Annotated in this window: 105 protein-coding genes, 1 tRNA gene and 2 pseudogenes (2 of these 108 cut by a window edge); 78 read left to right on the top strand and 30 right to left on the bottom strand. The window is 47.9% G+C overall.

The window, feature by feature from the left end; genetic code table 11:
• Positions 1 to 267, bottom strand: the beginning of a protein-coding gene (locus EYA81_RS09005; RefSeq protein ID WP_117599925.1) for a DMT family transporter. The gene continues 612 nt to the left of window position 1, outside the view; 267 of the gene's 879 nt are visible here — the first part of the coding sequence; the start codon lies at positions 265 to 267; the stop codon falls past the left edge of the window.
• A gap of 351 nt (positions 268 to 618) precedes the next feature.
• On the opposite strand from EYA81_RS09005, the gene leuS reads away from it, so the two are divergent.
• The 3 genes from leuS to EYA81_RS08990 are packed head-to-tail and all read left to right on the top strand — an operon-like array spanning position 619 to position 4,980.
• Positions 619 to 3,456, top strand: coding sequence for a leucine--tRNA ligase (leuS, locus tag EYA81_RS09000; RefSeq protein ID WP_117599926.1), 2,838 nt, complete (start codon positions 619 to 621; stop codon positions 3,454 to 3,456).
• 5 nt (positions 3,457 to 3,461) lie between these two features.
• Complete coding sequence (locus tag EYA81_RS08995; RefSeq protein ID WP_117599927.1) at positions 3,462 to 4,364, top strand: YitT family protein; 903 nt, start codon at positions 3,462 to 3,464, stop codon at positions 4,362 to 4,364.
• 37 nt (positions 4,365 to 4,401) lie between these two features.
• Positions 4,402 to 4,980 (top strand): non-canonical purine NTP diphosphatase, encoded by a 579-nt coding sequence (locus tag EYA81_RS08990; RefSeq protein WP_016272207.1) that lies wholly within the window; start codon positions 4,402 to 4,404, stop codon positions 4,978 to 4,980.
• A 93-nt stretch (positions 4,981 to 5,073) separates the two neighbouring features.
• Here EYA81_RS08990 and nadA read toward each other — a convergent pair whose 3' ends face one another.
• Entirely contained in the window at positions 5,074 to 6,012 is a 939-nt protein-coding gene (gene nadA, locus EYA81_RS08985) for a quinolinate synthase NadA (RefSeq protein WP_117599928.1), read from the bottom strand.
• Positions 6,013 to 6,476: 464 nt separating this feature from the next.
• Between nadA and EYA81_RS08980 the strand changes: the two genes are divergently transcribed.
• The 3 genes from EYA81_RS08980 (at position 6,477) to EYA81_RS08970 (ending at position 9,094) form a co-directional block, all read left to right on the top strand.
• Entirely contained in the window at positions 6,477 to 7,004 is a 528-nt protein-coding gene (locus EYA81_RS08980) for an RNA methyltransferase (RefSeq protein ID WP_005833966.1), read from the top strand.
• A gap of 257 nt (positions 7,005 to 7,261) precedes the next feature.
• Positions 7,262 to 8,224, top strand: coding sequence for a YitT family protein (locus EYA81_RS08975; RefSeq protein WP_005825206.1), 963 nt, complete (start codon positions 7,262 to 7,264; stop codon positions 8,222 to 8,224).
• 129 nt (positions 8,225 to 8,353) lie between these two features.
• Complete coding sequence (locus tag EYA81_RS08970; RefSeq protein ID WP_131225651.1) at positions 8,354 to 9,094, top strand: DUF5131 family protein; 741 nt, start codon at positions 8,354 to 8,356, stop codon at positions 9,092 to 9,094.
• Here the strand turns inward: EYA81_RS08970 and EYA81_RS08965 are convergent.
• Positions 9,089 to 9,721 (bottom strand): DUF4294 domain-containing protein, encoded by a 633-nt coding sequence (locus EYA81_RS08965; RefSeq protein ID WP_005833968.1) that lies wholly within the window; start codon positions 9,719 to 9,721, stop codon positions 9,089 to 9,091. The two genes, EYA81_RS08970 and EYA81_RS08965, sit on opposite strands and share 6 nt — an antisense overlap.
• A 97-nt stretch (positions 9,722 to 9,818) precedes the next feature.
• On the opposite strand from EYA81_RS08965, the gene EYA81_RS08960 reads away from it, so the two are divergent.
• Positions 9,819 to 11,864: a helix-hairpin-helix domain-containing protein gene (locus EYA81_RS08960; protein WP_117599930.1), complete on the top strand. Its 2,046-nt coding sequence runs from the start codon at positions 9,819 to 9,821 to the stop codon at positions 11,862 to 11,864.
• Between the two features lie 80 nt (positions 11,865 to 11,944).
• Here EYA81_RS08960 and EYA81_RS08955 read toward each other — a convergent pair whose 3' ends face one another.
• Both EYA81_RS08955 and EYA81_RS08950 read right to left on the bottom strand, forming a co-directional pair.
• On the bottom strand, positions 11,945 to 12,148 hold the full coding sequence (locus tag EYA81_RS08955; RefSeq protein WP_008662275.1) for a helix-turn-helix transcriptional regulator: 204 nt from the start codon (positions 12,146 to 12,148) through the stop codon (positions 11,945 to 11,947).
• Complete coding sequence (locus EYA81_RS08950; RefSeq protein ID WP_117588639.1) at positions 12,141 to 12,584, bottom strand: hypothetical protein; 444 nt, start codon at positions 12,582 to 12,584, stop codon at positions 12,141 to 12,143. Before EYA81_RS08950 ends, EYA81_RS08955 begins: the two co-directional genes overlap by 8 nt.
• A 250-nt stretch (positions 12,585 to 12,834) precedes the next feature.
• Between EYA81_RS08950 and EYA81_RS08945 the strand changes: the two genes are divergently transcribed.
• Complete coding sequence (locus EYA81_RS08945; protein ID WP_117599931.1) at positions 12,835 to 13,608, top strand: radical SAM protein; 774 nt, start codon at positions 12,835 to 12,837, stop codon at positions 13,606 to 13,608.
• A 10-nt stretch (positions 13,609 to 13,618) separates the two neighbouring features.
• Entirely contained in the window at positions 13,619 to 14,128 is a 510-nt protein-coding gene (locus tag EYA81_RS08940) for a flavin reductase family protein (RefSeq protein WP_009037517.1), read from the top strand.
• Positions 14,129 to 14,133: 5 nt separating this feature from the next.
• Here EYA81_RS08940 and EYA81_RS08935 read toward each other — a convergent pair whose 3' ends face one another.
• Both EYA81_RS08935 and EYA81_RS08930 read right to left on the bottom strand, forming a co-directional pair.
• Positions 14,134 to 14,973: a DNA/RNA non-specific endonuclease gene (locus EYA81_RS08935; protein ID WP_008662282.1), complete on the bottom strand. Its 840-nt coding sequence runs from the start codon at positions 14,971 to 14,973 to the stop codon at positions 14,134 to 14,136.
• A gap of 7 nt (positions 14,974 to 14,980) precedes the next feature.
• On the bottom strand, positions 14,981 to 16,663 hold the full coding sequence (locus EYA81_RS08930; protein ID WP_117599932.1) for a SulP family inorganic anion transporter: 1,683 nt from the start codon (positions 16,661 to 16,663) through the stop codon (positions 14,981 to 14,983).
• Between the two features lie 320 nt (positions 16,664 to 16,983).
• Here EYA81_RS08930 and rbr point away from each other — a divergent pair, with 320 nt between their 5' ends.
• On the top strand, positions 16,984 to 17,562 hold the full coding sequence (gene rbr, locus EYA81_RS08925; RefSeq protein ID WP_005825226.1) for a rubrerythrin: 579 nt from the start codon (positions 16,984 to 16,986) through the stop codon (positions 17,560 to 17,562).
• A gap of 131 nt (positions 17,563 to 17,693) precedes the next feature.
• Here rbr and nadB read toward each other — a convergent pair whose 3' ends face one another.
• Entirely contained in the window at positions 17,694 to 19,265 is a 1,572-nt protein-coding gene (gene nadB / locus EYA81_RS08920; protein WP_131225650.1) for an L-aspartate oxidase, read from the bottom strand.
• A gap of 108 nt (positions 19,266 to 19,373) precedes the next feature.
• On the opposite strand from nadB, the gene EYA81_RS08915 reads away from it, so the two are divergent.
• Positions 19,374 to 19,766 carry a PH domain-containing protein gene (locus EYA81_RS08915; protein WP_117599934.1) on the top strand — a complete coding sequence of 131 codons (393 nt, stop codon included), beginning with the start codon at positions 19,374 to 19,376 and terminating at the stop codon, positions 19,764 to 19,766.
• A gap of 33 nt (positions 19,767 to 19,799) precedes the next feature.
• Here the strand turns inward: EYA81_RS08915 and EYA81_RS08910 are convergent, their stop codons facing one another.
• Positions 19,800 to 20,408 (bottom strand): hypothetical protein, encoded by a 609-nt coding sequence (locus tag EYA81_RS08910; protein WP_131225649.1) that lies wholly within the window; start codon positions 20,406 to 20,408, stop codon positions 19,800 to 19,802.
• Positions 20,409 to 20,612: 204 nt separating this feature from the next.
• Between EYA81_RS08910 and EYA81_RS08905 the strand changes: the two genes are divergently transcribed.
• A complete protein-coding gene (locus EYA81_RS08905; RefSeq protein WP_131225648.1) occupies positions 20,613 to 21,359 on the top strand; it encodes a LytTR family DNA-binding domain-containing protein in 747 nt (248 codons plus the stop codon).
• A gap of 153 nt (positions 21,360 to 21,512) precedes the next feature.
• Here EYA81_RS08905 and EYA81_RS08900 read toward each other — a convergent pair whose 3' ends face one another.
• Both EYA81_RS08900 and EYA81_RS08895 read right to left on the bottom strand, forming a co-directional pair.
• On the bottom strand, positions 21,513 to 22,724 hold the full coding sequence (locus tag EYA81_RS08900) for a hypothetical protein (protein ID WP_120137255.1): 1,212 nt from the start codon (positions 22,722 to 22,724) through the stop codon (positions 21,513 to 21,515).
• Positions 22,721 to 24,037 carry a DUF4270 family protein gene (locus tag EYA81_RS08895; protein ID WP_120137254.1) on the bottom strand — a complete coding sequence of 439 codons (1,317 nt, stop codon included), beginning with the start codon at positions 24,035 to 24,037 and terminating at the stop codon, positions 22,721 to 22,723. The genes EYA81_RS08900 and EYA81_RS08895 overlap by 4 nt, the downstream gene beginning before the upstream one ends.
• Positions 24,038 to 24,279: 242 nt before the next feature.
• On the opposite strand from EYA81_RS08895, the gene EYA81_RS08890 reads away from it, so the two are divergent.
• The gene (locus tag EYA81_RS08890; protein ID WP_057281503.1) at positions 24,280 to 25,359 is read left to right on the top strand and encodes a kelch repeat-containing protein; all 1,080 of its coding nucleotides are present in this window, start codon (positions 24,280 to 24,282) and stop codon (positions 25,357 to 25,359) included.
• A 25-nt stretch (positions 25,360 to 25,384) separates the two neighbouring features.
• Entirely contained in the window at positions 25,385 to 25,717 is a 333-nt protein-coding gene (locus tag EYA81_RS08885) for a DUF4907 domain-containing protein (RefSeq protein ID WP_016272216.1), read from the top strand.
• Here the strand turns inward: EYA81_RS08885 and EYA81_RS08880 are convergent.
• Positions 25,714 to 26,661 (bottom strand): hypothetical protein, encoded by a 948-nt coding sequence (locus tag EYA81_RS08880; protein WP_131225647.1) that lies wholly within the window; start codon positions 26,659 to 26,661, stop codon positions 25,714 to 25,716. The two genes, EYA81_RS08885 and EYA81_RS08880, sit on opposite strands and share 4 nt — an antisense overlap.
• Positions 26,662 to 26,851: 190 nt before the next feature.
• Here EYA81_RS08880 and lpdA point away from each other — a divergent pair, with 190 nt between their 5' ends.
• Together lpdA and EYA81_RS08870 are read left to right on the top strand one after the other, a co-directional pair.
• Positions 26,852 to 28,210, top strand: coding sequence for a dihydrolipoyl dehydrogenase (gene lpdA, locus EYA81_RS08875; protein WP_119962188.1), 1,359 nt, complete (start codon positions 26,852 to 26,854; stop codon positions 28,208 to 28,210).
• A 34-nt stretch (positions 28,211 to 28,244) separates the two neighbouring features.
• Positions 28,245 to 28,667 (top strand): DUF2007 domain-containing protein, encoded by a 423-nt coding sequence (locus EYA81_RS08870; protein WP_119962189.1) that lies wholly within the window; start codon positions 28,245 to 28,247, stop codon positions 28,665 to 28,667.
• A gap of 8 nt (positions 28,668 to 28,675) precedes the next feature.
• On the opposite strand, the gene EYA81_RS08865 is transcribed toward EYA81_RS08870, so the two are convergent.
• The gene (locus EYA81_RS08865; RefSeq protein WP_119962190.1) at positions 28,676 to 29,947 is read right to left on the bottom strand and encodes a M1 family aminopeptidase; all 1,272 of its coding nucleotides are present in this window, start codon (positions 29,945 to 29,947) and stop codon (positions 28,676 to 28,678) included.
• Positions 29,948 to 30,114: 167 nt separating this feature from the next.
• Here EYA81_RS08865 and dacB point away from each other — a divergent pair, with 167 nt between their 5' ends.
• Positions 30,115 to 31,554 carry a D-alanyl-D-alanine carboxypeptidase/D-alanyl-D-alanine-endopeptidase gene (gene dacB / locus EYA81_RS08860; RefSeq protein WP_131225646.1) on the top strand — a complete coding sequence of 480 codons (1,440 nt, stop codon included), beginning with the start codon at positions 30,115 to 30,117 and terminating at the stop codon, positions 31,552 to 31,554.
• Between the two features lie 97 nt (positions 31,555 to 31,651).
• On the opposite strand, the gene EYA81_RS08855 is transcribed toward dacB, so the two are convergent.
• Positions 31,652 to 32,563 carry an AraC family transcriptional regulator gene (locus EYA81_RS08855; RefSeq protein ID WP_119962191.1) on the bottom strand — a complete coding sequence of 304 codons (912 nt, stop codon included), beginning with the start codon at positions 32,561 to 32,563 and terminating at the stop codon, positions 31,652 to 31,654.
• A gap of 222 nt (positions 32,564 to 32,785) precedes the next feature.
• Here EYA81_RS08855 and EYA81_RS08845 point away from each other — a divergent pair, with 222 nt between their 5' ends.
• The 3 genes from EYA81_RS08845 to EYA81_RS08835 are packed head-to-tail and all read left to right on the top strand — an operon-like array spanning position 32,786 to position 38,545.
• Positions 32,786 to 33,892 carry an efflux RND transporter periplasmic adaptor subunit gene (locus tag EYA81_RS08845; protein ID WP_119962192.1) on the top strand — a complete coding sequence of 369 codons (1,107 nt, stop codon included), beginning with the start codon at positions 32,786 to 32,788 and terminating at the stop codon, positions 33,890 to 33,892.
• A 37-nt stretch (positions 33,893 to 33,929) separates the two neighbouring features.
• Positions 33,930 to 37,109: an efflux RND transporter permease subunit gene (locus EYA81_RS08840; RefSeq protein WP_118696555.1), complete on the top strand. Its 3,180-nt coding sequence runs from the start codon at positions 33,930 to 33,932 to the stop codon at positions 37,107 to 37,109.
• A gap of 29 nt (positions 37,110 to 37,138) precedes the next feature.
• Positions 37,139 to 38,545 (top strand): TolC family protein, encoded by a 1,407-nt coding sequence (locus tag EYA81_RS08835; RefSeq protein WP_119962193.1) that lies wholly within the window; start codon positions 37,139 to 37,141, stop codon positions 38,543 to 38,545.
• 430 nt (positions 38,546 to 38,975) lie between these two features.
• Here the strand turns inward: EYA81_RS08835 and EYA81_RS08830 are convergent, their stop codons facing one another.
• Both EYA81_RS08830 and EYA81_RS08825 read right to left on the bottom strand, forming a co-directional pair.
• Positions 38,976 to 40,472 (bottom strand): acetyl-CoA hydrolase/transferase family protein, encoded by a 1,497-nt coding sequence (locus tag EYA81_RS08830; protein WP_117599946.1) that lies wholly within the window; start codon positions 40,470 to 40,472, stop codon positions 38,976 to 38,978.
• Between the two features lie 85 nt (positions 40,473 to 40,557).
• On the bottom strand, positions 40,558 to 40,938 hold the full coding sequence (locus EYA81_RS08825; protein ID WP_044468396.1) for a hypothetical protein: 381 nt from the start codon (positions 40,936 to 40,938) through the stop codon (positions 40,558 to 40,560).
• Between the two features lie 394 nt (positions 40,939 to 41,332).
• Here EYA81_RS08825 and miaB point away from each other — a divergent pair, with 394 nt between their 5' ends.
• Positions 41,333 to 42,706, top strand: coding sequence for a tRNA (N6-isopentenyl adenosine(37)-C2)-methylthiotransferase MiaB (miaB, locus tag EYA81_RS08820; protein ID WP_005833992.1), 1,374 nt, complete (start codon positions 41,333 to 41,335; stop codon positions 42,704 to 42,706).
• A 102-nt stretch (positions 42,707 to 42,808) separates the two neighbouring features.
• On the opposite strand, the gene EYA81_RS08815 is transcribed toward miaB, so the two are convergent.
• The gene (locus EYA81_RS08815) at positions 42,809 to 43,312 is read right to left on the bottom strand and encodes a DUF3836 domain-containing protein (RefSeq protein ID WP_119958251.1); all 504 of its coding nucleotides are present in this window, start codon (positions 43,310 to 43,312) and stop codon (positions 42,809 to 42,811) included.
• A 372-nt stretch (positions 43,313 to 43,684) separates the two neighbouring features.
• Between EYA81_RS08815 and EYA81_RS08810 the strand changes: the two genes are divergently transcribed.
• From EYA81_RS08810 to EYA81_RS08745, 15 genes are all read left to right on the top strand, one after another.
• The gene (locus EYA81_RS08810) at positions 43,685 to 44,584 is read left to right on the top strand and encodes a bifunctional 2-polyprenyl-6-hydroxyphenol methylase/3-demethylubiquinol 3-O-methyltransferase UbiG (protein ID WP_131225645.1); all 900 of its coding nucleotides are present in this window, start codon (positions 43,685 to 43,687) and stop codon (positions 44,582 to 44,584) included.
• An 89-nt stretch (positions 44,585 to 44,673) separates the two neighbouring features.
• Entirely contained in the window at positions 44,674 to 45,549 is an 876-nt protein-coding gene (locus tag EYA81_RS08805) for an ABC transporter permease (protein WP_005825286.1), read from the top strand.
• Between the two features lie 83 nt (positions 45,550 to 45,632).
• Positions 45,633 to 45,872: a DUF3098 domain-containing protein gene (locus EYA81_RS08800; protein ID WP_005833999.1), complete on the top strand. Its 240-nt coding sequence runs from the start codon at positions 45,633 to 45,635 to the stop codon at positions 45,870 to 45,872.
• A 156-nt stretch (positions 45,873 to 46,028) separates the two neighbouring features.
• Positions 46,029 to 46,820: an undecaprenyl-diphosphate phosphatase gene (locus EYA81_RS08795; RefSeq protein ID WP_131225644.1), complete on the top strand. Its 792-nt coding sequence runs from the start codon at positions 46,029 to 46,031 to the stop codon at positions 46,818 to 46,820.
• Positions 46,821 to 46,936: 116 nt separating this feature from the next.
• Positions 46,937 to 47,644: a tRNA pseudouridine(55) synthase TruB gene (gene truB / locus EYA81_RS08790; protein ID WP_131225643.1), complete on the top strand. Its 708-nt coding sequence runs from the start codon at positions 46,937 to 46,939 to the stop codon at positions 47,642 to 47,644.
• Positions 47,645 to 47,760: 116 nt separating this feature from the next.
• Positions 47,761 to 48,819: a tRNA preQ1(34) S-adenosylmethionine ribosyltransferase-isomerase QueA gene (queA, locus tag EYA81_RS08785; RefSeq protein WP_131225642.1), complete on the top strand. Its 1,059-nt coding sequence runs from the start codon at positions 47,761 to 47,763 to the stop codon at positions 48,817 to 48,819.
• Between the two features lie 2 nt (positions 48,820 to 48,821).
• Positions 48,822 to 49,298, top strand: coding sequence for a 2-amino-4-hydroxy-6-hydroxymethyldihydropteridine diphosphokinase (folK, locus tag EYA81_RS08780; protein WP_005825297.1), 477 nt, complete (start codon positions 48,822 to 48,824; stop codon positions 49,296 to 49,298).
• Positions 49,299 to 49,599: 301 nt separating this feature from the next.
• Entirely contained in the window at positions 49,600 to 50,892 is a 1,293-nt protein-coding gene (metK, locus tag EYA81_RS08775; RefSeq protein WP_131225641.1) for a methionine adenosyltransferase, read from the top strand.
• A gap of 270 nt (positions 50,893 to 51,162) precedes the next feature.
• Positions 51,163 to 52,797, top strand: coding sequence for a tetratricopeptide repeat protein (locus tag EYA81_RS08770; protein ID WP_117599954.1), 1,635 nt, complete (start codon positions 51,163 to 51,165; stop codon positions 52,795 to 52,797).
• Positions 52,798 to 52,929: 132 nt separating this feature from the next.
• Entirely contained in the window at positions 52,930 to 53,316 is a 387-nt protein-coding gene (locus tag EYA81_RS08765; RefSeq protein WP_117599955.1) for a DUF3244 domain-containing protein, read from the top strand.
• A gap of 18 nt (positions 53,317 to 53,334) precedes the next feature.
• Complete coding sequence (locus tag EYA81_RS19575; RefSeq protein ID WP_227187015.1) at positions 53,335 to 53,526, top strand: hypothetical protein; 192 nt, start codon at positions 53,335 to 53,337, stop codon at positions 53,524 to 53,526.
• A 6-nt stretch (positions 53,527 to 53,532) separates the two neighbouring features.
• A complete protein-coding gene (locus EYA81_RS08760; RefSeq protein ID WP_227187013.1) occupies positions 53,533 to 54,318 on the top strand; it encodes a hypothetical protein in 786 nt (261 codons plus the stop codon).
• Positions 54,319 to 54,322: 4 nt separating this feature from the next.
• The gene (locus tag EYA81_RS08755) at positions 54,323 to 55,315 is read left to right on the top strand and encodes a thioredoxin domain-containing protein (RefSeq protein ID WP_117599973.1); all 993 of its coding nucleotides are present in this window, start codon (positions 54,323 to 54,325) and stop codon (positions 55,313 to 55,315) included.
• Positions 55,316 to 55,327: 12 nt separating this feature from the next.
• Entirely contained in the window at positions 55,328 to 56,317 is a 990-nt protein-coding gene (locus EYA81_RS08750; RefSeq protein ID WP_117599956.1) for a DUF4249 family protein, read from the top strand.
• 36 nt (positions 56,318 to 56,353) lie between these two features.
• Positions 56,354 to 58,585 carry a TonB-dependent receptor domain-containing protein gene (locus tag EYA81_RS08745; protein ID WP_117965036.1) on the top strand — a complete coding sequence of 744 codons (2,232 nt, stop codon included), beginning with the start codon at positions 56,354 to 56,356 and terminating at the stop codon, positions 58,583 to 58,585.
• Here EYA81_RS08745 and EYA81_RS08740 read toward each other — a convergent pair.
• Positions 58,575 to 60,539, bottom strand: coding sequence for an ATP-binding protein (locus EYA81_RS08740; protein WP_119962195.1), 1,965 nt, complete (start codon positions 60,537 to 60,539; stop codon positions 58,575 to 58,577). The two genes, EYA81_RS08745 and EYA81_RS08740, sit on opposite strands and share 11 nt — an antisense overlap.
• Positions 60,540 to 60,694: 155 nt before the next feature.
• Positions 60,695 to 61,417 carry a helix-turn-helix domain-containing protein gene (locus tag EYA81_RS08735; protein WP_044467328.1) on the bottom strand — a complete coding sequence of 241 codons (723 nt, stop codon included), beginning with the start codon at positions 61,415 to 61,417 and terminating at the stop codon, positions 60,695 to 60,697.
• A gap of 180 nt (positions 61,418 to 61,597) precedes the next feature.
• On the opposite strand from EYA81_RS08735, the gene EYA81_RS08730 reads away from it, so the two are divergent.
• From EYA81_RS08730 to EYA81_RS08660, 16 genes and pseudogenes are all read left to right on the top strand, one after another.
• The gene (locus EYA81_RS08730) at positions 61,598 to 61,741 is read left to right on the top strand and encodes a hypothetical protein (protein ID WP_022400608.1); all 144 of its coding nucleotides are present in this window, start codon (positions 61,598 to 61,600) and stop codon (positions 61,739 to 61,741) included.
• Positions 61,742 to 61,844: 103 nt separating this feature from the next.
• Positions 61,845 to 62,159, top strand: coding sequence for a hypothetical protein (locus tag EYA81_RS08725; RefSeq protein ID WP_117704081.1), 315 nt, complete (start codon positions 61,845 to 61,847; stop codon positions 62,157 to 62,159).
• A gap of 47 nt (positions 62,160 to 62,206) precedes the next feature.
• Positions 62,207 to 63,217: a DUF4373 domain-containing protein gene (locus EYA81_RS08720; protein ID WP_370293418.1), complete on the top strand. Its 1,011-nt coding sequence runs from the start codon at positions 62,207 to 62,209 to the stop codon at positions 63,215 to 63,217.
• A 39-nt stretch (positions 63,218 to 63,256) separates the two neighbouring features.
• Positions 63,257 to 63,745 (top strand): HU family DNA-binding protein, encoded by a 489-nt coding sequence (locus EYA81_RS08715; RefSeq protein WP_131225640.1) that lies wholly within the window; start codon positions 63,257 to 63,259, stop codon positions 63,743 to 63,745.
• A gap of 158 nt (positions 63,746 to 63,903) precedes the next feature.
• On the top strand, positions 63,904 to 64,344 hold the full coding sequence (locus EYA81_RS08710; protein ID WP_131225639.1) for an N-acetylmuramoyl-L-alanine amidase: 441 nt from the start codon (positions 63,904 to 63,906) through the stop codon (positions 64,342 to 64,344).
• Positions 64,345 to 64,466: 122 nt separating this feature from the next.
• Positions 64,467 to 64,568 (top strand): smalltalk protein, encoded by a 102-nt coding sequence (locus EYA81_RS19190; RefSeq protein WP_005825315.1) that lies wholly within the window; start codon positions 64,467 to 64,469, stop codon positions 64,566 to 64,568.
• Between the two features lie 174 nt (positions 64,569 to 64,742).
• A complete protein-coding gene (locus tag EYA81_RS08705; protein ID WP_131225638.1) occupies positions 64,743 to 68,180 on the top strand; it encodes a hypothetical protein in 3,438 nt (1,145 codons plus the stop codon).
• A 12-nt stretch (positions 68,181 to 68,192) separates the two neighbouring features.
• Complete coding sequence (locus EYA81_RS08700; protein WP_242672420.1) at positions 68,193 to 71,492, top strand: RHS repeat-associated core domain-containing protein; 3,300 nt, start codon at positions 68,193 to 68,195, stop codon at positions 71,490 to 71,492.
• Between the two features lie 11 nt (positions 71,493 to 71,503).
• Entirely contained in the window at positions 71,504 to 71,896 is a 393-nt protein-coding gene (locus EYA81_RS08695) for a DUF3997 domain-containing protein (protein ID WP_117965026.1), read from the top strand.
• 173 nt (positions 71,897 to 72,069) lie between these two features.
• On the top strand, positions 72,070 to 72,432 hold the full coding sequence (locus tag EYA81_RS08690; RefSeq protein ID WP_131225637.1) for a hypothetical protein: 363 nt from the start codon (positions 72,070 to 72,072) through the stop codon (positions 72,430 to 72,432).
• Complete coding sequence (locus EYA81_RS08685) at positions 72,369 to 74,681, top strand: RHS repeat-associated core domain-containing protein (protein ID WP_227201799.1); 2,313 nt, start codon at positions 72,369 to 72,371, stop codon at positions 74,679 to 74,681. Before EYA81_RS08690 ends, EYA81_RS08685 begins: the two co-directional genes overlap by 64 nt.
• Positions 74,647 to 75,177 (top strand): hypothetical protein, encoded by a 531-nt coding sequence (locus EYA81_RS08680; protein ID WP_118931273.1) that lies wholly within the window; start codon positions 74,647 to 74,649, stop codon positions 75,175 to 75,177. The genes EYA81_RS08685 and EYA81_RS08680 overlap by 35 nt, the downstream gene beginning before the upstream one ends.
• A 62-nt stretch (positions 75,178 to 75,239) precedes the next feature.
• Positions 75,240 to 77,045 (top strand): RHS repeat-associated core domain-containing protein, encoded by a 1,806-nt coding sequence (locus EYA81_RS19915; protein WP_117976560.1) that lies wholly within the window; start codon positions 75,240 to 75,242, stop codon positions 77,043 to 77,045.
• Positions 77,046 to 77,057: 12 nt separating this feature from the next.
• On the top strand, positions 77,058 to 77,465 hold the full coding sequence (locus EYA81_RS08670) for an NTF2 fold immunity protein (RefSeq protein ID WP_051642902.1): 408 nt from the start codon (positions 77,058 to 77,060) through the stop codon (positions 77,463 to 77,465).
• Positions 77,466 to 77,735: 270 nt separating this feature from the next.
• Positions 77,736 to 79,061: pseudogene (locus EYA81_RS19565) on the top strand (RHS repeat-associated core domain-containing protein); the annotation flags it as partial.
• Between the two features lie 568 nt (positions 79,062 to 79,629).
• Positions 79,630 to 79,902, top strand: a complete 273-nt coding sequence (locus EYA81_RS08660; RefSeq protein ID WP_009037544.1) for a hypothetical protein — start codon at positions 79,630 to 79,632, stop codon at positions 79,900 to 79,902.
• 327 nt (positions 79,903 to 80,229) lie between these two features.
• On the opposite strand, the gene EYA81_RS08655 is transcribed toward EYA81_RS08660, so the two are convergent.
• Positions 80,230 to 80,628 (bottom strand): DUF2809 domain-containing protein, encoded by a 399-nt coding sequence (locus EYA81_RS08655; RefSeq protein WP_117601091.1) that lies wholly within the window; start codon positions 80,626 to 80,628, stop codon positions 80,230 to 80,232.
• A 148-nt stretch (positions 80,629 to 80,776) separates the two neighbouring features.
• On the opposite strand from EYA81_RS08655, the gene EYA81_RS08650 reads away from it, so the two are divergent.
• From EYA81_RS08650 to EYA81_RS08570, 18 genes are all read left to right on the top strand, one after another.
• On the top strand, positions 80,777 to 80,965 hold the full coding sequence (locus EYA81_RS08650; protein WP_009037546.1) for a hypothetical protein: 189 nt from the start codon (positions 80,777 to 80,779) through the stop codon (positions 80,963 to 80,965).
• 73 nt (positions 80,966 to 81,038) lie between these two features.
• Positions 81,039 to 81,626, top strand: coding sequence for a TIGR00730 family Rossman fold protein (locus EYA81_RS08645; RefSeq protein WP_117601092.1), 588 nt, complete (start codon positions 81,039 to 81,041; stop codon positions 81,624 to 81,626).
• Positions 81,623 to 82,354 carry a DUF4271 domain-containing protein gene (locus tag EYA81_RS08640; RefSeq protein WP_117601042.1) on the top strand — a complete coding sequence of 244 codons (732 nt, stop codon included), beginning with the start codon at positions 81,623 to 81,625 and terminating at the stop codon, positions 82,352 to 82,354. Before EYA81_RS08645 ends, EYA81_RS08640 begins: the two co-directional genes overlap by 4 nt.
• 4 nt (positions 82,355 to 82,358) lie before the next feature.
• Positions 82,359 to 83,111 carry a uroporphyrinogen-III synthase gene (locus EYA81_RS08635; protein ID WP_005834069.1) on the top strand — a complete coding sequence of 251 codons (753 nt, stop codon included), beginning with the start codon at positions 82,359 to 82,361 and terminating at the stop codon, positions 83,109 to 83,111.
• A 135-nt stretch (positions 83,112 to 83,246) separates the two neighbouring features.
• Positions 83,247 to 83,663 carry a ribonuclease P protein component gene (rnpA, locus tag EYA81_RS08630; protein ID WP_022400586.1) on the top strand — a complete coding sequence of 139 codons (417 nt, stop codon included), beginning with the start codon at positions 83,247 to 83,249 and terminating at the stop codon, positions 83,661 to 83,663.
• Positions 83,660 to 83,881, top strand: coding sequence for a membrane protein insertion efficiency factor YidD (gene yidD, locus EYA81_RS08625; RefSeq protein WP_005831056.1), 222 nt, complete (start codon positions 83,660 to 83,662; stop codon positions 83,879 to 83,881). Before rnpA ends, yidD begins: the two co-directional genes overlap by 4 nt.
• Entirely contained in the window at positions 83,878 to 84,543 is a 666-nt protein-coding gene (locus tag EYA81_RS08620) for a TatD family hydrolase (protein WP_117881053.1), read from the top strand. The genes yidD and EYA81_RS08620 overlap by 4 nt, the downstream gene beginning before the upstream one ends.
• A 107-nt stretch (positions 84,544 to 84,650) precedes the next feature.
• A complete protein-coding gene (tyrS, locus tag EYA81_RS08615) occupies positions 84,651 to 85,943 on the top strand; it encodes a tyrosine--tRNA ligase (RefSeq protein ID WP_005834072.1) in 1,293 nt (430 codons plus the stop codon).
• Between the two features lie 124 nt (positions 85,944 to 86,067).
• Positions 86,068 to 86,138, top strand: a tRNA-Gln gene (locus EYA81_RS08610).
• 174 nt (positions 86,139 to 86,312) lie between these two features.
• Complete coding sequence (locus tag EYA81_RS08605) at positions 86,313 to 87,572, top strand: site-specific integrase (RefSeq protein WP_117962904.1); 1,260 nt, start codon at positions 86,313 to 86,315, stop codon at positions 87,570 to 87,572.
• Positions 87,573 to 87,587: 15 nt separating this feature from the next.
• Positions 87,588 to 87,827: a helix-turn-helix domain-containing protein gene (locus EYA81_RS08600; RefSeq protein WP_057097992.1), complete on the top strand. Its 240-nt coding sequence runs from the start codon at positions 87,588 to 87,590 to the stop codon at positions 87,825 to 87,827.
• A gap of 2 nt (positions 87,828 to 87,829) precedes the next feature.
• A complete protein-coding gene (locus EYA81_RS19345) occupies positions 87,830 to 89,023 on the top strand; it encodes a DUF4373 domain-containing protein (protein ID WP_207389425.1) in 1,194 nt (397 codons plus the stop codon).
• A gap of 105 nt (positions 89,024 to 89,128) precedes the next feature.
• The gene (locus tag EYA81_RS08590; protein ID WP_120173014.1) at positions 89,129 to 89,368 is read left to right on the top strand and encodes a hypothetical protein; all 240 of its coding nucleotides are present in this window, start codon (positions 89,129 to 89,131) and stop codon (positions 89,366 to 89,368) included.
• Positions 89,365 to 89,634 (top strand): hypothetical protein, encoded by a 270-nt coding sequence (locus EYA81_RS08585; protein ID WP_057097994.1) that lies wholly within the window; start codon positions 89,365 to 89,367, stop codon positions 89,632 to 89,634. Before EYA81_RS08590 ends, EYA81_RS08585 begins: the two co-directional genes overlap by 4 nt.
• Positions 89,635 to 90,075: 441 nt before the next feature.
• Entirely contained in the window at positions 90,076 to 90,756 is a 681-nt protein-coding gene (locus tag EYA81_RS19560; protein ID WP_242672419.1) for a DUF4248 domain-containing protein, read from the top strand.
• Between the two features lie 113 nt (positions 90,757 to 90,869).
• Positions 90,870 to 91,385, top strand: a complete 516-nt coding sequence (locus EYA81_RS08575) for an N-acetylmuramoyl-L-alanine amidase (protein ID WP_117962981.1) — start codon at positions 90,870 to 90,872, stop codon at positions 91,383 to 91,385.
• A 108-nt stretch (positions 91,386 to 91,493) separates the two neighbouring features.
• Positions 91,494 to 91,616 (top strand): hypothetical protein, encoded by a 123-nt coding sequence (locus EYA81_RS19805; protein WP_255425204.1) that lies wholly within the window; start codon positions 91,494 to 91,496, stop codon positions 91,614 to 91,616.
• 263 nt (positions 91,617 to 91,879) lie between these two features.
• Positions 91,880 to 92,362, top strand: a complete 483-nt coding sequence (locus EYA81_RS08570) for an HU family DNA-binding protein (protein ID WP_057097996.1) — start codon at positions 91,880 to 91,882, stop codon at positions 92,360 to 92,362.
• A 474-nt stretch (positions 92,363 to 92,836) separates the two neighbouring features.
• Here the strand turns inward: EYA81_RS08570 and EYA81_RS08565 are convergent, their stop codons facing one another.
• From EYA81_RS08565 to EYA81_RS08555, 3 genes are all read right to left on the bottom strand, one after another.
• The gene (locus EYA81_RS08565) at positions 92,837 to 93,037 is read right to left on the bottom strand and encodes a hypothetical protein (protein WP_057097997.1); all 201 of its coding nucleotides are present in this window, start codon (positions 93,035 to 93,037) and stop codon (positions 92,837 to 92,839) included.
• Positions 93,038 to 93,189: 152 nt separating this feature from the next.
• Positions 93,190 to 93,375, bottom strand: a complete 186-nt coding sequence (locus tag EYA81_RS08560) for a DUF6722 family protein (protein WP_057097998.1) — start codon at positions 93,373 to 93,375, stop codon at positions 93,190 to 93,192.
• A 1,197-nt stretch (positions 93,376 to 94,572) separates the two neighbouring features.
• On the bottom strand, positions 94,573 to 94,836 hold the full coding sequence (locus EYA81_RS08555) for a hypothetical protein (RefSeq protein WP_057098000.1): 264 nt from the start codon (positions 94,834 to 94,836) through the stop codon (positions 94,573 to 94,575).
• A gap of 799 nt (positions 94,837 to 95,635) precedes the next feature.
• On the opposite strand from EYA81_RS08555, the pseudogene EYA81_RS08550 reads away from it, so the two are divergent.
• From EYA81_RS08550 to EYA81_RS08540, 3 genes and pseudogenes are all read left to right on the top strand, one after another.
• Positions 95,636 to 95,770, top strand: a pseudogene (locus EYA81_RS08550) (5-keto-4-deoxyuronate isomerase); the annotation flags it as partial.
• Positions 95,771 to 95,826: 56 nt separating this feature from the next.
• Complete coding sequence (locus EYA81_RS08545) at positions 95,827 to 96,630, top strand: gluconate 5-dehydrogenase (protein ID WP_005831048.1); 804 nt, start codon at positions 95,827 to 95,829, stop codon at positions 96,628 to 96,630.
• A 174-nt stretch (positions 96,631 to 96,804) separates the two neighbouring features.
• A complete protein-coding gene (locus EYA81_RS08540; RefSeq protein WP_005838041.1) occupies positions 96,805 to 98,037 on the top strand; it encodes a DUF4861 domain-containing protein in 1,233 nt (410 codons plus the stop codon).
• 78 nt (positions 98,038 to 98,115) lie between these two features.
• On the opposite strand, the gene EYA81_RS08535 is transcribed toward EYA81_RS08540, so the two are convergent.
• Positions 98,116 to 98,748 (bottom strand): response regulator transcription factor, encoded by a 633-nt coding sequence (locus tag EYA81_RS08535; RefSeq protein ID WP_005831042.1) that lies wholly within the window; start codon positions 98,746 to 98,748, stop codon positions 98,116 to 98,118.
• Positions 98,745 to 100,634: an ATP-binding protein gene (locus tag EYA81_RS08530; RefSeq protein WP_131225636.1), complete on the bottom strand. Its 1,890-nt coding sequence runs from the start codon at positions 100,632 to 100,634 to the stop codon at positions 98,745 to 98,747. The genes EYA81_RS08535 and EYA81_RS08530 overlap by 4 nt, the downstream gene beginning before the upstream one ends.
• Before the next feature lie 321 nt (positions 100,635 to 100,955).
• Between EYA81_RS08530 and EYA81_RS08520 the strand changes: the two genes are divergently transcribed.
• Entirely contained in the window at positions 100,956 to 101,852 is an 897-nt protein-coding gene (locus tag EYA81_RS08520) for a DUF4595 domain-containing protein (RefSeq protein ID WP_131225635.1), read from the top strand.
• A 143-nt stretch (positions 101,853 to 101,995) separates the two neighbouring features.
• Here EYA81_RS08520 and EYA81_RS08515 read toward each other — a convergent pair whose 3' ends face one another.
• Positions 101,996 to 102,652, bottom strand: coding sequence for a polysaccharide deacetylase family protein (locus tag EYA81_RS08515; RefSeq protein ID WP_005831030.1), 657 nt, complete (start codon positions 102,650 to 102,652; stop codon positions 101,996 to 101,998).
• A 144-nt stretch (positions 102,653 to 102,796) separates the two neighbouring features.
• Complete coding sequence (locus EYA81_RS08510) at positions 102,797 to 106,141, bottom strand: DUF2723 domain-containing protein (RefSeq protein WP_005831023.1); 3,345 nt, start codon at positions 106,139 to 106,141, stop codon at positions 102,797 to 102,799.
• Positions 106,142 to 106,559: 418 nt separating this feature from the next.
• Here EYA81_RS08510 and EYA81_RS08505 point away from each other — a divergent pair, with 418 nt between their 5' ends.
• Positions 106,560 to 107,837 carry an ATP-binding protein gene (locus EYA81_RS08505; protein WP_131225634.1) on the top strand — a complete coding sequence of 426 codons (1,278 nt, stop codon included), beginning with the start codon at positions 106,560 to 106,562 and terminating at the stop codon, positions 107,835 to 107,837.
• 303 nt (positions 107,838 to 108,140) lie between these two features.
• Here EYA81_RS08505 and EYA81_RS08500 read toward each other — a convergent pair whose 3' ends face one another.
• Entirely contained in the window at positions 108,141 to 108,629 is a 489-nt protein-coding gene (locus tag EYA81_RS08500) for a DUF1349 domain-containing protein (RefSeq protein WP_117601049.1), read from the bottom strand.
• Positions 108,630 to 108,857: 228 nt separating this feature from the next.
• Entirely contained in the window at positions 108,858 to 109,433 is a 576-nt protein-coding gene (locus EYA81_RS08495) for a Crp/Fnr family transcriptional regulator (protein ID WP_117601050.1), read from the bottom strand.
• 146 nt (positions 109,434 to 109,579) lie between these two features.
• On the opposite strand from EYA81_RS08495, the gene EYA81_RS08490 reads away from it, so the two are divergent.
• Together EYA81_RS08490 and EYA81_RS08485 are read left to right on the top strand one after the other, a co-directional pair.
• Positions 109,580 to 109,900: a multidrug efflux SMR transporter gene (locus tag EYA81_RS08490; RefSeq protein WP_117601093.1), complete on the top strand. Its 321-nt coding sequence runs from the start codon at positions 109,580 to 109,582 to the stop codon at positions 109,898 to 109,900.
• A gap of 126 nt (positions 109,901 to 110,026) precedes the next feature.
• The gene (locus EYA81_RS08485) at positions 110,027 to 111,448 is read left to right on the top strand and encodes a sialate O-acetylesterase (protein ID WP_117601051.1); all 1,422 of its coding nucleotides are present in this window, start codon (positions 110,027 to 110,029) and stop codon (positions 111,446 to 111,448) included.
• 154 nt (positions 111,449 to 111,602) lie between these two features.
• Here the strand turns inward: EYA81_RS08485 and EYA81_RS08480 are convergent, their stop codons facing one another.
• Positions 111,603 to 114,137, bottom strand: a complete 2,535-nt coding sequence (locus tag EYA81_RS08480) for a glycoside hydrolase family 9 protein (RefSeq protein WP_131225633.1) — start codon at positions 114,135 to 114,137, stop codon at positions 111,603 to 111,605.
• 371 nt (positions 114,138 to 114,508) lie between these two features.
• On the opposite strand from EYA81_RS08480, the gene EYA81_RS08475 reads away from it, so the two are divergent.
• Positions 114,509 to 115,343 carry the 5' portion of an AGE family epimerase/isomerase gene (locus EYA81_RS08475; protein WP_131225632.1) on the top strand. Its footprint extends 419 nt past the window's final position, so only the first 835 of its 1,254 coding nucleotides appear in the window; it begins with the start codon at positions 114,509 to 114,511; the stop codon falls past the right edge of the window.

The raw sequence follows: 115,343 nt of genomic DNA, 5'->3' as shown, positions 1-115,343 counted from the left end.
AGCTGTATTTTCCGTAAAAAAGTAAAATGAACCGCCTGCTATACCTCCTAAAAACAGCCAAGATTCATCTTTCCAATTATCAGCAAACAGTTTTCGGGGAGAAATAAACCAGATGCCCAGATAAGCTATCAGGAAACGAAGCAAGAATATTTCCTGCGGGGAAAGGCTATGCCCAATCAATACTTTCGTTGAAATAAAAGTCAGCCCCCAAATACCTACCGTAAGGACGGCGACAATATGATAAGTATAATTTTTCATTGCGTTCATACACTTCCGATAAGTTGCGCAAAGATACGACTTTCTTCTTCAACACAATAACGCGAAGGATGAAATCTTCCCAGACTTCATCCTTCGCTATATCCTAAAAATCTTTTAGTAAATATCCTATTGAATTAATTTAGCTATTATTTGTATTACAAACAAAAAATTAGTTTTAAAAGCACATCACAAATGTAAGTAATAAAAAGTGAATTATCAAGCCTTTGCCATTGTTTTTTATGTTACTTAGCTACAAATCTGAAAATAAACCCGTAACTTTGCACCGATATTAACCGGATACTAACCGGTTTTAACCATGGAATAAACAATGTTTTCAACAAAATATTAATAAATACCACTATGGAATACAATTTCAGGGAGATTGAAAAGAAATGGCAGAAAAGGTGGGTGGAAAACAAAACCTACCAAGTAACGGAAGACGAAACGAAAAAGAAATTCTATGTGCTGAACATGTTCCCCTACCCCTCCGGTGCGGGATTGCACGTAGGTCATCCGCTGGGATATATCGCTTCGGATATTTACGCCCGCTACAAACGACTGCAAGGTTTCAATGTACTGAATCCCATGGGATATGACGCTTACGGTCTTCCAGCAGAGCAATATGCCATACAAACGGGACAGCACCCTGCAATTACGACCGTCAACAATATCAACCGATACCGTGAACAGTTAGATAAGATAGGTTTCTCTTTCGATTGGAACCGCGAAATCCGTACCTGCGAACCGGAATATTACCATTGGACCCAATGGGCGTTCCTCAAGATGTTCAACAGTTACTACTGCAACGATAAAAAGCAGGCACGTCCTATCCAGGAACTGATTGAAGCATTCAGCCAAACCGGTACTGAAGGAATGAATGTGGCTTGTGGCGAGGAATTGAGTTTTACCGCCACAGAATGGAATGCCAAGAGTGAAAAAGAACAGCAGGAAATCCTGATGAACTACCGTATTGCCTATCTAGGCGAAACAATGGTTAACTGGTGTCCGCAACTTGGTACCGTACTTGCCAATGACGAAGTAATAGACGGTGTCAGTGAACGCGGCGGTTTCCCTGTCATCCAGAAGAAAATGCGCCAATGGTGTCTCCGTGTATCTGCCTATGCACAACGCTTATTGGATGGACTCGATACCATTGATTGGACCGAATCCTTGAAAGAAACCCAAAAAAACTGGATAGGACGCAGTGAAGGTGCGGAGATACAATTCAAAGTGAAAGACAGTGATTTGGAATTCACTATTTTCACTACCCGTGCAGATACCATGTTCGGTGTCACCTTCATGGTATTGGCTCCCGAAAGCGAACTGGTACCACAACTTACCACCGACATACAAAAAGATGAAGTAAACGCTTATCTGGAACGCACCAAAAAACGTACTGAACGCGAACGTATTACCGACCGTAGCGTTACCGGTGTATTCTCCGGAAGCTATGCCCTCAACCCCTTTACCGGTGAGGCAGTGCCCATCTGGATAAGCGACTATGTGCTTGCCGGATATGGTACGGGTGCCATCATGGCTGTGCCTGCACACGACAGCCGTGACTATGCTTTTGCCAAACACTTCGGCCTCGAAATCCGCCCGCTGGTAGAAGATTGCGATGTAAGCGAAGAAAGCTTCGATGCCAAGGAAGGTATTGTATGCAACTCTCCACGAGAAGGTGTTACTCCCTATTGTGACCTTTCATTGAACGGACTGACCATCAAAGAAGCGATTGCTGCTACCAAGAAATATGTGAAAGAGCACAATCTGGGACGTGTAAAGGTGAACTTCCGTCTGCGTGATGCCATTTTCTCACGTCAGCGCTATTGGGGCGAGCCGTTCCCGGTTTACTACAAGGATAACATGCCTTATATGATTGATGAAAGTGCCCTACCCCTGGAATTACCCGAAGTTGCCAAATTCCTGCCTACCGAAACCGGTGAACCTCCATTGGGACATGCCACAAAATGGGCTTGGGATATTGTGAACAAATGTGTTGTGGAAAACGAAAAGATAGACAACACCACCGTCTTCCCACTGGAACTCAATACTATGCCCGGATTTGCCGGTTCAAGCGCCTATTATCTGCGCTACATGGACCCACACAACAACCAGGCACTTGTGGATAAGAAAGTAGATGAATACTGGCACAATGTAGACCTTTACGTAGGCGGTACCGAACATGCAACTGGTCACTTGATATACTCCCGTTTCTGGAACAAATTCCTATACGACCTCGGCATCTCCGTAGCCGAAGAACCGTTCCAAAAGTTGGTGAATCAGGGCATGATTCAAGGACGAAGCAATTTTGTCTATCGCATCAAAGATACCAATACATTCGTGTCCCTAAATCTGAAAGACCAGTACGATACTACCCCACTCCACGTCGATGTGAATATCGTATCCAATGATGTTCTGGACCTTGAAGCTTTCAAAGCATGGCGTCCCGAATACGCAACTGCCGAGTTTATTCTGGAAGACGGCAAGTACATCTGTGGATGGGCTGTGGAAAAGATGAGTAAGTCCATGTTCAACGTTGTCAATCCCGATATGATTGTCGACAAATACGGTGCCGACACTCTCCGCATGTACGAAATGTTCCTCGGCCCGGTAGAACAATCAAAGCCATGGGATACAAACGGAATAGACGGTGTACACCGCTTCATCAAGAAGTTCTGGTCACTGTTCTACGACCGCAACGACAATTATCTGGTAACAGATGAACCTGCCACCAAGGAAGAACTGAAATCCCTCCACAAACTGATTAAGAAAGTGACGGGAGACATTGAGCAATTCTCTTACAACACAAGTATCAGTGCTTTCATGATTTGTGTAAACGAGTTGTTCGGGATGAAATGCAGCAAGAAGGAAATTCTGAACCAGTTCATCATCGTTCTGGCTCCCTTTGCTCCGCATGTATGCGAAGAATTGTGGGAGACTCTGGACAATGCAGGTTCTGTATGCGATGCCAAGTGGCCAGTATGCAACGAAGAATACCTGGTGGAAGATACGGTCAACTACACCATTTCCTTCAATGGAAAGGCACGGTTCAACATGGAATTCCCCGCAGATGCGGCATCGGATGCCATCCAGACTGCTGTATTGGCCGACGAACGCTCTGAAAAATGGATAGAAGGCAAGACCATTGCCAAAGTAATCGTAGTACCAAAGAAGATTGTGAACATCGTTGTTAAATAACAGATATGCAAATTACAAAACCAACCAAAGCGGAAGTGACGAGGGAACTGAAGGATTATATCTTCATCACTTTGGGGCTCATCAGCTATGCATTGGGATGGGCAGCTTTCCTCATCCCTTACCAGATTACGACCGGAGGTACTACCGGTATTGGTGCCATCATCTATTATGCCACTGGATTTCCCATCCAGTGGTCATACTTCATCATCAATGCCGTACTGATGACTTTTGCCATCAAGATACTCGGACCGAAGTTCAGTATCAAGACCACGTTTGCCATCTTCGGACTGACCTTTTTTCTATGGTTTTTCCAGCTGTTGGTGAATGGTCCCGATGGTGTCCCTCCCCAACTGCTGGGCGAAGGACAAGACTTCATGGCTTGTCTGATAGGTGCTGCAATGTGCGGTGCCGGCCTGGGCATCGTATTCAACTGCAACGGTAGCACGGGAGGTACGGATATTATTGCAGCCATCATCCACAAATACAAGGATGTCACACTGGGACGCATGATAATGGCCTGTGACTTCATCATCATCAGTTCCTGCTACGTGGTATTTCATGACTGGAGACGTGTGATATTTGGTTTTGTAACTTTGTTTGTCATCGGGTTTGTACTGGATTACATTGTCAATAGCACCCGGCAATCTGTTCAATTCTTTATTTTCTCCAAAGAATATGAAAGGATTGCCGATCGCATCACCAAAGAAACCCATCGCGGTGTAACGGTACTCGACGGTATCGGCTGGTACAGTAAACACAACGTGAAGGTACTGGTCGTACTTGCCTACAAACGCCAATCGGTAGAAATATTTCGGATGGTGAAAGATATAGACCCGAACGCTTTCATTTCCCAAAGTTCCGTCATCGGTGTATACGGAGAAGGTTTCGACCGGTTGAAAGTGAAATAGGGACTTGTATAAGCCACAAGTATAAGGAGAACATAATATGAGAAAGAAATTTGTATTTGCCACCAACAATTCACACAAACTGGAAGAAGTGACTGCCATTTTGGGAGAAAAGGTCGAACTTCTCAGCATGAAGGATATCAAATGCGATACTGACATTCCGGAAACTGCAGACACACTTGAAGGAAATGCTTTGCTGAAAGCAAAATATATCTTCGATAACTATCATCTGGACTGTTTTGCCGATGATACCGGTTTGGAAGTGGAGGCCCTTGGTGGGGCACCGGGTGTATATTCCGCCCGTTATGCCGGCGATGCACACAATTCGGAAGCAAACATGAAGAAGTTGCTGAAAGATATGGAGGGCATCGAGAACCGTAAGGCACAATTCCGTACCGTATTTGTACTTATCATCGACGGAAAGGAACATCTGTTTGAAGGCATCGTGAAAGGAGAAATCACGAAAAACAGAAAAGGCGCTTCAGGCTTCGGTTACGATCCCATATTCATTCCCGAAGGATATACGCAGACTTTTGCAGAAATGGGGAATGAACTGAAGAATAAAATCAGTCACCGGGCATTGGCCACTAACAAGTTGTGTAAGTTCTTAATGAGATAATGTTTTTAATGTGCTGATATGCTAATGTGCCAATGTGCTAATTGGCTGCGCTGTCACGCCGAAAGGTCATTGGCACATTGGCATATCAGCACATTATAACCCCAGTTGAGCCGATATTTCCAACATCCTCTTAATCGGTTTCACTGCTTTTTCTGCAATCTCAGCATCCACCTTTATTTCCGGTGATTCGTTTTTCAAACAATCATAAAGCTTTTCCAGTGTATTCAGCCGCATGTAACTGCATTCATTGCAGGCACAAGTGCTGTCGTTGGGAGGAGCCGGAATAAATGTTGTCTGCGGGCATTGTTTCTGCATCTCGTGCAGGATACCGCTTTCGGTAGCTACAATGTAGCTCTTTTCGGGATGTGCCACTGCGTACTTCAGCAAAGCTGCCGTAGAGCCTACCACATCAGCCAGTTTCAAGACTGTACTCTTGCATTCGGGATGTGCCAGTACCACCGCATCGGGATGCTGCCGTTTTATTTCAACAATCTTTTCAACCGAGAATTCCTCGTGTACATGGCATGCGCCATCCCATAATAACATATTTCTTCCGGTAATGGAGTTGATATAATTACCCAAGTTCCGGTCCGGGCCAAAGATTATTTTCTCATCTTTGGAGAAGCTTCCCACAATCTGCTTTGCATTGGTAGAAGTTACCACCACATCGGTCACCGCCTTTACGGCAGCCGTTGTGTTCACATAGGATATCACCGTATATCCGGGATGCTCTTTGACAAACTGACTGAATTTGTCTGCCGGACAACTGTCTGCCAACGAACAGCCTGCCGCCATATCGGGCACCAGTACCTTCTTGTCGGGACAAAGCACCTTCGCCGTTTCTCCCATGAAGTGCACACCGCACATCACGATGATGTCTGCCTCCGTCCGGGCCGCCCATTGCGCCAAAGCCAGACTGTCGCCCACGTAATCGGCTATATCTTGTATTTCACCTTTCTGGTAGTAGTGTCCCAGAATGATTGCGTTCTTCTCCTTCTTCAGCTGCTTGATAGCTTCTATAAGATTATCCATAATTATATTTTTTAATTTCTCTTTCTTCTTTAAAAATCCTTTGATAGTAATGATAGGCTGTTAACAGTGTGGACAAATAAATACGATTTTTCTTGCCTATGAAGTTATTAGTATCAAGCTGAATTTTACTCTTATGCTTATAAACCGGGGTTTTTAAGTTTATCCGTTGATAATAAGACTTCTGCTAAACAGCATTAACATGTTGTTAATAATATGCAAAGTTAATAACTTTAGAGTTATAAACCGATGAAACCAGGCTGAAAAATATGTTGAATGAAGCCTGGAAAATTCTCCTTAACTTTTTTGGTTTGTTCGTTTCACTGCTGTAATATGCAGACCTTTGAATAATGCAAGGATTATTTTTAAAATTGTTTCCCTATTGTATTGACACCTTTTCAACGGTTATTAACCGGGATATAAACGGAAAAAAGTATCTTTGCAGGGAGATTTAAAAGTATATTGTCATGCGTAAACTGAAGATAACTGAACTGAATCGTATTAGTGTAGAGGAATTTAAGGAAGCCGAAAAACTGCCTTTGGTAGTGGTATTGGATAATATCCGCAGTCTCCATAATATAGGTTCCGTTTTCCGTACTTCGGATGCTTTCCGCATCGAGTGCATTTATCTTTGTGGCATTACAGCTACCCCACCCCATCCGGAGATGCACAAGACAGCTTTGGGAGCGGAATTTACCGTAGATTGGAAATATGTTGATAACTCTGTTGAAGCTGTTGATAACCTAAAATCCGAGGGATACATCGTTTATTCTGTAGAGCAGGCGGAAGGTAGTGTGATGCTGGACGAACTGGTGCTGGACAAGACTAAAAAGTATGCTGTGGTAATGGGAAATGAAGTGAAGGGTGTTCAACAAGAAGTGATTGACCATTCGCACGGTTGCATTGAAATTCCTCAATACGGCACAAAGCATTCGTTGAATGTATCGGTTACGGCGGGTATTGTTATTTGGGATTTATTCAAGAAACTGAGATAATAACAGGGCTGTTAATAAACTGTCAATATATCGGGTTTGTTGGAGCTATATAGGTATGATGAGAGATTTTATGAACAGTGGTTGATTATAAAAATCAACCACTTTATTTATTGTAAATTAATGCTTTATCTCATAATCTATCCTTTTTGTTAACCATGTATTCAACACATATCGGTTGTATGTAGAAAACTTGCTGTACAGTTGGTGTCTTTTCTTATTTTTTGTATATTTGCTGAATATATATAAATCATATCGATATGAAAAAGATAATATCTTCATGGATAGGCATTTTTGTAGGTTGTACTATTCTGGCAGCAGGTTTTGTTTACTTTATCAATCCTTATAATCTTGTTCCTGGCGGGGTGTATGGAGCCAGTATTGTGCTTCATAATCTGTTTCCTTCTATTCAGGTAGGTACTTTCGGTTATATGTTTGATATTCCTTTGCTTATCATTTCCGTGCTGGTACTGGGAGCAAAATTGGGAGCACGTACTATCGTGGCGGCACTATTCACTCCGCTTGCCATGAATGTGCTGTCTCTCCTCTCCTATCCTTCTGAAGAAGCGCTCCATCAGTTGGACCCTACACAGTTGCTGGGTGGCAGTCTGAATATGTCCGACCATTTGATGCTGACTTCTGTGATTGGTGCGGTGGTTATCGGTATAGGCTGTGGTATTGTAGTGCGTAGCCGGGCTACTACAGGAGGTACGGATATTGTGGCGATGATATTGCAGAAATATTGCCATATACGTTTTTCAAAGGCGATACTGCTGGTAGATGGTATTGTGGTGGGATTCGGCCTATTGGTTATCGGTTTCGGTATCGGAAATCCGGATGATGCTACACAACCTTCGTGGCATTTGTCTTTCTATTCACTGATAGCTATTTTTGTCACTTCGAGGGTATTGGCCTATGTGATAAATGGGGAGAAGAATGACAAGATACTGTTTGTCATCAGTGATATGCGCCTTACCGCTTTGCACGACTATATTCTTAAAGATTTGGACCGTACAGCCACTTGCATCAAAAGTAGTGGTCTTTATACCAATGTAGACAAGGAAATGCTGTTTCTTGTGGTGAGTTACAAGGAAGTGGTAGGTATCAAGCAGAAGATAAGGGAAGTAGACCCAAAGGCTTTTGTAGTGGTTACCGATGCTTATGATGCATTTGGTGAAGGTTGGAAAGAGCTTCCGATGGCAGGAGAGGTACAACCCGAATAGGTAGTAATAAACAATTGTTCATTCTGTTATTAACTGAATATATAGCTTAATATCAATTGTTTAATAACTGATTATTTATGTTGCTAACATAGTTTTCAACATGGTGTTAACGATAAGTTTTTTGTTTGAATGAACGGTATTGTTGCGAAGTCGATGATGTGGAACTTATGGCATGGTTGCCATAAATTGAGTGCAGGTTGCAAGCATTGTTATGTTTATCGTGGTGATGCCCGGCGAGAGGTGGACAGTTCGGTGGTGGTGCGGACAAAAAACTTTGACCTGCCTTTGCGTAAAAAGCGTAACGGAGAATTCAAGATACCACCTGGAACATTTGTCTACACCTGCTTTACTTCCGATTTCTTTGTGGAAGATGCTGACAAATGGCGGGTCGAAGCATGGGAGATGATGCGTTGCCGCAGTGACCTGCATTTTATGATGATTACCAAGCGTATAGACCGTTTTTCTGACTGTCTGCCCGATGATTGGGGAGACGGATATGATAATGTAACCATCTGTTGTACGGTTGAAAACCAGGCTTGCGCCGATTATCGCTTGCCCATCTATGAGAGGGCTCCCATAAAGCATAAGATAATAATCTGTGAACCGCTGCTGGAAAGGATAGATTTAAGTACTTATGCTGTTGGCGAATGGATTGAACAGATAGTTGCAGGGGGAGAATCCGGTTACGAAGCTCGTCCGTGTGATTTTGAATGGGTGATGGACCTTCGCAGAATTTGTGTGGAAAATAAAGTGGAGTTCTGGTTTAAGCAGACTGGCTCTAAGTTCGTCAAAGACGGAAAGACATATGATGTGAAACGCCAGTTTCAACATTCGCAGGCACGCAAGGCGGGAATAAACATCAGTTTATAATTGTCCGCTTTCCACCATCAATATCACCCGTTCGGTCAATGCATCGTCTCCCATAGGGTCGTATTGCTTCTTTAGACTAGCGCCGAAGAGTGCGGCAAAAGTCTGGTAGAAACCGGCTTTGAAAGGGCCCATAAAAGCTTTTACCAGTTCATATCCGGTGGAGTTGGTCTGTCGGTCTACCAGTTTTATCAACAGTTTGCCTTGGGCAAAGGTAAGTTTCTTCATGCGGGGAGTGTATTGCTCCTTCAAGCTTTTCTCTACTGCTTTCATGTGTTTCTGGCGGGCTTTCTCGGTGGGCAGGGTCATCATGTATTCGTAGGTTTCAATGATGGCACGGTTAATCTCCTTGGAGATGGGAAGTACCTTCTTTACGTCACGAATGAGTTTGTAGTACTTGTTCATGTCGCGCTTGTTCTTGAATTTAAGCGGCTTGAAGATGTAGACAGTGGGGAGCTTGACATAAGGGATGGTATCTCCTTCGTAAACGCACATGGGAGTAAGATAGACACTCTTTTGCGCAGCAGACTGTGGTTGCTGCTGTGCAAAACATTTCAGGCTTCCGAGAGAAAGAAACATGATGAGTATTACTATGTTAAGCCTTGCGTTCATGTTGCAAAAGTACACCATTCTGTGTAATGTTGTTGCATCATGTTGATTTTTCCTTGCTCAATTAACTTATTTAAGGTAACTTCGCTTCCCAAAACATGAAAGTGACCTACTATTAATGGAATTACTCAAGATAGGAGTTTTTGTAAGTATGCTGTCAATGACTCCTATGCTTGAAGCTCAAAATATATCCGGCCTTCAGAAAGAACAGCCTTTACTTCTTTTGGAAGAAAATTTGGAACAACTTTCCATCGGGAATGAGGAAGAATACGGTTGGGAAGATGAATTGGAGGAGTTGTCCCGACGTCTGCAAGAGCCTGTCAACCTCAATGCCGCCACTAAACAGCAATTGGAGCAGTTTCCTTTTCTTACGGATATACAGATAGAGAATCTTCTGGCTTATGTCTATATATACGGACAGATGCAGACCATTTATGAATTGCAACTGGTGGAGGAGATGGATAAACGTACCATCGACCTACTGCTGCCCTTTGTCTGTGTGCGGGCAGTGAAAGCGGGTAGGGGGTATCCTGCTTTAAAATCTATACTGAAATACGGGAAACACGAAACATTGGCACGTTTGGATGTACCGTTCTATATCCGTAAAGGATATGAGAAGAATTACCTGGGACCTTCCCTTTACCATTCTTTGCGCTATAATTTTCATTATGGAGATTATCTCCAAATAGGCGTGACGGGAGAGAAGGATGCCGGAGAACCCTTCTTTGCCCTGCACAACAGAAAAGGCTATGATTACTATTCTTTCTATTTTCTGATAAAGAATCTGGGGCGGCTGAAGGCTTTGGCATTGGGCAATTACCGTCTGAGCTTCGGGCAGGGACTGGTACTTAGTACGGATTTTCGTTTAGGAAAAACATTCTCTATGTCTACAACAGAATATCGTACCGGAGGCATCCGTAAGCATAGTTCTACTGATGAGTACAATTATTTCCGGGGAGTGGCGGCAACGGTGGGAGTATTGCCTTACTTGGATATTTCGGCTTTCTATTCGCATCGCTCCATGGACGGTGTGGTGGAGGATGGCGAGATAACTTCCATTTACAAGACAGGGTTGCATCGCACGCAGAAGGAGGCAGATAAAATGAATGCCTTTGCCTTGCAGGTAATAGGTGGAAACATGACCTATGAAAAGAACTCTCTGAAGGTGGGAGTGACGGGGATTTACTATTTTTTCGACCGTCCTTACAAGCCTCGGTTGAACAAGTATGCAAAGTACAATCTTCATGGAAGTAATTTCTATAACGTGGGCATGGATTATAGGTATCGTCTGGGCCGTTTGGTGTGGGTGGGGGAGGCGGCAACCGGCAGTAAAGGCTATGCGTTGCTGAACCGGCTGAAGTATAATCTTTCTTCCGATTATCATCTGCTACTTGTTCACCGGTATTATTCATATGATTATTGGACTTTGTTTGGGCGTTCCTTTGGCGAAAGCAGTATGCCGCAGAATGAGAACGGATGGTATCTGGCAGCAGAGGCCACACCTTTCGCCCGGTGGAAGTTTTTCGCTTCATTGGATATGTTTTCTTTTCCTTGGTGGAAATACCGTATAAGTAAGCCCTCAAAGGGAGTGGATGCCATGTTTCAGGTTACTTATACTCCTCGAAAGAGCCTTTCGATGTATTTTAATTATCGGTACAAACAGAAAGAAAGAGACGTGACGGGTACAAGCGGTGCAGTTATCGAACCTATCTATCACCATAAACTCCGTTATCGGCTGACCTATATGCCGGGAAGATATATCTTTCGTACTACAATAGATTATAACCACTTCCGTCAGCAGGATGGGGAAGGGTATCGCTTTGATAGACGGCAAGGTTATCAGTGTACTCAATTTTGCTCGTACACTTTCCCCTTCCCTCTGTCAGTTTCCGTGCAGGGAACCTGGTTTCATACGGACGATTACGATTCGCGTGTTTACGCCTCCGAGCGTGGATTGTTATATACTTTCTATACCCCTTCCTTCTATGGCAAAGGGTTCCGTTACTCCGCTCATCTGCGATATGATTTGAGTAAGAACTTCATGTTTCTTGCCAAATTCGGACAGACGGTTTATCAGGATAGGGAGACGATTGGTTCGGGCAATGATGAGATACCGGGAAATAGGAAAGCGGACTTGCAGATGCAACTGCGTATCAAGTTTTAGAAACTGTTTTAATTTTATTTCAGTTTTCTTCTGAGGCAACCTGAAAAATAAAATTAAAACAGTTTTTTAGAGTCTTCTCTTTATCTGTCACTTTCTTCCAACATGAAAATTTCATTTACAGTCTTTCCGAATATCTCTGATATTTTCAATGACAGCAAGGTGGAAGGGACATACTTTCCCGATTCTATGGCATTGATGGTTTGCCGGCTCACTCCTATGGCTTCAGCCAATTGCTGTTGGGTCATATGCTTGATGGCTCTTTCTACCCTTAATGTATTAGTCATTGTTGCTCCTCCTAAATTTATAAAGTTCAATGTTGTACTTTATGATGAACAGAAACAATATCATGAACAAGTCTATAAATACAAAATTAAGATATTGCATGTCATAAATCAGCATAGTGCATACTATCAGTAGGGAATACGCTGTTATGGTAGCCCAGATAAGAGAGTTTGAACGAATATTGGCAATGCATTCATCTTCGTCCTTTTCTTTTGAGAAAGCTATGAACAAGAGTGAAACCGTAAGCCCTATCATACTCAACTCGTCGAATAAAGAGTTCTTGATAATACCCCAGGGAATTACTGACAACGCGTTTACCTTCAACCAATCTTCATTGCTGCCGTCGAAAAGGCAGATGAAGGACGTGATGGCGAATGGGACAAATAAACACCAACCTATCTTTCTGAAAGTGGTTGGAAATAAATAGTTCTTTCTCATAATACTATGCATTTAGATGTTATCTGCAAATGTAATGTATACTTTACATGTAAACAAGTAAAATAGATAAAATGTAATGTATGATTTACTTTTTTAACATGAGATGTATGCTTTATAAAGGGAATATTTTCTTTTATGGGTAAACTTTTGCAAGCCGAACATTGCCAGATACCATAGTTTTCACTTAACTTTGGAGCGGTAAGATTGTTTAAGCATTAATCAAACCGTAAATCGTCAAATCGTAAATAGTATGACTGTCATTTATCCATCTCCCATATTCGGTCCCGTTCATTCTCGCCGTCTGGGAGTATCTTTGGGAATAAATTTATTGCCGGCAGACGGCAAAGTATGCACTTTCGACTGTATTTACTGTGAATGTGGCTTCAATGCCGACCATCGTCCCAAACAGCCGTTGCCTACGCGCGAAGAAGTCCGTTCGGCCCTTGAAGCCCGTCTGCGGGACATGCAGCAAAACGGACCTACACCGGATGTACTGACTTTTGCCGGTAATGGAGAACCGACGGCACATCCCCGTTTCCCCGAAATCATAGAAGATACACTTGCCTTGCGCGACAAGTATTTTCCGAATGCAAAGGTGAGCGTACTGAGCAATTCTACCTTTATTCATCGTCCTGCCGTATTCGAGGCTTTGAACAAGATTGACAACAACATCCTTAAACTGGATACGGTGGATGAAGAGTATGTCCGTGTACTTGACCGTCCTACCGGACATTACTCCATCCGGGAGATTATAGAAGGGATGAAAGCGTTCAAAGGGAACTGCATTATCCAGACCATGTTTCTCAAAGGAAGTTATAAAGGACAAGATATGGATAATACATCCGATAAATTTGTTCTTCCCTGGCTGGAAGCTGTCAAGGAGATTGCTCCCCGCCAAGTGATGATTTATACCATCGACCGTGAAACGCCCGACCATGATTTGCAGAAGGCCACCCGCGAGGAACTGGATCGCATTGCGGAACGGATACGTGAAACGGGTATACCGGTAAGTGTTTCTTATTAATAATATACTTATGAAATCAATAGCAATTAAAGATTTAAGCGAGAACTTCTTCGAAGTGATAGGCAAAGAGTGGATGCTGGTTACGGCAGGCAGTAAAGAACATTTCAACACCATGACTGCCAGTTGGGGAGGTATTGGCTGGCTTTGGAACAAGCCGGTGGTGTTTGTCTTTATTCGTTCCGAGCGCTATACGTATGAGTTTATGGAGGAGAACGAATATTTCACCCTTTCTTTTTTAGGAAAGGAAAACCGGAGCATTTACAACCTTTGTGGCAGTAAATCGGGTAGGGAAGTGGATAAGGTAAAGGAAACTGGTCTGAATCCTATCGTTACCGAGCGGGGAAACATTCTCTTTGAGCAGGACCGCCTGGGATTGGAGTGCCGCAAGCTTTTCATTACCGATATGAAAGAAGAACTCTTTCTCGACCATTCCGTCTACGAGCGTTGGTATGGCGGTGACCACGGTGGATTGCACCGGGTTTATGTAGCCGAGATTGTAGATGCCTGGGTAAAGGAATAGCTCCTTTACCACAGTTTCAAGTCATATTCGGCTTCCACCTTCTCTTCTATTTCATCCGGAAGGGCGGGGAAGAAGTCGATACCTGTAATACGTTCCACTTCGTCCACTGTATTGACGTAGCTGTCCAATGGATGATTGCCTGATGCATTCTTATAAATGAAGCCGATGGCTTTGGGGGGATTGCTGTCTGCACACAGAACGACCTTGAAGAATGCTTCGGGCACTGTAATTTTGTGCTTCTTACCAATGGTACGGTGACGTTGGTCATAGAGAATAGGACCGCATACAATGTATATCTTGCCTTCTTCTTGTGCCCAACGGCGGCATGACTCTTCCAGTTCTTTCCAGTCGCCACGGTTTAGATTGTGGTTCTGCGGGCAAATGTTTGTCATGTAGAAGCTCTCTTGCATGGCTTTCCAGTGCCAGCGGTTGTCACCGGCCGGACACATATGTCCGCGGTCCATGCCGGCTCCTTTGTAGTCATCGGTGGTTACTGCCTCGTGCTCAGGCAGGTCGGGGTCGGGCAAGAACTTGTCTGTACGGCTTTCACGCTCCACCAGTTTTTCGGGAGTGAGTTCCCAGGCTACCCAATTGGGTATCTTTAAATCCTTGTTGTAGGATACTGTGTAGCCTTTCCGCTGGAGAATCTGTTCGGAGACGTTCTTCAGCTTTGCCGGTATTTCAAGGCGTGTGCCTGCCGTGAGTTCTATCTTGGCAGGCGTAGAACTCTTTTGCCTGGCATCCGAAAGTATCTTTGCAACGGGTTCATAGGCAAGGCAGACCGCACATATAAACAATATAAGATAATAGACGCCTTGCGATTGTTTCTTTTTTTTTCGTGCCATGCCGGGATTAGTGTTGGATAATTATTTTGGCCCTTTCCAGTGCCACATTTATGTTCGGACAGATATTTTCTTCGCCCAACAGCTCATAGAAGCCCGATTTTTCCAGTACCTTATGTACCTTTTCATTGACACCGGAGAGCACAATGGTTATTTTTTCCTTTTGGGACATCTCACAAAGGCTTGTCAAGTTGTGGATACCGGTAGAATCGATGAACGGAACTTTACGCATGCGGATGATGCGCACTTTGGGGCGGTCGCCCAGCCGCGCCATGATTTCTTCGAATTTGGTGGCGATGCCGAAGAAGTAAGGACCGTTTATTTCATATACTTCCACATCCTCGGGGATTATTAGGTGCTCGTCATTGCTTGCAATGTCCGATTCTGCATTCGGGTCTATTTCATCTTTGATGACGGATATTTCGGTAGTCTCCATGACGCGGCGCATAAACAGCACGCAGGCAATCACCAGACCTACTTCAATGGCAATAGTCAGGTCGAAGATGACGGTCAGGAAGAAAGTAATCAGCAGTACCGTGACATCCGATTTAGGATTCTTCAATAATGCCTTGAACGTACGCCAACCGCTCATGTTATAGGATACTATGACCAGTACACCCGCCAGGCAGGCCATTGGTATATACTGTGCCAGTGGCATGAGAAACAGTAGGATAAGCAGCAACACCACTGCATGAACCATACCTGCTACGGGAGTTTTTCCTCCGTTGTTGATGTTTGCCATGGTACGCGCGATGGCTCCGGTGGCAGGGATACCGCCAAACAGCGGGGTAGCCATGTTGGCAACACCTTGTGCTATCAGTTCCGTGTTGGAATCGTGTTTGTCGCCTATCACACCATCAGCTACGGTGGCAGACAGCAAAGATTCGATGGCACCCAGTACAGCGATTGTAATGGCTACGGGGAACAAGTTCTTTATCGCTTCCCAATCCAAGGCAGGCATCACGGCATCCGGCAGTTCGGCACGGATGCTGAAACGGTCGCCGATGGTATCGATACAGTCAATGCCTCCATATACTTTCATCAGCCAGACTGCCACTGTCACCACGATGATGGCAATAAGTGACCCCGGTATCTTCTTCGAGAACCGCGGTGTAATGGCAATGATGAAGATACTGACAATACTTACAATCGTGTTCCACCAGTTAACGGTATCGAAATGTCGGAAATAAATCATCCATTTTCCTACAAAGTCTCCCGGAACTTTCTCTCCTCCGAACGTCAACCCGAAAATGTCGGCAATCTGCGTGGTGAAGATGGTGACGGCAATACCGCTTGTAAAACCTACGATGATGGGATAGGGGATAAACTTAATGACAGCTCCCAGCTTGAAAACTCCCAGCAGAATAAGCAGTACGCCTGCCATCAGTGTGGCGACAATCAGCCCCGATTCACCGTATTGCTGGATGATGCCATAGATAATGACGATGAACGCACCGGTCGGTCCTCCAATCTGTACCTTGCTTCCACCCATCAGAGAGATGATGAAACCGGCTATGATAGCCGTAATGATACCTTTCTCCGGTGATACGCCGGAGGCGATACCGAATGCAATGGCAAGCGGGAGGGCAACGATACCTACAATGATACCTGCCATCAGGTCTGCCATGAACAGTTCTTTAGAGTAATTTTTTAAAGCCGTGTATAGCTTTGGTCTGAATCCGAACGCTTTCATTATAATCTACTTTTTTATACGTTTTTTTATACAGAATGTAATGTATATATTGCAAATTGCCTGCAAAAGTAGATAAAATAATGGATATTAGTGAACACAACTGTGATGTATTTTGTTTTCCTTATCAGATATGTGCTATTAATTATGCTAAAATGCCTTTTCGGATTATCGGTGAAGATAGATTCTTTCTATAAGACGATAGATGAATCCGATGGGGCAGAAGTGTGGTTATTTCAAACTAAATTCGTAATTTTGTGTTGTTTACGAACAGTACGAACGACATTTATACGTAATTATATTAACTAATAAAAAAAGAGACTATGGCTAAAAGTGTTAAAGGAACTCAGACTGAGAAGAATCTGCTGACTTCATTCGCTGGTGAATCACAAGCAAGAATGCGTTACACTTATTTTGCAAGTGTAGCCAAGAAAGAAGGTTACGAACAAATCGCCGCTATTTTCACAGAAACGGCTGACCAGGAAAAGGAACACGCTAAACGTATGTTCAAGTGGTTGGAAGGCGGTATGGTAGAAATCACCGCTTCTTATCCTGCAGGTGTTATTGGCACTACCCTGGAAAATCTTCAGGAAGCTGCTGCCGGCGAACACGAAGAGTGGTCATTGGATTATCCTAAGTTTGCTGATATTGCAGACGAAGAAGGTTTCCCCGAAATTGCTCTTATGTACCGTAACATCGCCATTGCCGAAAAGGGACACGAAGAACGTTATCGCGCTTTTATCCAGAATATAGAGACTGCCAGCGTATTTGCCAAGGAAGGTGAAGTGGTATGGCAGTGCCGCAACTGTGGTTTCATCTACACCGGTAAGGAAGCTCCTCAGGTATGTCCGGCTTGCTTGCATCCGCAGGCTTACTTCGAAGTAAAGAAGTCAAACTATTGATAATGTCTCCTGCTTGTGCAGGTATGGATAACGGGAAACGCCCGGATGCTTTCTTCAGAGCATCCGGGCGCTTTGTTTAAATGACCATGTTCGTTTTCCGTGCCAGTATAGTGGCGCGAGTTTTACTTTAGTTACTTCCCGACGTGCGGATAGTCTATCGTGTAGTGCAGTCCGCGGCTTTCCTTGCGTTCCATGGCTTGCTTTGTTATCAGGTATCCTACGTTTATCATGTTGCGCAGTTCGCACAGCTCTCGGGTAGCCTTGCTACGCTTGAAGAGTGCTTCTGTCTCCTCGTAAAGTATGTCCAGTCGGTTCCAGGCACGTGTCAACCGGGTATTGCTGCGGACAATGCCTACGTATGCCTCCATAATCTGGTTCACTTCCTTCATGCTTTGTGTGATGAGGACACGTTCTTCGGTGGAGATGGTACCTTCGTCGTTCCATTCGGGGATGTCTTCGTTGAAGTCATAACGTTCCAGTACGCTCAGCGCGTGTTTGGCTGCCGCGTCGGCATAAACCACGGCTTCAATCAGTGAGTTGCTTGCCAGACGGTTGCCGCCATGCAGTCCGGTGCACGAACATTCGCCGATGGCGTACAGACGGCGGATGCTGCTCTGTCCGTCCAAATCCACCGTGATGCCTCCGCAGAGGTAATGGGCGGCGGGGGCTACCGGTATGTATTCCTTTGTGATGTCGATACCGATGCTGAGGCATTTCTTGTATATGTTCGGGAAGTGCTTCTTGGTTTCTTCGGGGTCTTTGTGGGTGACGTCCAGATACACATGGTCCTCACCGCGCTGTTTCATTTCGTTGTCGATGGCACGTGCCACGATGTCACGCGGGGCCAGCGAGAGTCGCGGGTCGTACTTCTGCATGAATTCTTTTCCGTCTTTGGTGCGCAGCACGCCGCCATAACCACGCATGGCTTCGGTGATGAGGAACGAGGGGCGGTCTCCCGGATGGAAAAGGGCTGTGGGATGGAACTGGATGAATTCCATGTCTTTCACTGCTCCCTTGGCACGGTAGACCATGGCAATGCCGTCTCCCGTGGCTACCAGCGGGTTGGTGGTATGGCGGTAAACGGCTTCGCAACCGCCCGTTGCCATGATGGTGACTTTGGAAAGGAAGGTATCCACCTCGCCCGTCGCTTCGTTCAGCACGTAGGCACCGTAGCACTTGATGCCGGGGGTATGGCGGGTAACGATGATTCCCTGGTGATGCTGGGTAATGATTTCCACAGCATAGTGGTCGGTCAGTACGGTGATGTTGGGGTGTTGCTTCACAGCTTCGATGAGGCTGGTCTGTATCTCTGCACCCGTATTATCCTTATGGTGGAGGATGCGGAATTCGGAGTGGCCGCCTTCTTTGTGCAGGTCAAACTCTCCGTCCTCCTTTTTGTCGAAGTTCACTCCCCATTTAATGAGCTCCTTGATTTGTTCGGGAGCATTGCGCACCACCTTCTCTACGGCTTCGCGGTCGCTTATCCAGTCACCTGCAATCATGGTGTCCTCGATGTGCTTCTCGAAGTTGTCCACAGCCAGATTGGTGACGGAAGCGATACCTCCTTGTGCAAAATAGGTGTTTGCCTCTTCCAGACCTGCCTTGCAGATAAGGGCTACTGTCCCCTTGTGCGCCACTTTCAGCGCAAAACTCATACCGGCAAGCCCGGAGCCGATAACGAGGAAATCGAACTTTCTTACCATAGGATTTAGTGTTTATCGCTGCAAAACTACAAAATAAGTACATTCCTTGTTCATTCCGTAGGGATTTATTCGTAAAAAGACCTACCTTAGCGGCAAAAATCCGATAGAATGAATAGAATCTTTCATGCCCGTATTGCTGTAGGGCAGTTTTTGTTTCTGGCTCTGATAAGTGGTCTTGCCATTTATATGTTGTGGGATAAATACGTGCTGCCTGCGGCGCTTTTCATGCTTTGGCTGATAGTTGTCATCGAGAAGCTGATTCATACTACCTATACGGTGACTCCGGACGGGAAGCTGAAATTGTATTTCGGCCGCTTCTCGCGCAGTAAGGAGATTCTGCTGAAGGATGTCATTTCCGTGGAGCGTGCCTCTTCCATGCAGATAGGACGGTTTGCAGTAATGCGCTACGTACTGGTGAAGTATGGAGCGGGTAAGTGCGAGGTATTGTTTCCGGTCAAAGAGGAGGAGTTCATCCGGTTGATGGAGGAACGGAGAGGATGAGCAATATGGTGTGCCCACGTATGTGATTTCGTTTTAATCTGCCGTTATCGGTTTCATGGTAATGTCTCCTGTGTAGCTTTCCGGAGTTGTTTGTATGAACTTTCCCTTTATCTGTTTTTCCGTTTTTGTATATTCACCTACGAATGTCAGTGTATAGGTAGCTACAAGCTTGCTGTAGTGTAGTGTTCCTTTTATGATGAGCCGACAGTGAGGTGGTATGCTGATGGTGGAAGTACTGCTGTTTGGACCTTTGGCTTTTGTTGTTTCGCTGCCATATTTTATTGTTGTCCCGCTTAACGATAGTTCATCTCCAAACATGTAAGGGGCATTGACGAATATGTCTTCTTCCCCCATCCATGCAAATGCTCCGGGGTCGTTGCTTTGGAAGGTGGTTTCCTGCCATGTGTCTTCAAAGGGGGAGTTTGTGGTAGTAATACTGCTGTTCAAATTGTTTTCCATGATGAAAGGCGGGAGTTCTACATCATAGGTACTGAATCCATCCCCTTCTTCTTCAAAAGAGTATTGAATATCTTTGAACAGATATTTTTCAGCATCTTTAATTTCGTCTTTATCATAACAGCCGGTCGTGCAGACAATCAATATGGCGGACAATACGAGGTGGAATAGTTTCTGTTGTTTCATAGCCTTTACTTTTTTGTGAGGATGTACGTACAAAGATAAGTTTATTTTTTTGAAACTATTCATAGTGAGCACTTTATTTTCCTGATAATTTAGTCTTTCTGTAGATGCAGGTAATCTTTGAATCATAAATAAAGCTTAATTTTAGCTCTTCTGTTTGCAGTTTTTCGGATATGGCAGCGTCCATTATGTAAAAAAGAAACGAACATGAATTTGAATTGTGCCATTTTACATGCAGACCCGGAGATTGCCGGAAGGTTGGAAGAGTATATCGACAAGGTTCCTTTTCTCTCTTTGCACGGAAAGTACGGCAATCCTCTTGAAGCGCTGAAGGATTATTATGAGACAAAAGTGGAAGTTTATTTTGTCGGCATCTATCCGGTGGAAGAAGGTGAAATCAACGGAATGGATTTTTGCAGGCTCTTGTCCTCGTCCACTCGTGTCATTTTCATTACAGACACCGACCGCTATGCTGCCGAATGTTTCCGTCTGGATGCGTTGGACTATCTGATGGACGGGCTCAATTTCTCCACGTTTTTCCAGTCTGTCAGCAAGGCGGCACGCTGGTTTTCTTTGCAAGATGCAGGTACGTCCGACTCCAAGCACAGGCAAGGTCTGGAAGAGGCTCCGAAGGTGATTTACATGCGGTGTGACAACCGCATCATGCGGCTCGACCTGGAGCGGATAAACTACATAGAGGGTTTGGGGGATTACGTCAAGATTTTCTGCAAGGGTGCCTCCAAACCTGTCTTGAGCCTATGCAGTATGAAGTACATGGAGGAAAAACTTCCGGCGGACGAATTTATCCGCGTGCACCGTTCTTTTATTGTCCGCATGGACTGCATCAGCGCCATCGGGCGCAGCACACTGCTCATCGAGCAGAAGGATGTCCCCATTGGCGATGCTTACCGCGAAAGGGTAAAAGGGTATGTGTCCAGGCTGGCAGTGTTGTAATACCCCGTTTTCAGATACTATATACTTTGTTTGTTGGATCTATAGTTCCAGCGTGCTGCATCTATATATGCAACGCGTTGCATATATAGATCCAACAAATGATAATCATTCGGTGTAAAATCCGTGTAATCTGTGGTGAACCGGAACCTTGTATTACTTTAGTTTTGCTCTCGAAATTCTTTCCCCGAACGTCAAGTTCAGATTCAGACTGAACCGGCTTTCCTGCATCAGATTGCTGCGTGAGTTCAGTTGTTTCCGCCACGTGGCGCCCAGCGAGAGATAGGAGTACCGGATGGGGAAGCTCGCCCCTACGCTGGCTTCCAGATACTGCATCTTCCCGCCTTTCAGATTGATATAGGAGTTGCCGAAACCTATTCCGCCCATCAGCTCGGTGGAACGTGCCAGGCGTGGCTTGGTAATGTAGCTGCTGCCTATGTTCACTTTGTGCTGGTTCTCGTATTTCATGGAGGTATAGGAAGAGGAGTTGCGGCTCCAGTCCAGGTAGTTGTAGTCGGCGGTCAGCACCCAGCGTTCGGTGGCCATGCTGAGGCCGGTGCCGAGGTGCATGGGCAGATATTGTGTACGGCTGTGGTATCCTTTATCGAGGTTCTCGCTGGTAGATGAGTTGCTGTAGGTCAGTGTATTGTCGTGGCTGATGGGAAGGGAGGGAGCAAATACCAGTCCTGCCGCCCACTTCCGTTGTCCGGTCGCACCCCATTCGTAATGTATGCCGAAGTCCGCATAAAAGGCCCGTTTGGAGGATTCGTACTTTACAATGGCGCTTTCCTGCGTTTCGCTCTGTGTCACTGTGCCCACTATCATCCCCAGGTTGATGCCGACCGACAGTTGCCTGCTCAGTGCAAAGGCATTGGTGACGTAGCACCGGTATAGTCCACCCGTACCCTCAAAGAGCGAGTAGGTGTAGTTGCCGGGCATTCCCTCTATCTCTTCTTCGGTCTGGATGACGTAGCCCACACTGCTGTATGGCGCTGCACCTACAAGGGCATACCAGCGCGGCAGGATGCGGAAGCCCATGCTGATGCGGTTGGGATTGCCGGTGAAGTTGGAACTGTGTTCGCTTAGGAAGGAATAACGGGCATACGAGGCCGACGCACCCACATCGAACGTGAAGCAGGCGGTGTCCATGCGGGTGATGGCTGCGGGGTTCAGCGTGTTCAGAAATCCGGTACGGTTCAGGGCGATGCCCGTGTTGCCCATGCCGGCATAACGTCCGCCGTCACCGGCACTCAGTTCGCCCACTCCGTACATGGAGGTGGGCAGGTTGGTGGTGTTTTGTGCCATGACGGTGAGGCTTGCCGTACATAGACTGCACAGCAGAAGGGGAATCCGGTGATGGTATTTCATTGCTCGTTGTATATTTTGAATCTTACGTCTAATCTGCATTGGTTTTCTTGTTCGGGGTCGTTGGTGAAGATTACCTGGTTGAAGGTGGTGGTGCTTTCTTCGTCTGTCAGGCTCATCAGCAGTTTCTGCCGCTTGATGCCCGAAGTGCCGTAGTTGTTGCGGATGAATTCGGTGAGGTCGAAGGAGTAGTAGGTCTCTTTCCCGTACATCTCGTCGATGGTCAGGTTGCCGGTCTGTACGGTTACGCCGTCGCTACCGTATACGTAGTCCTCCAGCACATTGTTCTCGTCCGTGATATAAAGGCGGATGTCATTGGGAAGCTGGCTCACTTCGTTGTAGCTCCGGGCCAACGGATAGAGGTAGAGTGTGGCGCTCTCTATGGAGACTATCTGTCCGGCACTTCCGAGGCTGTTGAGGTAGGGGAATTCCAGTTGGTTGTAGTAGCCCGTCAATCCCTGCATATAGGCCAGGCAACCCATGTCGCTGGAGTGGACGAGGTTCTCTATTCCGCTTTTCAGGGAGGCAAGGTGGGTGCCGTTGGGGTCGTGCCGGATACCGGTATAGGCATAGTCGGTGTTTACGCTGAAAGTCAGCACTTGTCCGGTACGTTGGTTGGAGACTTCCTGGTAGTGGAGGTTGATGCTCATGGCAGAGTCGTTCACCATGAATCCGGTGATACACTGCCCGTCGTTTTCGGGCACAAAGACCAGTCCGGGGAATTTTTTCTTGAACTTGTCTTGGGTATCGAAGTAGTCGTCCTGAGCCACGAGGTCATTCAGCAGTTGTTGTCCCCATGAGTCGGGCAGGCGGACGCTTACTTCCTTCTTCCGCCCCGGGCAGGGGGTGAAGGTAAAGCTGAAGAGTGGAGCATCTTCCGTCGGGAGTACGGTGCTGTTGTAAAGGTCCTCGTCGTTGTCCAGCACGATAGGTTTTTTCAGCCGGTAGATGGAGATGCGCTGTTGCGTCAGGGTATCTCCCCAGAAATGGCCCGAAGGTATCATTCGCAGTACGAGGGAGTCGAGGGTATAGGTATAGTCTGTGTTAGGGGTGAAGTCGGACGTGGAGTATTCGGCATAATAGGTGGCGGATACTTCTCCCCAGGCGCTGCTCCGGTAATGTCCTAGCTGGCAGATGCTGTCGCCCCGGGTCTCTATGGAGTCTAGCAGGATGGTGCTGATGTCTACCGAGCAGGTGTCTGCGTATACATTATAGAAGGAGCTTTCCACGAGGCTCTTTCCAAGCTGCGAGTTCTCGTCCTGGCAGGCGCAGAAGATAGCGAGGACTGCGAATAAGCTGTACAATGACTTCTTCATTTCTGTTCTTTTAGTTGGCGGCAAAGGAAAGGCAAAACTTTTATATCTTCCTACAAAAATCGGCGTTCGGACGGTTTTTATCGGTAAAGGCGTTTAACGGGAATTTCGGACTGTTCGTCGGTTATTTTTGTCGGTGTGGTTGCGGTGGTTTACTTTTGCGGACAGACAAAAAGGACCTCCCGCAGCTTCTTGTTTTGGAAAGTGGGAAGTATAAAGCTTAATCATTAAAAAAACAATAAACAATGAACAGACTATTGGTAGGAATAATGTTGCTGGCCATCGTGTGCATTGCCGGCAGTTGTACGGACGAGGATGAATACACTCAGGGGCAGTGGATGAAGAAAGCCAGCTATAACGGTGTGTACCGCGCTTATGCCTCCGGCTTCACCATCGGCAATTATGGATATTTGTGTGGCGGCTTCTACGGAGCGAACAAGGATTACCTGAACGACCTTTGGGAGTATGACATGAGCCGGAACAGCTGGACGCAGTGTGCCGACATGCCCGTTGCCGGGCGCAAGGCTGCTGTGGGCTTTGCCGTGAATGGCAAGGGATACATTACGACCGGTTCCGTGAAGGACGGCTCCTCGTCCTACTGTGTAGCAGATACCTGGGAGTATGACCCTGCCACGGATACCTGGACACGGAAAGACGACTTCAAAGGCGGAGTACGCGACGGTGCCCTGGCTTTCAGTATAGGCGGATATGGCTATGTCGGTACGGGCTGCAACAGCGACGCCACCGGCAGCGAGAGTGCCTACAAGATGGACTTCTACCGTTTCAACCCCAATGGCGCCGAAGGTTCGCAATGGGAAGCGGTGAGCGGGTATGGAGGCGAGAAGCGCTACTTCGGTACGGCATTCGTCATCGATGAGGTGGCCTACATCTGTTGCGGGCGAAACAACAATACTGACCTGGTGGATTTCTGGAAGTTCGACGGAAGCAACTGGACCCAGTTGCGTGACATTGCCGATACGGACTCCGACAATGACTATGACGATGACTACGCCATCACACGGTCCGAAGCCGTATCCTTCGTCATCGGTGGAAGGGGATTTGTGGCTACGGGAATACGTAACAGCACTTCCCTGAGCAGCGACTACTGGCTGTACGACCCTGACAAGGACTTATGGTACGGCGATTCCGATGACGACTTTACCCCCATTACAGATGTACATAATTATCCTTCCGGTGCTTCTTCGCGCAGGGCTGCCGTTGGTTTCTCTACCGGCGAACGTGGTTTTGTGCTGACGGGAACAAGTGGTACCAGCTACTTTGATGATGTGTACGAACTTCTACCCGATGAGGAAGAGGAAGTCTGATTCGCCCCATAACTGAACGGAACTTATGAAGCTGATGTTTATGATGATAAAGATAGGTGTACCGGCTGTGATGGCGGTATGCCTTTCTTGCTGTTCGGGTCATACTGCCGGCGGTGGCAATGAGTTGAAATGCCGGGTGATGGAGGTGGAAGGCGGTTACGGCTACGTGGTGCTGCATGGAGCCGATACCCTGATATATCAACCTTTTATACCTGCTTTGAGCGGTCGCCTGCCATTTGCAACAAAGGTGGAAGCGCTGGCGGCCGGTCGGTTGGTATGCCGCAAGCTTGCCGATGGGCAAGCTCCGGCATTGAGCAGGGAGGAGGTGGAGTCTTGTCTGACAGACACCGGACTCTAATCTTCTAAAGAATCCTTTACTTCGTGATGTATTTCCGAGCAGTCATAAGGGTATCTCTGCATGAATTTACCCTTGAGTACCTTCTTTGTATCGCTACCGGGACGTGAAAGAGTGGCGGTGAATGTCACTTGAAGCCGTTTGTAGTAGATGGTTGAAGTGTATATGTTCCATTTCATGCCCACTATATCCATTTCAAAATGTTTATATCTCAATTCGTCTTCTTTGTAGTACTTGCCTTGGGCAAGGAAGAATAGCTGTTGTTGCCCCATCACCACCTTTCCGTCTTCTATACGGTCGGGCAGGTGGATGCTGCGTTTCTTCGGGTCTATCCAGTTGAAGACATCGTTGGAGTGGTCGTTGAGCAAGAATGCGTATTCTGTCCATTTGTTGATGAACGGATAATGGTCATGCTTTCCGGTTGTGTTGCCCATAGTTTCATCTTTATAGGTACTCTTGTCGGGTTCCGTCCCGGCTTCTTCCACCCCGTCATTATTTCCCACGCTGTATTCAATGGATTCTATCTGATAGAAATTTTCGCATGGCGCTTGCCGTATGGTGATTTGTTCTTTGTAGAAGCCCGTCTTCATCTCAAGGTTGAGGATAAGCCCGCGTTCTTCTCCGTCGAAATTATCTTCAGTCTTTAGTGTGAGCCGGGTTTCGTTCTCGCGGGTGAGGTCAAACCAGCGGAAGTGAAGGCTTCCCAAGCCTTCCAACTGTAAGGGGCGGTTGTTGGTGTCTACCATTGTGGTTCCGCCAAGGGTGGTGATGGAGGCAATGCGCCAGTCACTACGTGTCAGGTCTATCTGCAGGGTAGAGGCATCTCCATCCAGAGTAGTTTCCTGCATGGGCGAGAGGCGAAGGTCATCGTCGTTGCTACAAGCTGTCAAGCCGCAAAGAAAAAGAGCGAACAGAAGGATGGGTTGGAATAAGTCAGTCGTTTTCATGTTGGTTATTATTTGATTTATGTCCATTGGACGTGGCATTCTTTGTAAATGCTGCACGACAAAGATAATTATTTCCTCTTTACGGTGTATTCTCCGAAAGAAAGAAGTACTCTTTTTTGCCGGATAATACGGGTTTTATTAACTTGCGCACAAATTAACCACTAATCACTAACCATTAATCATTGATTCCATGAAATACCAAGTTGCTATTATCGGTGGAGGTCCTGCGGGATATACTGCTGCCGAAGCTGCCGGAAAAGCAGGATTGAGTGTCGTACTATTTGAGAAGCAGAGTCTCGGTGGAGTGTGCCTGAATGAAGGGTGTATCCCTACCAAGACCTTGTTGTATTCGGCCAAGACCTATGACGGAGCCCGCCATGCTTCGAAGTATGCGGTCAGTGTGCCCGAAGTATCGTTTGATTTGCCCAAGATTATTGCCCGCAAGCAGAAGGTAGTGCGCAAGCTGGTATTGGGAATCAAAGGAAAGCTGACTGCCCATGGTGTGACGATTGTCAGCGGAGAGGCCACAGTGACGGACAAGAATCATGTGGAGTGCGGCGGAGAAACCTACGAATGCGAGAACCTGCTGCTCTGCACCGGTTCCGAAACCTTTGTCCCTGCCATTCCCGGCATAGACAAGGTGCCTTACTGGACCCATCGTGACGCGCTGGACAACAAGGAACTGCCCGCTTCGCTTGCCATCATCGGCGGCGGTGTCATCGGTATGGAGTTCGCTTCTTTCTTCAACAGCCTGGGAGTGCAGGTAACCGTCGTCGAGATGCTGGACGAGATACTGGGAGGCGGTATGGACCGAGAGCTGGCGGGTATGCTCCGTGCAGAGTACGCCAAGCGGGGAATCAAGTTCATGCTGAGTGCAAAAGTAGTGTCTGTCATGCCGGATACTGCCGAAGCTTCTTCCCTTATCCAGGTGAATTATGAAACAGCCGACGGTCCCGGTTCCGTCGTTGCCGAACGGCTTCTGATGAGTGTCGGGCGCCGTCCGGTAATGAAAGGCTTCGGATTGGAGAATCTGGGCTTGGAAAGAACGGAGCGCGGAAATGTCTTTGTCAACGGACAGATGCAGACTTCAGTTCCCGGAGTATATGCTTGCGGCGACTTGACGGGATATTCCTTGCTGGCGCATACAGCCGTCCGCGAGGCAGAAGTAGCCATACATTCCATCATTGGCAAGAAGGATGCCATGAGCTACCGTGCCATCCCCGGCGTGGTATATACCAATCCCGAAATAGCCGGTGTGGGCGAGACAGAAGAATCCCTGCAGAAGAGAGGCGTTGCCTATCGTGCCGTGAAGCTGCCGATGGCGTACAGTGGTCGCTTTGTAGCAGAGAATGAAGGAGTGAATGGCGTCTGCAAGTTACTGTTGGGCAGTGACGATACCGTATTGGGGGCACATGTCTTGGGTAATCCCGCTTCGGAAATCATCACGCTGGCAGGCATGGCTATTGAACTGAAACTTACTGCCGATGAATGGAAGAAGATTGTCTTTCCGCACCCCACGGTGGGAGAGATATTCAAGGAGGCATTGTAGAACCCATGACTATTGTTTCATATAAACATAAAAGATGAAAACCGTAAAGCTAATCACCTGCGACGATGCCTTTCAGGCACATGTTATTCAGGGTGCCTTGAAGAATGAGGGCATTGCGTCTGTTTTGCATAATGAAAACATGTCTTCCGTGATGCGCGGATATGTCCGTGATGTCACGGGAGTGGATATATTTGTCTATGAGGACGAATATGACAATGCCCTCCGTCTGCTTGAACGGAACCAGATGATTCCGGAACAGTTGAGGTACTGCCCCCATTGCGGTTCGGATGAGATTAAGTTTGTGCTGAAGAAGAGCCATCGGGTGCGTGCTGTGGTGGCTGCTGTTATTGCGGCATTGTCGGCCGCACCTCCGGGCACTGAGCATTGGGAGTATGTATGCAGGAAGTGCGGCACTCATTTTGAGAAGCCGGTGTCGAAAGGAACAGTTGAAGAATAATCAGGTGTTTATTCTTTTAACCGCTTTTTAATCCAGTTCCGGTTTTTACGTCCCAATCGGCTTTCCGCAAAATCCAGGAAAGCCGATGTGTCTGTTATATGGGCTTGGATGACACCTGCCAGAAAGTTGAAGAAAGGTTCTTCACCCACCCGGACAAGTAGGTCGGCGAGTAGTACTGACCCTTTCCTATAGAGGGCAAGATGCGCTTCGCGGTCGTTGCGGTCAATACCCCAGATAGGACGGATATGGCGTGTTTCCTTACGGTAGGCGTCGATGTAAGCGGCATAGGCTTTTTCGCCGCGGGCGTGGCGTATGTATTGCAAAGCACTGAATTCGGCAAAAGATTCGTTCAGCCAGTCGTGCCAAGATTCCACCGGAGCCTTGTTCCACCAGAAGTGGCCGATTTCGTGGGCGGTGTTCTTGAGTACATATTCATTGAATGTTCGGGAACTGAGCATAATGAAATTTTTACGGCTGTACCCTCCTGAGGTGCCGGAAGCTGAAAGCAGGAATTTCATGTAAATATCCTCATCTCCCGCAATTTTATAAAGGCGTCGGAAGAATTTCAAGGCATTGTGGCAACATTGAAGTGCCGAGTCTGCACCGGCATCCGGGAAGTCTGTATAGATAAGTTCAATGGTAGTTCCGTTATCATTGATGCGGCGGCTTTTCAGCATGGGTGAAGCCAGGATAACATTGTCGAAATTCTCCCAAGGTTGCTCCATTTCCCACATCCCTTCTTCTGTATGGGAAATAATACCTGAGCCGCTCACCGTATAACCGTCAGTGATGCCGATTCGTAAGTGCGAATAATCTGCCCGGTTACCGTTGCAGACAGGATACCATCCCGTATAGTAACCAAGTTCAATCCAATGGTCATTGAATGATTTTGCAGGGCCCTGCACTTCCTGCATGTAGAGTGTGTAACGGGTATTTATGCGGCAGCGGTCATCGGCTCCTGCCGGCCGGTAGAGGGTCAAGGTCCGTCCGTCGGGAATGAATTGGGCAGGTGCCGGGGCAAGCGTATCGAAACGGTAGGTTATTTCCCGGTTGCTGTGGCGTAGTGTGTCGATACGGGCATGGCGCCATAGTACCAACGAGATTGAGTCACTGTCCTGGAAATCGATTTCAAACGAACCGCCTACTTCGACCTGTCGGTTCGGTACATCAATCTGTACGGTTAAGTCATAACTGACAATGCGCGGAGATTCTTGTGCCCGAAGCATGGGGAAGAAAAGGAGGCATATTGTAAAGCTGGCAATTGCAAGTTGTAGTTTCATGATACATCAATTTTAAAGTGATAGTAACTGGGAGATTTTGCCTATGTAAAAGTAGTATTTTTAAAGGAATATAAGATGGCTGGCTGGATATAATTTATGAAAAGACTACCTGGTTGTTGTTCATTTGTAAGATTGTCGTACTTTTGCCTTTAAAGATAAATATATTTATGAAAAGGATATTGTTGCTGTTAATTTTATCCGTCTGCCTGCTCCCATTATGGCCCCAAGAGACGGTAACTCCGGTGAAGCCGCTCTCTGCGCGGATTGATGCGTTGATAGAACACAAACTTTCCGCAGGCTCTAATGTGGCCATTTCGGTCTATGACCTGACTGTCGGCAAACCCTTGTACGGCTACCAAGCGGACAAGCTTTCCCGTCCCGCTTCTACCATGAAGCTGCTGACTACCATTACCGCCCTTTCCCGTCCCGAAGCCGACGAGCCGTTCCGTACGGAAGTGTGGTATCAGGGAACCATTGAGCGCGATACCTTGCAGGGAGATATGTACGTGATAGGCGGTTACGACCCGGAGTTTGATGAAGAGGCGTTGGATTCCCTGGTGGCTGCCGTGGCCCGTTTCCCCTTCTCCGTCATCAAAGGCAAGGTGTATGGAGATGTCTCCATGAAAGACTCCTTGTACTGGGGCAGCGGTTGGTTGTGGGATGACACCCCTTATTCTTTCCAGCCCTACCTCTCACCGCTGATGCTGAATAAAGGAGTGGTAAAGGTTACCGCTACACCCGGCGAACGGGGCGACAGCGCACGCCTTGAATGCACTCCCGTCTCTTCCTATTATACACTGACGAACAAGACCCGAAGCCGTACTCCTTCTGCCGGACGTTTCCGTGTGTCGCGCGACTGGCTGGTGAACGGGAACAACATCACCGTGACGGGCAACGTCGATGCCCGCCGTGCAGGTACGGTCAATATCTTTTCTTCGCAGGACTTCTTTATGCATACCTTTATGGAACGGTTGCAGGCACGAGGCATCCGGTGCATTCCGGCGGTAGATGCGGAAGTCTCTTACCTCTTCGGCGAGTTCAGGCAAGACAGCCTTTCCGTGCGGATGGCTTCCTATGAAACTTCCGTGCAGGATGTGGTGAAACAGATAATGAAGGAGAGCGATAATCTCAATGCTGAAGCCATGCTCTGCCGGTTGGGTGTGCAGAGCAGCGGAAAGAAGCGTGTCTCTGCCGAGAACGGGCTTTCCGCCATCCGCATGCTGATAAAAGAGATGGGATATAACCCCGATAGGTATAATCTGGCAGATGGTTGCGGCCTTTCCAATTACAACTACATTTCACCGGAACTCTTGGTTTCTTTCCTGCGATATGCCTACTCGCGTACGGATGTTTTCCAGAAACTGTATAAGGCTCTGCCCATCGGTGGAGTGGACGGCACGCTGGAATTCCGCATGAAGAAAGGTACCCTTTCCCACAGAAATGTACATGCCAAGACGGGTTCCTTTACCGCCATCAACTGCCTGGCCGGCTACCTTAAAGCCCGCAACGGACACGAAATAGCCTTTGCCATCATGAACCAGAATGCACTGTCGGGCAGAGAAGCACGCGCTTTCCAGGATGCAGTGTGTGATGAAGTGATACGTTGAGGTTTAGTTATCGTAAAGTTGACCTTTAGCGTCGTAAAGTTAAGGTTTGGCTTCCTAATGCAGACCTTTACGGAGTGAGCCCCAAGAGTAGGGGAAATCACTCCTCTTTCGTATTGCGGTAACGTGCCGGAGACATGCCCAGATAAGACTTCACGTACTTCCCGAAGAAAGACTGGTTGGGGAAATCGAACTCCTCTGCAATCTCTTTGATGGACTTGTCCGAGTGCTTCAGCCGGTACTTGATGTGTTCAATGGCATTCTCGTTTATCAAGTCCAGCGGTGTACGTCCGCACGCCTGCTTGATGACCTTCGAAAAGTGTTTGGGACTATAGCAGAGTGCATCGGCATAATATCCTACAGAACGGTGTATGCCGTTGTCTTTGGACAACATCTCTATAAATTTACACAGGATATAGTCGGACTGTTTGATGCTTTCTTTTGTATCGGCTGTCATTGCTGAAGGGTTCACTTCTTTGTTGAGGTGTCCCAACATCTCACAGAAAATGGCAGAAAACAAGTGTTGCATCACTTCCCTATGATAGGGATGAGGCTCGTCGTTTATCTTTGCCATAAGCAGTTCCCGGTAGAATTTGAAGATTTCCTTGTCTCCTTCCTCCCCGACAGATTTTATGGGATTGTTGTGGATATGCATAACGGTATTCCATGTATCCTTCTCCATCTTGACCACGCGTTGTAGGAACTGTGTGGAGAATGCGGCAAGCCTTATCTTGTGCTTTGGGCTTACCATCGCGTGGCTGATAATGGTATTGGGAAGGCCGAGCAGTAAGTCGCCTGCTTCCAGTTGGTAGGTTTTGTAGTTGACGTCCAACTGGATACAGCCTTCTAGACAGATAGCGATAAGGAAGCATCCTAATCTTATTGTATCTTCATTGTAGGGGCTTCCCTCCAGACTGTTGATTATGACAAAGTCATTGTCTACATAGTCAAGGACATGTTCGCTGTTCTTAAAGTCCGCGATTTCTACGATTTTTATGTTCCCTTTCTCCATATTCTTCCTTTTTCGTTTTGCAAAGTTGGTGAATAATGGGAAATATGGAATGTTCCATTATGCGGCTTTCTTGTTCTATATGTCATTTATAGACAATTCATTAGCCTTAAAAAAGATGAATGTCGAAAAAGGGACATCCTTGGAGTGTAATTGGTCATTATGGCGTTGTTCCTTTCTCCTACTTTTGCCACCAGTTTTAACAAAAATACAATGAGAAAGAGTATGATTACATTAAACAGGAAATGGATACGGCTGATAGGGATTGTCGGTTGTACAATGTGTTTGGCATCTTGCAAGCAGGCAACGGATGCTTCCGGAATGAAACCTTCTTACGCTACCATGAAAGTGGAGGCGACAGACAAAGAGCTTTCCACTTCGTATTCGGCAACGATACGCGGACGGCAGGACATAGATATCTATCCGCAAGTGTCGGGTACCATTGAGAAGCTTTGTGTGACTGAGGGGCAGAAGGTGCGCCGCGGACAGTCGCTTTTCATTATCGACCAAGTGCCCTACAAGGCTGCCCTCAAAACGGCCGTGGCCAATGTGGAGGCTGCACGCGCTGCACTGGCTACTGCTGCACTGACTTACAATAGCAACAAGGAACTGTATGCGCAGAAAGTGGTTTCGGAATTTAGTCTGAAGACTGCCGAGAACGCCTATCTTACCGCCAAGGCACAGCTCTCGCAGGCCGAAGCCCAGGAGATAAGTGCGCGCAACAACCTCTCCTATACGGAAGTGAAGAGTCCCAGCGACGGTGTGGTGGGGGCATTGCCCTACCGTGCAGGAGCATTGGTCAGCCCCAGCCTGCCGCAGCCGTTGACAACGGTCAGTGACAACAGCGACATGTACGTTTACTTTTCCATGACCGAAAACCAGTTGCTTGCCCTGACCCGCCAATACGGAAGCATGGACGAGGCGTTGAAGAACATGCCTCAAGCGGAACTGAGACTGAACGACAATTCCGTCTATGACAAGAAAGGAACCATCGAGTCCATCAGTGGCGTCATTGACCGTCAGACGGGTACGGTAGTGGCACGTGTGGTATTTTCCAATGAATCGCGCCTGCTCCACAGTGGGGCGTCGGGCACGGTGGTGGTGCCTACCACTTATAAGAACTGTATTGTGATTCCGCAAGAGGCCACCGTGCAGTTGCAGGACAAGACAGTGGTATATAAGGTAGTGGATGGCAAGGCCGTTTCTGCCTTGATTACCGTGGCCGGAATAAATGACGGACGCGAATACGTAGTGCTGGACGGACTGGAAGTCGGCGACGAGATTGTTTCCACTGGTGCCGGACTGCTGCGCGAAGGGACACAGGTGAAATAATGAACTGCTATTTATCAACTATCAATGACCCATTAAGATGAAAGGAAATATATTTATAAAGCGGCCGGTGATGGCTATCTCCATCTCCGTACTGATTCTGGTGATAGGGCTTATCTCGCTCTTTACGCTGCCGGTGGAACAGTATCCTGATATTGCACCTCCCACGGTGTACGTCAGCGCCAACTACACCGGTGCCGACGCCGAAGCCGTATTGAACAGTGTCATCATGCCGTTGGAAGAGAGTATCAACGGTGTGGAGAACATGATGTACATCAGCTCTACCGCCACCAATGCCGGTTCTGCCACCATACAGGTCTACTTCAAGCAGGGCACGGACCCCGACATGGCTGCGGTGAACGTACAGAACCGCGTATCCAAGGCGCAGGGACTGCTGCCTGCCGAAGTGACGAAAATCGGTGTGACTACCCAGAAGCGCCAGACCAGCTTCCTGCAAATCGGTGCTTTGGTAAGCACCGACGGACGCTACGACCAGACTTTCCTAGCCAATTACCTCGATATCAACGTGATTCCGCAGATTAAGCGTATCGAAGGTGTGGGTGATGTAATGGAGCTGGGCGATACATACAGCATGCGTATCTGGCTGAAACCGGAACGGATGGCGCAGTATGGACTGGTTCCTTCGGATGTGACCGCCGTATTGGGCGAGCAGAACATCGAGGCGCCTACCGGTTCGCTGGGCGAGAGTTCTAAGAACGTATTCCAGTTTACGATGAAATATCGCGGACGCCTGAAAAGTGTGGAGGAATTCCAGAATACGGTGGTACGCTCGCAGAGCGACGGTTCCGTGCTTCGTCTGAAAGATGTGGCGGATGTGGAGCTGGGTACGTTGACTTACAGTTTCCGCAGTGAGATGGACAGCAAGCCGGCTGTACTTTTCATGATGTTCCAGACGGCAGGCTCCAACGCAACCGCCGTCAACAAGCAGATTACTGCACAGATAGACGAGATGAGGAAGAGCCTGCCCGAAGGGACGGAGTTTGTGACGATGATGAGCTCCAACGACTTCCTCTTCGCTTCCATACACAATGTGGTGGAGACGCTGGTGATTGCCATTATCCTGGTAATCCTGGTGGTGTACTTCTTCTTGCAGGACCTCAAGAGTACGCTTATACCGTCCATCTCCATTATCGTGTCGCTGGTCGGTACGTTTGCCTGCCTGGTGGCTGCGGGGTTCAGTCTCAATATCCTGACGCTGTTTGCACTGGTGCTTGCCATCGGTACGGTGGTGGACGATGCCATCGTGGTGGTGGAGGCGGTGCAGTCCAAGTTCGACGCCGGATATAAGTCTCCCTACCTTGCCACGAAGGATGCGATGGGCGATGTGACGATGGCTATCATCTCTTGTACCTGCGTGTTCATGGCGGTGTTTATCCCCGTGACGTTTATGGGTGGTACTTCGGGTGTGTTCTATACGCAGTTCGGCATTACGATGGCAACGGCAGTGGGCATCTCCATGATTTCGGCATTGACGCTTTGCCCCGCCTTGTGCGCCATCATGATGCGTCCGTCGGACGGCACGAAGAGTGCGAAGAGCATCAACGGACGGGTGCGCGCGGCATACAATGCTTCGTTCAACGCCGTGCTGGGAAAATATAAGAAAGGTGTGATGTTCTTTATCCACCGCCGCTGGATGGTGTGGACTTCATTGGCGGCTACCGTCGTATTGCTGGTTTACTTGATGAGCACCACCAAGACAGGGCTTGTGCCGCAGGAGGACCAGGGTGTCATCATGGTGAACGTCAGCACCTCACCGGGAAGCACGCTGGAAGAAACTACGAAGGTGATGAACAAGTTGGAGGATATTCTGAAGAGCACACCAGAGATAGAGCACTATGCCAAGGTGGCAGGCTACGGGCTGATGTCCGGTCAGGGAACTTCCTACGGCACCATCATCATCCGTCTGAAGGACTGGGGTGAGCGAAAGGGGAGCGAACACACGTCCGATGCTGTGGTGGCACGCCTCAATGCCCAGTTCTACGGTGTGAAGGAGGCGCAGATATTCAGCTTCCAGCCGGGTATGATTCCGGGCTACGGTATGGGTAACTCCTTAGAGCTGAACCTCCAGGACAGAACGGGCGGTGACATGGCAACGTTCTACGAGGCAGTGATACAGTTCCTGGGTGCGCTGAACCAGCGTCCTGAGGTGGCTATGGCGTATACCTCTTATGCTATGAACTTCCCGCAGGTATCGGTAGATGTAGATGCGGCCAAGTGTAAGCGTGCGGGCATTTCGCCGAGTGTGGTGCTCGACGCGTTGGGCAGTTATTGCGGTGGAGCTTATATCTCCAATTACAACCAGTTCGGTAAGGTATACCGCGTCATGATGCAGGCATCGCCCGAATATCGTCTGGACGAACAGGCACTGGGTAATATGTTTGTGCGCAACGGTACGGAGATGGCTCCGGTCAGCCAGTTTGTGACATTGAATCGGGTGCTTGGTCCGGAGACGGCCAACCGCTTCAATCTGTATAGCGCCATCTCTGCCAACGTGAATCCGGCAGAAGGATATTCGTCCGGTGAAGTGCAGAAAGTGATTGCGGAAGTGGCGGAACAGACATTGCCGCTGGGCTACGGTTACGAGTACGGAGGTATGGCACGTGAGGAAGCCAATACCGGTGGTGCGCAGACTGTCTTTATTTATGCCATCTGTATCTTCCTTATCTATCTCATTCTGGCATGTCTCTACGAGAGCTTCCTGGTGCCGTTTGCGGTCATCTTCTCCGTACCGTTCGGGCTGATGGGTTCGTTCCTCTTTGCCAAAGTCCTTGGCTTGGAGAACAACATCTATTTGCAGACGGGTGTAATTATGTTGATTGGTCTGCTTGCCAAGACAGCTATTCTGATTACGGAGTATGCCATCGAGCGGCGCCGCAAGGGAATGGGCATTGTGGAATCGGCCTACTCGGCCGCCCAGGTCCGCCTGCGTCCTATCCTGATGACGGTGCTGACGATGATATTCGGTATGCTTCCGTTGATGTTCTCGAGAGGTGCGGGTGCCAACGGCAACTCTTCGCTGGGTACGGGTGTAGTAGGCGGTATGCTTGTAGGAACATTGGCATTGCTATTTGTGGTTCCCGTATTCTATATCATCTTTGAGTACTTGCAGGAGAAGGTTCGTCCGCCAATGGAGGAAGAAGCCGATATGCAGGTATTGCTTGAAAAGCAGAAGAGTGAGGCAGAACGGGCGAAAGATTGAGGAAAATAAAATAAAAACAGATTGGAACAATGAAGAAACATATCATCCTATTGTCCGCCGCCGGTTTGCTGTTCAGCAGTTGCGGCGTGTACACCAAATACAAACCCGCTACCGAGGTCCCCGACGGCCTCTACGGGGAAGAAATAGCCACTTTTACGGAGAGCACCGACGGTTCTCCGGTGGCTCCCGAAGACAGCCTGGACCTTGGCCTGGGCGGCATGGACTGGCACGAGCTTTTCACCGACCCGCATCTGCAGGCACTCATCGGACAAGGGTTGCAGAACAATACCGACTACCAGTCGGCACAGCTCCGCGTGGAGGAAGCCGAAGCTACCCTGCTGTCCGCAAAGCTTGCTTTCCTGCCCTCCTTTGCCCTTGCGCCGCAGGGCACGGTGAGCAGCTTTGACAGCCGCAAGGCTACACAGACCTATTCGCTGCCCGTCACTGCCAGTTGGGAGCTGGATATTTTCGGCCGCATGCGCAATGCCAAGAAACAGTCGAAGGCGCTCTATGCGCAGAGTCAGGACTATCGCCAGGCCGTGCGTACCCAGCTCATTGCCGGGATAGCCAATACTTACTATACCCTGCTGATGCTGGACCAGCAGCTTGCCATCTCCAGACAGACCGAAGAGACGTGGCGGGAAACCGTTGCTTCCACCCGTGCCCTGATGAATGCGGGCATGGCGAACGAGTCCGCCGTGTCGCAGATGGAGGCCACGTACTATCAGGTGCAGACTTCCGTGCTTGATTTGGAAGAACAGATAAACCAGGTGGAGAACAGCCTTGCGCTGTTGCTGGCAGAGACGCCCCGTCATTACGAGCGCGGTGTGCTGGCAGAGCAGCAGTTCCCTGTGGGCTTTTCTATAGGGATTCCTGTTCAGATGCTTTCCTGCCGTCCTGATGTCCGCTCAGCCGAGCGGACACTGGAAGCGGCGTTCTACGGTACCAATGCGGCGCGTTCCGCCTTCTATCCCTCCATTACGCTGGGTGGGAGTGCGGGCTGGACCAATTCCGCCGGTTCAATGATTGTGAATCCCGGCAAGTTCCTGGCTTCGGCAGTGGGTTCGCTGACGCAGCCGCTCTTTGCCCGCGGGCAGGTCATTGCACAGTACCGCATAGCCCGTGCCCAGCAGGAGGAGGCTTCCCTTGCCTTCCAGCAGACATTGCTGAATGCAGGCAGCGAGGTGAACGATGCCTTGACTGCTTGGCAGACAAGCCTATCCAAAAGCGAACTGCTGGACAAGCAGGTAGCTTCCTTGCAGACAGCTGCCCGCAGCACTTCCCTGCTGATGGAGCATGGCAACACCACCTATCTGGAGGTGCTTACCGCCCGGCAGACATTGCTCAACGCACAACTGGCACAGACGGCAAATCGATTTTCTGAAATACAAAGCCTGATTAACCTCTACAAGGCGTTAGGGGGAGGTCAGGAATAGAGTGTCATCATACTACTCTCTCTGCATCTTCACTTTAAATGTGAAGGAAGGGCTGTCCGGGAAGTGATTCCAGGCAGCCCGTTTTCAATGAATAGGAGGGATCAAATGGAGGCAAGTATTTCTCTGGACAAATTATTGCAGTTTTTCACTCAATGCGAACGATAAGCGTTGGCTCGGTGAGAGATCGATTGAAGAAACTGAAAAGGAAACTGAAGCAAAAGATAGTGAGTTTACCGGTAAGAAGGAGGTTTTGCCAGGAATTGATACAGGGATGTAGTAGGTACTGAAATAGCTTGTTGTTGGAACTATAGATGCAGCGTGTTCCATCTATATATGCAACGCGTTGCATATATAGATCCAGCAAACCGGAAATATACATGCAACGCGGCATATCTTTCGGGCGGTTTCTCTCCGCCTTTGAGGGAGCGGTTTATTTATACTGTGCCCAGTCTACATTCTTCATGTCTCCACTTTTGGCCAGCTCAGCGTGCATAGCCAGTGCGGCGCGCAGAGCGTGGGGAGTTTGTGATTTGCCGTCGGTCAGCTTCAGGTAATCCCACAGTATGTTCTTGTAGTCCGGATGGACACAGTTTTCGATGATGGCTTGTGCACGCTCTTTCGGACTCTTGCCGCGGAGGTCGGCCACACCTTGTTCGGTGATGATGATATTGACATCGTGTTCCGTGTGGTCTATGTGCGAAACCATCGGCACGATAGCCGAGATTTTACCTTCCTTGGCAACGGACGGACAAGTGAAGATGGAGATATAGGCATTGCGGGTGAAGTCACCGCTTCCGCCGATGCCGTTCATCATCTTGGTTCCGCCGATGTGCGTGGAGTTCACGTTGCCGTAGATGTCGGCTTCGATGGCAGTGTTGATGGAGATGATACCGAGTCGGCGCACCACTTCCGGGCTGTTAGAGATTTCCGACGGACGGAGCACCAGTTTGTCGCGGAAGAAGTCCATATCCTGGTAGATACCTTCCAGACAGTCGTTCGTTACGGTCAGTGAGCAGGCGCTGCCGAATTTCACGCGGCCTTCGCGGATAAGTCCGATAACGGAGTTCTGGATAACTTCTGTGTACATTTCAAAAGCAGGGATGGTCTTGTCACGTCCCAAAGCGCCCAGTACGGCATTGGCAATGTTGCCCACACCGGATTGCAACGGCAGGAAGGTAGGCGGAATGATTCCGCGTTTCATGTCGGCGGCAAGGAAGTCGGCCACGTTCTGCCCGATTTTGTCGGTCAGCGGGTCGGCGGCGGCAAACGAACGTGCCTCGTCCGGCCAGTTGGTCTCCACTACGCCGACAATCTTTTTCGGGTCTACCTGGATGTAGGGCAGGCCGATACGGTCGCTCGGCTTGTAAATGGGGATTTCGCGGCGGTAAGGAGGGTCTAGGGGTTCGTAGACGTCGTGCAGACCCATGGCACTCTTGCTGTGGGCGGCATTCAGTTCCACGATAATCTGGTCGGCTAGGCGGCAGACAGTCGGAGCGATACCGCCGGCTGCCGTCAGGTAGATTTTACCGTCGGGAGTAACCTCGCATGCCTCGATGATGGCAACATTCACTTTTCCCATGAAACCGTAACGGACTTCCTGAGCCATCTGTGAAAGGTGGATGTCGTTGTAGGCTATTTCACCGTTGTTCACGGCTTTGCGGAAATCGGCGTTGGTGGTGTAAGGAGCACGGTAGCGGATAGCTTTAGCGCGTGAAAGGATACCGTCGCAGGAATCTCCGGTAGAAGCACCGGTGAAGATACCTATCTGGAACGGGTTTCCTTTTGCATGTTCTGCTTCCGCGATTTTTGCTAATTCAGCCGTAACGGCTTTGGCTGTTCCTGCGGGGGTAAATCCGCTCAAGCCGATGTTGTAGCCATGTTTGATGAGGCTCGCAGCTTCTGCTGCCGAAATGTAATTGAGTGCCATAATATAAATAGTTATTTTTTCGTGTAAAGATTCTGAAGGGGCTCGTAATTGGTTCTGCAATTATCGACTGTAAACTATCCGTTCTTTAATATTTTCGTTGAAGTATTTCTGACCAGATAATGGCTTTCCTCGCTTCTTCTGCCGAGTGGATGCCGTATTCGGACGTTGCTTCATCGGATTCTTGCGGACGGGATGCCGGGGAGGGAGGGGAAGCCTTTATGGAAGTGTGCTTGGATTTGGCAGACGGTTTGGATACCGGCTTGGGCTTTTCTGCCGGCTTGGGGCCTTCGGGAATAAAGCCTCCGTAAGTATCTCCGCCCCAGTATTCGGGCAGTGGGTTGTCAACGTCGGGCATAGGTATGTCGGGACTCTTGTCAGCATTTTTATTTGCTTCTTTCTTAAACTGCTTGACGAGTCCGATTACTATGACAGCCGCAACTAACAGAAACTTGAAGACATCTTCCATATTCTTTTTGATTTTCCACCCAAAGATAGTGCAATTATCTCTTATCTTTGCTTTTGGGCAAAGTTAATTATTTAATCTGATTACAGCCAAGGAATTGGTAATAAAAAAGGGCAGCTTCACAGCTCCCCTTAATTTTTTTAACCTAAACCTTAACTATGAAAAAATCTAATGTTTCTTTCATTCCACAAATTTGTGAATTAATTTGCTCTATGCCAAATTAACACTCGGAAAATGTTTGCTCTCTTAACATAAATTAGCTGATAAGGCGCAGATTGACAACTTGTAATGGCATTTTTCTTTCATTTCATCCGTTTATTGGGAGGGAAGAAGTATCTTTGCGCTCCGGATGACAGATACCAACTTATGATATAAACTGATTTTAAACGAACTGATTATGGAAAAAGTAACGGGAGCAGACTTTAAATCTGCAACTGCTGATGACAACAAGAAGTTGTTTATCGAGACTTACGGCTGCCAGATGAATGTGGCCGACAGTGAAGTGATTGCATCCGTCATGCAGATGGCGGGATATTCGGTGGCCGACACCCTGGAGGAAGCCGATGCAGTGTTTATGAACACCTGCTCCATCCGCGACAATGCGGAGCAGAAGATTCTGAACCGTCTGGAGTTCTTCCACTCGCTCAAGAAGAAGAAACGCGGCCTGATAGTGGGTGTGCTGGGCTGTATGGCAGAGCGTGTGAAGGACGACTTAATCACCAACCATCATGTGGACCTGGTGGTGGGGCCGGATGCCTACCTTACTCTGCCCGAACTGATTGCCTCGGTAGAGGCCGGTGAGAAAGCAATGAACGTGGAGCTCTCCACCACAGAGACCTATCGGGATGTCATCCCCTCGCGTATCTGCGGAAACCACATCTCCGGCTTCGTCTCCATCATGCGTGGGTGCAATAATTTCTGTACTTACTGCATCGTTCCCTACACCCGTGGCCGCGAGCGCAGCCGTGATGTGGAAAGCATCCTCAATGAAGTGGCCGACCTCGTGGCAAAGGGTTATAAGGAAGTCACCCTGCTGGGACAGAACGTCAATTCCTACCGCTTCGAGAAGCCGGACGGAGAGACGATTACTTTCCCAATGCTGCTGCGCACCGTGGCAGAGGCAGCGCCGGGCGTACGTATCCGTTTCACTACCTCGCACCCTAAAGACATGAGCGACGAAACTCTCCAGGTCATTGCCGACATGCCCAACGTATGTAAGCACATCCACCTGCCGGTACAGAGTGGGAGCAGCCGCATCCTGAAGCTGATGAACCGCAAGTACGACCGCGAGTGGTATATGGACCGCGTGGCAGCCATCCGCCGCATCATCCCCGATTGTGGTTTATCTACGGATATATTCTCCGGTTTCCATAGTGAGACGGAGGAGGACCACCAGCTTTCCCTCTCGCTGATGGAGGAGTGCGGATACGATTCCGCCTTCATGTTCAAGTACAGCGAACGCCCCGGTACGCATGCTTCCAAGCATCTGCCGGACGATGTGCCCGAGGAGGTGAAGATTCGCCGTCTGAATGAAATCATCGCCTTGCAAAACCGTCTCTCTGCCGAGGCGAATGCCCGTTGCGTGGGCAAGACGTACGAGGTGCTGGTGGAAGGTGTTTCCAAACGCAGCCGCGACCAGTTGTTCGGCCGTACGGAGCAGAACCGTGTGGTGGTGTTTGACCGTGGCACGCACCGTGTGGGCGATTTTGTGATGGTGAAGGTTACCGAATCCAGTTCGGCTACGCTGAAAGGAGAAGAGGTAGCCGGCTGACGGGATAGAAAAGTCTCGATGACATCAGTATGATGACACCGGTATATAGAATAAAAGCACGAGCCTCACGGCCCGTGCTTTCCATATTATAAACTTTAAATTTTATTCTGCCATGGCCAGAATATTCGCTACGTAGTCAGTCCTGTTGTAGTTTACCAGGGTCAATTCGGACTTTGGCGCGTCCTGATTGTAGAGTTTGTAAGCTACCGGCATGTTTTCATCGTTCAATTCATACACACTTTTCTTCATGTCTTTGTCATAAGCCTTGTGAGACTCGTTCCAACGTGCGTAGGACATGGTGATTTCATCATTGCCATATTGGTATGTCATCTTGAAGTAAGGTACCCATTCGTCTTTTACACCGTCCCACTTGGAGGCTTCCTTGCAGGTCAGGCGTTTCTGGTCGTCATAAGAGTATTCATAACGGATGTGCCGGTAAAGTTGTGCGCCGTCTTGCTTAAAGATGGTCTTGGCAACTACTAATTCGTTTTTCACTTCTTCATTGGTGATGAAGTTGTTTTCCTGAGCTTTCACTTCTGTATTCATAACGCTTACGATAGTCATTGCTACGAATGCGACTGCCTTGAATAAATTTGTAGTTTTCATAATCTTTATTTTTAATTGTTGTTACTTACTCTGTTTCTTTTAGACGTTGTTCCCGATTAAAAAGTTGCATTCCAACTAATCTTTTTCTCAAACGCCTTCGCCTAATTATAGTCAATTCCCATGCCAAAGATTTAAGTTGTTGATAATCAATGAATAGATGCTTTCGAAAACTGTTCATTATCGGACAGTTGTCCGCTTAATATCGAACAGTTGGTCATTCGTTCCGCCAGCTGGCCGGAGCAAGCGTTTGTTTTCTTAAATCTCCTTAATGGAAACCCTATAAATCACTTTTTATTTGTTATTTTGCACCAAATTTAGGTATGGTGTGGTCTGTTTCATTCGGGCTGCACTTCCTTATTGGCAGAACGTTCGATGAATAAACTCACTATAAAAGCTTGTCCGTTATGTGGTGGAACGCATTTGGAGCGTGCCCTGACATGTGTAGACCATTATGCCTCGGGCGAAATGTTCCACTTGTGCCGCTGCCGGGATTGCGGTTTCCTTTTCACGCAAGACTTTCCCGTGGAGGCTGAAATCGGTCGTTACTACGAAACTCCTGATTACATATCACATACCGATACCCGCAAGGGGGCGATGAACTCCGTGTACCATTGGGTGCGCAACTATATGCTGGGACGCAAGGCACGCCTTGTGCTCCGTGAAGCACACCGCAAGGAGGGCCGCCTGCTGGATTTGGGTACGGGGACCGGTTACTTTGCCGATGTCATGCAGCGTCGCGGCTGGCAGGTGGAAGCTGTGGAAAAGAGTGCGCAGGCGCGTGCCTTTGCCAAAGAACACTTCAATCTGGATGTGAAACCCCATACGGCATTGAAAGATTTTGCACCGGGCAGTTTCGATGTCATCACCCTATGGCATGTCATGGAACATCTGGAACCCCTCAACGAAACGTGGGAAACCCTGCACTCCCTGCTGACTGAAAAGGGGGTGCTGATTGTAGCTGTGCCCAACTGCTCCTCTTTCGACGCAAAGAAATACGGGGCTTACTGGGCTGCCTACGATGTGCCCCGCCATTTGTGGCACTTCACACCGGGCACCATCCAGCAATTCGGTTCCAAGCATGGTTTCATCATGGCAGAGCGGCATCCCATGCCGTTCGATGCCTTCTACGTGTCCATGCTGACGGAAAAGCACATGAGGCACTCGTGTACTTTCCTGCGGGGAATGGTGACCGGTACACTGGCCTGGTTCAGCGCGTTGGTGAAGAAGGAACGCAGCAGTTCCATGATTTACGTGTTCAGGAAGAAAGGGTGAGAAAAGGGATTAGGGATTAATGATTAATGATTAATAGCGACTGATTTACATAACTTGTAGCTTGTAACTCGTAACTTATAATTGGTATAATGAAAGCAAAGAATAACTCGGTATCCTATTTTGACATGCAGTTCATTACGTCCAGCATCAGTACGACGCTGGTGTTACTGCTGTTGGGGCTGGTTGTATTCTTTGTGCTCGCGGCTCATAATCTTTCCGTGTACGTCAAGGAGAACATCAGTTTCTCCGTGCTTGTCAGTGACGACATGAAGGAGAGCGACATCCTGAAGCTTCAGAAGAGGCTGGACAAGGAGGCTTTTGTGAAGCAGACGGAATACATTTCCAAGAAGCAGGCACTCCGCGAGCAGACTGAGGCGATGGGTACGGACCCGCAAGAGTTCCTCGGCTACAATCCTTTCACTGCCTCCATCGAAATCAAGCTGCATTCCGACTATGCCAATTCGGACAGCATCGCCAAAATAGAGAAACTGATTAAAAAGAATACCAATATCCAGGAAGTGCTCTACCAGAAAGACTTGATAGATGCCGTGAACGATAATATAAGGAATATCAGCTTGATGCTGCTGGGGCTGGCTGTGATACTGACGTTTATCTCCTTTGCGCTGATAAACAACACCATCCGTCTGGCTATATATTCCAAGCGTTTCCTTATCCACACCATGAAGCTGGTGGGAGCAAGCTGGGCATTCATCCGTCGTCCGTTTCTGCGGCGCAATTTCTGGATAGGTGTGCTGGCCGCTTTCATAGCCGACAGCATTCTGTGGGGAGCCGCCTATTGGCTGGTGTCCTACGAACCGGAGTTGGTCAAGGTGATTACGCCCGAGGTGATGGTGCTGGTGTCGGGTGCCGTGCTGGTGTTCGGTGTACTTATTACGTGGCTGTGCGCTTTGCTTTCCATCAACAAATATCTGAGGATGAAGGCAAGCACACTGTATTATATTTAACGCCTTGAAGTGCATAGAGAGAAAGCACTGTTATCGCAGCCCCCAAATAGTAAATTGTAAATAGTAAAATAGTAAATGTATAGATGAGTAAAGAGAAATTCGCTTTTGATAAGACCAATTTTATCCTGCTTGGCATCGGAATGGCGGTGGTTATCATTGGTTTTCTTCTGATGACCGGCCCCGTGTCTACCCCGACGACCTTTGAGCCGGACATTTTTAGTGTGAGACGCATCAAGGTGGCTCCGGTAGTTTGCCTGCTGGGGTTTGTGTTCATGATATATGCCGTGCTGCGCAAGCCTAAAAGCTGTCGTGCAGAGGAGTAAACTTTCAGACGCGGATTACACAGATGACGCAGATTGGAATATTAGAAATCCGCGTCATCTGCGTTATCTGCGTCTGAAAAATAATCAGAAAGAAAGTAGTAACAGAGCTTCCGGACAGCCCCTCCGGCAACTCAAGAACTTAAAAACTTAAACAAATTGGAATGGTTTGAAGCGCTTATCCTTGGGCTTATTCAAGGACTGACCGAATATCTGCCGGTGAGCAGTAGCGGACACCTCGCCATCGGTTCGGCATTGTTCGGTATTGCGGGAGAGGAGAATCTTGCTTTTACGATAGTGGTACATGTGGCTACGGTGTTCAGTACGCTGGTGATACTCTGGAAAGAGATTGACTGGATTTTCAAGGGACTGTTCAAGTGGCAGATGAACGAGGAGACACGTTACGTCATCAATATACTGGTATCCATGATACCTATCGGCATTGTGGGGGTATTTTTCAAGGACGAAGTAGAGGCCATTTTCGGTTCGGGACTGGTCGTTGTGGGCTGCTGCCTGCTGCTGACAGCTCTGCTGCTGTCTTTCTCCTATTATTATAAGCCGAAGCAGAAGGAGAACATCAGCATGAAGGATGCCTTTATCATCGGTCTTGCACAAGCATGCGCGGTGCTTCCGGGGCTTTCCCGTTCGGGCAGTACCATTGCAACCGGTCTGTTGCTGGGCGACAACAAGGCGAAGCTGGCACAGTTCTCTTTCCTGATGGTGATGCCTCCCATCCTGGGCGAGGCACTGCTGGATGGAATGAAGATGATGAAAGGTGAGGCGGTTGCAGGGGATATTCCGACACTTTCGCTGGTGGTAGGTTTCCTGGCTGCTTTTGTTTCGGGCTGCCTGGCCTGCAAGTGGATGATAAATATTGTGAAGAAGGGCAAGCTGATTTATTTTGCCATCTATTGCGCGATAGCCGGTGTCATAACGCTCATATTAAGCTAAAGTCCCCTCCTTGTGTGGGGGGAAAGACTGATTACTCCGGAAATCAATAAGAGAAAAATATTAAGTTGTACCATTTTATCCCCCTCCCTACCGGGGAGGGGTTAGGGGAGAGGCCAATGAATTTTAAAGAAGGAGAAGTCCTCTATTTCAATAAACCGCTGGGATGGACATCGTTCAAGGTTGTGGGACATGCGCGTTACCACATCTGCCGGCGGATAAAGGAGAAGAAGTTGAAAGTAGGCCATGCCGGTACCCTCGACCCGCTTGCTACGGGGGTGATGATAGTCTGTACGGGCAAGGCCACGAAACGGATTGAGGAATTCCAGTATCACACGAAGGAGTACGTCGCCACCATCCGGTTGGGCGCCACCACTCCCTCTTACGACCTGGAACATGAGATAGATGCCACCTATCCCACGGAGCACATCACCCGCGGACTGGTGGATGAGACGCTGAAGAAGTTCATCGGCGAGATACAGCAAGTGCCTCCCGCCTTCTCGGCATGTATGGTGAACGGGAAACGTGCCTACGACCTTGCCCGCAAGGGAGAGGAGGTAGAGCTGAAACCCAAGTTGCTCGTCATCGACGAGATAGAGCTGCTGGACGACGGGCTGGGTATTGCCGAACCGTGGATAAAGGTACGCGTAGTATGCAGCAAAGGAACTTATATCCGCGCCCTGGCACGTGACATCGGCGAAGCCCTGCAGAGCGGCGCTCACCTCACCGCCTTGGAGCGTACCCGTGTAGGCGACGTCCAGCTGGCAGACTGCCTCAATCCCCTCGATTTTAAAGAGTGGATAGAGGCGCAGGAGATAGATATTTAGTTATAAGTTATGAGTTATTTGCTATGAAGTGTAGCATACTGCCGGATAACTCATACCCTCTTATGACTAAAACAGACTGATATAAATAATAAATAACTTATAACTCATAACTAATTATGAAACTGTCGCAATTCAAATTCAAGCTTCCCGAAGAGAAGATAGCTTTGCACCCCACGAAGTACAGAGACGAGTCACGTCTGTTGGTGTTGCACCGTAAGACGGGTGAGATTGAGCACAAGATGTTCAAGGATGTTCTGGACTATTTTGATGACAAAGATGTGTTTATCTTCAACGACACCAAGGTTTTCCCTGCCCGCTTGTACGGTAACAAGGAAAAGACCGGTGCGCGTATTGAAGTGTTCTTGTTGCGTGAGTTGAACGAAGAACTCCGGTTGTGGGATGTACTGGTGGATCCTGCCCGTAAAATACGTATCGGCAATAAGCTCTACTTCGGTGACGACGACTCTATGGTGGCTGAGGTTATCGACAACACCACTTCGCGTGGGCGTACGCTTCGTTTCCTTTACGACGGTCCGCACGATGAGTTCAAGAAGGCGCTCTATGCGCTGGGCGAAACGCCGCTGCCCCACAGCATCATCAACCGTCCCGTAGAGCCGGACGATGCCGAACGTTTCCAGTCTATTTTTGCACGCAACGAAGGAGCTGTTACGGCGCCTACCGCCAGCCTGCACTTCAGCCGCGAGCTGATGAAGCGTATGGAAATCAAGGGTATTGACTTTGCCTACATCACCCTGCATGCCGGCTTGGGTAACTTCCGCGACATTGATGTGGAAGACCTCACCAAGCACAAGACAGACTCCGAGCAGATGATTGTGAACGAGGAAGCCGTACGGATTGTGAACCATGCCAAAGACCTGAACCGCCAAGTCTGTGCCGTAGGTACCACCGTGATGCGTGCCATCGAGAGCACCGTCAGCACCGACGGACATTTGAAGGAATACGAGGGTTGGACCAACAAGTTCATCTTCCCGCCGTACGACTTTACCGTGGCCAATGCCATGATATCCAACTTCCACATGCCGCTCAGTACCCTGCTGATGATTGTTGCCGCTTTCGGCGGTTACGAGCAGGTGATGGAGGCATACAATGTGGCATTGAAGGAAGAGTACCGCTTTGGTACGTATGGAGATGCGATGCTGATTATAGACCGGTAATTATGGTTGTTTATTTCAGTCTTGGTACCAATCTCGGCGATAAGGAGCAGAACCTCCGCATGGCCGTCCAAAAGATAAGAAAGCAGATAGGGGAAGTGATTTCCCTATCTGCTTTTTATGCTACTGCCCCGTGGGGCTTTTCTTCCGATAATACTTTTCTGAATGCCGCACTCTGCGTAGACACTGCTTTGGCACCTTTGGAGGTGTTGCAAACGACGCAGGAAATCGAGCGGGAGATGGGGCGTACGCATAAGTCTGTCAATGCAGTGTATAGCGACCGTGTGATAGACATCGACCTGCTGCTCTGTTTTGCCGATGACGGTACTCCCGTTTTGCTGGATACGCCTGAACTGAAACTTCCTCATCCGTTGATGCAGGAACGCCGTTTCGTGATGGAGCCGTTGGCGGAGATTGCTTCAGGCGTGGTGCATCCGGTATTGGGAAAGACAATCGGGGAATTGTTGCAAAATCAGTGTTAATCTCTGCTATCTGTAGCGCAGATACAAGATTTCTTTTTTATCTTTGCCTCCGAAAAGCGAAGATAGGCTGCACCTCAGCATAAAAAATGAACAAGTTCATTTTGTTCTGCGTTCGGTTTGCACTATCTTTGCCCCCGAAAAACGATATGTGGAGAGATTTGAGTAGCTTGCAACCACAGAAAAAAATGCTAAAACACATCCTTTTCTGACGGCACGTTTGTGTGCCGGATGCATCTACTCCACACACCTCCTTCCGCCATTCGTTGAATTATCAATTATCAACTATCAATTCTCAACTGAAATGGGATATTTATTCACATCCGAATCGGTGTCTGAAGGACACCCCGACAAAGTGGCCGATCAAATATCGGACGCTGTGCTTGACAAACTGTTGGCCTACGACCCCAGTTCGAAAGTAGCTTGCGAAACTCTGGTTACTACCGGTCAGGTAGTGCTGGCTGGAGAAGTGAAAACCAAAGCGTACGTTGACATGCCTCTCATCGCACGCGAAGTAATCAAGAAAATCGGCTATACCAAAGGCGAGTATATGTTCGAGAGCAATTCGTGCGGCGTGCTGAGCGCCATCCACGAGCAGAGCCCCGACATCAACCGCGGCGTGGAGCGACAGGACCCCATGGAACAAGGTGCCGGAGACCAGGGAATGATGTTCGGTTACGCCACCAACGAAACGGAGAATTACATGCCGCTTTCACTGGACCTTGCACACCGCATCCTGCAAGTGCTGGCAGATGTCCGTCGCGAGGGCAAGGTGATGACCTACCTCCGTCCCGACGCCAAGAGCCAGGTGACCATCGAATATGATGACAACGGCACACCCGTACGCATCGACACCATCGTAGTCTCCACCCAGCACGACGACTTCGTCCAGCCTGCCGACGACAGTGATGCCGCCCAGCTGAAGGCCGACGAGGAAATGCTCGCCCAAATCCGCCGGGATGTAATCGAGATTCTGATGCCGCGTGTCATTGCCTCCATCCATCATGAAAAGGTGCTGGCACTGTTCAACGACCATATCACATACCACGTCAACCCCACGGGCAAGTTCGTAATCGGTGGTCCTCACGGTGACACCGGGCTGACGGGACGCAAGATTATCGTAGATACCTACGGCGGCAAGGGTGCCCACGGCGGCGGCGCTTTCTCCGGAAAGGACCCCTCTAAGGTAGACCGCAGCGCAGCTTATGCAGCCCGCCACATTGCCAAGAATCTGGTGGCTGCCGGCGTTGCCGACGAAATGCTGGTACAGGTAAGTTACGCTATCGGTGTGGCACGCCCCATTAATATCTTCGTAGATACTTATGGCCGCAGCCACGTCAATATGAGCGACGGTGAGATTGCCCGTAAGATTGACGAGCTGTTCGACCTCCGCCCCAAGGCGATAGAAGACCGTCTGAAACTGCGCAACCCCATCTATCAGGAGACTGCTGCCTACGGACATATGGGCCGCGAGCCGCAGATCATCGTCAAGCACTTCAAGAGCCGCTACGAAGGCAACAAGGACATTGAAGTGGAACTCTTCACCTGGGAGAAGCTGGACTATGTGGACAAGGTGAAAGCCGCATTCGGTTTATAATCAGCATAGCTTTACGGCTATTTATATAGAAGGCTGCCCTTCTGCATCTCCGGAATATCGGTATATGCAGAAGAGGTGGCTTTCGTGTTTTTGCTCGTCACGGGGGCATGGTGGTTTATCAACAAGCGATTCTTCTTCTCTCTTTTCCTTATTTTACAAGCAATTTTGCCATTGCATTCGTAGCTTACCTGCAAAATGTGCATGGAATGTGTACAGTAATCTCCTCTAAATAGTGTACCTTTGTGAACAACAACGAATATAGGGCTGCCTATGAGATACCTTTTGCTTGCTTTTTCCTTCTTTTTAGTAACTTCTGTGCTGTGCCAGTCGTGCAAGGAGGAAGTCACTTCTGCACGTTCCATGCTCGTGGCAGCAGATTCCATGATGTGGAGCAATCCCGACAGTGCTTTGCTGGTGTTGGAACAGATACCGGATTCCCGCGAGTTGCGGGGAGAAGAACGCGCCTTGTATGCGTTGCTGCTGACGCAAGCCCGATACAAGAGTTGTGTGCTGCTGGAGAACGATTCGCTGATACAGATAGCGGTAGACTATTACGAAGGAGGCGGAAAGCAGGAACGGCTGGCGCAAGCATATTTCTATTGGGGATGTGTCTATATGGAAAATAAAGAGTTTCCGAAGGCGATAAGCCTCTATCTGAAGTCGCTGGAACTGATGCCAAAGAAAGACTCTATATTCGTGGCGATGCTGTACAGCCATTTGGGGAACTGTTATAATGAGCAAGATTTACATTCTACGGCAAGGGAAATGTATCGGAAGGGATATAATTTATGTGCAGTGAAGGATTCTGCACGTTCTTTTTATGCATTAAGAGATATTGGAAATACCTTTTTGTTGGAATATCAATTGGATAGTGCGCTTTGTTACTATCAACAAGCTTTAAAAATTGCATCCTCGCTGCAAGACAATGAGTGTTTATCCCTTATTTATAAAAACATAGCGGGGCTTTATAATGAGTTGGGGCGGTATATGGAGGCGGAATCGGCTCTTTCAAAAGCTTTACCCTATTTGACCGTTGAGGAAGATTATACATCGGCTTGTTCTATAAAGGGGGATATTCTAAATTCCTTAAATCGGAATGATTCTGCTGTTTATTATTGGAAAATTGGAGCAAGGTCTTCTAATATATATGTAAAGACATCGTCTTATAATCATTTGTTTGAAGGATATAAAAAAATGAAGGATTGGGAAAATGCTACTGTATATGTTGACTCTTTCATTCTTTTCTATGACTCCATTCAAATGATGAATTATCGTGCAGAACTTGATGAACTGATGGATAATCATTTAATAGAACTTCATAAACGTGAATTGTCTGTCAGAAATCAACGGATAGTTGCAGGCTTGGCGGTTCTTTTTTTGTTATTCATGTTTGTATTGGTCATTGTTTATCTGTGGCGTGATGCCCGTAGGAAAAAGGAGTATATGGCTTTGCAGCAGCGCTTGATGGAAAACCGTGCGGAGGTGATGCTTTTGAATGAAATTCCTGAATCAGCTTCTAATACGAAAGTAGCAGAATTACACAAATTGGAGGAGGAACGATTCAGTATCTGTGTTTCTATATTTAGAACCACCGAGGGAAGTAGAAAACTTGATGAATTGAAGAAAGCAACTGCTAAAATGCAGGTTTCGATTGCAGATACTTATAGGCAAGTGATGGTGAGTGATATAAGAAAGACTTTTGCCGATGTCATGAAAGATTTGAAGGAACACTATCCCGGTTTGACTAATGATGATTTGCTTTATTGTATATTGTCTTTGCTCCGTTGTTCCAAATTTATTGTTTTATGTATACTGGATGTCTCTTCGGACGCTATAAAAACGAGAAAGAGCCGTATCAAGAATAAAATTGATGAAGAACTGTTCAATCGTATGTTTGACTATTGATAAATAGCGTATTATGATGGATTTGTTACTTCTGTTACATTGCTCTGTTACCACTGTTACCTCTTTTTTGTAGGCTTTCTTATAAAAGATTAAGTTATTTGCAGTATTAAACTTTTAATAACTTAATTAATAATGAGAACAAGAAAACTACTATTGTGTCTATTTGCATTTACTTGTATGAATATAAATGCAATGTCTCAGAAACGACCGAAAAAGATAGATCTTGAAAAAATTGTAGCTTCTTCTACTACAAATAGTAAAGGAACACGTTCTGCTATCTTAGAGGCTTCTGCATTATTCGATTCTAATTCAGAATCAATTATGATAACTTCTCAGAATGGCTTTGCTGATGTCAAGGTTTCAGTTACCAACCTTTTTACTAATGAAACCATCTTTTCTGATTCATACTCTACTTTTGAGATAATACTAAATTTAGCAGGCTTATTAAATGAAGGAGAAGAGTATCGCTTAGAAATTACTATCGGAGATACCGTTTTATACGGGGATTTTATTTACTAACATTATATTTAAGAAAAAATGAAGAAACATTTGCTGTTCGCCTTTTTAGGTGCGCTGGCTTGTTACTCATGCAGTAACAGCTACGATTTGTTGGAAAATGATGCGGAGCTTGCTAAAGCTGCTGAAGATTATGAGCTATCAACCAGAGCAATTAATGAGGAGGGGGATACGGCAAAAATTGAGACTGTAGCCGATGAACAAGTTATTTAGGCTTTGATGGATGAGTACGAGCAGGAATTAATGAATAGACAGTCTGTTGCTAAAGAAAGAGTAATGAGAACTGCTTACACTGGAACTACTGATGTAGTAGGGGTGTTCAAAGTAGAGTCATGTGGGACTTATAAAGAACTGACACTTTATCTTGATGCAGAAGATACAAGACAGAATTCTAAGATTGAAGGTTATGTAGGAGATACGTTTGTAGATAATAATGGCAATGTCCGTTTCAAATTCTGCTTGACGGAAGCAACTCAATATTATCCTGGAGGAGTTTTTCTTGTTGACCATATAAATTACAGTCAGTTTGGTGGTACAATGGATATACTTGTTCGTTATCATGATTGTGATGATAAGCATACTGATAATAAAATAATTGATAGCACACATCCTGAATACCAAAGAATTGATCAGCTTGGAGGGTATACTGTCGTGAATTCTAATGCAGCATTAGCATGGGCTTACCCTCCTTATCCTCGCAATCAATGGGGCTATATTCCTGGAGTTGGTCCTCGAAATTCTATTAAGTATGGAGTTTTAGCTTATGCCTATACTATTGAGGACTTAGGCATGATTTATGTTGATGACGAAGATTCCAGCAATAAAAACTGGCTTAAATCCTATAAGGGATATACATACAAAGATAAATTGTCTGGTGACCAAGGCATGTATGGAATTAATGCTACAGACAACACAAGATATTATGTTTTATTAAACACAAACAAAGGTTTTGCATTGAATAATATATTCCATCCTAATTTTGGAACCCCTATACCAAGACCGTAATAATATGAAATATCAAATATTTTGCTGTTTACTTCTTTTATGCTCTTGTTCCAACTGGGACAAGAGCATTGTGGCAGAAGTGAATGGACATAAAGTTTATTCTTCCGAGCTGTCTCAATTAACTACCCAAGAGACTTTTGATTTGCTTAATACGGCTTATGAGATAAAGATGAAGGCTTTGGAAGACTTGATTAAACAAAAGTTGATAGAGCAAGAAGCCACCGTTGCAGGAAAAACTTTCGAGACTTTTTTGAATGACTATATAGAAAAGGTGATGAGCATTAAAGAAGACAGCCTGCTTGCGGTGTATGGTTCTGTAAATGAGCGAATTCTCCATTCAAGGGAGAGATTAAACAAGATTTCTTCAGAAAGTATTGAAGGAACTATTTCTGTGAAGAATGATATTCGTGCAGCTATCATTCAGCATTTGGCAGATTCATTGTATAATAAGGCGCAAGTTAAAAGATACCTTTATCCTCCTAAACAGCCCAAATGTGTTGTTGGTGATTTGAACGTGCGCTATAGGGGCAATCTGAATGCTGCTACAACTTTCATTGTTGCTTCCGACTTTGACTGCAAACGTTGTGTTGATTTTGAAAAGACATTGAGGCGGATTTATGATAAATACAAGGAGCGGGTAAAGTTTGGATTCATCAATTTTGCTGATGAGCCTACCCTTGCATCCTTATCGTGCGAGGCTGCTTCCAGGTATGGTAAATTCTGGGAGTTCCACGATGCTATTTTTGAACACGAAGCTTTGGTAGATTCATCTTTTATTTTTAATATAGCCACAAATTTGGGTTTAGACTTAGAAGCATATAAACAAGAGTTGTTGTCTGCTCCAAATTATGATAAGGTAAACCATGCTATCAATAAGTTGATGGAACGGGGGCTTTTTGCCACTCCTACCATTATCATTAATGACAGACTAGTATACATCACAAATTCGTATGAGGAACTGACTAGACTCTTAGACCAAGAATTACAAAACAGATAAACTCTGATGCCGATGGTAAGATACCTTATAATTACATTTCTGGCCGGCCTTTCTCTCCTGCTTGCAAGTTGTGAGGAAGTGTTTGATGTCAATATCCCCGATTCTATGCTTGAGGGAATTGTATTTAATGGAGTAATTACAAACGAAAATCCCCCTTATTTCTTTCTTTTGAGGGAACCGGCATTGATGTCGGCTGAAGATTATGCCTATGAGGGTATAGAAGATGCTGTGATGATTGTTACGGACCTTACTGAAGGTATCAGAGATACTATGCAGGTGCTTTATCCGTATGGTGATTACGGTGGAGTGTTTTATGATTTTTATGATTATCATTTAAAGAAGAATACTCGCGAAAGAGTGAACCTCATGTATGATAATGGTTCTGGCAGGGGTATGTATGTCACTACCAAAATTTATGGCATAGAAGGTCATTCTTATCAATTGGATATTTATCACGATGGTAAGCATTATCAGTCCGATGTCCAGAAGATGGAGCCTGCACTTGTCATTACTGATTTGAAGCTGAAATATTTCGACTTTAATGAAAAAGGAGGCAGGTGGGCGCCATGTATAAGTTTCACTAATCCGTCTGAGGTAGATAACTATTATTTGTTCCGGTTATATTCGCGTACTTACAAGCATTTTTCTTTTTCGCGCCCTCACTCTTTGTTGGGCTCCAATACCTTTTGGGAGTATTCTATCTTGAGCGATGAGTATCTTGAAGAGAATGTGGTTGATTTTCTGATTGACGACGGAGAAAATCCTCTGGGTTATCCTCCGGGTTGGGATTATCCCATGGGAGATTCTGTATATGTATGGGCTCAGACCATATCCAAGAGTTGTTATGACGTTTTCGACCAGATGATACGCCAGTTCCGGTCGGATGGTGGCGCTTATACACCTGCACCGTCATCGGTGGGCAGCAATATAAGCGGCGGGGCGTATGGCTGCTTCCGTGTGAGTGCGGTTTCCGAAAAAGGTATTGCAACGGGGGAAAGATGATGCGTTCTTTTTTGTAATCGTAAGAAGATAAAATTAATGAAACTGTTGCTGATTTATTTCTGTATTTTGTTTTTGAGTTGTCAGGCAGTGGTTGCTCAAAAGGCCGTTGTACGAGGATGTGTGACGGATGCCAAAACGGGTGAGATTCTTTCGGATGCCAATGTGCTGGAACGAAGGTCGGGAACGGGGATGGCAACCAATGCTTACGGACTTTATTCCATATCACTTCCCAAAAGGGAATGTATATTGCAATGTTCCATGTTGGGGTATGTTACTTGGAGAGATACCTTGACTTTATCAGGAAATACGGTGGTGAATATCGCATTGACTCCCGATGATTATTGGCTGAAAGGTATCGAGATAGTGGGAAGCCGCAAGCATAGCGGACAATTTGCTTTGGAAGCAAAGGAAATACAAGCATTGCCATCTGTGGGAGGGGAACCGGATTTGATGAAGTCATTGCAGTTTCTGCCCGGAGTGCAGAGTGGCAATGAAGGGACAAACAATATTTCTGTACGGGGTAGTAACCAATGGGGAAATCTGGTCTTGCTGGATGAGGCTGTAGTTTATAACCCCAGTCATGTATTGTCCTTCTTTTCGGTGTTCAACAACGATGCCATCCGTGAGGTGAACTTGTACAAATCGTTCTTCCCGCTGAAGTATGGCGGTCGTTCTTCATCCGTCATAGACGTGCGTATGCGCGAAGGTAACAGCAAGGAACGTGAACGGAGTGCCAGCTTGGGGCTGATAGCCTCGAAAGTGTTGTTGGAGGGACCTTTGAAGAAGAAAGAGGGGTCTTATCTGGTTTCCGGCCGGTTTGGATATCCGGGTGTAGTAGCCGGACTGTTGGGAAGTAACCTGACGTCGAAACCGCAGATGTGGTTTTATGATGTCAATGCCAAAGTGAACAGAACGCTGGATGCTCGAAATCGTATGTTCTTTTCCTTGTATAGCGGAGGCGACCATACCGTGTTCAACAAGCTGGTGAAAGGCTATGGGATGGATTGGGGAAATGCTACGGCTACGATACGTTGGAATCATATACTGAATGATAAGACAAATGTGAATACAAGCGCTGTCTTCAGCAACTATTATTATAAGTACAAATCGTTGTCGGACGGATTGAGATATGTGTGGAAGTCGAACATGCAGTCGTATCAGTTGAAGTCGGATTGGGAGAGGTATCAGAACAATCTGCTGACCTTGAAGGGAGGGGTGAACCTGCATTATTTCACTACGATGCCCGGTGAGGTGGGCAAGTCCGGTAAGGATTCTAACATCACTCCTTCGGAAATGTCGCGCAAGAGTTTGTGGGATGCGGCATTGTATGCCGAGGCAAATTATAAATTCCTGCCCCGTTTTCTTCTGAATGCCGGGGTTAGGCTGTCCGTATTGCATGCACCGGCCTCTACCTATTATGCAGCCAAGACATTTGTGATGCCCGAACCCCGTGCCGAACTCTCTTTTATTCCGAATGCCTCGCACCGGTTTTCCGCATCGTATACACAGGCGGCACAGAGCATACACATGCTTACCACCTCTTCAGTAGGTATCCCCTCGGACATGTGGATGCCTGCCAATGCACTGTTGAAGCCCTCCGTCATGCGCCAACTGGCATTGGGATATGAATACAATTTCCCTGATAAGGAATATACATTGTCACTGGAGGCATATATGCGCCGAACAAACCATGTGGTAGATTATAGGAAAAATGCCGATATTTTTCAGAACGACCGGATAGAGGATGAAGTCGAAACCGGTTCTGCCAGAGGGTGTGGATTGGAATTCTATTTGTCAAAGAATAAAGGAGCCGTGACCGGATGGATTAGTTATACTCTCTCGCGTGCGCGTAACCGTATAGGAGGAGAGGAGTACCGACCGGTGTACGACCGTCCCCATAACCTGAAATTGTTCGTAAACTGGGAAATGAACAGACATTGGTCTCTGTCTTCCACTTTCTCCTATGCATCGGGGATGAATCTTACGCTTCCCGTTGGAAAGTATGAATCGGAACATGTACTGGTCTATATTTATTCTGACCGGAATGGTTATCGTGCCCCGGCTTTCCACCAGTTGGACTTTTCGGCAACGTGGCGTATCAGGCAAGACCGTAGCTTGAGCCTTTCCATCATCAATGCTTATAGCCGGAAAAATGTGTTCTCTATTTATGCAGGGAGGCAGGGGCACTTTTCTGTAGGAAACGGGCGTATCTATAAACTGTATCTTTATGGCATCGTCCCTTCGCTGACCTATTCTTTCAAGTTTTGAGATAACTCTTATTTTTTTCCTCCACCGGCAGTACAAACACGAACCTTGCCCCCTCCTTGTACTCCTTGTCCAGCAGCACTTTCCCTTTCAGTCGTTCGGCGATGAGGCGGCAGATATTGAGTCCCAGGCCGGTGCCTTGCTCGAAGTTGTCGGCCTTTTCAAAGCGTTCGAAGATGGTTTCCGAGTATTCCGGGGGAATGCCGGTACCGGTATCGGTGACGGAGAAGGTGACGTATCCGGGATGCTCTGTGAGGGAGCAGTGCAGGCGGATTTCGCCTTGTGTGGTGTGTTTCTCGGCATTGGTAAGGAAGTTGATGAGTATCTGGCACACACGTTGCCCGTCGGTGCTCAGTTCGTAGCAGTCGTCCACTTCGGAGGTGTAGTAGAGCTTCACGCCTTCGGGCGTGCGGTGTTCAACGGTGGTTATGGCTTCCCGGCAGAGTTTGTTGCAACTGTGCGGCGCTATCTTCATGGTGTATCTGTTGCTTTCCAACTCGGCTGCGCTGAGGATGTCCTCCACCAGTGTGAGGAGGAGGTCGGAATTGTGCTGTATGAGATGGCAGAAATCCTGCCTTTCCTCTTGGGAAAGGTTCGTGTCGGGGGAAGTGATGAGTTGTGAGAAGCCCACGATAGAGTTGAGCGGTGTCCGTATTTCGTGACTCATGTTCTGCAGGAAGATGCTCTTTGCCTTGTTGGCTGCTTCGGCTTGGTCGCGCGCTTCGGAAAGTTCCTCGTTCTTGTGGCATAGTTCGAGGTTGACTTTACGTTTGCGGTGGAGGTAGAGCATTAGGAAAAGCAGAGATAACAGTAAAAAGCCGGTGACAATGCTGAAAAGAGTGATGCGGTAGCGCGAGGTGGCCTGTATGTTTTCTATTTTCAGGCGTTCGGCGCCTATCTGGGTGTTCAGTTCGGCGATGTCCGACAGTTGCAGCAGATTGTTTGTCGAATCCAACTGCTGGTAATATTTTTTCAGATATTTGATGGCATTGGGATAGTCTTTGGCGCATTCGTAAATGTAGGCATGTTGTTGCAAGCCTTTCTCGGACAATTGGTCAGCGTGGGCATGGGCCTGCTCATACTGTTTGTCCAGTATGTTCTTGCTGATGTGGGCTATCAGTAGGGAAACGTTGGCAGAGAGCTTGCAGCGGTCTGCCATTTGTACGGCTTCTTTATAACAGTCGTTGAATTCATCTATACGTTTCTGCTTGAACAGTATCAAGCATTTCTCTATCATGGCTTGGGCTATGTTCCGTTCTGTTTTAGCGCTCTTCAAGGCTTTTTCGCAATAGTCCAGTGCGGTGGCGTAATCTTTTTGGGTGTTACGGTAATATTCGGCAAGGTTTGAGTATAGTTGGCTGGGATCCTGGTCGGGCATATTCTTCAGCATATAGTCCAAGGCTTCCTGATAGTATTGGGCGGAGAGGTCGAAGTTTCCGCGTGATTTGTAGATATGGCCCATGGTTCGGATACAGCTGAAGATACCGTAAGGGTATCTGTCGGCAAAAGCTTGCTTTTTCATTTTTTCCGCTTTCTGCAAGGCGAGCAATGAGCGTTGTTGGTTCAGGAAGTAGATGATTTCGCTGCTCCAAGCGTGATAATAATATTGCAGATAGTTATTGGCACGTGAAATCTCTTTCAGGTCAGTGGATGCCTTTTCTATTTTGCTATCATCTTTTTGGGATATATAGAACTGCAGGGGGATGATGTATGCCAGGCATTGTGCTTTTTTGTCACCGAGCTTCAGAGCCTGTTGATACAAAGTGTCGGCCACCAGCAGCCCCTCCTGCTGGCGTGCCTGCTTGGAAGCCCGCTGGTAGATGGGGTAGAGTGCATCGTCTATCTTGTAGGGATTGTTCTGTGCTGCGGAAGGTAGGGACACCCATACTGAAAGCACTAGAAAACATAACCTTGAAAGAATGCACTCCCTCTTTGTTCTATTGGATGGAATAAGCATGTTTTTTTCCGGATACTTATTATTATGCCTATGGCATCGCAAAAATAAGATAAAAGAATAAATTACAAGCTTTTTTTGTATAATTTCTCTGTTTACTTATTAAACAATCCTTGCCAGGAGCTTTCTTACGAAATTTCCGGTGATAATGCCGCCCTCTACATCATCATATTCTTCCTTATCGAGAACTTCACGATGGCCATTGCATTGACTGCCGCCAGCGGCAGGTCCATGGGGTCGTGGTGGTTGTTGTAGCTCACCAGACGGATGCAGTCCGGCCGTTCCGAGTGGTTGACGTATTTCACTGCCAGGTATTCGTCGCCGCCCCGTTCGAAGGAGACGAGATACATTTCACCGTAGATGACGTCGGTGAAGTCGCGGATGGACTTAAAGCCTACGATGTCACCGGACTTGAGGATGGGATACATCGAGTCGCCCGAGACGTAGACGGCACCGTCGCACACAGGGATATTGGGAATTACAATCCGCCCCAAGGCGTACTGCGGGCGGTCAGCCAGCAGTGTCTTCAGGTTGGCGGCGGCAGAGATGTCATAGAGGGTCACGCTACGGTCGTCCATAGGGTCGGTTGTTTTCGGTGTGTGAAGTATTTCCACTTCACCTTGTACCAAGTCATTGTCACAGAATTTTGAATGATGTGCAGGCGAGCCCTTTCCCGTCAGCAGCCAGTTGTAGTCCACGTCGTCCAGGCTGCCCAGCAGCAGGGGGAAGTCGATGCTGTTGCGGGCGTTCCAGTTGCTCAGTGTGGAGCGTGATATACCCAGAAAGGCGGCAAGTTCGCTGTCTGTCTTGAATTCTTTCGCCAGTTTGGCACGTTTTATGATGTCTGCCGCACAAAATACCGGGTCTTTGTCATTCGCCATATTCTTCAGTTTTTACATGTAAATTATTCAGAAACTATTATCTCCTCATTTATACTGTCTTACGTCTTATTTAAGAATTTAATTCCCGATTTGTTTGTTTTATAAATGAAAACAGTATTATCTTTGTTGGGACAAAAATACATATCATGTTTTATAAATGCAAATAAAAGGGAGGGATTTATGGAAAATACACATCTGGTCTTTTATCCGGAAGCATCCGAATTTAGCAAAAATACTTACGAATTTGAAAAAATGGGCATCCACCTTGCCGGATGTATAGATGAGGTGCGTTGGAAGTATAGATGCAACGCGCTGGATGTATAGATAGAATACGCTGGATATATACTTCCAGCAAACAGCCCCTACAAGCATCTTTGGCAGGGGCGTGCCGAAAAAAAAATATTATTGTACTAATTCTTAACAAAAAATGGTTATGGAACAGATTATTGAAAAAAATGTTCGTTTCTGTGGATGTTGCCACAGAGAACTGCCCGTTGATTCTTTTTATGTAGACAAGCGTACGCTTGCCCCCGACAATTATTGCAAGGAATGCCGTAGGGCGATGAGCAACGCCCGCTACCGCCGCTCACTTCCTGCAGGCAATCCCCTCCGTTATCCGGTCATCACTGAAATTTCGGACTGTACTCTTCGTATGTATCTTATTCTGAATGCTTTGAAGGTAGTGCGCGAAAGCGTGCTCCGCAAGCGGAAACGCCTATGCGAAGCAGGTGATATAGAATGATACAAGCCGCTCTCTCCCCCTAATCACTAACCCCTAATCATCAAACCATGTCCAGAATCAAAAAACGGGGACTTGACTATTTCCCCTTGAACACAGACTTTATGCACGACCGTCTGGTGCGTCGCATCATGAAGCGTGAGGGTGACGGCTCCTTTGCCATTCTGCTGGGAGCCCTCTCCTGCATTTATGCCGACGAAGGCTATTACGTGTGTGCCGACGAGCTTTTCTACGAAGACCTTTCTGCCTGCCTCTATGAAAAGACGGCTGCCGACGTGAAGCGTATTCTTGCCCTGGCTGTGGAGTACGGCATTTTCAATGCCGCCCTTTTCGGCAAATACGCCATCCTGACTTCTGCTGAGATACAGCGGCAATATCTGTTCAGTACCAAGCGCCGGAAATCTTCCGCCATAGACACACGTTATTGTCTGGTGGATGATTCTCAGAGCGATGACGATGCCGCGCCGACTGCCGCCGGGAGAGTGCCGTCTGCCAATGGAAGCGTGCCGTCCGCTGCCGAAAGTGCAGCATTTAAGCCCGAAAATGCGACATCGGGTACACATAGCACAGCAGAGCATAGCACATCACAACACAGCAAAGAAAATCCCCTCCTCCATAGTTCCCCCGGAACCGGGGGCACTGAGGGCGCGGATGTGCCATCCGCGGAGGGGGAATATCTTCGGAAAATAGAGCAACTGCAACCGCCGCAGGATGGCACGGACCGCAACCTGGACGGGTTGCTTTTCAATCTGAAGCAGTTCCATATTCCTCCGCAAGAGCAGTATGCCATTATCCTCAAAAGTAATTTCGGTGCTATCGGCCACCCCCTGTGGAAGGGCTTCTATGCCTTGCGCGAGAGTCATGGCAAGATACGGCAACCGGGGCGATACCTGTTGAGCCTGTGCTGTAAATATTGTTTTCTATATGTGAATAAATTCATGAAGAAAAACGGTTTTTTTAATTTGCACACTTTTCCGGATAGCGTTATCTTTGCAATGTGGTTAAGCTTAATACACGAAAATAAAACAATGTTGTTTCATTTGAAAAAAACGAATCCTTGAATTTCAAGACAAACTATTAATTTTTAAAACAAAACTACTATGCCAGTAATTTACAAATCATTTCAGTCGGTTCTTGCCAACAAAGAGGGCAAGAAGCTTTTCTATCCCCGCGTGGTGCTGACGGGGAATGTGGACACCGAGCAGGTGGCCAAGGAGATTGCGGAATTGTCTTCCCTCTCTACGGGTGACTCGAAGAATGTCATCGACAACCTGGTGACCGTGATGACTCGCCACCTGCAGTCTTCCGAGAGCGTGACGCTGGACGGTCTGGGTACTTTCCGCCTTACGATGAAGTCCACCATGAACGGTGTGGAAGACCCTCTGAAGGTATCGGCTACCCAGTCCACGCTACGAGTGCGTTTTCTGCCCACTTCCAAGCGTAATCTGGACCATACGGTGTCTACCCGTTCGCTGGTGACCGGGGTGAAGTGCGTGCGCTTCGACCTTCAGGACACGGCAGGTTCGGGCGGCAACGACGACGGCTCGGGCGGTAACGACGGTGACCAAGGTGAAAATCCGTTGGGATAAGGCCATTTACGATTTGACGATTTACGATGTACGATTGAAATTCGTACTGCTAAATAACCGCGCCTATGCAGGCATTTATGATACGAAAAGTAATCGTACATCGTAAATCGTCAAATCATAAATTACTAATCTTCAATCATTAATCACTAACTAATCTTATGCGAAAAATCAACTACATCGTGGTGCATTGCAGCGCCACGCGGGAGGGCCATGCGCTCACTCCCGAAGCTCTGGAGGCAGAGCACCGCCGTCGCGGCTTCCGCACGACGGGCTATCACTACTATATCCGGAGAGACGGTACCGTGCTCGGAACCTGTTCCCTGGAACTACCCGGTGCGCATTGCCGCGGTCACAACAAGTATTCGGTCGGCATCTGCTACGAAGGCGGACTGGATGCCATGGGGAATCCGAAAGATACCCGCACCCCGGAGCAGCGTTCGGCACTCCGGCTGCTGGTACACCAGCTGCTGAAGCAGTTCCGGAATGCCCGTGTCTGCGGCCACCGCGACCTGAGTCCGGATTTGGACGGGGACGGAACGGTGCAGCCACGGGAGTGGGTGAAGCAGTGCCCGTGCTTCGAGGTTAGTAAAGAACTTTAATCCCCCCCTAGGACTCCCTGAAGGGGGAGGGGGATAGTCCTGAAGATTGAGCGCGCGCAGGATTGGCGGGAGTATTCTCCTTCCCCTTTAGGGGAACGAGGGGTCTAAAAACACAGAACATCATGAAAATAAGTAAAGAAACTTGGAAAGACATCCTGAAAATTGTGGGTACTATCATCGCTACCATAGCCAGTGTGCTGGGGGTGCAGGCGATGCCGCTCTGATTTCCCGGATGACAACTACCCCGCTTACAGCTTGGTATACAAAGCTACCAAGTGGGGCAGTTTTATGAAAAAAAACAGAAAGCATTCGTTCAAGTTTCGCAAGTCCTCTGTTGAAAGTCAATTATTGGACTTACGAAACTTAAGACTTTTACTCATCAGGAAATACAAAAAAACATGAAGCGAACAATTTATATCCTATTTTGCTGCCTATGGTGTGCAATTGCCACGTTTGCGCAGTCAGACAATATTCTTATCTCTAATGTGACTCCACCTTCCCCTCATGCACAAAGCATGCTGAAGGCAGGACATTTTCCGGTGTCCGGCTATACAGGGGTACCGGATATTACCATCCCCCTCTATACCGTCCAGTTGAAAGATTTTTCCTTTCCCGTCTCTCTTTCCTACAATGCCTCGGGCATCAAGGTAAATGAGGAGGCCACTCGGGTAGGGCTGGGCTGGACATTGAATGCCGGCGGAGTTGTGACCCATACCGTGAGAGGACGTTATCAGGACTTCTGCGAGTGGGCCTATTTCAATGACTCCCCGGATAACCAGCTCCAGGACATTGCGGGCATCTATCATATCGACACTTATCTTACGCAGGGAGCCGGCACTTCCTTGCCGTTCGCTCTACCCCAAGGTATGACCCATGAAATGCTGTACAGAGCTTTGACGAGCGATACTTATGCCAGTTGTGGCGGTACGGAACTGGCTCCTGATGTCTTCCACTATCACTTCTTGGGATATTCGGGAAAGTTCATATTTTCTCACTCGGGCCACATAGTGAAGGAAAGAGAAGACAATGTGCGGATTACGCCTCTTACGGAAAACGATGCTATGGGCCATCCCAAACTGGCCGGCTGGGTCATGACCACCCCCGATGGCACTGAATACCGTTTTGAACAGACTGAACAGACGTTTTTCACAGACCGTCCGCGTGCAGAAAGCTATTCCAGTGCTTTCTACCTGACGCGGATAAAGACAACGGCCGGAGCAGTGGTTACATTCGGCTATAAAACCAGGGATTTCCATTTGGCTTCTTTTGCCAATATTCAGGACAGTCGGATGGAACAATATATCACCACGGATATGGCTTATTACAAGGTGGCCTATCTGGATAGAATCAGTTATCCCGGTGGCAGCATTAGTTTTGAGTATGCCACAGACCGGTTGGACTACAGTCCGGAAGTGCGCTTGTCGGCCGTTCGCATCAACGACGCTGCGGGCAACAATCTGAGCAAGTGGGAGTTGATTCAGGGATATTTTGTTTCCAATGCCAACACTGGCTTCGATGTGCCCACCCTTGACGAACTGAATCGCAGGCTGCCTAACAGCGCTTATTACAACTCCACATGGAACAACAAGATGTTTACGAAAGACTGGAATACCAAAAGACTGAAACTGACCGGACTCAAACATACGGCAAGCAATGTGGCTTCACCGGAAGTCTATTCCTTTTCCTACAACGAAGCCGCTCTACCCACCAAGTTGTCGGCAGCTCGTGACCATTGGGGATATTATAATGGTGCGGCCAACAAAAGTCTGATTCCTGCCTATTGCTGTAACAGCAATCAAAAGTCTGATTCCGTCATTTTGGAATATGGAGGCAGTGCCGATCGCGAACCCAACCCGGCATTCGCACAAGCATTCCAGTTGAGGCGGGTGACATATCCGACGGGGGGAACGGCGGAATTCACTTATGAATCGAATGTATACAAGACGAATGATTTTGAACAAGACCCCTATAAAAAAGATTTGATGTACCGCGTACAAGAGGTGGTATTGTCTGCCAGCCAGCAGCAGGGAATGAACAATATCCCTTTTGCCACAACCTCATTTACCATCTCCAAAAACAATCAGCCTTTTCCTCTTTCTTTTAAGATGCTGACTGATCATACGCTCTATAGCGGCATTACCGAGTTGGAAATAAGCATCCGCAGGAGTGTGGACGACAAATCCCCTTTGTGGAAATACAATTATAATTCGACCAGGTTGCCTGACCCGCAGCATACCAGGCGTGACACCCTGCTGACCAACTATTGGGGCAATATCACGCTGCCTGCCGGCACTTATGTTCTTTATGTAGGTGGCTCGCTGCTGAAACAGCTGAAGTCTATTGAGGCGTTAGGAAAACTTGTCACTTACCCTGATGACTATATAGCCACCCATCCTTACAGCACGGGTGGAGGTCTCCGGGTGAAAGAAATCTGTCACCGGGAAGCAGACGGCAAAGTGCTTCATACCAGAAAGTATCATTACAGCACAAACAGCTCGTTTGCCGACTACTATACTTCCGGCCGTCTGATGGCCTATCCCCGCTATAGGAAGGATTACCGTTCTACCGGCATCAATGGATTCCGGGAGGAAGGCTATTCCGTGGGATACAGCACTGTCTATACAGAAGACTTTGACAAGGATGGAAATAAGATCGGTCTGCAGGAATATCACTACCTGAACACTCCCGACAAGCACTTGTGCTACAGCTGGTGGGACGACAGCCTTCCCTACGGTACGGGCATGAAAGCCAAAGACGAGAACCCGCAGGGAGTTGGAGCCTATAAATATTCAGAAAACGGCACCTTGCTGAAAGAGGCGGTATATGCCTGCAAGAACGGCAGTTACGCCAAGAAGTGGGAAACGGTTTATGCATATGGCGGCTTGGGTGATGGACCTTACATAATATGGGGTATCCAGAAGGCTCCCATACTGGCAGGCTCGCGTGAAAACTCCTCCGGTTGTTACGAAGAAGATGCCATGAAAACCCTTGTCGACATTTATGGCTCGTATGCTGCCGGTACATTGAACACCAAGGTTCCCAATGGCTATCTCTATCCTGCCATCCGTCCTATGCAGCAGATGCTGGACAAGAAGGTGGAAACATTGTATGAAGAGAATGGGCAGTTCACCCTCGTGACCATTTATCAGCATGATCCGGTTCACTTTTTGAACACCTGCGAAATCATGATTTCGAATGGAGATACGTTGAAGCGTACGGAGTATACTTATCCGTTTGACAGACAGACGGATGCCGCAATGAAACGGCTGACTGACGACAACCGCATCGCGGTACCGGTGGAGGTAAGGGAGAAGTCGGACGGCAGCCTGAAACAAGTCTCTCATGAGTATGCCTTGTTCGGCAGCACACCGCGTCTCTCTGCCGTCAGGCGGAACACCGGTACAAACGGAAAGCTGGAAATGCGCATGACTTGCCACAAATACGACAGCTACGGTAATCCTCTGTATGTCTCTGCCGATGGAACCGGAAACATGGTTTTCCTATGGAGCTACCAAGGCATGTACCCGGTGGCAAAAATCGTGAATGCCACGTATGAAGAGGTAAAGGCAGCCCTGGGCACCGCTCCCGAATCACTGTCCTCCTCTTCCAGTCCCGATACGGCACTGATAGACGGACTGAGGACGAAATTGGGCAAGGCGCATGTCACCACCTATACCTATAAACCCCAGGTGGGGTTGCTGACAGAAACTTCTCCGGCAGGAACAACCACTTACTACGGATACGACAACTTCGGCCGCCTGTCAGAAGTCTGGATGCTGGAAGGACTGTCCAGAAAAGTGCTTCAATCCTATGAATATAATTATGTCAATCCCTAAAACAACATGGCTATGAATAAGATTTTAAGATATATACTATTGATATTCGCTTTGGGCATCTCTTTGGAAATGCAGTCTCAAAGCTCCGGTCCGGCAACGGTCTCGTTCAGCAAGGACAAGAATTATGTGGCTACGCTCACTCCCCGCAACGGGGTTTCCTCCGTGGCTTGCAACAACGGGACAATCAGCAATTACGAAAGCGGCAACGTGCAGGTTTCCATCTGTTACATGGATGGATTGGGACGCCCGGCGCAGCAGGTGGAATACCGCACTTCGCCTGCGGGAAAGGATCTGATAAGCATGCAGGAGTACGCTTCCCTTGATGTGCCGGAAAAGCACTGGCTGCCGGTGGCTTTCAGTGCGGGCGGGGCATATACCGCCCCCTCCTCTGTCACGGCACAGGCACGGACGAACTACGGCGACACCGCTCCTTATGGCATGTCTTCCTATGAGGAACCCATACACCGACGCGTCTGTGAGGAGTATGGTGCCGGCCAGCTGTGGCACGACAACCGGAAGCGTGTGCAGACAAGCTACCTGACCAACAGGACGGGCGACAACCGGCTTGACTGCATCCGCTACAAGGTAGGGGGTGTCGGGAGCGGCACTGCATTGGTGCAATCCGGCAGCTATGCTTCGGGAGAGCTCAGTGTGGTATGCACCACGGACGAGGACGGGAACGTTTCCTACCTGTTTACCGACAAGCTGGGACGTATGGTATTGCAGCGCTGGGTCATTGGAAGCGACAACCACGACACCTACTACGTCTACGACAACCGGGGCAATCTCCGCTTCGTCCTTCCCCCGCGCATCCGGGACGAGGGAATCTCACAAGACAAGCTGGATGCACTGGCCTATTGCTATCGGTACGACAGCCGTGACCGGTGCGTGTGGAGGAAGCTGCCCGGCTGTGATGCCGTGCGCTATGTCTACGACAAGGCCGACCGTCTGATTTTCGTGCAGGACGGCAACCTGAAGGGACAAGGCAGATGGCGCTTCACCATTCCCGACGCTCTGGGCCGTACAGTGCTTTCCGGGCTCTGCTCGGACACCCTGCCGGTGGTCGGAAGTCCGGTAGAAGCGGAGTTCACGGGCAGCGGAAGTTATAAGGGATATGCCGTGAAAGTGGGTGGAACCGTCCGTGAACTTTCCGGAAGCAGGCTGCTCACTGTGAACTACTACGACAACTATGACTTTCTTGGCAAGAACGGTTTTCCTGCCTATGCCTACGACAGTTCCATGGAGTCCTCCGGATACGGCACCAAATTCGATGCCCGGGGAATGCTTACGGGCAGCGTGACGGTCTTGGCCGGGGACGGCGCCGGACAGCTTTACAGTGTGGTGTATTATGACCGCCGTTCACGGCCCGTCCAGCGGCAAGGTTCCAATTCCCTGGGAGGCAAGGAAACGGAATACACGGCCTATAACTTTACCGGCCAGCCTACCAGGTTGCGCCATGTTCATACTGCCCAAGGCAAGGCTGTCCGTACGGAGGTCCGTACATATTCCTATGACCATGCAGGCCGGTTATTGACGGTGAAGCACAAGCTGGATGCTTTGGGAGAGGTTACGCTCGTGAACAATGTCTATGACGACTTGGGGCGTCTACAGTCGAAGTCGCTGCATGGCAGTGCCGTCAACAAGCAGACCTATGCTTACAACATCCGCAACTGGCTGACGGGGGTCAGCGGAAGCAAGTTCACGCAGAATCTGTATTATAACACCGGAAACGGAGTAGCGAAGTACAACGGCAGCGTCAGCAGCATGACTTGGAAGGCAGGCAATGAAAGCACCGTCCGCGGCTATAAGTTCACCTACGACGGTCTGGATAGGATGCTGAATGCTATTTATGGGGAAACGGCAGGCATCAATACGAATGCCAACCGTTTCAGCGAGAATGTGACGGGCTATGACAAGAACGGTAACATCAAGGGATTGCAACGTTACGGGCAGACCGGAGCTTCTGCCTACGGCCTGATAGACAACCTGACTTTTACGCTGAAGGGCAATCGGTTGAACCGCGTGGACGATGCGGTAGCGGTTTCCACTTACAACGGCGGCTTTGGTTTTAAGGACGGCGTGAAGCAGGCGAATGAATACACTTACGACGCTAACGGGAATTTAACTAAAGATTTAAACAAGGGAATTACCAACATATCGTATAATTGTTTAAATTTGCCAAGTGTGGTGACGTTCAGTGACGGAAGTACAATTACCTATACCTATGGAGCTGACGGCACAAAGCTAAGAACAGTCCATAAGATAGGCAGCGCTACCACCACTACCGATTACTGCGGAAATGTGGTCTATGAAAACGGAGTGCAGAAGATGCTTCTTACCGAAGAGGGCTATGTCAACCTGACCGGAACTCAGCAGTATCACTACTATCTGAAAGACCATCAGGGGAACAACCGGGTAGTTGTCAACCAGTCAGGCACTGTAGAGGAAACGAACCATTACTATCCCTTCGGAGGGGTATTTGCAAGTACTACGAATGTCCAGCCTTATAAGTATAACGGCAAGGAATATGACACGAAGAAAGGACTGAATTGGTATGACTATGGAGCAAGGCATTATGATGCGGTACTGGGACGGTTTACGACTGTTGACCCTCTGGCGGAGAAGTATTATTCGATAGGGATGTATGCATATTGTAGTAATAATTCCGTACGCTATATTGATCCGACAGGTATGTCCATAAGTCCGATTTATGACGAAGAAGGTAAGTTGATTGGTACAGATGATGAAGGTCTGCAAGGAGAGGCCATTATTATGAACAAGTCAAACTTTAAACAAGGCATGTCTCATGAAGAGGCACTAAGCCATAGTTTAGGGTATAATGGATTGGCAGATGAAGAAGCGCGCTCTAACTACTTGGAGAGTTATACAAGTCTTAAAGACAGACCGGATTATGATGGATATTTGACCTTGGAGGAAGCTAATAAATGGTATAGGGAAGGGAAAGGACAACCTCTATTCACATCTTTAGCAAAAATAGATTTATCAGGGATATACTCTTTAGGAGAAAAATATGTGAGAGAAATAAAAAGTTTTAATTTATTGTTGCATAGTGGCTCCTTAAATGATGGATTAGTATACGGAAACGTTACTTTAAAACGATATCCGAATCATTCAGTAAGAGCTTTTTCTGATAAATATGATTTTGAAATGCACAATGGTCGGAATCCATTGAATTGGGGAAGAAATATAGAAACTATTATAGGAAATAGGGTTGCAGGAAGGGGACAACCATATGAAATAAATATTTATGGAAGTGCTAAACTGACACCATTTTTACCTTGGATAAAATAATATGAAGAGATATGAAAAAGGGATGTATTGTTCTACATTTGCTTTGTAGTTTATTTATTCAAAGTTGCATTTCTGATTCTATTAAGAACTTAGGAAATGGATATTTTTATAGAGATGAAGGAGAGAATATAAAAGATATTCTTTGTCAAAATTCCAATGGTGGAGAAATACCGGCAACTGTACTTGACTATATCTATAACGATGAATATATTATTGCAAAACAGAAGCCTAAATATCCTCAAGAACCTTTATACAAAAGAAAATATGAATATGGAACAAACGATAGTTTATTCTATTGGATAATTTTAAAAACAAACGATGTTGTATTGGGACCTTTGAGTTGGCAAGAGTATTTGGATATGAGATTAAAATACCAAATACCAATTGAGCTATCTTTGTACTGATTTTTTGTCGCAGCGGATGTTCTTCATCCGCTGCTTCTGAATATTAGAATCTCCTGCTTCGATAAGCCAAATGATTCCCTGCTTATATTGCCCCATCTCTATAAGCAGGGAATTTTATTTCATACCTGACGAACGTTCCGGGCGGAGCTTTATTGAACCGCATAGCCTATAAAGTGAACGGGACAGGTAGGAACGCCACGCTTTCCAAATCAGGGAACTGCTCTTCGGGCAATCTTTACATTGTGCGCACCACGGACGAGGACAGGAACGTTTCCTGCCTATTCACCGACAAGCTGGGACGTATGGTATTGCAGCGCCGGGTCATCGGAAGCGACAACCACGACACCTACTATGTCTACGACAACCGGGACAATCTCCGTTTCGTCCTTCCCTCGCGCCTGCGGGACGAGGGAATCTCACAGGAAAGGATGCACTGGCCTATTGCTATCAGTACGACAGCCGCGACCGCTGCGTGTGGAGGAAGCTGCCCGGATGTGATGCCGTGCGCTATGTCTACGACAAGGCCGACCGTCTGATTTTCGTGCAGGACGGCAACTTGAAGGGACAAGGCAGATGGCGCTTCACCATTCCCGACGCTTTGGGCCGTACAGTGCTTTCCGGCCTCTGCTCCGAGCCCCTGCCGGTGGACGGAAGTGCGGTGGAAGCGGAATTCACGGGCAGCGGAAGCTATAAGGGATATGCCGTGAAAGTGGGTGGAACCGTCCGTGCACTTTCGGGAAGCAGGCTGCTCACAGTGAACTACTACGACAACTATGACTTTCTTGGCAAGAACGGTTTCCCCGCCTATGCCTACGACAGTTCCATGGAGTCCTCCGGATACGGCACCAAATCCGATGCCCGGGGAATGCTTACGGGCAGCGTGACGGGCTTGGCCGGGGACGGCGCCGGACAGCTTTACAGTGTGGTGTATTATGACCGCCGTTCACGGCCCGTCCAACGGCAAAGTTCCAATTCCCTGGGAGGCAAGGAAACGGAATACACGGCCTATAACTTTACCGGCCAGCCTACCAGGTTGCGCCATGTTCATACTGCCCAAGGCAAGGCTGCCCGTACGGAAGTCCGTACATACTCCTATGACCATGCAGGCAGGTTGTTGACGGTGAAGCACAAGTTGGATGCTTTGGGAGAGGTTACGCTCGTGAACAATGTCTATGACGACCTGGGCCGTCTACAGTCGAAGTCGCTGCATGGCAGTGCCGTAAACAAGCAGACCTATACTTACAACATCCGCGGCTGGCTGACGGGGGTCAGCGGAAGCAAGTTCACGCAGAATCTGTATTATAACACCGGAAACGGAGTAGTGAAGTACAACGGCAGCATCAGCAGCATGACTTGGAAGGCAGGCAATGAAAGCACCGTCCGCGGCTATAAGTTCACCTACGACGGTCTGGACCGTCTGCTGAATGCTATTTATGGGGAAACGGCAGGCATCAGCACGAATGCCAACCGTTTCAGCGAGAACGTTACAAACTATGACAAGAACGGCAACATCAAGGGATTGCAACGTTATGGGCAGACCGGAGCTTCTGCCTACGGCTTGATAGACAACTTGACCTTTACCCTGAACGGTAATCGGTTGAACCGTGTGGATGATGCGGTGACGGCTTCCACTTACGGTGGAGGCTTCGAGTTCAAGGACGGCGTGAAGCAGGCGAACGAGTACGCCTACGATGCGAACGGCAATTTAACTAAAGATTTAAACAAGGGAATCACCGGAATATCGTATAATTGTTTAAATTTGCCGAATGCAGTAACCTTCAGTGACGGAAGTACAATTACCTATACTTATGGAGCTGACGGCACAAAGCTAAGAACAGTCCATAAGATAGGCAGCGCTACCACCACGACGGATTACTGCGGAAATGTGATCTATGAAAACGGAGTGCAGAAGCTTTTGCTGACGGAAGAAGGCTATGTTACTTTGAGCGACAGCAAGTATCACTATTACTTGAAAGACCATCAGGGTAATAACCGGGTAGTCATCAACCAGAGCGGCACGGTAGAGGAAACGAACCATTACTATCCTTTTGGAGGAGTGTTTGCAAGTGCAGGCAGTATTCAGCCTTATAAGTACAACGGCAAGGAGTTTGACAATAAGAAGGGTTTGAATTGGTATGATTATGGGGCGAGACATTATGATGCTGCGTTGGGAAGGTTTACGACGAATGACAGGTTTGCAGAGAAGTATTATTCGATGTCACCGTATCAGTATGGGGCGAATAATCCGGTAAATAACATAGATGTGAATGGAGATACAATTGTTGTAAATCCTAATCCTAATGGCTTGATAGATAATGTGAGAATGTTTTTTGGATTTGATACCAAGTATCAAAAGGACGTGAAAGCAGATTTGCAGCAACTTAAGAAGGATGATAAGGAAATTGGTGAGATGATTATTGAACTGGAGAAAAGTAAGAATGTTCATTCAATAACAAGGACTAAACGAGGAAAGTCTAATTCTTCAGGATTTGATAGAGAAAAAGCTAAAAAAGACATTCCGCAAGGAAGCATTATAAATTATGACCCTGATGTTAAAACGGATATTAATGGAAATCATCGGACACCAAGAATTGGTTTAAGCCATGAGTTACAGCATTCGTCGGATGTAGATAAAGGTATTATGTCTTATGAAAATATAGGAAATGGAATACCCATGAGAGAAATTCGTGCTATTAATACTGAGAATAAAATTAGAAAAAGAACAGGAGATGCAAAAAGAACGGAATATCGTGGAAGGAAAATACCCCAAAAACTGTTGGAATAAGATTATCCTTATGTTGGGTATTAATCTCTTATTTGTAATGTGTGTACATAAAACAAGTGAGAGGTATGAAGATATGTTTGTTGATTCTACTTGGCAAAGTCCTTTTGTTGCAATGAATATAGAATACAAAGATAGTGTATATTCGATAGTTCCAAGAGAAGGAGATATGTACCTATTTCTGAATGATGGGGTAGCTAATAAGAAATATCGATATGAACTTTTTCCAATTTTATTAGAACAGACATTGGGTATAGACAGCATTACATTTTGTTCACTAAAGGAAATGGACTGTATGGTAACTCCACAGCCATACATAGATTCAATTTATAAAGGAAAAGTAGAAAATCTTATTTCTTTGCTTTTTAATGAGAAAGGTGTACTTTCTGTTGGTTTGTCATATCCAGAAGAAAAATATTTGATTTATTTGTTATTTCATCATGGAGTTTATCTTAATACAGATTGCGAAACTGGAGTTTTGTATATCTTAAATAAATAAGTATTTTATATTCTTGAAATAATCTATTTAATTGCTATCCTAACATCAGATATTACTATATCTTGCATGTTAGGATAGTTTTTTATTTACTTCCCGCTTCCGGAAAGACTACAAGAGAGGAAGTATACACTTACAGCTACGACTATGCTGACAGGGTGAGCAAGGTGGAGCATACATTGGGAGGCAGCAAGATAACCCTCTACGACTGCGATTACGACAAATTCAGGCGATTGTACACCAAGTTGCTGCACGGTTCCGCCACCAACAAGCAGTCGTACACTTACAATGTTTGTAGCTGGCTGACGGGAATCAGCGGCACACGCTTCACACAGAACTTATACTACAACACGGGTGTGGGTACTGCGAAGTACAACGGCAGCATCAGCAGCATGACCTGGAAGTCCGGGAACGAAAGTACAGTCCGCGGTTACAAATTCACTTATGACGGTCTTGACAGAGTACTGAACGCTACCTATGGCGAGACAGCAAGTATCAGCACGAATGCGAACCGCTTCTCGGAGAACGTTACGGGGTATGACAAGAACGGCAATATCAAGGGATTGCAGCGTTACGGGCAACTCTCTTCAACCTCCTACGGCCTGATAGACAACCTGACTCTCACCCTGAACGGCAATCAGTTGAGCTGTGTGGAGGATGCGGTGAGTACCGCTGCATACGGTACAAACACTGCCTTTGTGAACGGTGCAAGCGTCGCAGGGGAGTATGCCTACGATGCCAATGGTAATTTAACAAAAGATTTGAATAAGGGAATTACCGATATTCAATATAATGTATTAAATTTGCCCAGTACGGTATCGTTCAGTGATGGTAGCACAATCACCTATACTTATGGTGCTGACGGCACGAAACTGAGAACAGTCCATAAGATAGGTAGTACAACCACAACGACTGACTACTGCGGTAATGTGATCTATGAAAACGGTACTCAGAAGTTGTTGCTCACCGAAGAGGGTTACATCAACCTGACCGGTACCCAGCAGTATCATTACTATCTGAAGGACCATCAAGGTAACAACCGTGTAGTAATCAACCAGTCAGGTACTGTGGAGGAAACGAACCATTACTACCCTTTCGGTGGTGTGTTTGGCACTGCAGGCAATACCCAGCCTTACAAGTATAACGGTAAGGAGCTTGATACGAAGAAGGGTTTGAACTGGTATGATTATGGGGCGAGACATTATGATGCTGCGTTGGGAAGGTTTACGACGAATGACCCGTTGGCGGAGAAATATTATTCGATGAGTCCGTATACTTATTGTGCCGATAATCCGGTAAAGTTCATAGACCCAAATGGTATGGAATATGCTCCTGGTGATCTGTTTAAGACTAAAAGAGCAGCAGCTAAAGATTGGGGTATGTATTATAATGGTGCATCTATTATACGTAAACGTGAAATGGGCTCTTCTATTTATGAAGTTAAGCAAAAGGGAAAGCTAAAGGGATATTCTTATAGTGCAGCCAATGAAGGAGAGCACAGCGTATCTATAAGCTTACCTCCTAACGGTGAGAGATTTGTAGGATCGATTCATTCGCATGGAGACGCGGACGCAGAGCATATAAATAATAAATTCTCAAAAGCTGATATAAAATATATTGAGAAAACAAAAGAAAATGGTTATTTGGCTACGCCGAGTGGCGATTTGTTAGAATATAATCCTTATAGTAAGAAAACATCAATAGTGACTAGTGATCTTCCTAGTGATCCCAAAGATCCTAAACGAAAGAATAATATTAATCCGAAAGATATTCCTGCTGAAAAGGGTAAACAAAGAATGAAAGAATTGCTACAAAAGCCAGATTTAAACATTCCTGTTAGCCAGAGAGAACATATTCATTGGGTATTTTAAAAAGATAGCAATATGTATAGGACTTATTTTTTTGCTTTAATGCTATTTGCGATGTCATGTACAAACAGTACATCGAAGGTCGGAGAAGATCAACAATCATCTCAACAGATTGAGTATGTAATGAATGATAGTCTCTCAACAGATTTTTATACTGATATGAAAAGCTATGTTCCTGCAGAGGGATTTATACCTACAGCGGATATTGCAGTAAAGATAGCGGAATGCGTACTATTGGAAATTTATGGAAAGGAAAGTATAGAGAAAGAAAAACCTTTTTCTGTTAACTTGGTAAATGGAATATGGGTAATAGAAGGGCATATTCCTAATGGAAATGATAGTGCGCTGACTTTCTGTGGACAATCTTATGTGGAAATAAGAAAAAGTAATGGTGAGATTATAAAGCTTTTGCATACTAAATAAAAAATATTACTCTAATATAAGTTGCCTTTTTTCAATGAGATTTATTTAATTACTATCCTAACATCAGATATGCTATATCTTGTATGTTAGGATAGTTTTTTAGGTCTATCAAATGATGTAGGTCATGCAGGACTACATCCGTACTCTCCGGATGCTTAACAGCACGGGCACTTCCTATCTGGATAACATTTCCTATATGTATTATTTGTACGACAGTCTGGGACGGCTGACCCTGCAGGGGGGAATCCTTCTTCCAGTCCTACCGTGCTTGTGCAGAACAACTTGCTCAGTGGCTACGACATCACAAGTACGGTTTATACTTTCTCCAACAAGCCGTCTGGTGTGACACATACACATACTGCCAGCGGAAAGACCACGCGCACGGAAGTATATACCTATACCTACGACCATGCGGACAGAATAAGCAAAGTGCAGCATAGTCTTGGCAGCACTGCGATTACTCTGTACGATGCGACTTATGACAACTTCGGTCGTTTACTGACCAAGCAGTATCACGGTACGAGCACCAACAAGCTGACTTATACCTACAACCTGCGTAGCTGGCTGACGGGAATCAGCGGCACACGCTTCACGCAGAACCTGTACTACAACACGGGTGTGGGTACTGCGAAGTACAACGGCAGCATCAGCAGCATGACCTGGAAGTCCGGGAACGAAAGTACAGTCCGTGGTTACAAATTCACTTATGACGGTCTTGACCGGATGCTGAACGCTACCTATGGCGAGACAGCAAGTATCAGCACGAATGCGAACCGCTTCTCGGAGAACGTTACGGGTTATGACAAGAACGGTAACATCAAGAGTTTGCAACGTTATGGCCAGACTGGTGCCAGTGCCTACGGCCTGCTTGATAACCTGACTTACACATTGACCGGTAATCAGTTGAGCTGTGTGGAGGATGCGGTGAGTACCGCTGCATACGGTACAAACACTGCCTTTGTGAACGGTGCAAGCGCCGCAGGGGAGTATGCCTACGATGTCAATGGTAATTTAACGAAAGATTTGAATAAGGGAATTGCCGATATTCAATATAATGTATTAAATTTGCCCAGTACGGTATCGTTCAGTGATGGTAGCACGATTACCTATACTTATGGTGCTGACGGCACGAAACTGAGAACAGTCCATAAGATAGGCAGTACAACCACAACGACTGACTATTGCGGTAATGTGATCTATGAAAACGGTACTCAGAAGTTGTTACTCACAGAAGAGGGTTACATCAACCTGGCCGGTACCCAGCAGTATCATTACTATCTGAAGGACTATTAGGGTAACAACCGTGTAGTGATCAACCAGTCTGGCACTGTGGAGGAAACTAACCATTACTACCCTTTCGGTGGTGTATTTGCCACTGCAGGCAATACCCAGCCTTACAAGTATAACGGTAAGGAGTTTGATACGAAGAAGGGTTTGAATTGGTATGATTATGGGGCGAGACATTATGATACGGCGTTAGGAAGGTTTACGACTAATGACAGATTTGCCGAGAAGTATTATTCGATGTCTCCGTATCAGTACGGGGCGAATAGTCCGGTTGTTAATATTGATGTGAATGGAGATAGTATTAGAATTTGCACTGAAACTCAGTCCTTTGGTCACACATGGATTAGTGTTGGTGAAGGATCTAATATGACTGTTTATAGCTACGGACGATACAATGGAACTAATAAAGGGCCAGATAGAAGCTCTAATTCTTTAGGAAATGGTTCCGGTGTTCTTTTAAAGTTAATGGGGGATGAAGCAAAAGCTTACAATGACAAAAAAAGCAGCTGGTGGAATGTCTGTATTTGTAGTAACAGATGTGGCAGATGAAAAAGTTGCTAATATTTTAGACGAAAAGTTTAATTAATATGTCAACTACAATGCCAGATAATCCTAAAAGTGATTATTATAACAGTTCTTCTGCTCGTATTATTGATGAATATAAGCTGACAAGTAATAATTGTACAACAATGGTATCTGACGTGTTGAATAAAAGTGGGTCAAATGCTCTGAAAGGGACAAGGCTACAACAAACAAGTAATTTGGGAACATGGACTACTATTCCTATTGTCAACAGATTTGTTCTTCCAATATCAATGCAGAATCATTTAGTGAGAATATCCAAACCAGGAGGGTAGTTTATAAAACAAGATAGATTATGAAATGGCTTAGAATTGTGTTTGTTGCCACATCAATAATTCTTTCATTATTAATTATATACGCAATTATTAATTGTGAAATTAGTTATAAATATGAGATTGAAAATCGATGTGGGGATAAGATTGATATCTTATGGGTTGAGGAGTGGCTAAAAGAAACGATTAAAGTGTGGAAGTTTTTTCTATGCTATGTAATCATTAATATCTTTTATTTAGTAGCTTCTCTTGTCAATAGCCGTAAATCTTCAAAAGAAAAATGCAGTTTATCATAAACAAACGCAGTCTCTTTTGTATTGATAATTAGGCCGTCTTGCCTTGATATGAATTGACTATTTTTATCGTTATCCTAACATCAGATATCCCATATCTTGCATGTTAGGATATTTTTTTGTCATATAACAGTCATACCATTTCTAATGTTGTAACTATCCTCCGTGCCGGGCTACACCCTTTTTTGCAGATGGCTATACCATCGCATAGAAAGGGTGTAGCCATCCGGAGTAAAAGGTGTAGCCTCGTGAAATGTGTCCTACGAATGCTTTTGGCGGGGATAATAGCGGCTTGCATAGAATCTGTGTTCCTTTGTCCGCGTCTTGTTTTTATACTGCTTCATCCGAAGAAGAAAAGGAAGCGCAAGAATCTACGGTGGCAGATAACATTACCCCGACAGTATAACATATCATATCCGACCATAAAAATCCATGCCCGAAGACCAATGCTCCGAGCGTGGTGTTTCGTATGGCATTCGCCCAATCGACCTGGTATAATTGGCTGATTTCTATGCAATAAGAAAACAGTAAGGAGATTGCGGCCACTTTGAGTATGGATGCCGAAGGGAAGAGAAAGCGTAATCCCCAATAGACCATAGCTGCCCAAAGTGTATCGCCAATATACTCTGCAATAAATTTAGGCAATGCATTGCCATATTTCCGGGAAGCAAGTCCTGCCAATATGATGACGAAAGTGACGGTTAAGTAAATCCAACGTTTGTATTTCACATCATGATGTTTTAGGTCCATTGCAAATTTATGGAAAATTGACAGATATGAGTGAGAAGGAAGAGCTTTTTCGTATTTTTTCCTATCGAACGGTCTGTGTAAGGCTATAAACAGAAAAGCAAATGAAGGGCAATACTATGACACGTATATGGCCAAAAATAACTATTGGTACAGCATGCATGAACTGAGCCGCATGGACGATGAAACAGGCGACCCCTTGCCGGGTGACCGGAGACTTGCACCTATTCCCGTCGGATTTACCGTTCGGAGCGGTGGCACCCAATGGCTGTTCGAGAACAGCGTCCGCACCACAAATCCGGAAGAACTTTGGAAATAAGACTCTCTTGTTTCAAATCTCCCCGAAATCATGTACCTTTGTGGCGATACCTAAAAAAGGGTGTGGCAAGATGATGAACAAGATAAATTCCGTATGCGTATATTGTGCTTCGAGCACAAAGATAGATTCCGTTTATTTCGATGCAGCCCGTGAGTTGGGCACTCTGCTGGGGCAGCGGCAAATTCGCTTGATTAATGGTGCGGGAAATATGGGACTGATGTCCGCTGTGTCCGATGCGGCACTCCGGGCAGGGGGAGAGGTGACGGGCGTCATTCCCCGCTTCATGGTGGAGCAGGGATGGCATCACACCGGACTTACCCAACTCGTGGAAGTGGAAAGCATGCACGAACGGAAAAAGACAATGGCCGACTTGAGCGATGCCGTCATCGCCCTGCCCGGTGGTTGCGGCACCCTGGAAGAACTGCTGGAAATCATCACTTGGAAGCAACTCGGACTGTATCTGAACCCGATTGTGATACTGAATGTCAAGAACTATTTCGACCCTCTGCTCGATATGCTCCGGCAGGCGGTGGACGAAAACTTCATGCGCGTGCAGCACGGTGCCATCTGGCATGTGGCGCAGACACCGCAGGAAGCCGTGGAACTGATATATACCACTCCCTTGTGGGACGCCTCCATCCGTAAATTCGCTGCAATATGATAGGGCTGTTGATGGCTTGGGCAGTAGTGGGGACGGAGGGGATTCCTATTCCATATTCTCCGAGAATGGACGATGGCATCACCGTGGTCCTTTTGTGCTGTTTCTTTCTGTCGGCCTATGTCTTGTCACGCAGCCGCAAGTTCCTGCTGCAACTGGTGAAGGATTTCCTGCTTCATCGCGAACGTACCAGCATATTTGCCACTTCCACAGCCGCCGATATGCGCTATCTGCTGCTGCTCATCCTGCAGACCTGCATCCTAGCAGGCGTCTGTATCTTCAACTACTTCAATGATATACAGCCGGAACTGGTACACCATGTGCCGCCGGGACTTCTATTGGGGATTTACATCGGTATGTGTCTTCTCTATTTGTGCTTGAAGTGGATGCTTTACTCTTTTCTGGGTTGGATTTTTTTTGACGAAAGTGTTACAACGCTATGGCTTGAGTCCTATTCTACGCTACTTTATTACTTGGGATTCGCCCTTTTCCCGTTTGCTCTGTTCATAGTCTATTTTGATTTGAGTTTGCAGCTGACGATAATAATCGGATTGATTTTAGCCTTTTTTGCTAAAATATTGATGTTATACAAGTGGTTAAAGCTTTTTTGTAACAATTTATATGGCGGTTTACTTTTAATTTTGTACTTTTGTGCCCTTGAAATCATGCCTTGTTTTGTGTTATATCAAGGTGTGATGCAGCTAAACAGTTATTTGATAATAAAATTTTAGGACGTTGAAAATTAAGAAAGTACTTGTGTCGCAGCCGAAACCGGCATCAGAGAAATCTCCTTACTACGACATCGCCGAGAAGTATGGTGTGAAAATAGATTTTCGCCCATTTATCAAAGTGGAGAGCCTTTCAGCGAAAGAGTTCAGACAACAGAAAATTTCGGTCTTGGATCATACTGCCGTTATTTTTACTTCGCGTCATGCTATTGATCATTTCTTCCACTTGTGTACAGAATTGCGTGTGACAATTCCCGAAACAATGAAGTATTTCTGCGTGACGGAGGCCGTTGCTCTGTATATCCAAAAGTATGTGCAGTATCGTAAGCGTAAGATTTTCTTCGGAAACACCGGGAAGATTGACGATTTGATACCTTCCATTGTTAAGCATAAGACTGAAAAGTACTTGGTACCAATGTCGGATGTACACAATGATGACGTGAAGAATCTGCTGGATAAGAATAAGATTCAGCACACGGAAGCTGTCATGTACCGTACTGTCAGCAATGACTTTGCTGCAGATGAGGCTTTTGATTATGACATGCTGGTGTTCTTCAGTCCGGCAGGCATCAGTGCCTTGAAGAAGAATTTCCCTGATTTTGACCAGAAGGAAATCAAGATCGGAACATTCGGCTCTACCACTGCCCAGGCAGTCCGTGATGCCGGACTTCGTCTTGACCTGGAAGCTCCCAGCGTGCAGGCACCCTCAATGACGGCGGCGCTTGACATGTTTATCAAGGAGAATAATAAAGGAAAGTAAAAAGAGAGAAATAAAGAGAGAAATAAGGATTAGGGATTAAGGATAAAGGATGAAAGAACCTATTCACCTCCACCTCCTTTATTCTTTATCCCTAATCCTTTATCCCTAATCCCTAATCCCTAATCCTTGTTTCTCATGCCAAATACCTTGCGTAAGTCCGAACGGTTGGACAAGAAGAAAGTGATAGAGAAGATGTTTGCGGGCGGCTCACGCTCGTTTTCGGTTTTCCCTTTGCGTGTGGTGTATCTGCCGGTGGAGGAGCTGGAGGCACCCGTTTCCATTCTTGTAAGTGTTTCGAAACGCCGTTTCAAGCGGGCGGTGAAGCGCAACCGCGTGAAACGCCAGATACGTGAAGCCTACCGCATGAACAAACACGGACTGCTGGCCGTGCTGACGGAAAAAAAGTGCCGTCTGGCCGTGGCCTTTATCTATCTTTCGGACCAGTTGGTAGACTCTTCTGTCATTGAGGACCGTATGAAGACAGCTTTGGCACGCATTGCCGAGAAGGTAGCGGCAAATGCTGAAGCCGAGCAAACTCCGCAGGTGTCATGAAGCGTCTGCTTTCATATCTGCTGCTGCTTCCCATCTATTTCTATCAGAAGTGCATATCGCCCATGATAGGGCCTTCATGCCGTTTTACCCCCACTTGTTCGCAATATGCGGTGGAGGCCATCAAGAAACACGGACCTTTCAAGGGGTTTTGTCTGGCAGTAAGGCGCATTCTGCGCTGCCATCCCTGGGGAGGTTCCGGATATGATCCCGTTCCATGAATATTCCAGTAGACATACATACACACCGGTTTCCGCAAGTACCCGGAACTGCCATTGCAAATTGCTATCCCGAAACGTTCTCTCCACAGAGCGGCGGATGGTATTCGGTGGGGATACATCCCTGGCATATAGGTCGGAGTGGAGGTGAACACTCTGGAGTTGAAGGTGCTGTGGCTAGCAGGGTGTGCGGCCTGGAGGAGTTAGTGCGTCATCCCCAAGTACTTGCCGTGGGCGAAGCCGGGCTGGACAAGCTGGCAGATGCTCCGATGGATTTGCAGGTGGAAGTGTTCAGACACCAGGCATGTTTGGCAGAGGAAGTGGGAAAGCCGCTGGTGATTCATCTGGTGAAGGCGGTTGATGAACTGCTGAAGGTGAAGCGGGACTTGCGCCCGTCGAATCCGTGGATAATACATGGTTTCCGTGGCAAGGCGGCGCTGGCGGAGGAATATCTGAAACATGGCTTTTATCTTTCATTCGGGGAGAAATACCAGGAAGCAGCCTTGTGCCGGGTACCTGCCGACCGGCTGTTCATCGAAACGGATGAAAGTGAAGTTTCCATCGGGGAATTGTATGCACGCGCTGCCGAAGTGCGCGGCATCTCTCCCGAGGAGCTTGGAGAAACACTCCGGAGAAATGTCTGCAAAGTCTTTTTTAAACCCTAAGAGTTGTTTCTTCGAATAAAGAGTCGTATTTTTGCGCAGATTAAAATAGGAATCAAACAATTCATAGATAATCACTTAAATAATTAATCAGATAACTTAATCATTCGATGAATTTTGTAGAAGAATTAAGATGGCGTGGCATGCTCCACGATATGATGCCGGGTACGGAAGAACTTCTGGCTAAGGAACAAGTGACTGCATACATTGGTTTCGACCCTACTGCGGACTCTTTGCACATCGGGCACCTTTGCAGTGTGATGATTTTGCGTCACTTCCAGCGTTGCGGACACAAGCCGTTGGCACTGATTGGCGGTGCTACGGGTATGATTGGTGACCCTTCCGGAAAGTCTGCAGAACGCAATCTGCTTACGGAAGAGACGTTGCAGCGCAATCTGGCCGGTATGAAGGCCCAGCTCTCCAAGTTCCTGGATTTTGATTCGGATGCCCCCAACCGTGCCGAGTTGGTGAACAACTACGATTGGATGAAGAACTTCACTTTCCTCGATTTTGCCCGTGAAGTGGGTAAGCACATCACCGTGAACTATATGATGGCGAAAGATTCTGTAAAGAAGCGTCTGAACGGTGAGGCACGTGACGGTCTTTCCTTCACGGAATTCACCTACCAACTGTTGCAGGGATACGACTTCCTTCATCTGTATGAAACCAAAGGCTGCAAGCTCCAGATGGGTGGCAGCGATCAGTGGGGTAACATCACTACCGGTGCCGAGCTGATTCGCCGTACGAACGGCGGGGAGGTGTTTGCACTGACCAGCCCGCTGATTACGAAGGCCGACGGTGGCAAGTTCGGCAAGACAGAGTCCGGAAACATCTGGCTCGACCCGCGTTACACTTCTCCATATAAGTTCTACCAGTTCTGGCTGAACGTGAGCGACGAGGATGCCAAACGTTACATAAAGATATTCACTGCACTCTCCAAGGAGGAGATTGACGCTCTAACGGCCGAGCACGAGGCTGCTCCCCATTTGCGCGTCCTTCAGAAGTGTCTGGCCAAGGAAGTGACTATCATGGTTCACTCCGAAGAGGACTATAATGCTGCTGTGGATGCATCCAACATCTTGTTTGGCAATGCAACTTCTGATGCACTGAAGAAGTTGGACGAAGATACGCTGCTGGCTGTGTTCGAGGGTGTTCCCCAGTTCGAAATATCCCGTGATGCACTGGCTGCCGGTGTGAAGGCGGTGGATTTGTTCGTGGATAATGCTGCTGTATTCGCTTCCAAGGGCGAGATGCGTAAGCTGGTGCAAGGCGGTGGCGTTTCTCTGAATAAGGAGAAACTGGCTGCTTTCGACCAGGTGATTACGACAGCCGACCTGCTGGACGAAAAATACCTGCTGGTACAGCGCGGCAAGAAGAATTACTATCTGATTATCGCCAAATAGCGGTATCCTAAAGAGAAGTAATTAAGGAAATAATGCTTCGGCAGTAAAAATAGCCCCGAAATATTTGGATATTTCGGGGCTTCCTTTTATCTTTGCACCGCTTTTTAACAGAAAGCCCTATGTTTGGACTATGGTGTAATGGTAGCACAACAGGTTTTGGTTCTGTTTGTCCAGGTTCGAATCCTGGTAGTCCAACTACGATACAGCTAATTGCAGCTAAAAACCCACTAAAATCGCAAGTTTTAGTGGGTTTTTTTGTTACTTCTAAATAGGCATCGAAAAAAACAGACACGATTTCGGTGCCAAATTAGGTGACACAGCAACCTCCCTTTACCGCAATCTTCGAAGGAACTCATGAACTACTAAAAAATGAGTGTAACGAAGAAAATCTCAGTTCTGTTCTGGGCAAGAAAGAGCAGAACCAAAAAAGAGGCGAATACAGTCCCGCTGTATTGCCGAGTCACTGTCGGGGGACAAAGATACGACTTTCCCCTGAATGTATCAATACGTCCGGCATCGTGGATTGCCAAGGCGCAGAGGGCTGCCGGAAAGACAGAAGCTGACCGGGAAGCAAACCGGGTTATCGAGGAAACCGGGCTGCTCGTCACTGAAACCGTCGAACGGATTCAGCAGAAACATTATGAACTGAGCATCGAAAACTTCAAGCTGCAGTTCAAGGCCAAAGAGAACGAATACTCCACCATCACCAAACTTTTCGACTATCACGAGGCCGTAGAGCGCAAGAACCTGCGCCCGGGAAGCTACCGCGGATATATCGTCACAAGAAAACACCTGCTCGATTTCGTTCGTATCAAGTTCCATCTCTCAGACTATTCCATAGAGGCCATAGACAAGGCTTTTGTCTATGAGTTCTTCGCCTACCTGCAGGGCTACCGCCGTGAAGGTACGGTTCGCTGTGCCGTCAACGGGGCGCTGAAGCATATCGCACGGTTCAAGCGGATTATGAATCTGGCCATACAGAATGAGTGGATAACGAACAACCCGGTATGCCTGCTGAAGGTGCACAAGGAGTATGTGGAAAAAGGGTATCTTACGGAGGAAGAAATCAGGCGGCTCAAGGCAGTCACGCTGCCGCCCCACTTGGGCATTGCGAGGGACATATTCATGTTCTCCGTCTATACGGGCATGGCTTACGTGGATATTCTGATGCTGACGAATAAGAACATCACGTTGGGGATAGACGGCTCGCATTGGCTCAACTACCACCGCCAGAAGACTTCGCAGCGTGTGGCGGTGCCGCTGCTGGAGCCTGCCGAGGAGCTGATAGCGAGGTATGCCACTTATCACGGAGAGAAGGCGAAGCAGCCCATTTTCCCCGTGCCTTGCAACCAGGCAATCAACCGTTATCTGAAAACCATCGCCAAAGCGGCAGGCATCCGGAAAGACATCACCTACCACATGGCCCGGCACACGTTCGCCACCACTATCACGCTATCGCACGGCATCCCCATCGAGACGGTCAGCAAGATGCTGGGGCATGCCTCGCTCACCATCACGCAGCTGTATGCCAAGATTGTGGACAAAAAGGTGATGGACGACATGGCACAACTCAAAGAGCTTTATGCCAACAAGGGCAAGGAGGGCGACAATCATGCAAGTAATCAATAAACATACATTATCAATATGAAGAAGAGACTTTTTGAACAGAATGCCCTGCAGGCGGCAGAATGCCTGACGGAAATGACAGATAAGGAGTATCTGCGCAGTGCGGACGTGACACGTATATTCTCTATCAGCAACTCCACGCTGAAGCTGCTGCGGACGAAGGGCGAGCTGCCTTGTTACCGCTTCGGGAAAACCTATCTGTACAAGCGCGAGGAGATAGAGGCGTGTCTGGTGAAAATCATAGCAGGAAAGGAGTGAGTATGGCTAAGCAGGGTTTCAGTTACTACAAGGCGGAGACGGACCGCTTTCAGGACATCAAGATAAAGCGCCTGAAGAAGAAGTACCGTTGTGCAGGGTATGCTGTCTATCAGTACGTGCTCAACGAGATTTACCGGGTGAGGGGCTACTGCCTGACGTTCACCGAAGACCATCTTTTCGACGTGTCCGAATATTGGGACATCGAGGAGGAAGAGGTGACGGCCATCATCGGCTACTGCGCCGAGATAGGGCTTTTCGACAACCGGCTGTGGCAGGAGAAGGGGGTGCTGACGGCCAGGAGCATACAGACGCGCTACATCGACATCTGCAAGGTGTGCAAGAAGACACCCGCCATCGAGGAAGACCTACGGCTGGTTGAAACGGAGAAGACCGTCCAGGCGCCGGAACCGTTGCCGCAGCTTTTCCCGAGGGAAGAGTTGCCGCCGATGCGGATCATCCCGAAAGCCGAGGGAGGTGCAGTGCCGAAAGCCGTTACCGATGTGCCGGGAACCGCTGCGCCGGTGCCTGCCGTTCCGGCTGTAACCGCACAGACGGAAACGGGGGCAGAGGGCGTTGGGAAGCGGGTTCTGTCGGAGCTGGAAGCAAAGGAGGAGGAAGCGTTTCCGGAAGATTTCCAGAAATTTCCGGAAACTTCTGGAAACTTCTCAGAAGAATGCGACAAATCTATTAAGAGTTATGCTAATAAAAACTCCTCCTCAAACTCCCCCTCAAGGGAGGAGGAGGAGAGAGCTTCGCATTCTTCGGGGAAGGAGAGACTGCAGCTACTGTTCAGGTCGATGAGCATTGCCCCGGATGATGTCCGCTGGATAGGCACGATAGAGGGCATCGATACCGACGGCTCGCCGCTGTGGGCGCTGGCCGACGAGGTGCGGCAGAGCCGGGGCAGGCTCACGGTGTGCAGCTACCTGCTGCCTTCGCTTCGCTCGCTGGTGGCGGCGGGGCGGCTCACGGTAAGGCGGCAGGCGGCCGACACGTCCGAAGAATTGCGGCAGATGCTGCGGCAGGTCAAGGTGCCGAGCTATGACCTCGAACGGGTGCTCGAGGCGGCGCAAGGGCAGGAGAGGGCGTTGCGCGAGGCAATCGACGAAGTGCGGAGGTCGAAGGGCAAGATAAACATGCCGGCAAGGTACATCCTCTCGAAGCTGCGGAAGGCGGTGCCTGCCAAGGCTTCGTGAGGGGGGGAAGCCAGAGACAAAGTGCGCTCTCGGCGTGTGTGTCGTGAGCGAAAACAGTGGAAAAACGCTCATGTGGTACGCCTCATGAGCAAAAAAACATCGAAAATGACGAATGGACAACAGACGGCAGCCGCTCCGATTAGCGGCAAGTACTACCCTCGCAAGATGGCGCACGGGTGGTGTGTGGCACACCGCATCACGGCATGCGGAGTAACGATTGAGCGCTTCGGCGTGAAGTACCGGACCTATCGGGAAGCTTTCGAGCGTGCCGGGTGGATGAACCGTGAGGAAGTGGCGGCAGCGCTTCGGGCAGCGTCCGGAAACGGGAAGGAGATACGGCCATGAGCACGGAGAAGGTATCGACACTCACCCTGCGGCTGACAGCGGAGGAAGCGGAGCAGTTGGAGCGGCTGAAGGCGCTGGTGGGTAAATCTACCGGCAGCGAAGCGCTGAAATACGTGATGAAGGAGTATCCCCGTTTCTGTGCCCATTATCGGGAGGAAGCGAAGCAGCGGCGGGAGAGGGAGCAGGAGTTTACCGAGATGCGCCGCGCGTTGTGCGGTTATGTCGAGGCACTGCAACGGTTGCAGGCGGTGGCGTTGAGGGAGTAGTGCTGCCACCTGTCGTGCACGGAGCATCCGGCTCTTCGTCCGCCCCTGCCCCCAATGCACGCCGCCAGCCCGCAGGCGGGCACCCAGGCAGCACGCAAAGGGTGCAGCGGCTACGGCGGTACTCCGTCGCGGGCATAGGCAGGGGAGATGGTGTTGCCGCGCGGGCTTCCGGCTTCTGTGGCCGTGCCGCCTCCCCCTTTGGGATTGCTTGTACACGGCGGGGCAGGCCGCCCTGGGGCAGTGTTGCCGCGCTCTCGGTATCGTCGGGCCCGTCGCCCGCCGATGTTACGGCGACCGTATGCTCCAGTGGTATTGCCTTTTTTCTCTGCCGGGGCAGAAAAAAGAGAGAGGAGGGCGAGTTTTTATAACATAATAAGAATATTTTTCAGCCGGGCGCTTCGCTTGATTCCCGGCTGCGCTACGCTAAAAATATTCGCTATTATGTTAACAATACGCCCTTGCTTCTACGTCAGCGCTCCCTCCGGTCGTCAGAGCTGCCGTAATATCGCAGTTCCTCGCCCCCACGCCTGGGGTGGAGGCATCTCCCTCCGGCTTCGCCGGGCTGCATGCTCCCTGCGGAGCGTGTCTCTGTGCGCCGCCTGCCGTCCGGCCAAGCCTTGGGGTGTGTCCGCGAAGCGGCCAATACCTTTCCCACCGGCTTCGCCGGACGATGCCGGGCAGTCTGCACACATCTTTGCACACACATCGGGTAGTTATCGGGTACCCCTAACTATACTTATATATAGTCTTGGCCTGCAATCCGTGGCATTCCGTACAAAAAGACGTACCTTTACTGATGTAAATCAAACCTTTATGCTTATGACCTCCGACGTTTTCCGCACATCCCTACGCAACATCGACACCTGCCGTCCTGCATCCGGCATTGCCCGTCACCCTGCCGCCCGCCAGCTGGAGAACCGTTCCTACGGTTTCAAGGAGCTGGCCGTGCTCTACTTCCCCAACATCGCGCCGGCAAGCGCCAGCATCCGCCTGAAAGCCTGGATAAAAGACAGTCCCGAACTGCTGCAAGCCCTCGACGAAACCCACTACCACCTGACGGCCCGCGTACTGACACCCCGGCAGAAAGACCTGATAGCGGTTGCCTTCGGCTCCCCATTCTGACGTTCTGCCACTGCGTTTGCCACCTATACCTTTATACAGTAACCCCAACCTTCAGCACGCTCATGACACAACCCGCTATCGTTTCCCAACCCATTGCAGCCGCCACTGCCGCAATGTCTACCGCCAATCTGCCGACGCTCCGTCTGGACTGTAACCGAAACGTCAACCTTATCGTAGTGCACTGCACCGCTTCCCGGTGCGACCGCCAGCTTACCCCGGAAAGCCTCGACCGCCTCCACCGGCAGCGGGGTTTCACCGCCTGCGGCTATCACTTCTACATCACCCGGGAAGGCACCGTATTCCCGATGCGCCCTCTCGATACTGTCGGCGCCCATGTGCGGGGCTTCAATGCCCACAGCATCGGCATTGCCTATGAAGGCGGTCTGCAGCCCGACGGGGCCGCCGCCGATACACGTACACCGCAGCAACGCGAAGCGCTGCGCTTCCTCATCCGGCAGTTGCTCGTTTTGTACCCCAAAAGCACCGTCTGCGGCCATCGCGACCTCAGTCCCGACCTGAACGGTAACGGCGTCATTGAGCCGCAAGAGTGGCTCAAGCAGTGTCCCTGCTTCGACGCCTCCACGGAATATGCTCCGCTTTGCGCCGAGGCCTTCCACCGCAACGGGTGACAGAACCGCACGAAAAACACACTCATCCGTACACAACCACACATAGCGGCCGTGGCTATTCCACTGCTCCGTACCTTCGCCAGCGAACATTTAAAACGTGATACCGCTATGAAAACCGCTTTGAAATGGACACTCAGTGTCCTGAAATTCGTATTTACAAACGAGAGTTTCCGCAACTTCATCGCCTCCCTGCTGGGAAAACCGGGTGATAAAAAAGCTGGGAACAAGTAGCCGCCCGACGTGAGTTCCGGAGGAAGCCGCCCCATCACGGAGCGGCTTTTTCGTGCCCGGACAGTAGGTAACAACCGGTAACAATGGTAACAGTCCGTAACAGTCGGGGTAACAACCGGTAACAATCCGGCATATATCTGCACAAATCAGCACGCATCCTCATGAACCGCCCGACTTTACGCGCGTACATGCGTACATTTGTTCTGCTTCTCCACGATGGGGAGGCGTAAAATATACATCAACCCTTTAACCCCTATTTTACCATGTCTGTATCCTATTCCGTATCAGCCCGCAAGAATCCTGCGAAACCGCAGGAAGCCCCCAAGTTCTACGCCCAGGTGCAAGCTACTGACGAATGTACCTTTGACGTGCTTACCCGTGCCGCTGCCGACCGTTCCACCGTGACCAGTGCCGATGCCAAGGCCGTGATGGACAACGTGATGAACATTGCCAAGGAAAAGCTGGCCAGCGGTCAGATTGTCCGTATCAACGACCTCGGCTCCTTCCGTCTGGCCATTAGTACCGAAGGCGTAGAGTCTGCCGATAAATTCACCGCTGCCAACATCAAGAAGGCGCGTATCGTGTTTGTTCCCTGCAAGGAACTGAAGGACATTTGCAAGACATTGTCCTACAAGAAAACCTCTACTGTTGCAACCAAAGGCCAAGGCGGCTCCGAGGACGGTGGAAGTGAGAATCCCGGAGGCGGTGGAAGTGATGGCGACCAGGGCGAGAATCCGTTGGGCTAATCCTTCGTTTTCCACGCAAGAAACACTTGAAATCGTCCCGACGAAATGAAAAAACGTCGGGGCGATTTTTTTTTGTCCCGGCAGGATTTGAAAAAACGAAAGCAAAAAACGGCCGGGCGGTGCCGGGCGTATGGATATGTGCTGCCATGGAGACATTCCGGACATTTTTCCGTACTTGCCGCAGGATGATGTAGGGTTGAAAAACATAAGCTAATGCGATGTAAATGTAGATAGCGTTCAAAGAGAGTTACTCTGTGGATTTTCCTTCTTTTTCTTCACAAAGGTAGGCTCCGGCCGCCATGCAATCAAGAACCGGCTGCGCCTATCCGGAAGAAAAAAATCCTGAGCGCCGGGGCGGCGTGCGGTTTTTTCCTCCCGGATTTCTTGCTTGCATGCCGTCCTCCACCTGAATGGGGTTTAGAAAAAAAAGGAAAAAATGTGGTGGGCGTGCGCTGTGATGGTGCCGGTGTGCGGTTATCCCTGCCGTTTGGTGAGCCATTCGGCGGCTTTGCGCAACGTTGCGGCCAGCTTGGTCTTGTCGGTGGCGGCATCATCGAGGCGAAGCCTCCAGCCCGGTTTCTTGTAACGGCATAAGAAGAGTTCCTGCCCGTCGGGCGAAGTCTCCAGCCCGTAGGTGGGCATTTTCAGAATTCGGGTACTGTTGGGGTTGGTCATGGATGAAGAAGCCCGTCATGCCGATAGCGCAGCGTTTAGAGGTTTAGCAGCCCGTGTTCTTGGGCTTGCTCTTATGTTCCTGGTACCAGTAATACAATCCGGCTGCGTTGGCAACCACGATTATAAATGCAAACATTATCAGTGCTCCCATATTATACTCCTTCCTTTTTGTCGCGTACGAGGTACAAGCCCCAGCCCAATGACAAGGCTACGGCAAGCGTACCTCCCGCGTAGATTATCCACTGTTGTTCCACTTCTCCGAAAATCGAGGTCAGCACCACGGCGGTGGTGATGTACTTGGCTATATCCATTAGCCATTTTCCCAATTCCTTTTTCATGCTTTTGTTTCCGTATTACAGTTATTGATGGCAGGGTGTCTCCCTATTTCAGTAACACAAAGATAGGCTTTTCCCTTGTAAATTCCTAATAATTAGTGTGAAAACTTCCCGTCTCTTGTGCCGCGAATGACGGATTGACAGCTTTTCCACCGCGCACGCCCACCACATTTTTTCCCTTTTTTCTAAACTCCCACCCAGGTGGAGGACGACATGCAAGCAAGAAATCCGGGAGGAAAAAACCGCACGCCGTCCCGGCGCTCAGGATTTTTTTCTTCCGGATAGGCGCAGCCGGTTCTTGATTGCATGGCGGCCGGAGCCTATCTTTGTGAAGAAAAAAAGGAAAATATACGGAGTAACTGTCCGATGGATACCCAGGGGTATGGGAGGCTTCCCGGCATCGTCCGGCGAAGCCGGTAGGAAAGGTATTGGCCGCTTCGCGGACACACCCCAAGGCTTGGCCGGACGGCAGGCGGCGCACAGAGACACGCACCGCAGGGAGCATACAGCCCGGCGAAGCCGGAGGGAGATGCCTCCACCCCAGGCGTGGGGGCGAGGAACTGCGATATTACGGCAGCTCTGACGACCGGAGGGAGCGCTGACGTAGGTACCGGTATTAAATATAATAATATTTATCGAGGGGAATAGCCGGCGCTTGCGACGCCCCCTCGATATGGATTATTATGTTGAATACTAAGAACCTCTCTCTTTTTTCTGCCCCGGCAGAGAAAAAAGGCAATACCGCTGGAGCATACGGCCACCGCAACATCGGCGGGCGACGGGCCCGACGATACCGGGAGCGCGGCAACACTGTCCCAGGGCGGCCTGCCCCGCCATGTACAAGCAATCCCAAAGGGGGAGGCGGCACGGCCACAGAAGCCGGAAGCCCGCGCGGCAACACCATCTCTCCTGCCTATGCCCGCGACGGAGTACCGCCGTAGCCGCTGCACCCTTTGCGTGCTGCCTGGGTGCCCGCCTGCGGGCTGGCGGCACGCATTGGGGGCAGGGGCAGACGAAGAGCCGGATGCTCCGTGCACAACGCACAATAGGACTGGTGGCAAATCTTTTAACCGGCTGCCATTCCTGAAGGGAAATCTGCTATCAATTTTCATTGGCCAATCTTCTTGAGCTGCTATTGATTGCTATCACCTATCGGCAGGTTCCGGAGTCCATCTGTTGCTGCAGGACTTCGGTTTGCTATCAATCATCCGGAGGAAGCAATCCAAAGCGGATACTGTCTGCATGAGTCATGTCACGAACACTGTCAGGTATGATATTGATTGTATCAGTAGCCTCCGGCCAATCGTCAACGATATGCGGCGGCTTTTCGTTCTCTTCGATAGTCATTCCCGGAGAGCATGCAATGAGACTTACGAGTGTAGCTATGACGGCGAGTATGATACCTGCGATGAGATTGTGCTTTACATTTCGTATTATTCCTTGTGTATAGGGGTCATTTTCCATATTGTTTTTGAATAATTAGTATCAATTGGCTTGGCAAATATACCATTATTAAATACGATTTTTATCCGTTTTTGTCTATTAATTCCGAAATAACTCATACCTTTGTCCTTATAATTAGAGTTCTTTCCAGATTGCGGATGGGTATGTTTGCGTACTATTAGGTGCCAAAATCGGTGCCATGTATGATAAACATGTTTGCTAAGATATTGAATATCATATTGGATTATTAAAGAAGTTTGTTTTCTGGTAGTCCAACAACCAATCAAAGAAAAGCCTTAAGAAACAATTTCTTAGGGCTTTCTTATTTTTTGAGAGCCCCAAATAGAGCCCCAAATGATGATACTTCCTGACACTATACAATTATAACTATAACCATAATATGATAATTTTTAGTTGAGCCCAATACAGAGCCCAATATTAAGACTACTCATGCAGTCTTATGATACTTATCGCTACTAATAATCAACAATAGTAATATTAATTAATGTATCAACGAGTATCAGAAAGATGCTATTCAGAGCGATATTTGAAGGACTGGTAGTCCAACTACGATACAGCTAATTGCAGCTAAAAACCCACTAAAATCGCAAGTTTTAGTGGGTTTTTTTGTTATTCTTTCCCCCTCTTGTTGGCACTATAGGTATAGATTTTTTCTTTTTACGAATCTTTGAACGATATTACTATATAATTGACACAAATTTATACGGTTTCTCCATTTTCTTTTGTTACATTTGCATCGTGTACGCAAACGATGTGTATTTGATGGCTGAAGTTATAACCTATTAAATGTAGTGCAATCATGAAAACGAACTATGAAATTCGCTATGCTGAGCATCCCGATGATGTGAAAAGCTACGATACGAAAAGCATTCGCTGCGATTTCCTTATAGGGAAGGCATTCTCCCAAAATAAAGTTTCCATTGAGTATAAACTACTTGCAAATCGTACATAAATAGAATATCACTTATTTAAACTTAATAATTTAACGTTATGAATCCGTATTTGAATTTTTCTTTGGAAGGTAAAGTAGCCCTTGTTACAGGTGCTTCTTATGGTATCGGTTTTGCTATCGCTTCAGCTTTTGCAGAGCAAGGAGCAACTATCTGTTTCAACGATATCAACCAGGAGTTGGTAGACAAAGGCTTGGCTGCCTATACTGAAAAGGGTATCAAGGCACGCGGTTATGTATGTGATGTGACAGATGAACCTGCTGTTCAGGCCATGGTAGCCCAGATTGAAAAGGAAGTAGGCTCTGTTGATATCCTCGTAAACAATGCCGGCATCATCCGCCGTGTTCCTATGCACGAGATGGAGGCTGCTGACTTCCGTCGTGTAATCGATATCGACCTCAATGCTCCGTTCATCGTATCAAAGGCTGTTCTGCCTGCCATGATGAAGAAGGGCCACGGTAAAATTATCAATATCTGCTCTATGATGTCCGAACTGGGTCGTGAGACTGTGTCGGCCTATGCTGCTGCCAAGGGTGGCTTGAAGATGCTGACTCGCAACATCTGCTCTGAATATGGTGAATATAACATCCAATGTAACGGTATCGGTCCGGGTTACATCGCTACCCCGCAGACTGCTCCGCTGCGTGAAAAGCAGGCCGACGGTAGCCGTCACCCGTTCGACTCGTTCATCTGCGCCAAGACTCCGGCAGGCCGCTGGCTGGCTCCGGAAGAACTTACCGGTCCGGCAGTGTTCCTGGCATCGGAAGCCTCTAATGCGGTAAACGGTCACATCCTCTATGTAGACGGAGGTATCTTGGCTTATATCGGAAAGCAACCGAAATAAATTTAAGGATAATTGAGAAGGTGATAAAGTGGCAGGATAATGTCACTTGTCACCTTTTTCTTTTGGGCGCGGATTACGCGGATTTCGCGGAAAGGATAAGGAAAATCCGTATAATCCGCGAAATCCGCGCCTAAAAGAAAGTTATACAACTGATTAGGAAAAAGCAATGATTATATGAGAAACTTTCTTTTATTATGTATGGCGGCCCTCTGCTGTCTTGCTTGCAACGATAGCAAGATAGTGACTGTTACGGTAACCAATCCGTTAGCGATGGACCGTTCCGATGAGATGGTAGAGGTGTCCATGACCGAAATCTCAAACCTTCTGAATCTGGCAGACACCGCACAGATTGTGGTTCTGAATGTCGAAGGGGAGCAGGTGCCTTACCAAGTGACCTACGATGACAAATTAATCTTCCCTGCGACGGTAGCTGCCAATGCATCGGCTGCATATACCGTCCAGGCCGGTACTCCCGTCGATGTGGAGGTAAGGGCTTGTGGGCGGCAGTATCCCGAACGTCTGGACGACATGGCCTGGGAGAACGACTTGGTAGGCTTCCGTGCCTACGGTCCTGCATTGCAGGCAAGGGGTGAACGCGGTTTCGGCTACGACTTGTTCACGAAGCGAGGCACTGCTGCACCGGTACTGGAAGACATGTATGCCAAGGAACTGGATGCAGACTCCTGGAAGCAGGTTAATGAATTGCGCAAGACAGACCCGAAGGCAGCCGATGAGCTGGTACGCACATTCTCCTATCATATAGACCACGGTTATGGCATGGACTGCTATGCAGTAGGTCCAACATTGGGAGCTGGAGTGTCTGCATTGATGGTGAATGATACCATTATCTATCCGTGGTGCTACAAGACGCAGGAGGTGCTGGACAACGGTCCGTTGCGCTTCACCGTGAAGCTGGAGTTCAATCCGTTGGCTGTGAAAGGGGATACTGCGGTGGTGGAAACACGTCTGATTACGCTGGATGCCGGTTCTCATCTGAACCGTACTGCCGTTTCGTATAGTAATCTAAAGGAATCTTTGCCCATTGTTACCGGTATTGTGCTGCACGAACCGGACGGTGCTGTGGTGGCTGATGCCGCCGGTGGTTATATGACGTATGTAGACCCCACTACCGGACCGGATAATGGCAAGATATTTATGGGGGCCGCTTTCCCTGCCGTTGTGAAGGAAGCCAAAACCGTGCTTTTCCCCATAGAGGAGAAGAAGATGCGTAACAATGCGGACGGTCATGTACTGGTTGTCAGCGACTATGAGCCGGGCGCTGACTACGTGTATTACTGGGGCTTTGCCTGGGACCGCGCGGACATCAAGACTGCTGAAGCCTGGAACCGATACATGGCTGATTTTGCACAGAAGGTGCGCAATCCGATGACGGTGAGTATCCGCTAAGTTGATTTTCTTCCTTTTCAGACGGAGAAGCTTGAGAAGCTGGAGGCTTGTAACTGTCCGGGCGAATGACAAGTGTTCTCAGAATAAGCTCTTCCCCTTGTAGACAAGTTCTGCAACGTTTTTGGCCTCCAGTTTTTCCATCAGGCGCTTCCGGTAAGTCTGTATTGTATTGATGCTGAGAAATAGTAATTGGGATATTTCAGAGGTGCTCAGTCCTTGCGAGAGATAGGCGAGCACTTCTTTTTCACGTCTCGACAATTCGGGAAGTGCATGTGGTAGGGTGTTTTGTTTTTCCTTGTCCAGTTCGCTGAAAACATTGCTGAAGTATCTGGTTCCGTTTTTCAGTGTACTGATGGCGTCTCTCAATTCGCTGGTGCTGGCATTTTTTGAAACAGCTCCGTTGATGTTTAGGGTGGATAATTTGGCTATGATCCAAGGTTCTTCATGCATGGTATAGATTAAAATGCCGCATTCGGGTATCTGGCTGTGAAGGTGGGATATGAGTTGGAATCCATTCATATCCGGTAGTTCAAGGTCAATGATGCAAAGGTCGAATCTCTCTTTGAGGGTCAGTTGTTCCACGTCTTTTGCACAAGTGGCTCCTTTGCACGTCACTCCTTCGAGTTGCGAGGCCAATGCGATGATGCCTTCAGCAACAATCGGGTGGTCATCTATTACCAGTATTCTGTATGTTTCTTTGTTTGGTTTCATTCGTTTATGTTAAGCAGTAGGGTGAAAACGTTGTTTTCTGTTGACGAGCATACATTGGCGGTAGCGTTGATGGCTCTGATACGGTCGTTTACGGTACGCAATCCTATGCCGTCATTGTTGTTTGTTGCTGTTTGTTGCTTGTTTGCATTCTTACCGTTGTCTGTAATTTGCAGGGTATATTTATTTTCATTGTCGGCACGGAGACTGATGACTATATGACTGGCTGAGGCATGTTTCACGATGTTCATGGTGAGCTCTTGTACGATGCGGTACAGCTCATAAGCGGTTTCATTGGGAAGATGGCGTGATGCGTTGTTCTCCGTTGGATGATAGCTGACCTCTATGCCGGTGTTCTCGGTCAGTTTGGCAGCATAACGGTCGAGTATCTGGTCTAGACTGAGATGCTCGAATTCGGGAGGCATCAGTTCGTGTGAGATATTCCGCACGTTGTTTCTCAGTTTGCTGACGAGTGAGGCCAGTTCCTGCTCATTCCCTTTGCCGGCAGAAGCTTCTATCTTCATTTGCAGCCCCAGCAGGTCGTTGGCTATGCCGTCATGCAGTTCTTTGGCAAAATATTTGCATTCCTCTTCCAACCCTTCAATGTAGCGGCGTGCCGAGTTCAGTTCGTTTTCTTGCTTTAGCAGTTCAATCTTCTTTTCGGCCATTCGTTTCTTGTGGCGGAGCGTCAACAAAGTAATGAGAGCAAGACCGGACAGAAGGGCTACAGCAATGGAGGCTTTTAGCAGGAAGGCTTGGTGTTCCAGTTGTTCTTGTTGCAGGTGGGCTATCTCCAATTCCTTTTCTTGTGTGTGATATTTCACGTTGAATTCTGCCATTTGTTGCGTCAGATTGTGCTGTGCCAGCGTATCAGTCCACATGCGGGCACTATCCATATAGGTGTAGGCCAGTTTGGGGTTTCCCAAGGCATCGTAGCATCGTGCCATTTGTGTAAATAATGTTTTGGGCTCGGTACCGGTTTTCCGGTTACGCAGCCAGTGGAAGTCCTTCAAGGCGCGGGCATAGTTTTTGCGGTTTGTTTCGGTGGCTGCCTTCGATTGTATGAATCCTATGGCAGCGATGGAGTTGGATGGTACCCGTTGTACTAGTTTGTTCCCCAATTTCAAGTAGTGGTCTATGGAATCGGGTTGTTCTTTTCGTTCAAAGAGTCTCAGCATGCCGGGCAGGCAGCGTATCTTCCATAAGTCTTCGTTTCCCTCTCCGTGGCAGGCAATGTTCCAGGCTTTGAGGTTGGATTTTTCAGCATCATCCAGCTTGTTCAGTTCAGCCTTTATGGTTGCTCTGATTTGCCAGGTGGTGAAAGCTACGAATGGGTCTTCGGTTCTGGCGGCATGTTCGGTGGCCATGTCGGTATACTTTTCAGCTTCGTCCAGCTGCCTGATATTGAAGTATAGGATGGACACATTGTTGCAGATGTGGGCTATCCAGCTTTCGTCCCCATATTGCAAGGCACTGTCCAGTGCTTTATTGTAATAGTAGAGTGTAGAGTCATTCATTTGGTGCTGACGGTAGAGGAGTCCCAAATCGTTGTATACGCTGATGTGCTTTTCCAAATCATTTATCTGCGGCAGGTAGGGGAGCACATTTTTTTTCATGGCAAAGGCTTCTTCTGTCTTTCCCACATAGACCAGCAGTGTGGCTTGTTCGTTCAGCAAGATGGGATACATGAAGGAGTGCTTTACGTTCCGGGTGGCAAAGGCGCTGTCGAAGCTACGTTGCGCTTCATCGTAGTGTCCTTCTTCCATGAGATTGGCTGCCCGGTTGTAGAAGTGTGCCAACAGAGTGTCTGTTGGTATTTCTCCGGCGTGAAGCAGGATAGTGGTTAAAGAAAAGAGGAGTGATAATAGCTTAGTATGGCGTACCCTCATATCGGTATATTTTAGTGGAATTCAATCTGTGCTTAGTTGTTGCAAATATACGTCTTATTCATTTTGCTTTTTATTGGAGATGCTGAATTTTTTCTGTATGTGGCTGAAAAATCACCTTTTTCAGTGACAAGGAGTGAAAGGAAAAGTTTATTACTTTGCAAAAAATATTAAGCTTTGTCTGGGAATGATAAATGGCCAAAAGTATCTGTCCGGGTTTGAATGGCAGAGTCTTGTTGTCGTGAGATACGGACGGCATTCCTTATACTTTTGTTATTATGGATTTTCCTTAGAGGGATGGGGATAAAACAAGATTTGTAACTTATGAAAATGTTTAAAATGATGGCTGCCTCCATGTTGGGTGTGGCGTTGTGCTTGGGATTCACTGCTTGCAGTGACGATGACGAAAATGAGAATGGTGAGGGTGGCGAAAACACCGCCACTGTGGTCAATCCTTCGCAAGTGTTTACGGGAGGGCTTCCGAAGTCGGTTTCGGGCATGGCGATTTCTCACAATGAAGAAGGGCTGGTGACGAACATTACAACTGAGGATGGGGATAAAGCCGTCTTTGAGTACTTTCCCGCTACTACAAAGGCAGATGTTGCAAAGGACCGAGCAAGAATCACCGTGACGGATGAAGAGGGCGATGTTACAGAACTGAACTTGCAGCTCAACAGCGATGGTTATGTGGAATTTTGCAACTCAATAGACCACGCTGGTACTCCCGATGCCGATGAGTTTACTTGGGAGATGGAATACGACACTGAAGCCCATCTGGTTGTAATGAAACGCTCTGAAAGCGATGGTGAAATAACGAACATCACCTATAAGGATGGAGATGTGGTGAAGACTTCCACACGTTATGTAGCTAGTGGGGATCTCAATGGTGACGGAATTATCGACAGCAATGACGAGTGGGAGTATAGTGCTGCCATAGACTATACGACGGATAATATAACAGCTCCTATCGAGAATAAGGGCTGCCTGATGTTGTTTGATGAAATACTGGATGTGGATATGGACGAGATGATATATGCCTATTATGGAGGCATGCTTGGTAAGGCTACGAAACATCTGCCGCTTGTAGGGCATTATACATACAATGGCGAGGACTCTGTGTCCGATATGTATTTTACATGGACATTGAATTCCGACAGTTATCCTACGGAACTGGTTGTAAAAGACCAGTGGGATGAATACAGATGTACATTTACTTGGTAATTATAAAACATCTGTTTATTCTTGTGGAACAGGACATGAGCCTATAAAATGTAAGGGGTTGCCTTTTGCCGAGACAACCCCTTCTTATTTTATGTGGAATTTATTGTGACAGCAGATGTTGGTAACTTTCTGCTGTTTCAAGTTTATAATACTTTGAATTCATATCCCTCTTCCTTCAGGAAGTCAATGGCGCGCGGCAATGCGTACTGCAGGTTTCCGTTGCACCAGGATTTCAAGGAATCGTGGAAGGTGATGATGGAGCCGTTGCGGGCGTAGCGCATCACGTTGGCTAGCACTTGCGGACCGCGCAGCTTCTTGCTGTAGTCGCGGGTCACGAGGTCCCACATCACAATCTTGTAGGTTCGTTTCAGCGTGAGATACTGGTTGGCGAACATATGGCCGTGGGGAGGGCGGAACAAGAGAGGGTAGAGAACCTTCTCCACATTGCAATTGATGTCCCCACCCATTTCCATGAAAATCTTCGCCTGTTCGGTATTTCCCAGATAATTCTTGGCCGTGTATTCAAATCCACGGATATGGTTGAAGGTGTGGTTACCGATGCGGTGCCCACGCTCAACGACCATCCGGAATTCGTCTGGATGCTTCCGTATGTTGTCACCTACCATGAAGAAGGTGGCTTTGATGTTGTGCTTATCCAGCAGGTCGAGCACCCAGGGAGTTACTTCGGGGATAGGGCCATCGTCGAAAGTCAGATAAACGGCTTTTTCATTGGGGTCCATCCTCCAGACTGCACCGGGATATAGTTTGCGAAAAAACTCAGGAGGTTGTTCTATAAACACGTGATTAAGGATTAAGGGATTAGGGATTAAGGATTAGGGGTTAATGATTAAGGATTAGGGGTTAAGGATTAGTTATTAATGATTAGTGATGAACTGCACAGGCTAATCCCTAATCCTTTAATCCTTAATCCCTAATCCTTATTCTCACTCCTTCATTCTGTCTACATACATATTATACAGTTCTTCCACCTTCGGCTCGTAGATTTCGGCGAGCTTGGAGTTGTACTTCTTCATGGCCTTCACCTCGGCATCGAGTACAGCCCAGTGGTATTCAAATTCACGGGTAGAAATCATGAAGCGGTTGTCGTCCAGGCTCAGATACCAGGTCAGGTACTCTACAGCCTTGTCAGCAAGGGCTTTCATCATCTCGTCCGCCTTGGCGGTTTCGCCCAGTTGGTAGTAGGCTTCCGCCATCTGTACGGCACCGTTCTGCCAGTCGTAAGGCACGTTGTAGGCGGGAATCATCTTTTCGGCATAGTCCAGGGCGGCTTTTGCCTTGTCTTTCTTGCCCTCACGCATCAGCTGCTGCACGAGTTGGGAGAAGATGCGACGGTGAGAGTGACACATGCGCATTGCGTTCTCGTCGATATAGATGCCCGGCTTGTCGATGCCACCGAACTTGAACTTGTTCATCAGGTTGTCGTACATCTTTTCGGAGTCTATTGTCACGCCCGTCTTACTGGTGTCGAACGGAGTGAAACGATAGGCAAGACCTTCCTGAACGAAGTGGTTTTCCATATTCAGCTGGTTCTCCCTGCCTACGCTGACAGCGATATAGATGGGGCGTTCCCAGTTGGCCTCGCTCAGCATTTCGAGCATCATCAACTCGCTCTTGTAGAGGGCGCGTTTGCCTTTCAGCGAAATGTGCATGTAGTCGGGGATTGAGTCGCCCGGTATCATCATGCCGCTGCGGCGCACGGCTTCCTTGTCTACCTTGATGACGATGCTGTCGGTAGGAATCACCTTCAAGTCCTGATTCTTGTTGCGCACCCAGTTCTTGAGGATATTCTTTAGCTCATACGGGTTGTCACCGAATTCTTTCTTTACATTGACTAGTGCTTCGGGATTACCGTCCAGTGCCTGCTTCTCGGCTTCGGCATAGAGCTGGTCGATGCTTTTCTTGTACTCAGGCTGGATGGGGACGTATTCGTTGGTGCCTTCTACGTACTCCATACGGTCCCAGGTGATGGGGAGAGAAGGACTGTCGTAGGCGGGGCGCTTCATCTGGTCGATGTACCAATCGGTCTGCAGGTACGAGAGGTTGCAGGTACGGGCGTCGGTACGGAAACCTTCGGTCTCCTGGTTGTACCAGAGGGGGAAGGTATCGTTGTCACCATTGGTATAGATAATCGGGTTGCCGCTTTCTTGCAGGGACATCAGGTAGTTCTGGCCGAAGTCGCGTGCCATGTAGCGGTCGCTGCGGTCGTGGTCGTCCCAAGTCTGGCTTGCCATCTGCACGGGGACAAAGAGGCAGGCTACGGAAACGATGGCGGCAGCAGGCAGTTCCTTCATCTTGGCATAGTCTTGAAGCAGACGGACGAGTCCTGCCACACCCATACCAATCCAGATGGCGAAGGCGTAGAACGAACCGGCGTAGGCATAGTCACGTTCGCGCGGTTGGCTCGGAGTCTGGTTCAGGTAGAGCACGATGGCAATACCGGTCATGAAGAAGAGGAAGAAGACCACCCAGAATTGCTGGATGCCTTTCTGCCCACGGTAGGCTTGCCATAGCAGGCCGATGATACCCAGCAGCAGGGGTAGGCAGTAGAATACGTTGTGTCCCTTGTTGTCTTTCAGTTCCTGAGGCAAGAGGCTCTGGTCGCCCACCAGCCAGTTGTCGATGAACGGGATACCGGTAATCCAGTTGCCGTGTTCAATTTCTCCGCTGCCTTGTATGTCGTTCTGGCGTCCGGCGAAGTTCCACATGAAGTAGCGCCAGTACATCCAGTTGAGCTGGTAGGAGAAGAAGAACTTGATGTTTTCCCACTGTGTGGGCATGTTTACCATAATCATGTTGCCGCATTTGTCATAGGGCACATCGTAACCCTTGATGTCCTGCCAGGCATGGTATTGTTGTGTATGGGCACTGCTGTACATACGCGGGAACAGCATGTTCTGGGCGTATTCGTACTCAATGCGTCCGGGGATTTCGATGTACGAATCCTTTTCGTCGGGCGTAGCTTTCTCCTTGCGGATGAACTTCGTGCCGTTGTACTTGATGCGCGGTTCGCAGTAACCGTCTTTCACGTCCAGTGCCACTTGCGAGGAGAAGGCAGGGCCATAGAACAGCGGGCGTGTGCCATACTGCTCGCGTCCCAGGTATTCGCCCAGTGTGAAGATGTCTTCCGGAGAGTTCTGGTCCATCGGCGTGTTGGCGGTGGAGCGGATGACGATAAGTGCATACGAGGAATATCCGATGACAATCATCATGGTGCAGAGCAGCGAGGTGTTCAGCGTGCGTGCCGATACGCGGAATTTCTCTTTGACGGCTGCCTGCGTCTTCGGACGGAGGTAGAGCCACAATGCGGCAATGACAATGACACCGATAACTACCGAGCTGGTACCGTGTCCGTAGAACGGGATACCCAGCATGGCGATGGTGAGTATGAACGAGAGTGCCATACGTGCCTTGTTGCGTTCGGTATAGCTTTCGTAGATACCCCAGATGAGGCAGGCTGCCAACAGGATGATATATACGATGACACCCGTGTTGAAGGACATGCCCAGCGTGTTGACGAAGAGCAGTTCGAACCAGCCGCCCACTTTCACGATACCCGGCACGATGCCGTAGAGTACGGCTGCTACCAGTATGCCCGAAGCGAGCAATGCCAGCAGGGAGCCTCGGGCATTGGCGTTGGGTACTTTCTTGTAGTAGTATACCAGTACGATGGCGGGCAGGCAGAGCAGGTTCAGCAAGTGCACGCCGATACTCAGACCGGTCAGGTAGGCAATGAGAATCAGCCAGCGATCACTGTGAGGCTCGTTGGCAACGTCCTCCCATTTCAGTATGAGCCAGAATACGACGGCAGTGAACAGTGAGGAGAAGGCATACACCTCGCCTTCCACAGCGCTGAACCAGAAGGTATCGCTGAACGTGTAGGCAAGTGCGCCCACCAGACCGCTACCCATGATGGTAACCATCTGGCCGCGTGTGATATTGTTTTCGTCTGTCACCACAAGTTTGCGTACCAGGTGCGTGATGCTCCAGAAAAGGAACAGGATACATGCGCCGCTCATCAGCGCGCTCATGTAGTTCACCATCTTGGCAACGGTAGAGGCATCGGAAGCAAATTGTGAGAATAGGTTGGCTACTAGCATGAAGAACGGTGCGCCGGGCGGGTGTCCTACTTCCAGCTTATAGCCGGTGGTGATGAACTCCGGGCAGTCCCAAAAGCTTGCAGTAGGTTCGATGGTCATGCAGTAGACCGTCGCTGCAATAAGGAAGGTAATCCAGCCTACAAGGTTGTTTACGGTTTTGTACTGTTTCATTCAGATGAAATTCGTTATTATTCAGTTTTGTTTTTTACAAGCTGTTTTGCCATCGCTTAGTCAACGTATTGGCATATATGGGCGCAAATATAATGATTTCGCTTCTAAATAGGTGACAATAAGCAGCATTATTAGGATAGGTTAAGGGATTTGCTGCATCTATAGATGCAGCACGGTGGAAGTATAGATGCAACGCGGTGGATATATAGATGCAACAATGATGATTCTATAGAGGGAATATCCGGCCGATAAAGGGGATGCGGAAAGGAAGTATCCTCCTTGCTTGTCTAAATGAATCTTTCGTTTATAACCGAAAATCTAGCCTTTTTCGCAAACTTTTTGGGTTATGAACGAAAGAATTGATGGAAATGTTCGTTTATAACCGAAAATTGTTATCTTTGTAACTAAAGTTTAGGTTATGGACGAAAGAATGGATATACTTAGGAAGTACAATCTCTGGACAGAAGGAGATTTTGACTTCGGTTTCATGCGGGTAGCTTATACCGGCAGAATCATGGACTACGTAGGCAATCGTCTTGTAAAGGTGCTCATCGGTCAGCGGCGTGCTGGGAAAAGTTATGTGTTGAGACAGATAGCAAGGGAACTGATAAGAAACGGTGTCCCTCCGCAGAACACTTTGTTCATCAACCGGGAACTAAGCGACTTTGCTTTTTTGAAGACTCACAAGGATTTGGAAGAGTTGGTGACGCTTTATAAAAGCGAACTGCACCCTCAGGGGAGGATATATATTTTCATCGACGAAGTGCAGCTCATCCAAGAATGGGAAAAGTCGGTCAATTCTTATTCGCAGGACTATACCGAGGAGTACGAGCTCTTTATCAGCGGCTCCAACTCACGGATGCTGTCCGGTGAGCTTGCCACGCTGCTTTTGGGGCGATACGTCCAATTTCCGATATATCCCTTCAGCTATCAGGAGTATACAGAGATAAGGCATCTGGAACAGAACCGTGAGAGCTATATGGGCTATATGAATACGGGCGGAATCCCGGACCTTTTTGTCTTGCCCGAAAAGCAGGAGGTGCAGCGCAATTACTTGTCTGCCTTGAAGGACACCATCTTGCTGAAGGACATCATCCAACGCTACAGCATACGTGACCCCCGGCTGCTTGAGGACCTTTTTACGTTTCTTGTAGGCAATACCTCTAATTTAGTGTCCATCGGCAACATCGTGAACTATTTCAAGATCCAAGGCCGGAAGACGAGCTATGATGCCGTGGCTGCCTACATAGGCTATATTGAAGACTCGTTCTTGGCGTATCGTTGTGAACGCTTCGACTTGCGCGGAAAGGAAATACTGTCCGGTACGGCGAAATATTACATCAACGACCTTGCCTTTAAGAATTTCCTCTATCCCGGAACAGCCTATGGTGTGGGTTATAAACTGGAGAATCTTGTCTATCTGGAGTTGCTTCGGGCGGGCTATGATGTCTATACCGGATGTGCTAAAGAAAAAGAGGTGGACTTCATCGCTCGGAAAGGTGACCGTACGATATATCTGCAATCCACCTACATGCTGGTAGATGAACAGACGGTGCGCCGTGAGTATGCTTCGTTGGAGGCGATACAAGATAATTATGAGAAACTGGTTGTCTCGCTTGATGACTTCTGCCTGCCGTCCAATGAAGGAATACGGCATGTGCGGGCGTGGGAACTGGGTGGATTGCTTGAAAGATAGGGATATTTCTGTAAATGTGGCAAAAAGCATTGCTTTTGTCTTTGCTTTCTCGGCGTATCAAGGCTTTCGGAGATATATTTTCAATTTATTAGGAGGAGGTATGCTTTGATATATTCCTTATAATCTGTATTTTATATGTTTTTGTTCTCGAATTTCCTTTCGTATAGACAGAGAGATGGAAATACGGGGGATCCTCATACGATAGAAAATACAAAGTGTCAGAATGGTAAAAGTAGAATACCCACCATTGATGTGAATAACATTAATGATGGGCATTCTACAATGTGTTGAGTTATATCGACGTTACGTTACTTCATTCGTTATCAAGCTTGCCACTTCGGAAGTTCCGATGGTGCGGACACTCACCACGCGGTGTGCTCCGTTTTCATCTTGCTCAAAGCATAGTTTCTGGTTGTGGGTATCGTTCTCATAGACATAAAGTACGCCGGCTGAGTATGTTCCCGTCAGGGTGAACTGCGGTTCCACTTTGGCTGTAAAGGTGAACGGCTTCGTGTTGTCTATCTCTGTAAAGATAACAGGTGAGTTGTTGATGGCAGTTCCATCCGGCGAACGGAAATAGTCTGTCTGCGGACCGGCAACAAACTTCAGTGTGTTGTTGAATACGGTGACATTGTTCTCTGCCCCGTTCTTGGCTTGGGTAAATTGTATGTTACTGAGTTTGACGTTGCAGGATGAAAGTGTTTCTTTCTCTACTGCCGCATCCGGTTTACTCTCGGCGCAACCGGTCATTAAGATGCTCATAAGCAATCCAAAGTATAAATGTTTATTCATTGTGTAATTGTTTTTTGTTTATGTTGCAAAGTTAGTGAATTTAGAGTCTTTCAGTAATACTCCCTCTTGAACCACAACTCAAATACCGGGTTGGAGAATATGTACTGCTCCCCTTTATCGACCAATGTACCGTATTGAAAAGGTGATTTTATGGGCTGCTTGTTCTTGATTTAATGACAAATATACAGATTATACATTCATGTATAATTTCTTTTCTTTTATTTCTATTCAGCCTTGTCGTTTTCCAATCCCCGCCCTAATTCTGCTCAAACTCACCGGAGTAATCCCCAAATACGTAGCAAGGCATTCCAGTGGGATTCTTTGCAGCAGTTCCGGGTTATTCTTCAGCAGTACTTCGTACCGTTCGGCTGCGGAAGTAAACAGCAAGGGGATGAATTTCTCTTCAGTCTGCAGGAATTCTGTCTCTGCAAACTTGCGTCCCCAATTGGCGATGTGGATGTCTTCTTGGAACAATCTTGCCAGGACACTCTGTTTCAAGACGTAAAGAATGACATCCTCCATGCATTCCACGGTTTCATAACCGGGTGCGTTGGCGATGTAGCTTTTCAGTGAAACGACTGTGGCTCCCTCGGCACCAATCCAAAAGGTGATTTCTTTACCTTTCGCTTCCACGTAGGCGCGGACAATACCTTTTCCGACAAAGAAAATGTTTCTCTCCGTCTTTCCGGCTTCCAGTATGAGGGAACTTTTGGGGTAAGCCACTTCCGTGATGTTCTCCACCAGCTTGTCGACAGATGCCTTTGGCATTGGATATATGGTATGGATAATATCGTATTTGTTCATTATCAGGCAAGTATTGGTTCTTAGTGTGGCAAAGATACGATTTTCGACCTTATCCGGTGCTTCTTATCAAATGTAAAGTGGCAGGAGTACGGGAAAGGTTATCTTTGCTCCCTCTTTAAATGTATAATGAAACAGAAGAATTGAGTATGAACTGGATTATTTTGGTTGTAGCCGGACTGTTTGAGTCAGGCTTTGCCTTTTGTCTGGGAAAGATGAAAGGCGTTACGGGTACGGAATATTATCTTTGGGGTGCAGGCTTTCTTGTCTGTCTGGCCATCAGTATGTTGCTGCTTGCCAAGGCGGTGCATACGTTACCTATCGGGACGGCCTATCCCGTGTGGACGGGGATAGGTGCGGTAAGTACGGTAATATTGGGGATTGTATTCTTTGATGAGTCGGTTTCCTTCATCCGTTTGTTCTTTATTACTACGTTGATAGCTTCTATTGTAGGTTTAAAGATGACTTGATTCCTACGATTGCTGCGGAACAATGCGATGTAAACTTTTGACTTGAAAAAGGATGAACGTGAGCAAAAAAGCCCTATTTTTGCTCACGTTATTGAATTCTGAATAAGTAGTAAACACAAATATGCCATGAAAAGTAAAACTCTTGCATTGATTCTATTATGCTGCGCCGCTTCATTGGGCGCCAAGGTAAAACTGCCTGCACTGGTAAGTGACAATATGGTTCTTCAGCAACAGACGGAAGTAAAACTGTGGGGAACGGCAACGCCGAAGGCAGAAGTACGTGTAACCCCCTCGTGGAACGGACAAACCTCCACTTGCCGTGCCGATAAAGACGGACGTTGGCTGCTTGCCGTGAAAACTCCGGCAGCAGGATACACGCCTTATGAGATAACTTTTGATGATGGAGAAAAAACTACGTTGACGAATGTCCTAATCGGTGAAGTATGGCTTGCTTCCGGTCAGAGTAATATGGAAATGCCCTTGAAAGGTTTTGCCGGCTGTTGCATCATGAATGGGGTGGATGATATCATAGCTTCTGCCGAAAATAAGGGTGTGCGCATGTTCACCGTTCCCAAGCATCAGACGTATGAACCGCAAACAGACTGCGAAGGTAGTTGGAACCTCTCCTCCATCGAGACCGCACCCGATTTCAGTGCAACAGCTTACTATTTCGCAACTTCACTGAGTCGTGCCCTCCGTATTCCCGTGGGTATCATCAGCAGTGCCTACGGTGGAGCCACTGTGGAAGGTTGGATAAGCCGGGAATTGCTGGAAAACTATCCGGACATTTCCCTCAACCCCGATTCCATCGAACGTCTGCACCCCATGCACCGCCCCATGCTGATGTACAATGCCATGCTGAAGCCGCTTCAGAACTATACCATAAAGGGATTCATCTGGTATCAAGGCGAGTCTAACGTAGGCCGTCATGAAACATACGCCGAACGCTTGGCCGACATGGTGCAGCTGTGGCGCAAGGAATGGGGACTGGGCGAATTGCCTTTCTACTTTGCAGAAATAGCTCCTTATGCCTATGGAGGCACTCAGCAAGAGAAAGCTGCCTACCTGCGCGAAGCGCAATTTCGTGCCCAAAGCCAGATTCCGAACAGTGCCATGATTTCTACCAACGACCTTGTGGAACCTTACGAGATATACAACATCCATCCCCGCAACAAGAGGAAGGTGGGCCAACGTTTGAGTTATCTGGCATTGAACCTCACCTATGGATTGAAGCAGATACACTGTTTCGGCCCACAATATAAGTCATGGACTGCTAAAGGCAATGAAGCCTGGGTTTCTTTCGACCACCTGGAAATGGGTATCTGCCGTAACTATGACCTTCGTGGCTTCGAAGTGGCAGGCGAGGACCGTGTATTTCATCCTGCCGATAAAGTATGGCTGCACTGGCAGACGAATGAAGTGGTAATCTCTTCAGAAAAGGTATCCCATCCCGTCAGCGTGCGCTACTGTTTCCATGATTTCCAGATTGGTACGATGATTGGCGGAAATGAATTGCCTACCATTCCGTTCCGTACGGATAATTGGTGAAAGAACGGAAAGTAGATAAATACTTTCATTATACTATAATATTAGGCGCGGGTTACGCGGAATCCATGGATGCAGTAAACTAAATCCGTGAAATCCGTGTAATCCGCGCCTAAAAGAAAACATCCAGAGGGTTTTGTTCCCCCCTCTGTCTTTCTTATTGTTTCAGCAACTGTTCTGCTGCAAGTACCAGGAACATATAGTGGGACGAACCTCCTCCCAACACATACTCAGTCTGTTGCCAGAGGAACGGGAACGTCAGGAGTTCCGGGAAGTCGGGACGGATAAGCGCTGTACCGGAAATGACTCCACCGGGAATGTACGACCAGTCTGCGCGGTTCAGTCCGTAGCCTACAGTGGCTGATTGTGCGCCGACACCCGAGGCGAAGGAAGCCTGGTTGGAGCCCGGGTGGCATCCGAGAATGAAGTTGAGGGCATTGAATACTGGTGCTTTCGGGAATATTTCCGGATAGGCGGTTGTCAGGAAGTAGTGCTGGAAGCCGAAACGCTGTATATCCCAGCCTGCACCCCAGATATGTGGGCGGTAGGGAATGCCGTAAGGAGTTTCATGTACTTGCTTGTCCAGTTCTTGTTTGTATCCGGTCAGAGCTTTGCGGAAAGCGGTGGAGAAAGCTTTGGCTTTCTTGTTCTTCATCTGTGCAAACTGTTGTTCTACGCGTGCCGTGTACCAGCCGATGCGGCCTATCTGCTTGATGATGAGCTCTTGGTTGTCCAGAATGAAGTCCATATAGGGTTGTTCGCCCGTGGTGAGGTACAGTTCTACGGCTGCCTGCACTTTGGGGAACAAGGCTCTGTTGTTGTCGTTTCCGGTAGAAGCATATACTTTGCGGGCAATGTCGAGGCAATGCACGCTCAATGTATCATTGAAACCTTTCAATACACGTGATACGGCAGCCAGTTGGGCAGCTGTCGACAGTTCCCGTCCGGGGTTATCCTCCGTAAATATCCAGCGGTCGTCTTCATTACCGATTTTCCCGTCGGTCATGGCGGCGGCATCACCCAGAAGTACGTACTGGCGCAGGTCGTTGCAGATGATTCCCCGGTAGAGACGTCCCAGTGCCAGGTAGCCGTTGACTACCGTAAGGGCGCCGTTCTCTACTTGTTGCAGCAAGTCATTCTTACCGTCGGGCTGGTGGATTTCCGTCACACGGTTTATCTGGTCGATGGAAGTCACGTCGAGATTCGGGTGGAAAGCTTCGTAGGCCAGTGCCAGGATATAGGATTCTCCGGCTTGGGATTCGATGCGGAGGTCAAAGTCTCCGGCATCGTGCCAGCCGCCTATGTTCACTCCGGGAACCACTTCACCCGGTTTGAATTTGGACAGGCCCTCTTTCTGGTCGTAGCCGTCGATATGATTGTGTGCCGGTGCCATCCGGGCATCGTCCATGTGGCAGCAGTCGTGCCATACGCGGTATTTTTCGTTGACGCGCATGTGGCACATCTGTACGGGAAGGAAGTATTCCAGTACGGGCTGCCATACGCCGCGGGCATATACGTCATTGTCGATGCGGAAAATAGGGGATACGGAGGTATCGTATTTAATCTTGTAGAGTCCCGGTTCCTTCACATCTGTGAAGTCCACCTTCAGATAGTTGTATCTCAGGAACTTGCCCCAATTGGCAGGAGTGACGTTCTTGACCACTTTCTCGCCGTCTGCGTCAATACGGATGATTTGTGCCGTTTCCTTTCTGCTGTCACGTACGTCCATTTCGATGACGGCTTCCTTGTCCTGGGCGGGATGATAACCTATCTGTGAAGTCTGGATAACCGGCTGATACATCCAGTCGGCCACTATGTTCGGAGTGATAATCCACTTGACGGCCCCTTTGGTGACACCCGGCTTTATGTTGCTGCGCAGTACGAACCAGCCGTTGTTGTGGTTCATCCGGCCGTCAAACAGTTGCAAGTCACCGCTCAATGATTCGATGGTAACTTTGTTGTAAGGGTCGTCGGGGCGTGAGGTAAACTTACGGCCTTTGGCGTAAGGTTCGCTGATGATGTCGTCTGCCACAATCGGGCTGTAACCTTTTCCTATCAGTTTGTCTATGTCTGCCAGCGATTTTTTGCCGTTATGGTAGTTTCCTGTATGCAGATGGTTGGGTTGGGTTGTCATCAGGGGGGAGTTGGGCTGTTGCGGGAAGATGCCGCTCTGACCGTCCATAATCCAGGGCTTGCCGAAGAGGGAACCCGGGAAGAATTCGAGGTTGAAGCCCACTTTTCCGATGAATTCCTGGGGAATGGGGCGGTCCAGGTCTACGGTCACCTCTATGTGTTTACCTTTGCTTTCCACTTGTACCGTATATATAAGGTGGAGATCCGGGTAAATCATCGGGTTGAATCCGGTGAGGTGGCGTGAGGAGTCGGGATAACAGAGCGTAGCGGTGATGCTGTTGTCGCCGAGCTTCCGGTCGAGTTGTTTCGGTACGGGCTGCCATTGTCCGGGGGTGGCTTCCAGTCGGATGTCTCCATTCGTTGCTACGCGGTGTCCATTCATGATGATACATACTCCTCCTTGGTGTCCCTCGGGATAGATGTCATCAAAAGCCATGACGTCTACTCCCTGGTTCTTGAAATAACCGGAAGATGTCAGCTTGAAATCTTGTGCATGCAGTGCACCGCTACTGCAGAGCAGTGCCAGGGCGGATGCGAATAGAAAATGTCTCTTTCTCATAGTATCTATTTTTGAGTTACAGAATTCTCCACTAATATACGGACTAAAAAGGAAACGGATGGTTTTTGTTTGTAGCCAATAACGTTATAAAATGTATCTTTTTCCGGTGTTTGCCTATGTTTCTGGGGCAGATATTGTAGCACTTGACGAACACTGGTGTTTGAGCTGACAGACACTGGACTTTGAGCCGACAGACGCCAGTGTTTGAGCCGACAAAGGCCAGTGTTTGACAAAACAAGGATTCAGTACCCAAGAATGACCTTTATCGGAACCAATTGTATCCCTTGAAAAAGGATGGCAATGAGTAATGACAACTTGTTTTTTTGTAAATTTGCAGTGTAACTATGGCCAATTTCTTAAATCGCTACATTATGAGACACCTATTTCCCGTTTTTCTGCTGATTGTAGTAGGGCTGCTGATTGCACCTTTCCTAAAAGCGCAATCACACGCGGATAAGATTTTAAAAGATGAGATAATCTCAGACTTGAAAGAGAATATCCTCTCTTTTTGGGAAAAATACAGTGTAGACCCTTCCGGAGGTTTTTACGGTTCATTGGGACGTGACGGTGCCCCGATAGCGGATGCTCCCAAAGGAGGCGTACTGAATGCCCGCATCCTCTGGACTTTTTCAACCGCCTATCGGATGTATGGCGATGCTGCCTACCGCAAACTGGCTGACAGGGCGCAACGCTATTTTATCGACCACTTCATCGACCCGCAGTATGGAGGCGTATATTGGCTGATAAAAGCAGACGGTACTCCACTGAATACGGACAAGCAGACTTACGGCTGCTCTTATGCCATCTACGGTTTGTCCGAACATTTCAGAGCAACAGGCAACAATGAAAGCCTGCAAAAAGCCATAGAGCTTTACCGGACCGTGGAGAGCAAAATCAAAGATCCCGTAAACGACGGTTATATAGAATCCTTTACCCGCGAATGGGGAACTCCCCAAAAGTTGGGATATGATGGAGATGGTGTTGCCACCAAAACAATGAATACCCATATCCATGTATTGGAGGCATACACAGCGTTATATAAAGTATGGAAAGATGACGGCCTTCGCGAGCGCCTTGCAAAAGTGATAAACTTGATAACAACCAAACTGTATAACTCACAAACACATCACCTGATATTATACTGTGATTCAAACTGGAACAATCTGGATGACATCGACTCTTACGGGCATGACATCGAAACTTCCT

It is taken from the genome of Bacteroides sp. A1C1, from assembly GCF_004328515.1.
GTDB lineage: Bacteria > Bacteroidota > Bacteroidia > Bacteroidales > Bacteroidaceae > Bacteroides > Bacteroides uniformis.
The sequence above is the reverse complement of the archived record's forward strand: the minus strand, read 5'-3'. Positions and strand labels throughout refer to the sequence as shown.

Coding starts and splice junctions, on each gene's coding strand:
- leuS (WP_117599926.1), top strand. CDS start 619: ATGGAATACAATTTCAGGGAGATTGAAAAGAAATGGCAGAAAAGGTGG.
- EYA81_RS08995 (WP_117599927.1), top strand. CDS start 3,462: ATGCAAATTACAAAACCAACCAAAGCGGAAGTGACGAGGGAACTGAAG.
- EYA81_RS08990 (WP_016272207.1), top strand. CDS start 4,402: ATGAGAAAGAAATTTGTATTTGCCACCAACAATTCACACAAACTGGAA.
- nadA (WP_117599928.1), bottom strand. CDS start 6,012: ATGGATAATCTTATAGAAGCTATCAAGCAGCTGAAGAAGGAGAAGAAC.
- EYA81_RS08980 (WP_005833966.1), top strand. CDS start 6,477: ATGCGTAAACTGAAGATAACTGAACTGAATCGTATTAGTGTAGAGGAA.
- EYA81_RS08975 (WP_005825206.1), top strand. CDS start 7,262: ATGAAAAAGATAATATCTTCATGGATAGGCATTTTTGTAGGTTGTACT.
- EYA81_RS08970 (WP_131225651.1), top strand. CDS start 8,354: ATGAACGGTATTGTTGCGAAGTCGATGATGTGGAACTTATGGCATGGT.
- EYA81_RS08965 (WP_005833968.1), bottom strand. CDS start 9,721: ATGGTGTACTTTTGCAACATGAACGCAAGGCTTAACATAGTAATACTC.
- EYA81_RS08960 (WP_117599930.1), top strand. CDS start 9,819: ATGGAATTACTCAAGATAGGAGTTTTTGTAAGTATGCTGTCAATGACT.
- EYA81_RS08955 (WP_008662275.1), bottom strand. CDS start 12,148: ATGACTAATACATTAAGGGTAGAAAGAGCCATCAAGCATATGACCCAA.
- EYA81_RS08950 (WP_117588639.1), bottom strand. CDS start 12,584: ATGAGAAAGAACTATTTATTTCCAACCACTTTCAGAAAGATAGGTTGG.
- EYA81_RS08945 (WP_117599931.1), top strand. CDS start 12,835: ATGACTGTCATTTATCCATCTCCCATATTCGGTCCCGTTCATTCTCGC.
- EYA81_RS08940 (WP_009037517.1), top strand. CDS start 13,619: ATGAAATCAATAGCAATTAAAGATTTAAGCGAGAACTTCTTCGAAGTG.
- EYA81_RS08935 (WP_008662282.1), bottom strand. CDS start 14,973: ATGGCACGAAAAAAAAAGAAACAATCGCAAGGCGTCTATTATCTTATA.
- EYA81_RS08930 (WP_117599932.1), bottom strand. CDS start 16,663: ATGAAAGCGTTCGGATTCAGACCAAAGCTATACACGGCTTTAAAAAAT.
- rbr (WP_005825226.1), top strand. CDS start 16,984: ATGGCTAAAAGTGTTAAAGGAACTCAGACTGAGAAGAATCTGCTGACT.
- nadB (WP_131225650.1), bottom strand. CDS start 19,265: ATGGTAAGAAAGTTCGATTTCCTCGTTATCGGCTCCGGGCTTGCCGGT.
- EYA81_RS08915 (WP_117599934.1), top strand. CDS start 19,374: ATGAATAGAATCTTTCATGCCCGTATTGCTGTAGGGCAGTTTTTGTTT.
- EYA81_RS08910 (WP_131225649.1), bottom strand. CDS start 20,408: ATGAAACAACAGAAACTATTCCACCTCGTATTGTCCGCCATATTGATT.
- EYA81_RS08905 (WP_131225648.1), top strand. CDS start 20,613: ATGAATTTGAATTGTGCCATTTTACATGCAGACCCGGAGATTGCCGGA.
- EYA81_RS08900 (WP_120137255.1), bottom strand. CDS start 22,724: ATGAAATACCATCACCGGATTCCCCTTCTGCTGTGCAGTCTATGTACG.
- EYA81_RS08895 (WP_120137254.1), bottom strand. CDS start 24,037: ATGAAGAAGTCATTGTACAGCTTATTCGCAGTCCTCGCTATCTTCTGC.
- EYA81_RS08890 (WP_057281503.1), top strand. CDS start 24,280: ATGAACAGACTATTGGTAGGAATAATGTTGCTGGCCATCGTGTGCATT.
- EYA81_RS08885 (WP_016272216.1), top strand. CDS start 25,385: ATGAAGCTGATGTTTATGATGATAAAGATAGGTGTACCGGCTGTGATG.
- EYA81_RS08880 (WP_131225647.1), bottom strand. CDS start 26,661: ATGAAAACGACTGACTTATTCCAACCCATCCTTCTGTTCGCTCTTTTT.
- lpdA (WP_119962188.1), top strand. CDS start 26,852: ATGAAATACCAAGTTGCTATTATCGGTGGAGGTCCTGCGGGATATACT.
- EYA81_RS08870 (WP_119962189.1), top strand. CDS start 28,245: ATGAAAACCGTAAAGCTAATCACCTGCGACGATGCCTTTCAGGCACAT.
- EYA81_RS08865 (WP_119962190.1), bottom strand. CDS start 29,947: ATGAAACTACAACTTGCAATTGCCAGCTTTACAATATGCCTCCTTTTC.
- dacB (WP_131225646.1), top strand. CDS start 30,115: ATGAAAAGGATATTGTTGCTGTTAATTTTATCCGTCTGCCTGCTCCCA.
- EYA81_RS08855 (WP_119962191.1), bottom strand. CDS start 32,563: ATGGAGAAAGGGAACATAAAAATCGTAGAAATCGCGGACTTTAAGAAC.
- EYA81_RS08845 (WP_119962192.1), top strand. CDS start 32,786: ATGATTACATTAAACAGGAAATGGATACGGCTGATAGGGATTGTCGGT.
- EYA81_RS08840 (WP_118696555.1), top strand. CDS start 33,930: ATGAAAGGAAATATATTTATAAAGCGGCCGGTGATGGCTATCTCCATC.
- EYA81_RS08835 (WP_119962193.1), top strand. CDS start 37,139: ATGAAGAAACATATCATCCTATTGTCCGCCGCCGGTTTGCTGTTCAGC.
- EYA81_RS08830 (WP_117599946.1), bottom strand. CDS start 40,472: ATGGCACTCAATTACATTTCGGCAGCAGAAGCTGCGAGCCTCATCAAA.
- EYA81_RS08825 (WP_044468396.1), bottom strand. CDS start 40,938: ATGGAAGATGTCTTCAAGTTTCTGTTAGTTGCGGCTGTCATAGTAATC.
- miaB (WP_005833992.1), top strand. CDS start 41,333: ATGGAAAAAGTAACGGGAGCAGACTTTAAATCTGCAACTGCTGATGAC.
- EYA81_RS08815 (WP_119958251.1), bottom strand. CDS start 43,312: ATGAAAACTACAAATTTATTCAAGGCAGTCGCATTCGTAGCAATGACT.
- EYA81_RS08810 (WP_131225645.1), top strand. CDS start 43,685: ATGAATAAACTCACTATAAAAGCTTGTCCGTTATGTGGTGGAACGCAT.
- EYA81_RS08805 (WP_005825286.1), top strand. CDS start 44,674: ATGAAAGCAAAGAATAACTCGGTATCCTATTTTGACATGCAGTTCATT.
- EYA81_RS08800 (WP_005833999.1), top strand. CDS start 45,633: ATGAGTAAAGAGAAATTCGCTTTTGATAAGACCAATTTTATCCTGCTT.
- truB (WP_131225643.1), top strand. CDS start 46,937: ATGAATTTTAAAGAAGGAGAAGTCCTCTATTTCAATAAACCGCTGGGA.
- queA (WP_131225642.1), top strand. CDS start 47,761: ATGAAACTGTCGCAATTCAAATTCAAGCTTCCCGAAGAGAAGATAGCT.
- folK (WP_005825297.1), top strand. CDS start 48,822: ATGGTTGTTTATTTCAGTCTTGGTACCAATCTCGGCGATAAGGAGCAG.
- metK (WP_131225641.1), top strand. CDS start 49,600: ATGGGATATTTATTCACATCCGAATCGGTGTCTGAAGGACACCCCGAC.
- EYA81_RS08770 (WP_117599954.1), top strand. CDS start 51,163: ATGAGATACCTTTTGCTTGCTTTTTCCTTCTTTTTAGTAACTTCTGTG.
- EYA81_RS08765 (WP_117599955.1), top strand. CDS start 52,930: ATGAGAACAAGAAAACTACTATTGTGTCTATTTGCATTTACTTGTATG.
- EYA81_RS19575 (WP_227187015.1), top strand. CDS start 53,335: ATGAAGAAACATTTGCTGTTCGCCTTTTTAGGTGCGCTGGCTTGTTAC.
- EYA81_RS08760 (WP_227187013.1), top strand. CDS start 53,533: ATGGATGAGTACGAGCAGGAATTAATGAATAGACAGTCTGTTGCTAAA.
- EYA81_RS08755 (WP_117599973.1), top strand. CDS start 54,323: ATGAAATATCAAATATTTTGCTGTTTACTTCTTTTATGCTCTTGTTCC.
- EYA81_RS08750 (WP_117599956.1), top strand. CDS start 55,328: ATGGTAAGATACCTTATAATTACATTTCTGGCCGGCCTTTCTCTCCTG.
- EYA81_RS08745 (WP_117965036.1), top strand. CDS start 56,354: ATGAAACTGTTGCTGATTTATTTCTGTATTTTGTTTTTGAGTTGTCAG.
- EYA81_RS08740 (WP_119962195.1), bottom strand. CDS start 60,539: ATGCTTATTCCATCCAATAGAACAAAGAGGGAGTGCATTCTTTCAAGG.
- EYA81_RS08735 (WP_044467328.1), bottom strand. CDS start 61,417: ATGGCGAATGACAAAGACCCGGTATTTTGTGCGGCAGACATCATAAAA.
- EYA81_RS08730 (WP_022400608.1), top strand. CDS start 61,598: ATGGAAAATACACATCTGGTCTTTTATCCGGAAGCATCCGAATTTAGC.
- EYA81_RS08725 (WP_117704081.1), top strand. CDS start 61,845: ATGGTTATGGAACAGATTATTGAAAAAAATGTTCGTTTCTGTGGATGT.
- EYA81_RS08720 (WP_370293418.1), top strand. CDS start 62,207: ATGTCCAGAATCAAAAAACGGGGACTTGACTATTTCCCCTTGAACACA.
- EYA81_RS08715 (WP_131225640.1), top strand. CDS start 63,257: ATGCCAGTAATTTACAAATCATTTCAGTCGGTTCTTGCCAACAAAGAG.
- EYA81_RS08710 (WP_131225639.1), top strand. CDS start 63,904: ATGCGAAAAATCAACTACATCGTGGTGCATTGCAGCGCCACGCGGGAG.
- EYA81_RS19190 (WP_005825315.1), top strand. CDS start 64,467: ATGAAAATAAGTAAAGAAACTTGGAAAGACATCCTGAAAATTGTGGGT.
- EYA81_RS08705 (WP_131225638.1), top strand. CDS start 64,743: ATGAAGCGAACAATTTATATCCTATTTTGCTGCCTATGGTGTGCAATT.
- EYA81_RS08700 (WP_242672420.1), top strand. CDS start 68,193: ATGAATAAGATTTTAAGATATATACTATTGATATTCGCTTTGGGCATC.
- EYA81_RS08695 (WP_117965026.1), top strand. CDS start 71,504: ATGAAAAAGGGATGTATTGTTCTACATTTGCTTTGTAGTTTATTTATT.
- EYA81_RS08670 (WP_051642902.1), top strand. CDS start 77,058: ATGTATAGGACTTATTTTTTTGCTTTAATGCTATTTGCGATGTCATGT.
- EYA81_RS08660 (WP_009037544.1), top strand. CDS start 79,630: ATGAAATGGCTTAGAATTGTGTTTGTTGCCACATCAATAATTCTTTCA.
- EYA81_RS08650 (WP_009037546.1), top strand. CDS start 80,777: ATGGCCAAAAATAACTATTGGTACAGCATGCATGAACTGAGCCGCATG.
- EYA81_RS08645 (WP_117601092.1), top strand. CDS start 81,039: ATGAACAAGATAAATTCCGTATGCGTATATTGTGCTTCGAGCACAAAG.
- EYA81_RS08640 (WP_117601042.1), top strand. CDS start 81,623: ATGATAGGGCTGTTGATGGCTTGGGCAGTAGTGGGGACGGAGGGGATT.
- rnpA (WP_022400586.1), top strand. CDS start 83,247: ATGCCAAATACCTTGCGTAAGTCCGAACGGTTGGACAAGAAGAAAGTG.
- yidD (WP_005831056.1), top strand. CDS start 83,660: ATGAAGCGTCTGCTTTCATATCTGCTGCTGCTTCCCATCTATTTCTAT.
- EYA81_RS08620 (WP_117881053.1), top strand. CDS start 83,878: ATGAATATTCCAGTAGACATACATACACACCGGTTTCCGCAAGTACCC.
- tyrS (WP_005834072.1), top strand. CDS start 84,651: ATGAATTTTGTAGAAGAATTAAGATGGCGTGGCATGCTCCACGATATG.
- EYA81_RS08605 (WP_117962904.1), top strand. CDS start 86,313: ATGAGTGTAACGAAGAAAATCTCAGTTCTGTTCTGGGCAAGAAAGAGC.
- EYA81_RS08600 (WP_057097992.1), top strand. CDS start 87,588: ATGAAGAAGAGACTTTTTGAACAGAATGCCCTGCAGGCGGCAGAATGC.
- EYA81_RS19345 (WP_207389425.1), top strand. CDS start 87,830: ATGGCTAAGCAGGGTTTCAGTTACTACAAGGCGGAGACGGACCGCTTT.
- EYA81_RS08590 (WP_120173014.1), top strand. CDS start 89,129: ATGACGAATGGACAACAGACGGCAGCCGCTCCGATTAGCGGCAAGTAC.
- EYA81_RS08585 (WP_057097994.1), top strand. CDS start 89,365: ATGAGCACGGAGAAGGTATCGACACTCACCCTGCGGCTGACAGCGGAG.
- EYA81_RS19560 (WP_242672419.1), top strand. CDS start 90,076: ATGTTAACAATACGCCCTTGCTTCTACGTCAGCGCTCCCTCCGGTCGT.
- EYA81_RS08575 (WP_117962981.1), top strand. CDS start 90,870: ATGTCTACCGCCAATCTGCCGACGCTCCGTCTGGACTGTAACCGAAAC.
- EYA81_RS19805 (WP_255425204.1), top strand. CDS start 91,494: ATGAAAACCGCTTTGAAATGGACACTCAGTGTCCTGAAATTCGTATTT.
- EYA81_RS08570 (WP_057097996.1), top strand. CDS start 91,880: ATGTCTGTATCCTATTCCGTATCAGCCCGCAAGAATCCTGCGAAACCG.
- EYA81_RS08565 (WP_057097997.1), bottom strand. CDS start 93,037: ATGACCAACCCCAACAGTACCCGAATTCTGAAAATGCCCACCTACGGG.
- EYA81_RS08560 (WP_057097998.1), bottom strand. CDS start 93,375: ATGAAAAAGGAATTGGGAAAATGGCTAATGGATATAGCCAAGTACATC.
- EYA81_RS08555 (WP_057098000.1), bottom strand. CDS start 94,836: ATGGAAAATGACCCCTATACACAAGGAATAATACGAAATGTAAAGCAC.
- EYA81_RS08545 (WP_005831048.1), top strand. CDS start 95,827: ATGAATCCGTATTTGAATTTTTCTTTGGAAGGTAAAGTAGCCCTTGTT.
- EYA81_RS08540 (WP_005838041.1), top strand. CDS start 96,805: ATGAGAAACTTTCTTTTATTATGTATGGCGGCCCTCTGCTGTCTTGCT.
- EYA81_RS08535 (WP_005831042.1), bottom strand. CDS start 98,748: ATGAAACCAAACAAAGAAACATACAGAATACTGGTAATAGATGACCAC.
- EYA81_RS08530 (WP_131225636.1), bottom strand. CDS start 100,634: ATGAGGGTACGCCATACTAAGCTATTATCACTCCTCTTTTCTTTAACC.
- EYA81_RS08520 (WP_131225635.1), top strand. CDS start 100,956: ATGAAAATGTTTAAAATGATGGCTGCCTCCATGTTGGGTGTGGCGTTG.
- EYA81_RS08510 (WP_005831023.1), bottom strand. CDS start 106,141: ATGAAACAGTACAAAACCGTAAACAACCTTGTAGGCTGGATTACCTTC.
- EYA81_RS08505 (WP_131225634.1), top strand. CDS start 106,560: ATGGACGAAAGAATGGATATACTTAGGAAGTACAATCTCTGGACAGAA.
- EYA81_RS08500 (WP_117601049.1), bottom strand. CDS start 108,629: ATGAATAAACATTTATACTTTGGATTGCTTATGAGCATCTTAATGACC.
- EYA81_RS08495 (WP_117601050.1), bottom strand. CDS start 109,433: ATGAACAAATACGATATTATCCATACCATATATCCAATGCCAAAGGCA.
- EYA81_RS08490 (WP_117601093.1), top strand. CDS start 109,580: ATGAACTGGATTATTTTGGTTGTAGCCGGACTGTTTGAGTCAGGCTTT.
- EYA81_RS08485 (WP_117601051.1), top strand. CDS start 110,027: ATGAAAAGTAAAACTCTTGCATTGATTCTATTATGCTGCGCCGCTTCA.
- EYA81_RS08480 (WP_131225633.1), bottom strand. CDS start 114,137: ATGAGAAAGAGACATTTTCTATTCGCATCCGCCCTGGCACTGCTCTGC.